Consider the following 113,456-nt stretch of genomic DNA (forward strand, 5'->3'; position numbering starts at 1 on the left):
TTCACCGTCACGGGTCGGCCCTCGACCAGCCATGCCGAGCATCAGGCCATCATCGCCGCCATCGCCACGCGCGACGGCGACAAGGCCGAGCAGCTCGCCCGCGCGCATATCCGCGAGGCGCTGCGCTGCCGGCTCAAGCTGCTGCAGAAGCAATAGGGCGCGTGCGCATGAAAGTCGGCTTGCGCGAGTTTAGCGGAAGTCGCCCCGTTTGGTCGATATCGACTGCTTATCAGCCGAAGCGGACGTGAGCCGTCGTTCGTTCGCTTGCCGGAAGAAAAATGGTTACGGTACCCGAACTCCGCGCAACCCTGCCTCAACGATGGCTTTCTGGACGGTCCCATCGGACCGGATTTTATTCACGAACTCGTCGACAGTGGGTAGTGCCGCAGCGGCGCGCTTGCGCACTCCTATCGCCATTTGAACGACGTTGAAGTGTCCGGGTAAGACGTGCGCACCGGGCAACGCGTCTGCGATCCGGTAGGCGAGGTGGAGGTTCTCGCCATAAACGTCGGCCGTTCCCGTCGCGAGCGCCTCGCGCGCCGGCTCGAACCCACCAGGCACTGGGACAATCTCTGCATTCTTGATCAGGCGCTTCAACACCGCGTTTGGCGCGCTACCTTGCGCAACCGCTATCCTCACGCCAGTTCTGTCGACTTCCTCCGCAGCGGTCGGCGCGGCACCGGGACGGGCGACATAGCCATTGTCGACCTCCATGAACGTGTTGCTGAATGCCAAATACTCCGCGCGGGACGGATCACGCGCGGCAAGTCCAATATCCCACTCGTCGTAGGCGAGGCTTTCGTTATAGAGCGCGGGATTGTCGTACGGTTTCAGCTCGACTGGCACGCCAAGATGCGCTGCAAGCGCGTTACCAACGGCTACGGACACGCCACCAAGGCTCTTGTCCGGACGGCGCGTAACCAGAACTGGGTTGGATGCGATGAGTGCGACGCGCAGTCTGCCGGTTGGGGCCAATGTACTGGTGGCTGACAAGGTTTGCGCCTGCGCTGTCGACTGCGTCGAGCAGGCTGTGGCCAATGCTGTGATTGTGCCCGCGACCGCCTCTCTTCGTGTCCACATGGTGCAACTCTCCGACGTGCCGACCATTCGCACTATCACAATCTTAGACCGCCCGCGCGACGACTCAAGCCTTCGCTACCTAAATTCGGGATTTGGCAGATATTGTTGCAGACCTCGGCGTTCTACTGAAAGACTGTCTGTTTTCAGGCGTAGAGCGGTTGGACACACTCGGCGATCCCGAGAGACGACGATCGATAGGCGCAACGTTTTCCATACCGTCCTGGCGCAATGCGGTTAGGCGTTCTCCGGGCCCCGACGGTTCCAGAGAACTCGCCTGCCCGGTTACGGTGACAGTGCACTTAATTGATGTAGGTGCCGAACGAGGCCGCGGAGCCGGGGCAAGGGGCGATCGCGAGCAAATTTAGTGCACTGTCACCGTAATGCGCGTGGTCAATCGTCAGCTGTTTGCTGAGCCACGAACTTGCTCTTGTCGGTCCCGCAATCGGGACACTCCCAGTTCGGCGGAAGGCTCGCGAAAGGAAGCGGCCGTGCCGCCTCGTCGTAGATGAAATAGCAGCCACGGCAGATCATCCGACGTGACGTCTGCACGAGCAATGGCGGCGTCGGCTTGACCATCTCGGGCTTCGTCGCTCCGGAGACGATCGTGTCACCCGCCGCAACCCGTCCGCCAGACCGGGTTACCAGATAGACGCCGAGATCCTTGTGCCCAAATGCCGCGCGCAAGGCGCCTGGGATGTCACGATCCCGTTCTCCGCTTACCGGATTCACGTTGGTTGCGCCGCATCTGCCATTGCGGCGGTCGACGCGAAAGGTTGCGTCGCCGATCGTAATTTCGCTGCCGATCCAAGAGAATTCTTCCCATGGTTCGGGACCGTCGATGTAGACATTGGCCCGAAAGCGCAAGGGATCGATCGGGACTTTCCAGCGTGCCTCTAGATCCCTGATTGTGGCGAGGTTGATCAGCGAAATGACGTTGTCTGGCTTGTCCATGAAATGGCCGGAACGGCTGTACACGAGCTTCGGCAGCGGATCGTCCGGACGCGCAAGCGTGCCCAGCAGCCTTTCGGCCTCCGTCCGGCCATCGGCTGTGTCGAGCGGAGCCGTAACAAAGCTGCGACCATCGATTTCAATAGTCATCTTCAGGCTGTCGGGATCGACGCGCGTATGTGCCAGCGCCAGCCGTTCTTCCAGCATCAGCATCAGAAAGAGCGCCTTCTTGGCCCAGAGGGGATTTTCCCAGCTGATGTTGCTGTTGGCGCGGGCAAGTGCGAAAACACGATCGAAGGGAAAGGGTCTGTCGGGAGCGAGTTCCACCTCCGTGATCCGTTCCGGGCTGAGGCCTTTGACGGGATAGCGATAGAGGTCGGTCACAAGCATGCGGGATGCCTCTCGTACAAATCTTCGGAGCGGCGACCTTGACCTGCCGACGCGCATACCGTGAAGCGCCAGTTCGCGTCGAGATGGAGGAGCCGGTCGCCGGTTTGGCTTCTCGGCATCCTTGAAACGTGCTGGGACAGGATCAGACGAAAGCAGTTCGTTGAGAAACTCGTGGTGCCGGTCGAGCCGGTCGTCGACGACGTCGGACAGCCGCGCAATGCCTTCGACGATCTGGCGCGGCGTCAAGGCGCCAAATCCCATCACGACGGCACGCTGCGTCAGGGGGCATGACGGACTTGCCCAGACGCCGGCCGTGCTGAAGCCGTAGACGCCAACGCGTGCGCGGCGGGCCAGCATCTCCAGCGTCGTAGCGACCGGCAAACCCGGCGGAAGGCGCCACAGCATGTGCAGCGATCCCGAGCAGCTGCCAAGGTCGACCTCGCCGAAATGACGCTGGAGTTCCTCGATAAGGACGTCGCGTGACAGCCGGTAGGTGCTCTGCAGTCGGGCGAGGTGAGCAGCATACCCGCCGCACTCCATGAAGCGCGCGAGCGCGGCCTGCTCGAGCCACGCTGTCCCGTTGTTCATCAATGTCTTTCGCGCTCGGAAGTACCCGGCAAGATGCTGCGGGACCACGATGAAGCCGAGCCGCAGACCCGCGCCGAGGACTCGGGAAAAACTTCCAACGAAGACGGTTGATGCGGGAGCCATGCTGGCAATGGCCGGGCGCCACTCACCATCAAAGCGAAGGTCGGCACCGCAATCGTCCTCCACAACGTAGCTCCCCGTCGCCGCACACCAGTCGACGACGCGGCGCCGGCGCTCCAGCGACAGATTGAAACCCGTGGGATACTGGTGCGAAGGTGCGATGTAGAGCAAGGATCCATCGCGATCTGGAAGTTCGTCGGTCTTTAGTCCGCTCTCATCAACTCCGATGCCGTTGATACGCGCACCGGCTGCCTCGAACGCATAGACGGCGCCCTGCGAGGATGGATCCTCGACGATGACGGGCCGCCCGGGCAACACCAGGACCTGCGCGCATAATGACAGCGCCTCCTGGGCGCCATTGACGACGAGTATGCATCCCGGTTCAGTGACGATGCCGCGCCGTGCGGCGAGATGGGCGCAGATCGCCTCGCGAAGGCTGAAGTATCCGGCCGGCTCGCCATAGCGGGCGATATCGTGTGCCCCGCCGGTCAGCGCAGCCTGCAAGTGACGACGCCAGGCGCGCATCGGGAAATGGGTGTGACCTGGGCGGTTGGGCATGAAATCGAACGACAGTCGCTGGCCTTGATCCGACGTCAGGCGAGGCGATTTCGGCATGCTGACAGTGACGCGTGCCGGTTCGTCCGCGGTCGTGCTCCGATCAGGAGGGCTCACCAACAGCGGTTGCCGTGCGACGATCGATGAGGCAGGGCGGGCATCGGCAAAGTTCTCGAGAATGAGTTGATCGTAGGCGCGTACGACCGTGTTGCGGGAAACCGACAGCTGGGCCGCAAGCCGACGCGACGAAGGCAGCCGCGTCCCGGGCAGAATGATGCCCTGCCCGATCGCGCGCTTGAAATGCGAAACGATCTGATCGGTGAGAGGCTCCGGCCGTGAGCGATCGAGGAAGACGGATATGGTCATCATCCTGAATCCTGATGCTGGGCCTGGAGCAATAACAGTGCCAGTTTCGAACTGGTATATCGGTCCAGTGCGGCAGGTCCGACTGGACCCAATTCGGCCGCCAAGGCTGGACCCTCCCTCGTGACAAAGCATCAGCCATTCGGCAGGACGCCTGCAAATGCTGCTGATCAGCGGACGCGGTGAGCATATTGCGGGCAAGTTGTCAGACTTGCGCCTGATAACGAGGCAATCAACTGGCCCACTCACGTCGATCGGCGCCGGGTCTCGGATCTGCGAGGCACGGCTGCCAATTTGGAGCGCATCACCAACGCACGGAAAGGAAATGTTTATGCCCATCACGCGACGCACCCTTCTGGCCACGGCGACCGCGCTTGCTGTCGCCGCAACATCATCGGCCGCCATCTCGGCCGAGTCGGACACGATCAAGATTGGCGTGCTGCATTCGCTTTCGGGAACGATGGCGATCAGCGAAACCATCCTGAAAGACATGATCCTGATGCAGGTTGCGGACCTGAATGCCAAGGGCGGCCTGCTCGTAAAGAAGGTAGAAGCCGTCGTCGTCGATCCAGCATCGAATTGGCCGCTATTCGCCGAGAAAGCGCGCGAACTCGTCGTCCGCGAAAAAGTCGTTGCCGTGTTTGGCTGCTGGACCTCTGTCTCCCGCAAATCAGTGTTGCCGGTCTTCGAGGAGCTGAACGGCCTGCTGTTCTATCCGTTGGAATACGAAGGCGAGGAGCAGTCGAAGAACATCTTCTACGGCGGATCAGTTCCTGACAACAAGGCGATCCCTGCGGTCGAGTACCTGATGAGCGCAGACGGCGGCAACACCAAGCGCTGGATTCTCGAAGGCACCGACTACGTCTATCCGAGAACGAGCAACAAGATCATCCGTGCCTTCCTCAAGTCGAAGGGTGTCGCCGACGAGGACATCCGCGAGAACTATACGCCGTTCGGCTTCACCGACTGGCAGACCGAAGTGGCAGCCATCAAGGCGTTCGGAAAGTCCGGGAAGAAAACGGCCGTGGTCTCGACCATCAACGGCGATGCGAACATCCCGTTTTATAAGGAACTCGGCAACCAGGGCGTCAAAGCGTCGGAGATTCCGGTCATTGCCTTCTCCATCGGTGAAGAGGAGCTGAAGGGCATCGATACGAAACCGCTGGTCGGCCATCTCGCCGCCTGGAGCTACTTTCAATCGGTGAAATCCCCGGAAAACCAGCAGTTCATCGCGCACTGGCGCGACTACACCAAGGATCCGAGGCGCGTAACCAATGACCCGATGGAGTCTGCGTACGATCTGTTCCAGCTCTGGGCGCAGGCGGTCGCAAAGGCGGGATCGACGGACGTAGCGAGGGTCAGCGAGTCCATCGTGGGTCTCAAAGTGCGCTCGCCGACAGGATATGACGTCACGATGAACTCAAATCATCACCTGACCAAGCCGGTGATGATCGGCGAGATCAAGTCCGACGGACAGTTCGACATCGTCTACCAGAGCAAGCCAATCGCACCAAAGCCATGGAATCCTGTCTTGGCTGAGAACAAGGATAAGAACTAGCACCGCAGGCACTATCGCGGCGTCCGTTCATGGTCGCGATAGTGCCCCTCAATGGTCAAAGGATGAGATTGACCCTCAACGGACTTTCGCTTCGTTCGGGCCATGGTTTGAGTTCGCCAATTGTTTCGTCGATCCATCGCGCTTTAGCCAACTTGCCACGCGGGCCGTCAACGTGAGTGCCGTCAAGCCAGCACGTCCGCAACGACCGCTTTAACAAAGTCCCGCACATCGGCGGGCTTCATCCGCACCTGCAGGCCGCGCTGGCCGCCATTGAGATAGACGAGGTCATGCGTAAGCGCGCTCTGCTCGATCACGGTGCGCACGGGCTTGCGCTGCCCGAACGGGCTGATGCCGCCGACCTTGTAGCCGGTGACGCGCTCGGCCTCAGGCGGCTTCATCATCTGCGCCGCCTTGCCGCTCACGGCTGCGGCGAGTTTCTTCATCGAGACTTCCTGGTCGGACGGCACGATGACGCAGACCGGCTTGCCGTCGACCAGCGCCATCAACGTCTTCAGCACGCGCGCCGGGTCCTCGCCGAGCGCGGCGGCCGCCTGCAGGCCGATGCTTTCGGCGTCAGGATCGTAGTCGTAGCTATGAACGGTGAAGGCCACGCCGGCGGCTGCGAGCGCGCGGGTGGCTGGGGTGACTTTGGACATGGGGCAGGTTTACCACCGTCGCTGCGAGCGGCGAAGCCGCGCGCTGCTGGTGATCATGCCTTTATACAGGTGTTTTGCCCGACGCCGCAAGCAATTTCGGCAAGACCGAAAAAATCCCCAGGCATTTCAACGAGGACTCTACTGTGCATGGGGTTGTTTTTCACCTGCTACTCCGCCGCGTCCCGCATCTCCGCGCGTTCGGCGCGCGCTGCGCAGAACTTGAACTCCGGGATCTTGCCGAACGGGTCGAGCGCCGGGTTGGTCAATAGGTTCGCCGCCGCTTCGGCGTAGCAGAACGGCATGAACACCATGTTCTCCGGCACGTCGCGATCCGACCGCACCTTGACCTCGACGGCGCCGCGGCGCGTCTCGAGCCGGATAAAATCGCCGGGCACAAGCTTCTTCCGGTGCATGTCCTTTGGCGACATGAAGGCGACCGCCTCGGGCTCGATCTGGTCGAGTACCTGGGCACGGCGGGTCATCGAACCGGTGTGCCAGTGTTCGAGCACGCGGCCGGTCGAGAGCACCATCGGATATTCGTCGTCGGGCAGCTCATCCGGCGGAATCACCTTGGCCGGCACGATCTTGCCGCGGCCGCTCGCGGTCGGGAAGCCCGTGGTGAAGATGATCTCGTTGCCGGGCAGGTGCGGATCGTCGGCCGGATAGGTGACGGCGCCTTCGCGCAGCAGGCGCTCCCAGCTGATGTTCTTGAGCGACGGCATCAGCTCCGCCATCTCGGTGTAGACCTCGCCCGGACCGGCATAATTCCACGGCAGGCCCATGCGCTTGCCGATCTCCTGGATGATCCAGAGATCCTGCCGCGCATCGCCGGGCGGCTTGATCACCTGGCGTGCAAGTTGCACGCGGCGATCGGTGTTGGTGAAGGAGCCCTCCTTCTCGGCAAAGGCCGAGGCCGGCAGGATGACGTCGGCGTGGAAGGCGGTCTCGGTGACGAAGAGATCCTGCACCACGAGGTGGTCGAGCATCGCCAGCGCCTGGCGCGCGTGCTGCAGATCAGGATCGGACATCGCGGGGTTCTCGCCCTCGATATACATGCCCGTGATCTCGCCGGCATGGATCGCGTTCATGATCTCGACCACGGTCAGGCCGCGGACGGGATCGAGGTCCTGGTCCCACAGTTTTTCGAAAGCCCCGCGCAGATCGTCACGGCCGACCGGCTGATAGTCCGGCAGGAACATCGGGATCAGACCGGCGTCGGACGCGCCCTGCACGTTGTTCTGGCCGCGCAGCGGATGCAGGCCCGTGCCGGGACGTCCGACCTGGCCGGTGATCAGCGCAAGCGCAATCAGGCAGCGCGCATTGTCGGTGCCGTGGACGTGCTGGCTGATGCCCATGCCCCAGAAGATGATCGACGATTTTGCGCGCGCATAGGTGCGCGCGACCTCGCGCAGCGTCTGCGCCGGGATGCCGCAGATCGCCTCCATCTTCTCCGGCGTGAATTCCTTGATCTTCTCCTTGAGGTCCTCGAACCCTTCGGTGTAGCCGGCGATGTATTGATCGTCGGTCAGGCCTTCGGTGATGATCGTGTTGATCATCGCGTTCAGCATGGCCACATCGGAGCCCGGCTTGAACTGCAGATGCTTGCTTGCGTGACGCGACAGCGTCTGCCGGCGCGGGTCCATCACGAACAGCTTGGCGCCGTTCTGCTTCACCGCATTCTTGATGAAGGTCGCCGCAACCGGATGGTTCACGGTCGGGTTGGCGCCGATCACCCAGATCACTTCCGCGTCCATCGCGGCCGAGAACGGCGCCGACACCGCGCCCGAGCTCAGGCCCTCGAACAGCGCAGCGACCGACGATGCGTGACACAGCCGTGTGCAATGATCGACATTGTTCGAGCCGAATCCGGTGCGCACCAGCTTCTGGAACAGATAGGCTTCCTCGTTCGAGCCCTTGGCCGAACCGAAGCCGGCCAGCGCCTTCACGCCCTTCTCGTCGCGGATCTTGACGAGGCCCTTGGCGGCGATGTCGAGCGCTTCGTCCCAGCTCGCCTCGCGGAAATGCGTGAAGGGATTGGCGGGATCGACCTGGTCGTTGGCATCCTTCTTCGCATTCGGCAACCGCACCAGCGGCTTGGTCAGGCGATGCGGATGGTGGATATAGTCGAAGCCGAACCGACCCTTCACACAAAGACGATTGTGATTGGCCGGGCCGTCGCGCCCTTCCGCATAAATCACCTTCTCGTCCTTGACCTCATAGGTGACCTGGCAGCCGACGCCGCAGAACGGGCAGAGCGAATCGACCTTGCGGTCGGCATAGGTGACGCGCGTTTGCTTGTCGTCCAGCATCACGGCCGGCATCAGCGCGCCGGTCGGGCAGGCCTGCACGCATTCACCGCAGGCGACGCAGGTGGATTCGCCCATGGGATCGTCGAAGTCGAACACGATCTTCGAGCCGTGATTGCGATAGGCCATGCCGATGACGTCGTTGACCTGGACCTCGCGGCAGGCGCGCACGCACAGGCCACACTGGATGCAGGCATCGAGATTGACGCGCATCGCCGGATGGCTGGCGTCGGTCTCCCAGCGCTCGGCGGCGGGAAAGCGACTCTCCGTCACGCCAATGGTCTCGGCCCAATGCCAGAACTTCGACTCCGGATCGTGGCTGGTCTGCCGCGCCGGCTGGTCGGCGACGAGCAGCTCCATCACCATCCTCTGCGCCGACACCGCGCGCGCGCTCTCGGTCTTGACCTTCATGCCGACCGACGGCGTGCGCTTGCAGGACGCGGCGAGAACCCTCTCGCCCTCGATCTCGACCATGCAGGCGCGGCAATTGCCGTCGGGGCGATAATCGGGCGCGGGCGAATAGCAAAGATGCGGGATCTCGCGGCCCTGGCGCTTGGCGACCTGCCAGATCGTCTCGCCGGGCTTGGCCTCGACCTGCTTGCCGTCGAGCTCGAACGTAATCTTGGTCATTCGGCCGCTTCCTTGAACTCGTCAGGGAAATATTTGATCACGGTAGCAAGCGGATTCGATGCCGCCTGTCCGAGCCCGCAGATCGAGGCATCGCGCATCGCCTGGCTCAATTCTTCCAGTAACGCGCGGTTCCAGACCGGCTTCTGCATCAGCTGCGCCGCCTTCTGGGTTCCAACACGGCACGGCGTGCACTGGCCGCAGCTCTCGTCCTCGAAAAACTTCATCAGGTTCAACGCGGCCGCGCGCACGCTGTCCTGCTGCGACAGGATCACGATCGCGGCCGATCCAATGAAGCAGCCGTATTTCTCCAGCGTGCCGAAATCGAGCGGGATGTCGTCCATCGTTGCAGGCAGAATGCCGCCGGACGCGCCGCCCGGGAGATAGGCGTAGAACTGATGGCCATCGGCCATGCCGCCGCAATATTCATCGATCAGCTCGCGCACGGTGATTCCGGCGGGCGCGAGCTTCATGCCGGGGTTCTTGACGCGACCCGAGACCGAGAAGCTGCGCAGGCCGTGACGCTCGTGGCGGCCATTGCCCTTCCACCAGTCGGCGCCCTTCTCGACGATGTCGCGCACCCACCACAGCGTCTCGATGTTGTTGATCAGCGTCGGCAGGCCGAACAGGCCGACCTGGAACGGATAAGGCGGTTTGTGGCGGGGCAGGCCGCGCTTGCCCTCGATGCTTTCGAGCAGCGAGGACTCTTCGCCGCAAATGTAAGCGCCGGCGCCGCGGCGCATGTGCAGCGTCGGTCCGCCTGCCGGGAGCCTGGCGATCTCGCGCTCCAAGATCTCGCGGGAGGCGGGGTATTCGTCACGCAGATAGATGTAGACGTCGGAGGCCTGCACCACATGCGCGCCGATCAGCATGCCCTCGATGAAGCGATGCGGATCGGTCTCGAGATAATAGCGATCCTTGAACGTGCCGGGCTCGCCCTCGTCGCCGTTGATCGCCATCAGCCGCGGACCGGGCTCGCCGAGCACGGCGCGCCATTTGCGTCCCGTCGGGAAGCCGGCGCCGCCGAGGCCGCGCAGCGCGGCGTCGTCGAGGCCCTTCAGCAAATCGTCCGTCGACATCTCGCCGGAGCGCACGCGACCCAGCAGCTTATAGCCACCGCCCGCGACATAGGCGTCGTAGTCGATGTACTTTGGCAGATGCGCGTGCGTGTCGCCGGCTTTCGCGGCCGCCATGACATTGGCGACGGTCGCATGATCGACGAAGTTATGACCGACTTCCGCGGCAGGCGCCGTGTCGCAGCGGCCGACGCAGGGCGCGCGCACGACGCGAATGCCGGGGCCCGACGCGCCCTGCAGATCCTGAAGCAGCTTTTCACCGCCGAGCATCGCGCAGGTCAGCGAATCGCAGACCCTGATCGTCAGCGGCGCGACGTCGGGCTCGCCTTCCTTCACCACGTCGAAATGGGCGTAGAAGGTCGCGGTCTCGAACACTTCGGCGAAGGCGAGCTTCATCTCGTCGGCGAGCGCGGCGAGATGCGCGGCCGAGATCTGATGGTATTTGTCCTGGATCAGATGCAGATATTCGATCAGCAGATCGCGCCGCCGCGGCCTGTCGCCGAGCAATTGCTCGATCTCGTGCGCGGCTGTCGGATCGACCTGTCGCCCCTTGGGCGTGGCCTTGGCGCGCCGGCGCCCCTCGCCCGGATGCTCGAATTCCCTGACCTTGTGAACGTCGTCGTTGCTGCTCATGGAAACGTCGCGTTCTCCTCAAAAGCACGATGACCTCGGGCGGGATTGCCATCGCAATCCGCGCTTATTCCTGGCGTGACACTGGGGAACCGCATCGCTCGCATCCCGCAGATCAGGTCTCATTCCAAGCGACTCTAGCTTCTGGTATACCAGAGGCCAAGTGAATTTAGAACGTCTCCATAAGGATTGAGGAGGCAGGCAGCCGCCTTGCCCTGCCCCTGACGCAAACGCGACGCGGAACTTCGCCTCAGGTCTTGCTCATGCATTCTTCGATGGAGAACCAGCGATCGTCGCCGGTCAGTCCCTTGGCCTTCACCTCGGCGCGACAGGCCTTCAGCTTCGGCCGGTTGGCGGACCATTTGGCCTTCATCTCTTTCAACTTCTGCATGGTCAGCTTGATCTTGCCCGGCGGCTTGGCGTCGGTCGTCGTCGCGGCAGGCGCGGGTGTTGCAGGTGCCGTTGCAGTCTGCGCAGACACGGTGTGTAGGCTTGCTGCCAGCAACATGGCGGCAAGGCAGATACGGGTGCGAAGCATGAAATCCCCTGGATTCTATTCTTGTTCAATTCGGCGGAAGCACGCCGCGGAAGGCCGGCATTTGGCCTCTCGCGGCGATGCGTATCTGCGATCAGAAGATCTTGACCGCGCTCTCCAGTGTTTTCCAGACGCCCCAGGCCAGGGGAACGCCAACGAAAGCCCAGAATAGCGCCGCCTTGACATCGAGACCGCCTTTGCCGATGCCGAACGAGCCGTGCTGAATGGCCGCTTCGCTCTTTGCACTGGCCGCCTGCAATCTGGCGACTTCAGCCTCGCTCATATTCCACTTCGGATCGACCGGCTTGATCAGATAGTTGCAGATCAGGCCGGCGATCAGCATGGCGCAGAGGATGTACATGGTCGTGTTGTAAAGCTGGTCGCGCGGCACGCCGGCCGCTAGCTGGAACTCGCGGATGTAGTTCACGACGACTGGACCGATGATGCCCGCGGTGGACCACGCCGTCAGCAGCCGGCCATGGATGGCGCCGACGAACTGGGTGCCGAACATATCGGCAAGATAGGCCGGCACGGTCGCGAAGCCGCCGCCGTACATCGACAGGATGATGCCGAAACCGACCACGAACAGCAGCTTCGAGCCCATCGCCGCGAAGGTCGGCGCGAGTGCATAGAGTGCGATGCCGAGCAGGAAGAACGTGTAGTAGGTGTTCTTGCGGCCGAGATAGTCGGATAGCGAGGCCCAGAAGAACCTGCCGGCGATGTTGAACAGCGACAAGAGACCTGCAAACCCGGCCGCGATGCCGGCGATGACGGTTTTCTGCTCAGTCGAAAGCTGGCTGAAAGTCAAATCGGGCAGACCGATCAGCTTGCCGGCGAAAATCTCCTGCAACATCGGTGAAGCCATTCCGATCACGCCGATGCCCGCCGACACGTTCAGACACAGCACCCACCAGATCAGCCAGAATTGCGGCGTCTTGTGTGCGTTGTTGAGATGCACGTGGTGCTCGGTGATCATCGACTTCTTTTCGCTCGGGGGCGTCCAGCCCTCGGGCTGCCAACCGGCCGGTACGACGCGATAGGCGAAGGCGCCGATCATCATGAAGACGAAGTAGATGACGCCCATCGCGACGAAGGTCTCCCAGACGCCGACCGAGTTCGGCGTCTTGAAATAGTTGATCAGCAGGTTGGCGAGCGGCGCGCCGATCATGGCACCGCCGCCAAAGCCCATGATGGCCATGCCGGTCGCCATGCCGCGACGGTCGGGGAACCATTTGACCAGCGTCGACACAGGCGAGATGTAGCCGAGGCCGAGACCGACGCCCCCAATCACGCCGCAACCCAGCCACATGATCCAGAGTTGATGGACATAGACGCCGAGAGCACCGATCAGAAGACCACCGCCCCAGCAGCAGGCGGCGACGGCGCCCGCCTTGCGCGGCCCGGCGCGCTCGAGCCAGCCGCCCCAGATCGCGGCGGAGACGCCCAGCAGCACAAAGAACAGTGTGTACATCCAACCGAGGCTCGCGACCTTCCAGTCGCAAGTCGTGGTGAACAGCTCCTGCCATAGTGAGATGTCCGGGCACGCCTTGCTCTGCGTCACGCCGATCGCACGCGACAGCGGCAGCCAGAACACCGAAAAGCCGTAGGCCATGCCGATGCAGAGATGAATGCACAGCGCAGCAGGCGGCACCAGCCAGCGATTGAAGCCAGCCTTCGCCACTGTATGTTCGCGGTCGAAAATTCCCGCGCCAGCGCCCGAAATCCTTCCAGCGCTCTCGATTGTCGTCATGCACTCCTCCCCTGCAGCTGCCCTTCTGAGCAGCCTGCCGCTACGATCCTGTTCCTCAGCCCATCGCGGCGCAGCTGTTGTCCCTGCTGCCCCGCACAATCACCCGACGCGCGCCAGGATCGTCACGCGCGTCTGAAAAGTTAACCCCTCGACCGGGGCTCTATGCCCGATACGATCTGCAGGCTTCGTGCGTGGCCTGTTGGTCCGCGCATCGCGGACAAGACTCAACCTCCGCGCCCGCGCGGACAAAGTCAATTGGGGCAGAAGCCGTGATCGATGTCGATAGATAAAAGGTCGGTACCGGCGCGGTCACGCGCCTAAGAACGCAGCGCAGCATTGGCGCTGTCTATCGAGCCATTTGCTTTTTCTATCAAGAACACGATGCGCGCCTCGTTGCGCTCGGTGATCTCCACCGTGTCGCCCGTCTCGCGGATCAGGTTCGGAATGTCAATCACCGACAAGGGGTCGGTGCAGTGGACTTCGAGCTGATCGCCCGGCTGCAATGGTTTCAGCGCCTTGCGCGTTTTCAAGGCTGGCAGCGGGCATTTCAGCCCGGTGAGATCGAGCGTCGTTCTGGTCATGAGCGCAACATGGCGGGAGGGATCGACGGCGTCAACGCGAGGACCTCAGAACAGGTCGGCGTAGGACAGGAAACCTACGCTGTCGCCCGGTTCGACGCGCGTGACCTCTTCGCCGAGTTCAATCAGGCCATCAGTCTCCACCAATGACGACAACAGGCCTGCCCCTTCGCGGGGGAACTTGACGACCTCGAATGTGCCATCCTGCGCGCGGCGCAAGGACGCACGTACATATTCGCGGCGACCGATCTTCTTGTTGTAGGAGAAGGCGGCGCGCAGCGGAATCGGCGTCAGCGGTTCGGGCAGACTACCGGCAAGCGCCAGCACGGTCGGCCGCACCACATGGACGAACGTCACGAAGCTCGCGACGGGATTGCCCGGCAGCCCGATCAACGGCGTGCCGCGGATGATGCCCATCGCCACGGGCCGGCCGGGCTTGATCGCCATCCGCCACAGCACCAGTGAGCCGACGCTCTCGACAGCCGCCTTGACGTGATCCTCCTCGCCGGTCGAGACGCCGCCGGTGGTGAGGATCAGATCGTGGCTGCCCGCAACCAGCTTCAATCCGTTCGCCAGCGAATTGCGCTCGTCGCGCAAAATGCCGAGATCGGAGACTTCGCAACCGAGTCGGCGCAGCATCGCCATCAGCATGAAGCGGTTGGAATCGAACAGCTGCGACGCCGCACGCGGCTCGCCGGGCGAGGCCAGTTCGTCGCCGGTCGAGAACACCGCGACGCGGATGCGCCTGACGACATCGAGGTGGGTCAGGCCAAACGCGGCGGCAAGCGCGACATGCTGCGGTCGCAGCCGTTGGCCGGCGCGCAGTGCGACATGCCCGACCGGAATGTCCTCTCCAGCCGGACGAACATTGGCACCGGGTTTCAGCCCGGGAGGCAGCACGATCTTGCCTGATGCATCGATGCGGACGTCTTCCTGCATGAAAACGGTCTCGGCGCCCGGCGGCATCGGCGCGCCGGTAAAGATACGCGCGGTGTGGCCATGCTTGATCGGCGCTTGCGCAAGGCCGCCGGCCTGGATGCGTCCATCAAGCGGAAATGCCTGTTCGGCTTTTTGCGGAAGATCCTCGTTACCCACAGCGTAGCCGTCAACGGCGGAGTTGGTGAAGGGCGGCAACGGCAAGGTAGCGGCGATATCGCGCGCCAGAACACGTCCGTCGGCATCAACCAATGCCACCGTCTCAAAATCAGCAATCGCCTTGACGCGGGTCGTGATCTGGCCAACGGCCTCGTCGACCGACATCATCGGTCCGCCGAAGGCAAAGCAATCATCCGACAGTTGCGCCATGGTTCCTCGTCAGCGCGTCGCCACGCTTCTTGCAACCGCTTCCTCGACCGGCATCGCCGCACGCAACAGCAATGAAGCCGCAGCCTCGATATCATCGAGATGGACCGTCGGCAGCCGGGTTTCAACCGCCGCATCGGTCGCAATTCCGACAATGCCGGGATCATCCGGGAACAGCAACGGCTTGTCGTTGGCCGCGCGATGCACCTCGATCTTGCCATGCGGTTCGCGCTTGAAACCCTCGACCACGACGAGATCGACCGCGGACAGCTTGCTCAGGAGTTCCGGCAGCCGCGGCTCCGTCGCACCGCGCAATTCGTGCATCAAGGCCCAGCGATTCGACGACGCGACCAGAACCTCGGCAGCACCGGCCTCGCGGTGGCGCCAGGAATCCTTGCCGGGCACATCGACGTCGAACCGATGATGCGCATGCTTGATCACCGAAACTCGCAGACCCATCGCGTTGAAATGCGGGATCAGCCGCGTCAACAGCGTGGTCTTGCCCGCACCGCTCCAGCCCGCAAGGCCGATGACTTTCATCGCAACTCAATCTCCGCCGACTGCTTGACGTGCCGGAACCGTCTTCTCCATGGTCGACCGCATGCTTATATCGGCTTGACCCGAATGTCATGCTAACGTCGCGGCCATGATGAAGATCGATAAAGCCCCGGTGCCGCTCATCGTCCCCAATCCGGACGACCCGCGCCTGACCCAGAGCGTGACCGGGACCGACCAGACCGGCGCCAGGGTCGAGATCAAGGTTCCGATGGAGCGGCCGCTGACGCTCTATCTGAATTCCCAGGAGATCGTCACGATGATGACGATCGGCGACTATCCGGAATATCTGGCGCTCGGCTACTTGCTGAACCAGAACATGCTGAAATATCAGGATGCGGTTACGGAGGTCGAATACGACGACGACCTCCACGTGGTCGTGGTGCGCACCTCACACCACACCAATTTCGAAGCCAAGCTGAAAAAGCGGACCCAGACCTCGGGCTGCGCGCAGGGCACCGCCTTCGGCGACCTGCTGGAGGCGGTCGAGAGCGTTGCGCTGCCGAAGGCCGAGCTGCGCACCTCCTGGCTCTACCAGATGACACGGACCATCAACACCATGCCCTCGCTCTATCTCGAGGCCGGCGCCATCCACGGCTGCGTGCTGTGCAAGGAGGGCGAGCCGTTCTGCTACACCGAAGACGTCGGCCGTCACAACGCCGTCGACAAGATCGCAGGCTGGATGTACCGCCACGGCGTCGATGCGTCCGACAAGATCCTCTACACCACCGGGCGCCTGACTTCGGAGATGGTGATCAAGACCGTGCGGATGGGGATTCCGATCCTGGTGTCACGCTCCGGCTTCACGGCATGGGGTGTCGATCTCGCACGGCAAGTCGGCCTCACGCTGGTCGGACGCACCCGTGGCAAGCGCTTCATCGTACTCGCCGGCGAAGAACGCATCGTCTACGACCAGAACCTCGACTACGTCGAAGAGGAATCGGCAAAACACAAGCGCAAGGGCGAAGTTGGTGACGACTAGCATTCCGGCAACGGACACTCCTCCAACTCTTGGCGTGCTGCTCGCCGGCGGCCTCGCGCGGCGCATGGGCGGCGGCGACAAGCCGATGCGGACCATCGACGGCCGCACCATCCTCGAGCGCGTGATCGCGCGCCTTTCGCCTCAATGCGACGGTTTGATCCTCAATGCCAACGGCGATCCCGCGCGCTTCGCATCGTACGGTTTGCAGGTCATTGCCGACGACGTGCCCAATTTTCCCGGCCCCCTCGCCGGAATTTTGTCGGCGCTCGACTGGACCGCGGCGAACCGACCGGAGATCGAATGGGTGCTCAGCGCCGCCGGCGACTGCCCGTTCCTGCCCCGCGACCTCGTCGCGCGGCTGCACGAAGCGCGCGCCAGAGAGAACGCGCAACTCGCAGTCGCCGCGTCCGGCGACAAGTCGCATCCGGTGATCGGCTTGTGGCGCGTCGCGCTGCGTGACGAGCTACGCCACGCCCTGGTCGTCGAGGACCTCCGCAAGATCGATCGCTGGACCGCACGCTATCCGCTCGCGACGGTGACATGGCCGGCCGAGCCGCTCGATCCGTTCTTCAATGCGAATACGGTCGAGGACATCGCCGAGGCCGAGCGGCTCGCGGCGCTCGATGCGGCATCCTAGCGCTTAACGGGATATCGAACCGTATCGAGGCGTACTGCGACTACTGATCGGGACGTATTCCGGATCAGTCATGACCGACTCTCTCCTGAATGCCATAATGGCCGTCGTCGATTTCGTGTTCGACCTCTGGAAAATGATCGACAGCATCAAACGGCTGAGCCGACGGGCGACCGGCAGCGACAGGATCGTCGACGTCCCTCCCGACCCCAAGCCACTGCCGCCTGCAGCACAGCGAGCGCTCGCGGAAGCCGAAGAGCGCGAACGCGCTCGAGAGCGGGCCGCTCAAGCCGCCAGCGGCGCCGACCCGGCGTCGTGGCGGTAGACCCAACTCGCATTGGTGCGCTCTTTCAGCCAGATGTTGGCGCGAGGTCTCCCGCACGCGCGTGGTCCTGAAAGCGTTCGAACGCCGCGCGCAAATCGCGCACGCGTCCTCACCCTTCACGCCGCGCGGCTTGAGTGCCGCGTCGCCCATCGTCTATGCGGGCCGAAATCCCGCTCGTTCCAGTGCAGCACGCGCCTCGTCTGAGCCGAGTGCGTGGAGGAACGCCTGCACCGCCGACCGCTGCTTGCGCGCCGTCACCAGCGCAAAATCATAGTGTTCTTCCGCGAACGGAATGAAACCAAGGCCGACCGCATGGGCGACCGGCGCAATGGTCATGCCCCAATCGGCGCGGTGCTGTGCAACGGCGGCGGCCACAGCATTGTGCGAGCGCGGCTGGTTCCAATAGCCCTCCGGACGCGCGCCGCCAAGCAACCGGTCGATCAGGATACGTGTGCCGGCCCCCTGGTTTCGGTTGACCATGATGCAGGCGGGATCAGCGAGCGCAGCCGCGACCGCCGCCTCGGCACCAAGCCCATCGAAACGTTTGTCGTCCTTGCGGAAGACAATACCCTGCATCCGCCGCCACCCCGGCACGAGCACGAGCCCCTCGACGAGATAAGGCGTGTTGTAGGTTTCGCTTCTGTCGTCGAACAGATGGATCGGCGCGAGATCGCACTCGCCGCGCTTCGCCGCCGCAAGTCCGCCGAGGCTGCCGACGGCGATCGAGCGCACGGCGAGGCCCACATGCGCGAGCGGCGCGGTGACGAGATCGAGGCCGGTGCAATGGCTGCCGACAATAACGAGGTCAGGCACCCGCACATGCGGCGTGAAAAGCGTCACCTCCGCTTCGGTCCCTGCCGGCATCTGGTCCGCAAGTGCGTCGATGCGCAAAAAACCATCGGCCTGCGCGAAGGATGTGATCGCACCGGAACCCTTGCCGGAGGGATAGGCGATCAAGCCGTCCTTGCCCTCGACCAGCGAGACCATGACGAATTCGACGCGGCCGAGCTCGGAGGTGATGCGCACCGGCACGGTCGCGCTCACCCTGGCATCGGAGCGCGCTGGCAGTCCGGCCATTTTGCGCAGCACCGGCACGATCATGTCGTGGAAGGTGAACATCGCCGAGGTCGGAAAGCCTGGCAGGATCACCACCGGCTTGCCGTCGCACACCGCGAGACACAGCGGCTTGCCGGGCTTGAGCGCGACGCCGTGCGCGATGATACCGGGTTGGCCGAGCCGGCCGATGATGCGATGGGACAGGTCGCCAGCGCCTTTCGATGTGCCGCCTGACAGTACCAGCATGTCGGCATCTCTGAGCGCGCCGCGCATGGCGGCCTCGAGCCTGGCCTCATCATCAGGAACGGCGCCGAGGAAAACCGCCTCGCCGCCGTTCTCGTCGATCGCGGCTGCGACGATCGCACCGTTCGTATCGTAGATCGCCGCGGGCGCAAGCGCCTCGCCGGGCTGTACGAGTTCATCTCCGGTCGAAATCACGGCCACGCGCGGCTTGCGGGCAACTCTGACGTCGGCGACGCCACAAGCTGCCAGCATACCGATCTCGCGCGAGCCGATGATCGTTCCGGCGCGCAACAGCGCTTCGCCGCGCGCGATGTCGGAGCCGGCATAGGACACGAATTGCCCCGGAGACACCGCGCGGCGAATCTCGATCGCGTCGGAGCCGCTCGGCTGGGTATGCTCGACCATCACGACGGCGTCGGCGCCCCGCGGCAGCGGGCCTCCAGTCGCAATTGGGGTTGCGGTTCCCGTTGCGACGTGCAGCCTCGGAGAAATGCCGCAGTGAATGGTCTCGCCGTTCAGCACGAGATTCACGGGCGCGCCTTCTCCGGCGGCTGAAATATCCGACGAGCGCACCGCAAAGCCGTCGACATTGGAACGGTCGAACGGCGGCACGTCGATCGGCGCGGTGATGTCTTCAGCGAGTGCTGCGCCAAGTGCATCGGCAAGCCTGCGCCGCTGGCTTGGGATTGCACGCGGGAACAGCGCCGCCTCGAAGCGAGCCAAGGCCTCCTCGCGCGAGAGGATCTTGAGAAATTGCTCCTGCTCGAGCCCGCGGTCCGGCGGCTTCGGGATCATCGTCATGCCGGAATCCATATCATTCCCGCATGAGATAAGCATCGACCGGCTCGCCCGCCGCAAATCCCTCGTCGCTGGCGGGAATGAGCAGCCATGCATCCGCGCGGGCGATGGCCTGGAGCGGCCATTCGCCCACGGCAAGCGGCATCCAGGTTTTATGGTCCTCAGCCAGCAGAGCGATCTCCGCAAGACCGACGCTCGATGCGACCTTGCGCGCGAGCGGAAATGTGGCCGTGCGACGGCACAGCCGCGCCGACAATTTGTCGATGAGAGGAACCACCAACGCAAGCCAGACCGCGAGCGCCGAACCGGGCGAGCCGGGCAAGGCGACAATGGGAACCCTTCCCAGCCGCCCGACGGCTGCAGTCCGACCAGGCTGAAGCGCAAGACCATGGGCGAGTTCCGCTCCGCATTGGGTCAGCGCCGCCACCGCAAAATCCGCGCGACCGACGCCGCTGCCGCCGATCGTCAACAGGCTATCGCAGGCGGAAACGTCGAGCGTCTCCGCGATCGACGCCGCATCACGCGCGACCGCTTCATGCGCGCTCACATCCGCCCCTGCCGCACATGCGAGGTCGGCAATCATCTGCATCGTCGCGGTTGAATTGCAGGGCACGTTCACGATACGCAAGCGCGGCCGCCTGACACTCAGCTTTTCGCAACCGGCAACGCGTGCGGCCAGGAGAGCTGCTGATCCGACAGGATATCCCTCGACGGAAGCGGGCGAGTTGTCCGCGACGTCGCTGCCGGCGCGCCCAACACCCTGTCCCGGAACGCCCTCCGCCAGCACCTGGGCGAGCGGACCCGACACCTCGACAGCATCGGCGTCGAGCACGCAATCGCACCTCGTCGGCATGAGGTCGCCGGCATCGACCCAGACCGGAAGCTCGGTCAGAGGCAGCGGCGAATAGGAGGACGCACCGACGAGATCGTTGGCGCTGAGCGCCCAGCCATCCACGACGGCAATGTCGCGCGGCGGTTGGGCCGGCAGCAACGGCATTCCCGCCGAGATACAGCCAACCGCGTCCCGTAGCGGCAATTCGATCGGCGCGACCGGATCAACGTTCCGCAGCAGCGCGGCAAGCGCAGTGTCAAGCGGCGTCAGCGATGGCGGCAGGCGCTGGGTCATGCCACATGATGGACCATGCAGCGTGCGGTTTGGCAACCGCTCGTGACCGCGCAAGGACCGGTCCGCCGGGAAAGTTCGGCAATGCATCAAGCGGCACGTTGATTGCGTTCTCGCGTACCAAGGCGGGTCGCAAGGCTCGCACCATCAGCGCGACGCAGAATCCTCAACCAAAGTCGAAACACGCGTCAGGATGTGTTGCAAAGCGACGAGATCATCAGGCATGGTCCGCGCGGAAGAAAATCGAAGTGCAGAATTCCACCTGCGTTGAACGTCAAAAAGAAGCAAGAATTTGCATAGGAATGCAGGATGGAATTCCTGACGACCAGTGAAGCCGCGGACTATCTCCGTCTCGGCGAACGCAAGCTCTACGAACTCGTCACCAACGGCGCGATCCCGTGCACCAAGGTGACCGGCAAATGGCTCTTCCCGCGGCACGAACTCGATCTCTGGGTGCTCTCGGGCATGGCGCGTCCGGCCGGCATGCGGACGGCGGAGCCGCCGCCGGTCGTCGGCGGCAGCCAGGATGAGCTGCTGGATTGGAGCCTGCGCGAGTCCGGTTCAAGCCTTGGCTTCATGACCGAAGGCAGTGCACGCGGGCTCGAGCGGCTGCAGCGCGACGAGGTCATGGCGGTTGCCGTGCACTTCCACAGCCTCGATGCCGAGGGCAATCTCGCCGCCGATGCCAGTGCGACGGCGCTGCGCGACGCGCCGGACCTGCATGATGCGCTGCTGGTGGCCTTCGTACGCCGCGAGCAGGGCCTGGTGCTGCCGTCGGGCAATCCGATGCGGCTGAGCGGGCTTGCCGACGTGCTGGCGCTCGGCGCCAAGGTCGCGATGCGACAACAGGGCACGGGCGCGCAGATGCTGCTCGATACGCTGCTGGCGCGCGCGGGCGCCTCGGCGCGTGATCTGCGGCGGGTCGAGACGCCTGCTCTCACCGGCCCTGATCTTGCCGAAGTGGTCCGCGCCGGCCAAGCCGATTGCGGTGTCGCGACGCGCGCCGCGGCGCGGTCCGCGGGGCTCGATTTTGTACCGCTGGTCTGGGAGAATTTCGACCTCGCGATGCGGCAGCGCAGCTATTTCCGCCCGGCCATGCAGGCCCTGATCCGGTTCCTCAGCGAACGTCGGCTACGCCAGCGCGCCGAGGAGCTCACCGGCTATGACCCCTCGCCTGCCGGGCAGATCCGCTTCGCGGCCTGAGATTGACGCCCACCCCCAAATAGTTGCAAAAGAAACCAATTCAGCCGGGCCGTACCCGGGACAGGCAATTGTCGGCCAACGCGCCGGATCAGGGGAGGACAAGCGTGAATCCAATGACATTTGGACTGCCGGTCGCGGCCGCCTTGGCGGCGGCGCTGCTGTCGGGCACAGCTTCGGCGCAGGTGTCCGACGACATCGTCAAGATCGGCGTGCTCACCGACATGAACGGCCCGGCCTCCGCGCCGACCGGCCAGGGCTCGGTGACGGCGGCGCAGATGGCGATCGACGATTTCGGCGGCACCGTGCTCGGCAAGCCGATCAGCATCGTGGTCGGCGATCACCAGCTCAAGGCCGACATCGGCGCCTCGCTGGCGCGGCGCTGGTACGACGTCGAGCAGGTCGACCTGATCGTCGACGTACCGGTCTCGGCGGTGGGCCTCGCGGTGCAGAACATCGCCAACGAGAAGAAGCGGCTGTTCATCACCCACTCCACGGGGACCGCCGACTTCCACGGCAAGTTCTGCTCGCCCTATGCGATGCAGTGGGTGTTCGACACCCGCGCCCTCGCGGTCGGCACCGCGGACGCCGTGGTCAAGCGCGGCGGCGACAGCTGGTTCTTCATCACCGACGACTACGCCTTCGGCCACTCGCTCGAACGCGACGCTTCCAGCATCATCACCGCCAATGGCGGCAAGGTGCTGGGCTCGGTGAAGCCGCCGCTGGCAACGCCCGACCTCTCCTCCTTCGTGCTGCAGGCGCAGGCCTCCAAGGCCAAGATCATCGGCATCGCTGCCGGCCCCCCCAACAACATGAACGAGATCAAGACCGGCTCGGAGTTCGGCGTGTTCAAGGGCGGCCAGCAGATGGCGGCGCTGCTCGCGCTGATCACCGACATCCACGGCCTCGGCCTGCAGGCGGCGCAGGGCCTGCTGCTGACGACCTCGTTCTATTGGGACATGGACGACAAGACGCGCGAATGGTCGAAGCGCTATTTCGCCAAGATGAACAAGATGCCGTCGATGTGGCAGGCCGGCGTCTATTCATCAGTGATCCACTATCTCAACGCCATCAAGGACGCCGGCACCGACGATCCGCTCAAGGTCGCCGCCGCGATGCGCGCAAAACCGGTCGAGGATTTCTTCGCCCGCAACGGCAGGCTTCGCGATGACAATCTGATGGTGCACGACCTCTGGCTGGTGCAGGTGAAGACGCCGGAGGAAAGCAAATATCCGTGGGACTATTACAAGATCCTCACCACGATTTCCGGCGACAAGGCGTTCGGGCCGCCGGACCCGGCATGCGCGATGGTGAAGAAGTGAAAGAGGCGAATGGCGAATAGGGAGTAGCGAATGAAGAAGAGCTTCATTCGCTGTTCACCACTCGCCATTCGCTACTTCACTACACCGACCTCGCGAAAATATTTCATCACGCCCGGATGGATCAGCTCCGGCCTCGGCGCGGCGGCGACGGTGTTCGCCGCATTGGTCTCGCAGGCCTGGGCGAGCTTCTTGCAGAACGTCGCCTCGACATTATGCAGCGTCTTTGCCAGACGATAGGCGACATCGTCGGGCAGATCCTCGCGCGTCAGCACGAAGCTCCAGGAGCCGAGCGAGGCGATCGGCTCGCGCTGGTTCGGGTAGCTGCCTGATGGCACGGTCAGCGGCTTCAGGAATGGATGCCTGGCGCGGATGCGCGTGATCTCTTCAGCGCTCGGCGCGATGAAGCGCGCGCCTGCGGCGCTCGAGGCCACCGCGGCAAAGCCGGGCCAGCCGATGCCGGCGCCCCAGAGCGCTGCGACGCGGCCGTCCTCGACCATTGCGGGGCCGTCGCCGGCGCGGTCGAGATAGATGGCCTTGAAGTCCTCGTCCTGCCTCAACCCGAGACCGTCGAGCACGTAGCGCGCCAGGATCGGCAGGCCCGAGCCCTTGGCGCCGAACGCGACCGGCTGGCCGACCAGATCGGCAATCGTCTTGTAGGGGCTGTCCGCCCGCACGACGAACATGCCAGGATTCGAATAGATCGCCGTCAAGATCTTCAACCGCACCGGTGCGCGCCCGATGCCGGCAAAGGCCTCATAGGCCGGCTCGCCCGCGACAAGAGCGAGATCGAGTTCGCCCTTCTCCAAGAGCGGAATGTTTTCGTTGCTGCCCCTGGTGTTGCGCGGGGCGATGCTGAGCGAGGGATCCGCGGCGTTCATCACCTCCGCGAAGGCGTTGCCATAGAGCGGGAAGCCGCCGCCGGGCGTCGCCGTGCCCAGGCTGATCGTCACGGTGGAAATGGCCTTGCCTCCGGTTTGAGCAGCAGCGGAGCCGGGCAGCAGCGCCGCGCCGAGAAGGATGGGAACTGCGAATTTCATCATCGGTCCGGCTGCGCCTGCGTCAACATCGACGAGAGGCGATGTAGGCAGCGGGCGGTTTTTGTGAAAGCATGCCGCCCAACAATAAAGCAATGGGAGGCGACATGTTGCGAATCTTGCGGGGCGCTGGTTTCGGGCTGATGTTTCTTCTCGCGCTCGTCGCCGCGTCCCCTCCCGCCTCCGCCGGCTACCCTGATCGTCCCGTGCATTGGCTGATCGGCTTTGCCGCCGGCGGCCCGGTCGACATCGTCGCGCGGATCATGGCGCAGGCGCTGTCGGACCGGCTCGGCCAGCAATTCATCGTCGAGAACCGCGCCGGCTCCGGTGGCAACATCGCGGCGGCCGCCGCGATCAATGCGCCGGCCGACGGCTACACGCTGCTGTTCGTCGCGCCCAACAACGCGATCTCGACCTCGCTCTACAAGAAGCTGCCGTTCGACTTCCTGCGCGACACCGTGCCGGTGGCGAGCATCATGCAGCTCACCAACATGCTGGTCGTCTCCAACGCGATGCCGGTGAAGACGGTGCAGGAGTTCATCGACTATTGCAAAGCCAACCCCGGCAAGATCTCGTTCGCTTCGTCCGGCAACGGCACCTCGGTGCACATGTCGGCGGAGCTGTTCAAGGCGATGACCAAGTGCGACATGGTGCACGTGCCCTATCGCGGATCGGCGCTCGCCTTCCCCGACATCATCTCCAACAAGGTGCAGCTGATCTTCGACAATCTGCCCTCCGCGCTCGAGCAGTCGCGCGGCGGCAATGTCCGCGCGCTCGGCGTGACCTCGCCGCAGCGCTGGCCGGCCGTGCCCGACGTGCCGGCGATCGCCGAGACCGTGCCGGGTTTCGAATCGGTCGGCTTCTACGGCATCTCCGCGCCGAAGGGCACGCCGGGCGAGATCGTCGAGCTCCTCAACAAGACGGTCAACGAGGCGCTGGCCGACCCGAAGGTCCTCGCGCGGCTGAGCGAGAACGGCGGCATCCCCAAGCCGATGACGCCGGCCGAGTTCGGCAAGCTCGTCACTGATGAGACGGAGAAGTGGAAGAAGGTCGTGGAGTTCGCCGGCGTCTCGGTGGACTGAGCGGGCGACGGAGGGGCGCTTCGCGGGTCCCATCTCGTCAGGACGGGAAAAACAACCCCATGCACAGTAGAAAAGTCAGGCGATTTCAGCAAGTTACGACAACGAAACCGAACATCACCCAAAAAACGTTTGATCCGTCGGGCAAAACAGGCGTATAAGGGCATCATCGTAGAATTCGGTTATTCGGAATACCTCCCGGGCCACGACGCCGGCAGTTCGATCGCGGCGTCCCGGCATTGCACCCCCGCCTCCATCCCTGTAAACGAACCGCGCACCGTTGCCGGCCGCGCCTTCCCGCGGCCGCCCTGCGGCGGGGCCTGTAGCTCAATGGTTAGAGCCGGCCGCTCATAACGGTCTGGTTGCAGGTTCGAGTCCTGCCGGGCCCACCACGCTTCGCCCTGCGGGCTACGCGTGGCGCAGCCACGCGGAGAGCGAAGGGCGAAGCGTGGTGTCCGGCGTAGCTGGAGCGAAGCGAAAGCGAAGACGGACTGGTCGCCCTGCGGGCTACGCGTGGCGCAGCCACGCGGAGACCGAAGCGCGAAGCGTGGTGTCCGGCGAAGCTGAAAGCGAAGACGGACGAAAGCCTGTTCGTGCTTGCAACTCCAAAGACCTCTTCGATAAATTTGAAACCATGACCTCCTTTGCCCGAACTCCCGAGAAAATTGTTCATACGCTCCGGTGGCTGCCACTTGTTACCGCTATTGCCGCGGTCACGACTGCGGCCCCCTTTGCATGGGATAAACACTTTGGCACCTTTCTGCTTCTCATCTTCATCTACTTGCCCGCGGTGGCATTGGTTAGCATCGGGCTCTGCATCTGGGCAGGCGTTGAGAGAAAGTCGCCCCGAGCGCGTTCGATCGTCATCTCGCTGGTGGTGATGCTCACGCTGGCCTGCGGAACATTCTGGGCACTGCCTCTAGCGAAGGATGAAGTTCGGTTTCTAGCCTGGTCGCTCTCTCACGATGACGCAATGCGAGAGTTCGCGGACAGGGACTCGGTTATGCTGGATTGGGAAAGCTGGGGAATGGCAGGCATGGAAAACGACGCTTACCTCGTCTCGAACCCGAGCGATAACCTCACTCAGGACGGCGGGGCTTCGAAGTGGCTCCGCCACGTTGGATCAAGTTGCGAAATCGTTGCTTCGAAACGGATGCGTCGTGGAATCTATATCGTCACGACTTACGATTGCCCGCTGCGATGAGGAACATGCTGGTGTGATGTTACGGTGACGCGAACGTTTTCTGTCATCATTCGTGCCAGCAAAATAGAGACTATCTCCTCGCTCATGGCCGCGAAAAGAACTCCGGACGACAGCAAAAGCGACTTGAGACGCACCTGCGCGCGTGAGAGGCGATTCATGGCGATACATGAGGCTGGTCATCTAGTGGTCGGCCAGCATTTCGGTCGTTGTCACGGGAGGCCAAGGCCCGTGGCACGAATCTACCGAAACGAGGACAGAGGCTCCCAAGGAAGAACGTGGTACGGACAAACGGAGATATACGACATTGATCTCATGGATCCTATCCAGCAGCGAATGATTGCGTGCGCAGGCACAGCTGCGACGTGCTTGTGGGACAAAAGAGAACTTCACGCGAGCTATTGGAAGGACCCGTCCTTCATGTCGCCCACAGACTGGGAATTGGCCGAATGCGTACCCGGAGAACCCGACCACCTGTGCACCGTGGCGATCACGAGGCTGAGCGTCCTGCTTCACAGGGAAGGACCGTTATGGACCAAGGTACAAATTGAAGCTCGGCGCCTTATAGTGGAGGCAAGATCGCCTTCAACCGCATTCACGCAAAGCAACCCAAGGTAAGGCGTCGTGGCAACCGCCTGTCACTGCAATTATCGTGTCTCACTTCAGGGGTGCAGTCCAGCACTGTCGCCGTAATTCCAAGTCATTTATTAGGATATTCCCAACGGAACTTTTCGAGCAAAAAACGCAGCTATGACCGCACTTTAGCCCCCGGCAGGATGTCGTTTGTCGGTAAGAGGCAACTGTTGTGCTGTGGGAATAACGTCATCAAACAGATGATCTGGTCCCAGATAATCAAAGGTTGAATGAGCGCGATGCCTCTCATTCATACGCTCAACCTCGGCAGCCAACCGATCAAGCATTGCCAATGTCTTGTCGTTATCGGCAACCTTCCGTTCCAAACGCAGAAGCGAACTTATGATTTGAAGCTGGTTGCCTGTCCGGTGGTTGATCTCGCGGATCAGCCGATCTTTCTCTTTGGTTCGATATGCAACCTCCTGCTCCAAAAGGGCACGCTGCTGCTTCGGCGAAGGCAGGTTCTTCATCTGTGGCAAGACAAAAGCGAATGCGATTGCAGTGCCGACTGACGCCGTTGCCGTGATCAGCCCGATGGTGACTTGCGCAGCGAGATATTCGACACCCGTGAAGGCCGACCATACGTGCACGACGTGGGTCAACCCGCAGGCGATGATAAATATCACGAACAACGTCCAAAGCCATGGGTAAGGTACATCGTCCTTCCGATGCCTGAGGACGACCGCCATAGTCACGGGAATGGCAAAATATGCCAGGGCAATGGACAAATCGGCCGCGAGCATGAGCCAGACCAGTCCGCCATATGACGTGCAAAATTGGTAGACTTGTTGAAACACCCCTAGCCCCGGAATGTGCCTTCAAAGACCAATAAACTGCGCATGGAACGAAAAGTTCCAACCCAAATTGGACAGTTGCCGACAAATTTGCAGATTTTGTTGGGGATTGGCCGGGCGGCAATGTCGAAGTTGTCTTTGGGTGACAGTGCACTCAATTCGCGATCTCGAAGGCTGATGAGTTAAGTGCACTGTCACCGTAATTCCCGTAATCCCGCTTCGGCTCCCGCGGGCGCGGCGCGCCATGCCGCACGACATTAGCCTGCGGCTTGGCCTGTTCAGGCAAATCTCCAAACAGCTTGTCATCGGCCATCGTCTGCTTCCTGCAAATCAGCCCTTGCACGGAATCACGCCCAGCGCCGCGCCCGCCATCACTTTCTACTCGGCTACAAAAGAATCACACCCTCTGAGATCCAACACTGTGACACTCATCGGGGAACGCCATCCCTGACGGCGGCTTCCGCCAAGGCGACAAAAACTCCTGGATTGCGCGATTTGAATCCCCCTGCCCTGTATGCAGCAAGCACCATTCTTAGTCGCTCTTGAACCAGCTCATTATTGCCACCGGCCCTGAAGGTATCGGGAGATTCGCAGTAGGCGCGGTGCGCATGAATAGTTGCCTCGTCGCCGAAGTGATGGAGCACTTGAAATGCTTCATTGCTGAAACCGAGCGTTACAAGCTCGTCCAACAAGCGGATTGTTTCCTGCGGATCCATGCTTCTTGCCTGGGCCGATGCCGCTAGCTCGGAGCCTTTGCTAGTTAGTTGCTGCTATCACAGACTGCTGCCACCGGCAAATGCTTCGGCTCCGCATATCGCCTGTGACAATAAACTGCCATACGGTGACAGTGCACTTAATTTGCGGATTCGAAGGCTGATGGATTGTATGCACTGTCACCGTAATACTGATCAAGAGGCGCCGCGGTGACCTTTGAGCAGCTGCGTCCAGCTCAATACGCTCTCACGTCCCACATGCCTCTACCGGCGAGCGGCAAGGCTCGGACTCTGAGTCTTCGCCTGATCGGTTGGATCGCTCTGCAACGTCGCTCGCCTTTCGGCGACGGCGTGATTGAACAGCTCGAGGACCAGATCGAATGCGGCCAGATCCTCCTGTTCGATCGCGCCGTCGTCGTAGCCCTTCAGGATTTCGCCGATGATCGCGTCGACTTCGCGTTGCGATGTCGACAGGTCCTGTTCGGACCGCGCGTTGCGAACCTCCGCGACCACGGCAAGAATGCGGTTGCGGTGGCTGGTGTCGTCGTCCCCTTCGTCCCGGTTCAGATAGCGGCGCAGCCAGGCGGCGGCCGAACCGATGCCGGACAGAAGCAGCAAGGCGAACCAGAAATAGTCGCCGTACCGGTCCAGAAAGGTCCGCTCCGTCCCGTTGATGACCGCCGCGGCCCCCCTGTGCACGGAGGGCTCCGCCTCCTTCTCCGTGTCGGGCTTGGTAATGTGCGCGGCGCCGGCGACACGTTGCGCGATGGTGTCGCGCACGGCGAAAAGCTGCCGATAGAAGGCCGCCGCTCTGGCTTCCGACAGTTCCTTTCTGGCCAGGATGAGATGATTGACGCTGATGGTGTCGACCTTGTCCTCGGGCCAGGCCGGGCTCGCGCTGAAGACGCTGCCCGGAATCTCCTCGGCGTCGTAGCGGGGGTGCTTCAAGGCGATGGCCTCGGACGTGTCCACGGCAAGAAACTTCGGGGCGCCGCGCGATCCGGCCGTCGCCGCGATCGCGTCGGCGGTGATCCTGCTGTCGAGCGGACCGACGGCGAGATACGCATCGAGGGTGGCGTCCTGGGCAAGCTTCTGGATTTCGTCGGTCCCGAACTGAGCCGTGGCAACCTTGTCGGGCTGCACGCCTGAGCCCTCCAGAACGGTCCGCAGGACCGCGACGTTGGCTCCTGACTTTCCGATGATGCCGACCTTGTGACCGGCGAGATCAGCGATCTCCTCGATCTTTGCCGTGGACTTCTTCCTGGCGTTCTTGCCCGGCCGGCCCGAGGGCGTCCACAGCACCACGTAATTCTTGCGGAGGACGGCCAATGTCTGCGCGTCGGCCGGCATGGCCAGATCGCCGCGGCCGATCGCGAGGTCGGCCTTTCCGGCGCCCAGCAGAGCCAGGGATGCGGCCGCTCCATCGGTGGTGATCGGAGCGAGCCTGACCGTCCTGCTCTCCTCCTCGAAAGCCTGGGCCATCGCCTGGACCACCTGATGGTCGTCGCTGCCCGCGGGCCCGACCGCGATCCGCAGGGTTTCGGGCTGCAGGACGTCAAAAAGCGCGGCCGCAGCGGCGGCAAAAACAACAAATCCGAGAACCAGCACGATCAACAGCCTGCGTTGGCGGCGGTCGTGGGCACTCCTGACGGGATCGGACGGTGACATCGGCAGACCCTACATCAACAAGCGCTGGCCCGGGAGTGACAAGTGCGCCGCCGCGAATTTGGGCGAACCGGGGGCTGAGCGGAAGGTTCCGTCGCGCGCGATCCTGTGACGGTGATAGTGCACTCCGTTCGCAGGCTTGAATCAGCTGTGCCGGACTGCCGCCTGACGTGAGATGCGCTATCGTCCTCGTTTTGCGCGGTCCCGCCTGAAGACGCGATGATGAGCAAACGGCCGACACCATTGCGTGCACCGCGGCAGCCCCCATCTGTCTGGCCAGACCAACCACCCAGCCCAGGACACCATCATGGCCAAGCTCGACGGCAAGATCGCTCTCATCAGCGGCGGCACCACCGGCATCGGCGCCGAGACTGCCAAACTGTTTCAATCCGAGGGCGCGACCGTCGTCGTCACCGGCTCCAGCGAGCGCTCGGTGGAGGCCGCCAAGGCGGCGCTGCCTGGCATCGAGGTGCTGCTCTCGGACGCCGGCAACGTGGCCGCCACGAAGGCGCTGGTCGACCAGGTCAAGGCCAAGCACGGCCGCATCGACGTGCTGTTCGTCAACGCCGGCATCGCCAAGTTCGCGCCGATCGCACAAGTCGATGAGGCGCTCTACGACAGCCAGTTCAACGTCAACGTGAAGGGCGCGTTCTTCCTGATCAAGCATGCCATTCCGGTCATTCCGGACGGCGGCGCGATCATCCTGACCGCTTCGGTGGCGGGCGCGACTGGCGGCCTCGGCGGCGCCACCGTCTACGGCTCGACCAAGGCGGCGCTGCGCTCGTTCGGCCGCACCATCGCCAAGGAGCTGACCCCGCGCGGCATCAGGGTCAACACCATCAGCCCGGGTCCGATCATCACCCCGATCCTCGACAAGGGCGGCCTCACGCCCGCCCAGAAGGAGGGCTTCATCGAAGGCGCCAAGACCCGCATCCCGCTAGGCCGCACCGGCACGGCGGCTGAAGTGGCCGCAGCCGCGCTCTACCTTGCCGCCGACGCCACCTACACCACCGGCGCCGAACTGTTCGTCGACGGCGGCCTGGTCGACCTGTAGGGTCTTTTTGCGAAGCTGCGACGTGGCGCCCTCGCCAGACATGGCGAGGGATCATGGTCGCACGGCGTCAGGAGACTTTCATGACGAGCGAAAAAGGCCCGAACATCAAGAAGAAGCAGAAATGCAAGAATTGCGAGGGCAAAGGCCTGCTCAAGAAGGGCGACAAGGTGGTGAAGTGCCAGCGCTGCAAGGGCACCGGCGTGCGGTGAAGTCGGGTTGACCTCTCATGGCATGACGGCATTAAGGTGACAGTGCACTCAATTCGCTGGCTCGAAGGCTCATGAGTTAAGTGCACTGTCACGTAATTGATGAAAGCAGGTCTTCAGAGGGGAAGCCCCTTTCCCGCCGGAAATCCAACGGAAACCCGGTGAGCAAACGCGCACGAACGTGCACAAGAAAGCATTACGGTGACAGTGCACTCAATTCGCTCTCTCGAAGGCTCATGAGTTAAGTGCACTGTCACCGTAATTACGTAACTACCCCATCATGCGCCTGAGCGGGGCGCAGCGAAGGCCGAAATCGCGTTGCTTCCGCCTCATTGACCCGGCGCGGGCGCCGCTGCCGGCCGCCAGCCGCGATATTTCGGATGGTCCTTGCCGATCGGCAGCCTCACCGCCGCGCCGGTTTCGGCGGCGTGATAGAGCGCGGTGATCAGCTCCAGCGAACGCCGCGCGTCCTGCAACGTCACCGGCAACGGGCCGCCATTTTCCAGCGCCTGGTGATAAGCCGCCATCAAGCCCTCGAACCGCGACGGCACGAACGCGAACCCGTCCAGCGCGCCGGCGATATCAGCTTCGGCTTCCGGCGAGGTCGCGATGATCTGCCAGGGATCGTCGCCGGGCGCATAAGGCGACAGCGAGCTCTCGAAGGTGACGTGCTCGAAGCAGAACCGGAGACGGCTGATCTCTTTGGCCGATCCCAGCGTGGCGGCCAGCGATGCCAGCGCGCCGCTTTGCATCACGAGGCTCGCCACCGCGCAATCCTCGACCTCGATCGCGTTCACGCGCGTTGCGGTTCGCGCATACACTTCGGAGATGTCGCCCATCAGCCAGGTCAGGATGTCGTGGGAATGGATGGCGTGGGTGAGCAGCGCCCCGCCGAGCTCGGTCGCGAAGCGGCCGCGCCACGGCACGGAATAATAGGCGGCGCCGCGCAGCCAGGCGGTTTCGATAGTCGCCAGGTAAGGCTTGCCGGCGAGACCAAGCTCGATGATGCGCCGCGCCTTCTGCAGGCCGTTGCCGAAGCGATACTGGAACACCGGCATGATGCGCCCGCGCGCTCCGGCCTCGGCGGCGACGATCCGGTCGATCTCGTGCAGCGAGCCGACCAGCGGCTTTTCGCAGATCACGTGCTTGCCCGCTGCAAGCGCCGCCATCACTTGCGGAAAGTGCAGCGTCGGCGGCGTGCAGATATCGACGATGTCGATATCGTCCATCGCCAGCACCTCGTCGAACGAGGTGGTCCGGCGGGCGACCTCGAACTCGTCCCCGACGGCGGCGAGACGTTCCTCGCTGAGGTCGCAGATCGCCTGCAGATCGAACCGGTCGCGCAAGCGCGCATAAGCTTCGTCGATATGGCTGCGGCCGATGCCGAGCCCGACAACGGCGACTGTCCTGCGCTTCGACATGCCTTACACCCGTCCTTCCGCCATCGCCTGCGCGGTGAGCGCCAGCTCCATGGCCTTGAAGCAGCGCGCCTGCGGGATCGCGGTCTCGGTGCGGTCGCGCACGTCGGCGATGAGCTGGCGGCCATAGGGCAGCTCGACATTGGAACAGTCGATCCGATGGACACCCTTGCGATCGACCATGATGAGGTGGTCGATGCCCCCCTGCCCGGCGACGTCGATATATTTGCGCAGCTCCATGTAGCCCTCCGTGCCGAGAATGGTGATGCGGCCGTCACCCCAATTGGGCAAGCCGTCGGGGGTGAACCAGTCGACACGGACATAGCCGGTGACGTCGCCGGTCTGCAGCAGCATTTCGCCGAAATCCTGCAACTCCGGCCTGTCGGGATTGGCACGGTTGGCGACGGTCGCGCTGACGACTTTGGCGTCGAGCGCGTCGGCGAAGAACAGGAACTGCTCGCATTGATGCGAGGCGATGTCGGTCAGGACGCCGCCGGTGCGCTCGCGCGAATAGAACCAGTCGGGCCGCGGCAGATTCTTCAGCTTGTGCGGGCCGAGCCCGACGGTGTTGATGACCTTGCCGATCGCGCCTGATGCGATCAGCTCGCCGGCCTTCACGGTGCAGCGGGTCTCGAAATGCTCGGAATAGCAGATCGAATAGATCCGCTTGGTCTCGGCCTGCACGGCGCGCACCTCGGCCAATTGCTCAAGCGACGTCATGCCCGGCTTGTCGCTCATATAGTCCTTGCCGTGGCGCATCACCTCGATGCCGAGCGGCGCGCGGTCGGCGGGAACTCCGGACGACAGAATCAGCGCGATGGATTTGTCCTCGAGCAATCTCGCCCGCTCGGCGACTCGCGGCGCCTGCGGATATCTTGCCGCGAAAGCCTTCGCCAGATCGTCCTCGACGGCATGAAAGCCGACCAGCTCCGCGCCGGCGTTCAGCAGGCATTCCACCTGGCCGTAGATATGGGCGTGATTGATGCCGATCGCGGCGAAACGCAATTTGCTCATGGCTTTTCTTCTCTCGTTGGCAGTTCATGCGGGTGATGCGTCCTGCAAGGTCAGCCCTTCAACCCGGTGGTGGCGATGCCGTCGATCAACAGGCGCTGGAAGAACAGGAAGAGCGCGAACAGCGGCAGCAGCGTCAGCGTAGACATGGCGAACAGCGCGCCCCAGTCGGACTTGCCGGTGGAATCGACGAAGCTGCGCAAGCCGAGCTGCACCGTGTAGGAGTTCATGTCGTTGAGATAGATCAGCGGCCCGAAGAAGTCGTCCCAGGTCCAGATGAAGGTGAACACGGCGGCCGTGGCCAGCGCCGGCACCGACAGCGGCAGGATCACGATCCAGTAGATGCGCCAGGGACCGCAGCCGTCGATCATCGCGGCCTCGTCGAGCTCGCGCGGGATCGCGCGGAAGAACTGCACCAGCAGGAAAATGAAGAAAGCGTCCACCGCCAGGAATTTCGGCACGATCAAGGGCAGGAAGGTGTCGACCCAGTCGAGATTGAGGAACAGGATGTATTGCGGAATCAGCGTGACGTGATACGGCAGCATCAAGGTGCCGAGCATCAGCGCGAACCAGAATTTCTGGCCGCGGAACTTCAGCCGGGCGAACGCATAGGCCGCGAGCGAGCACGACATCACGTTGCCGACTACGCTGCACAGCGACACCACCAGTGAATTGAGGAAGAACTTCCCGAACGTCACCTGCAGCCCGGACCAGCCGCGCCAATAGGCGTCGAGGCTGAAATGGCGCGGCCAGAGCGAGGTGGTGCCGAAGATGTCGCTGTCCGGCTTGAACGAGCTCGCCAGCATCCACAAGAGCGGATACAGCATGGCGATCGAGGCGAGGCACAGCAGGACGTGATAGGTCAGCGCGCGGCGGCGTGGATCGCGCGGGGGCGAAACGTCATCCGGTGTCGCAAGATCAGCCATCGTAATGCACCCAGTAGCGCGACGACAGGAAGGACAGCGCGGTGAATACAGCGATGATCACCACCAGCACCCAGGCCAGCGCGGACGCATAGCCCATGCGGAAATAGGCAAAGGCCTCCTGGTAGAGATAGAGCGTGTAGAACAGCGTCGCGTCGATCGGGCCGCCGGTGCCGCCACTGATGATGAAGGCCGGCGTAAAGGCCTTGAAGGCGTCGATGGTCTGCACCACGAGGTTGAAGAAAAGCACCGGCGTCAGCAGCGGCAGGGTGATCCGCCAGAATTGCTGGCTGCGGCTGGCGCCATCGATCTCCGCGGCCTCATAGACGTCCTTCGGAATCTGGCGCAGGCCGGCGAGAAAGATGATCATCGGCGAGCCGAATTGCCACACGCTCAACGCCACCAGCGTGTAGAGCGCGGTGTCGGGATTGGAGATCCAGCTCGGTCCGTGGATGCCGAAGATCTTCAGTGCCTGGTTGAGCAGGCCGTCGCTGGCAAACAGCTGGCGCCACAACACGGCGACGGCGACGCTCGCGCCGATCAGCGACGGCAGATAGAAGATCGCCCGATACAGCGGCAGGCCGCGCAAGCCCCGGTTCAGCATCATGGCGACCAGCAGTGCGAAGGCGAGTTTGAGCGGCACCGACAGCGCCACATAGAGAAACGTGACGTGCATCGCCGCGCTGAACTTGGGATCGCTCGTTGCGATGCGGATATAGTTGGCGGCGCCGACCCAGCGCGGACTGCTGAGCAGATCGTAATCCGTGAACGACAGATACAGCGAGATCAGTGCCGGCCCCAGCGTGAGGCCGAAAAATCCGACGAGCCAGGGCGCGAGAAAGAGATAACCGGTCGCACTCTCGCGCCAGGACAATTCAGCCGCCGGCGCGGCCGGCAAGGCCTGCCTCGCGGTCGCATCGTCGATCAGCGTATCCGCCACCTGATCTAACCGCGGGCCAGCACGGCGGACGCTTCGGCGACGAACTGCTTGGCGCCGTCCGCGGGTGTGAGACGGCCGAAACCGACCTGCTCGTTGACGCGTCGCAGCACACTCTGGATCTCGCCGGCGCCGCGCGGCGGCGGAGGCGGCAGCGGCCCGACCTTGTCGCTGATCAGGCTGATATAGTCGACCATGGCGCGTCCGAGGTCGTCGAGCGTCGGCGTCACGACACTGCGTATCGCTGAGGAGGCCGGCACGCCCCGTTCGACGCCGAGCAGCTTGCCGGCCTCGACGTCAGCGACGAAGTAACTGACCAGCTGAACCGCAGCCTCGGCCTGCTTCGACTGCGCCGAGACGCTCCACATCATCGCCGGCTTCAGATACTGGCCGGGCCTCGCGCCTTGTCCGCCATCCGGGAATGTGGAGAGGCCGAGCTTGCTCTTGTTGATGGCCTGGAAGCCGACGAGCTGGTTGGAGTGGGCAAAGGTCATCGCGATCTTGCCGAGCGACAACAGGTTCGAGTCGATCTCGCCGCGGTCGAGCGCCTGGGTATCCGGCGTGGCGCAAGCGCCGCGCTTGCGCATGTCACCCCAGAAGGCGAACCATTCGGTCATGTCCTTGTCGTCGTAACCGACCTTGCCCTCGCCCGTGTACAGCGACTTGCCACGCTGGGCGAGCCAGACCTCGAGCAGCGGCTCGTTGCCGCCGCCGTCCTCCATGCCCGTATAGCCCTCGCGCTTGGCGGCCTTGGTGACCTCGGCGGCGAGATCGCCGATCTCGCTCCAGGTCATGTTCCAGACCGGCTCTTTCAGGCCAAGGCTCTGAATCAGCCCCTTGTCATAGACCATCGCCGTCGAATTGAGGCCGAGGCTGACGCCGTAGATCTTGCCGTCGACCTTGCCGCTGTCGACGGCGGCCGGGCTGAAATCCGTCAGGTTGAGCGTTTTCGGCACGTAGGCGTCAAGCGGCAACAGGGCACCGCGGCGCGCGTATTCGAAGATGTAGCGGTAATCCATCTGCAGCACGTCGGCCGCATTGCGACCGGCGGTTTGCGTCGCCAGCCGCGCCCAATAATCGGTCCAGCCGAGCGACTCGCCTGATATCGTCATGTCAGGATGGCTCGTCTGGTAGAGCTGATTGACCTTGTCGGTACGCTCCGCCCGCTCCTTGGCGCCCCACCAGAACATGCGCAGCCGCAAATCCCGCGCCGCAGCAGGCAAGCCAACGAGGCTCGCCAATGTTGCAGCGCCGATACCCGCTCCGATCAATGAACGACGCGACAGCGCAAGGCCGCTCATGACTTTCCCTCCCTGACCCGGTGTCGATCAAGGCGCCGCGTGACCGGCCGATGACACCAGTTGACAGCTTGCCATTGCGCGCGTTGAGCAACGTGCTTCTTGTTGCAAGCGATGAGAAGGTAGCGGCGCCGTATCGGCTTTGTCAAACGCGAGCCCGACGGCTTCAGGCCGTCGCAACATCCACCCGGCGAGATCCAGGCTCAGCGGCCATGTTCGGCGCGGAACCGCCGTGCTAAGCTCCGGGCGGGGATCGGATTGCAGTCCCGCAAATGAGCCGTGAAATGCGTGCGCCTTCAGGCGGCACGACCGCCTCGACGCCATTCATATTCGAAAATCATACAGAACCATGGGAGACGAGCGTGACCGCTTTCAATACCGTGCGTTTTCGCGTGAAGCCCGGGCGCGATCAGGACTTTCTGGATGCCCACAAGAATATTGGCACGGCCTGGCCGGGTCTGGTGCATGCCAACATCATCAAGACAGGCGATCATGCCTATTGCATCATCGCCGAATGGCATGACATCGACGCGTGCGTCAAAGCGCGACCGGACATGATTGCCACCCTGAATTCATTTCGCGAGACTCTCGAAGATCTGGGCAACGGCCTTGGCGTCACCGATCCGGTGGCAGGTCCGGTCGTCCTGTCCTTGAAATAAGCTCGCGTTCGAATGCAGGCCGCGGTGAGGTCATCACGGCGCAAACGGCCGCTGCGTCCAAAGCGCCAGCTCCACACCAGCTTCGCACCAGACATTGCGGCGACGAGACGCCGTCTCCCTTTCTGGTCAGCCGATGAACCGTAGTGAGCGCCGGGCCGCGGCCAGGCAGTCCCCTGATATCGCGCCGGAGAATTCGGCCGCCGTTCTGCAAAGTCTGGAGGCTGCGAAGCAGGGCCAGGCGTTGTTCGGCCGCGGCCGCTATGCCGAAGCGCTGGAATGCTTCAACGCATTCGAGCGGCTCAATCCCAATGTCGCGCCCCTGTATCAAACGCGCGGCCTTTGCCTGCAGCGGCTCGGCCGGTTCGCGGACGCGCAAGCCGACTTCGAGAGGTCCATCGCGCTGAACCCTGGCGAGGCCGAGACGCACAAGAATCTCGGTACACTGCACGCGCGCCTCGGCCGCATGGACCAGGCGTTTGCGAGCTTCGATCGCGCGCTCGCGCTTCGAACGGATTTCTCCGCAGCGCTCAACGAAAAGGCGCGGGCGCTGTGGAGCCTGCAATTGCTGGATGAGGCGTTCGCGACCTTTCACCGGTCGCTGGCGGTCGACCCCGGCAATGCGGACACGATCTGGAATCTCGCGCTGCTGCAGATGCTGACCGGAGATTTCGAGCGAGGCTGGCTTGGGCGCGAGGCCCGCTGGACAGCGCCGTCGCTCGGCCTTGCGCAGCGCGGCTTCTCCCAACCGCTCTGGCTTGGCGACCAGCCGGTCGACGGCAAGACCATCCTGCTCCATGCCGACGAGGCACTTGGCGATTCCATTCAGTTTGCGCGCTATGCCCCCATGGTGGCCGCGCTCGGGGCTCGGGTCATCCTGGAGGTCAAGCCGGCGGTCCGGCAGCTGCTGGCCGGCGTCCGCGGCGTTGCACATTGCGTCGACCGGTCATCGACTCCGTCGCTGGCGTTCGACCTGCATTGTCCTCTCGGAAGCCTGCCGCTGGCATTCGCGACGCGGCTCGACACGATCCCGCTCGCGGACTGCTACCTTCCCCTACCCGCGGCGGTGCAGGTGAACGCGTGGGAGCAGCGGCTTGGCCCCCGCACGCGCTTGCGCGTCGCTCTGGTCTGGTCGGGAGATCCCGGCCACAAGAACGATCACAACCGGTCGGTCGCCTTGCGCGCGCTGGCCCCGCTGCTCGATTGCGGCGTCCAGTTCGTGTCCCTGCAAAAGGGCATCCGCGACGACGACCGCGCCTTCCTCGGCGAACGTCGTGACATCATCGACCTCACGGACCAGCTCACCGATTTCAGCGACACCGCTGCACTGGTGTCCTGCCTCGACCTGGTGATCTCGGTCGACACCAGCGTCGTTCACCTCGCCGGCGCGCTTGGCGCGCCGGTCTGGACGATGCTGCCCTTCACCCCGGACTGGCGCTGGCTGCTCGATCGCGACGACAGCCCGTGGTATCGGTCGATGCGCTTGTTCAGACAACCCGCGCGAGGCGACTGGGCCGGCGTCGTGGACCAGGTTCGTACCGCTCTCCTAGGTTTCCACCCGGTATAACCGCCACCGCGCCGGCACGCCCTTGAGCTGGTGGCTGCCGTGATCCCTCAGACGGATCTGGGACTGCGCCGCGAGCAGGTCCTTCACCGCGCTCGAGACCAGCACTTCGCCGGCGCGCGCCTTGGCGGCCACGCGCGTGCCGATGTGGAAAGCGAGACCGACCATCTCGCCGCCGCTGATCGTATACTCACCGGCGTGCAGGCCGACCCTGATATCGAGACCGAGCGTGCGCACGGCCTTCTGAATCGCGGTCGCGCAATTGATGCCGGCGGCAGGCAGCTTGAAGGTCGCCAGCACGCCATCGCCTGTTGTCACGACTTCCTTGCCGCGCGAGGCCTTCAACTCCTTGCGGACGGCGGCGTAATACAGACCCACCACCTTGGTCCAGCGCGCATCGCCGAGCCTGGCGGCTTTGGCGGTGGAGCCGACGATGTCCACGACCAGGATCGTGGCGAGCGTCTGCTTGAGGTCGGCGCCCGCGGATTTGCGCCGGGTCGCGATGGTGCCGCTGAGCGGCTCATAGTCGTGACTGCGCCGCTTCGCGATCGCGGATTTCGTGTAGTCCTGGGCGCGTTTCGCCGTGCGGCAACGAATTGTCTTTTCCTGCGGCAGACGCGACCAATAGACCTTGCGTCCATTCCCCGCGCCCTGGACCTCCACAGCGCCCCATTTCAGGAACACCGCCGAGCCGACCCGCCGCACGCACCACGCCTTCGACGTGTATCCGGATACATTCGACTGATGCAGGCCGACACGAAGGAATTTGGGCATGACGACGCGGCTTGTGGACAGGCGGAGCTGAGCGTTGAGCGTAGTTGGACGTTCACCCCTTGGCAACAGCACGCGAAGATTGTCTGACCGGGTCTCAGGCCCGTTTCGCAAGGCGCATCAGCTCGTCAGTGAACCGCCCGATCGGCAGAGACCAGGCTCAATCGTCTGAGCGGCCTTGCCCTGTCCTTCCGGCGGCGTTCCCCGCATTGGACCCGCGCGCGTCCGCGCGAAGCTCGCGCACACCACGGCCGAGTTTGCGGCGGAGCAAGTTGCGCAAGGTGACACCTTCTGCATAGCCGACGGCGGCCGCGATCTTCTCGACGTCATCATTGGACGTCCGCAGCAGATGCGCCGCACGCTCGACCCGCAGATCCTGGATGTACGCCAGCGGACTTTTGCCAAGCGCATCGCGGACGCGCCGCATCAACGTCCGTTTGCTCGCGCCGGCGGCGCGAGCGGCCTCGTCGAGCGAAAAGCCGTCGGCAAGATGCTCTCGGGCCCAGCGCTCGAACCGCTGCACGAGCGGATCAGAATGCAGGAGGTGATCGCTGATCGCATAGATCGATTGGGCCGGCCGCGAATCCACGATCAGGTAGCGCGCCGTCGTCTCGGCGAGCGACGGGCTGACCTGGCGGATCAGCCAGAGCGCCATGTCCATATGGCTGAGCGCCGCGCCGGCGGTCAGCACACGACCCGAGCGCACCAGCATGCGCTCGTCCTCGAGCCGGACCAGCGGATAGCGCTGACGGAAATACGGCGCCAGCCACCACGTGGTCGTCGCGAGCTCGCCGTTCAGCACGCCGGCCTCCGCGGCGATGAACGTGCCGATACAGGCGGCCGCGACCTGCGTGCCAGCATCGGCGCACTGCCGCAGGATGCGGGCGGCGGCCTGTGCCTCGGGCGCGGCAAGCGCGGCGGCGAGCGGCTCCGGCGCCCGTTCGCCGATCGCGGGAACGACCACCCAATCCGGCGGCGGGCGACCGTGCGCCTGAGAGACGGCGAGCTTGAATCCCTGATTGCTGCGAAGCTGGCGTGACAGGCCGATGACGGTGACGTCGAATGCGATCGATGCAAGCTTTTCAGCGGCAGCGAGCTGGTTTGCCGTCGCAAAGGCATCGAGCACCGCGGCGAGGCCGGTATCGAACACGCCATTGAGCGCGAGCACGTCGATCTTCATGGCTGCATCCGCATCAAAGATGTCATTCCTGACCATGGGCCGATGGAAGCGCCGCGGCTAGTTTGAGAACGCTTCCCGATCCTCTCAGAAAGCTTCATGGAGACCTCGATGATCAAGCTCGCTTTCCTCGCCCGCTTCGAAGCCAAACCCGGCAAAGAGCAGGCGGTGGCAGAATTCCTCCAGATGGCGCTCGACATGGCCAAAAAAGAGCCCACTACGATCAACTGGTACGCCATCAGGCTGTCTCCGACGACGTTCGGCGTGTTCGATACATTCAACGACGAGAATGGACGCGAGAGGCACCTCAACGGCCCGATCGGTCAGGCGCTGATGGCCAAGGCGCCCGAGCTCTTTTCGTCGCCACCCTCGATCGAGCCGGTCGAGGTTCTCGGAACGAAGAACTAGCGCCGGAGGGTCGGCGTCCCATAAGGACGCCGGCCCTTCGCCGCTAAGGCAATCTTTCGCTCTCGCGCGCCAGCCTCAGCACGAGTTCGCTGTCGACGTGGCGGGACAGCCTGACATTCGCATCGCGCCACAACGGGATGACCTGCTCCAATCGGCGCGCCCCCTTCTCCGTCAGCCAGACGGCACGACGGCGAAGATCGGTCTCGACGATGGCGATTTCGACCAGACCCTCGACTTCCAGCGCGCGCAGATTTCTGGACAAGGTCGACTGGTCGAGACCGGTGCGCCTGGCCAGCGCTGCGATCGTGTCATCCGGCGCGGCCGCAAGCTGCGCCATCAACCCGAGCTGGGCGAGCGTGAGGTTTGCGCCGACGAGCTCGCCCTCCAGAAACTGTGTGATGCGGCGGGCGGCGAGCCGGCTGCCGAGGCCGGCGCAGCTCCCGATCAGCCGTGCGGCGTCGGCACGTAAGGTCTTGCGGGGCTGCTTCGATGGTTTCATAGGTATGTGTATATACATTATTTGTATATGCATGCAATAACGACGTAAACCCGAATGGATTGCCCGTGTCGCAGGAGGCGAGCATCGTGACCGAATATCGCTATGGACTGCCCTCGCCGACCGGCGTCGAAGGCATGACGGGCAAGGAGATCCTCCAGGCCATCATCGATAGCCGGCTGCCGCAGGCGCCGATCTCGCAGCAGATGACGTTCTGGATCACCGAGGTCGGCGACGGTTTTGCTGCCTTCGAGGGCGAGCCTGGGCCGCACCTGCTCAACCCGATGGGTGGCGTCCATGGCGGCTGGGCGCTGACGCTGATCGACAGTGTCGGCGGCTGCGCCGCGAACACGCTGCTGCCGGCGGGGATCGGCTACGTGACGATCGAGACCAAGGGAAATTTTTCAAGGCCCATCACGGTCAAGACCGGTCGGGTCCGCGCCGAGGCCCAAGTCGTGTCGCAGGGACGACAGGTCATTTCCGCCGAGGCGCGCGTGCTCGGGCCCGACGGCAAGATCCTGGCGCATGGCACCACCACCGTGCTGGTGATCGGAACCGGCAAGCAGGGTGTTGCGGGCAAAACAGAGCTATGAGGCGCCAAACGCAAACAACTCGATCGGCTCGCTGAAGCCGCGCACGGCATGCTTGCCGACGCGCTCCAGCTCGAACTCCCGATCCACCAGCTCGGCGAAGTCGCGCGACAGCAGCACCGGCTTGCCGATCTGCTTGGTGAGAGCCTCGAGGCGCGAGGCCATGTTGACGGCGGGGCCGATCACGGTGAAGTCGAGCCGGCTTGACGATCCGATATTGCCGTACATGACGTCGCCGACATGGACGCCGATGCCGTAGTTGAGCGGCGCGCGCCCCGTGCCGCTGTTGCGCTCGTTCAGTGCCGTCATGGCCTGGCGGGCCTCGGCGACGGCGCGCAACAGATTGGCGCAGGCGTTGGGCTGGCTGAGCGGGAAGATCGCGAGCAGGCCGTCGCCGATGAATTTCAGGATCTCCCCGCCATGCCGCGCGATCGGGTCCGACATCGCGTCGAAATAATCGTTGAGCAGATCGATGACGTCGTCGCGCGGCCAGTTGTCGGAGATCTTGGTGAAATCCCTGAGATCGCAGATCATGATCGCGGCGCGCACGGTGGTGCCGGTGCCGCGCCGCGTGGCGCCGGCGAGGATCAGCTCGCCGGCATGAGAGCCGACATAGGTCTCCAGCAGCGTGCGCGCCAGGCGGTTCTTGATGCGGATTTCGCTGACCAGCGCCAGCACCGGCAGCAATTTCTTCAGCGCCGCGATGTGCGAATCCTCGAAGCCGCCAGGGCGGTCGGTCGCGAAGGTGACGAGATGGCGCTTGCCGAGGGTGTGATAGAGCGGCCAGGCGACATAATCGGTCAGGCCCTTCGAGCGCATCTCGTCATAGAGCGCGTGCTTGCGGCCGAACGCGGGATCACGTTCGAGATTCTCCCTGACCTCGGTTGCGCCTTCCAGTAGCTCGTTGGCAGGGCTGCCGATGAATTCGGAGCGCTCCCTGACGTCGAAATCGACCCGCCCGATTTCAGCTTCCCGCATGCCGTCGGACCACATGATGCGGGCGCCCAGCCATTGCGGGTGGTGTATCTGGACGTGAAGCGTCGCGCGCTTGAGCGGAATGCCGGCTTGCTGGAGGCGGATGCACATCTGCGCGAAGATGTTGTCGATGAAACGCTCGTTTTGCGTCCCGGTGGTCAGCCAGTCGACGACGCTGTCGGCTAAGGTTGCAGCGGGAATCTTGTCTGGCGCGTTCATATCCTGCCCTTCAGCGGCGGTCGTCATGACAGCAGATATCGTGTTCCGGCGCGGCCGCGTCAACCTAGCCAGTTGCACGGATTGTGCGCATCGGCAGGCGCGGCCGGTCTAGCCGACGAGCCTGATCGACGCCAGCACGGCGAGCCCCGAGACGAGTTCCAGCGTCGATGCCCGGGTCAAATCGACTCGCAAGGTGCTTTCGTGCGAAATCGAAAAATCCTCGCCGTCGAGACGAATGCCGCAATCGCCCAGCGCCGCATGGAGCAAATGCGTCCCGGCGGCCAATTGCCGTTCACCGGGCTCGCTCAGCGTCAACATCTCGATCTCGGCCGCACCGCGCCGGGCCATCAGATTGACGACCTCGACCGGGCCGGCCTCCAGTTCAGTCACGATCTCCATCTCGCCGGTGAAGCGCACGGTCGTGAATGGCTCGCGCTCGTCGAACTCCCCTTGCGGCGTTTTCAGCACCAGCCCGCGCCCGCGGACCACCATCTGCAAGCGGTCGATGCCGGGCATGTGGGAGAACGGCCCGGGCGCGACGATCGGCGTGGAGGCGAAGCGCCACAGCAGGCTGTCCCAATCCTTCGTGATCGCGCCGGGACGATGCGCGTCCGCGATATCGGTAAAAACGCCGCCGCCGTTCTTCCAGGGCGCGCGGGTGTAGTCTCCGGATGTCAGCAGTGTGGCTTTCATGTGTACGGACGTCCGCTCGAGGATCACCCGCGCATCATTAGCCGTCTCACGCCCTCGCGTCGACGGTGCGAAGCTCGTGGAAGGGCCGGCCCGTCTACTTCTCCGATGCCGGCTTCAACTTAAAGCTTCAATATGACCTCCGTTATCGCGCGGGAATGCCGCCGTGGCAGGGCGGCACGGCGGGATTCGCGGAACACGAAGGACTCACTCGCTCTTGCCGCCACCCAGCTTCGGCAGCGTCTCGACGATCTTCTGCTTGCCGTCGACGATTTCAGCCAGGAAGCTCGCGCGGTCGATGTCGCCGTTCCGGTCCCAGCTGGCTTCCATCAACATGCCGGGCGCCTTGTCGGGCGTCAGGGTCAGGCCCTTCATCGCCGCGCCAAAGGCCTTGCTGTCGAATTTTCCGATCTTCTCGGTGACGTATTTGACGAGATAGACCGCAGTATAGCCCTTGATGCCGTTGTGATCGGGCAGGTATTTGAAGCGGTCGGAAAACTTCTTCGCGAATTGCTGGATTGCCGGCACCGGCGCGTCGGCGGAGAGGCCCACATGGCCGCGCACACCATTGGCGGCGGGGCCGGCGAGCTCGACCACCTTCTGGCTGAGCAGCGTGGTCTCGCCGAACAGTGGCGTCGACAGGCCCTGCCGCTTCGCCTCGATCAGGAAGCGCGCGCTCTCTTCCTCGTTGGTGTAGACGAACGCGGCATCGGCCTTGGCGCTCTTCAGCTTGATCACATCGGAGCCGAAGTCGACCTGTCCCTGCTCGGTGGAGATATCGGCCGCAACCTCGATGCCGCGCGCCTTCATCTCCTTGACGAAATTGTCATGGCCGCCCTTGCCGAAATCATTGTTGACCCACAGCACCGCTACGCTCTTCACCTTGAGCCTGTCATGCAGGTAATTGGCGATCTTCGGCATCGAGAATTGCTGGCCGAAGGCGGTGCGGAACACAAAGGGATTGCCTTGCGTCGTGATGTCGGCGGCCTCGGCGCCGACGATCTGCGGGATCTCGGCTTGTTGCGTCAACGCCATGTTGACCTTGACCGAGCCGGAATAGATCGGCCCGAGCACCACATAAGGATCCTTGTCCAGAACCTTCTGCACTTGCGCGCGCGAGATGCCGGGGTTGCTCTGGGTGTCGAGATGCTCGGTCTGGATCTTCCGCCCCAGAATGCCGCCGGCGGCATTGATCTCGTCGACCGCGAGCGCGACGCCGTCACGCCAGTTGGTACCCGAGACGGCGCCTGGGCCGGAGAGCTCGATGACATCAGGAATGTAGACCGTGCTCTGCGCGCGGGCCGCGCCTGTTGTGAGCGATGCCGCGAGCGCGATGGCGAGCGTGCCTGCAAGATGCCTCATGATATCCTCCCTGGCGTTTTGTCTTTCATGATCCGTCGAAGCCCAGCAGTCTTGCCGGCGTTTGCCACAGCAGGCGATGCTGATCGTCCGAATCCGGAAACAGCTTTGTCAGCACCGCAAGCAGCGGCCCGTAATCGAGCCGTTCAGCGGCGCGCAGGAACGGATAGTCCGATCCCCAGACGCAGCGATCGAGCGTGAAGGCCTCGACCAGCGCGGCAATGAACGGCCGGATGTCCTCATAGGGATGCGGTTGCCGCGAGAACTTGTAATAGCCGGAGAGCTTCATATACGCGTTGCGCTCGCGGCCGATCGCCAGCAGCGCCTGGAAGGCCTTGCCGTTCACACCTTGTGCGACTGACGGCCGGCCGCAATGATCGAACACCAGGCGGACCTGCGATTTGTCGATCAACGGCAACAGATCGAGCAGTTGATCGTTCTCGACCTGGATTTGAAGGAACAGGCCGAGGCTTACCAGCTTCTCCAGCAGCGGCGCAGTGTTGCGGTAATGGTCGGCGCCGTGGAATGGCACGTTGTAGGCCACGCCGATCACGCCGCCGGCTTTCAGGCGCTCCAGCTCGCGAATGTCGACATCGTTCTCGACAACGGCGACGCCCTTGAAGCGGCCGCCGCCCTGGCTCAGCGTGTCGAGCAGGATGCGGCTGTCGCTGCCGTAGCCGGTGTTGGTCGCGACTACGAGCGCATGGTGAACATCAAAAGCATCAAACACGCGGATGAGCTGCGCGGCAGGCGCGATCTCCTGCCCGCTCGGCCGGTACGGCGTATCGGGGCGATAGGGAAACCGCACGGGATCAATCGCGTGGATATGGCAGTCGATCTTGGGGCCCGCCGGCAATGTCATGAACAGAGCTCCCCGCGCAGTTTCAGAACGTGGCTTCAATGGCCTTGATCAGCTCCGGCGTCACGTCGGGCATGACACCGAACCAGGCCTTGAAGGCCAGCCGCGCCTGGTTGAGCAACAGGCCGAGCCCGTTCACCGTGACGCAGCCCCGCCCGCGGGCCTCGGCCAGGAACGGCGTCTCCAGCGGTGTGTAGATCAGATCGGCGGCGAGCGTCGCGGGCTTGAGTCGTGACAGATCTATCTCGAGCGCGCTCTTGCCAACCATGCCGCGGTCGGTGCAATTGACGAGCAGCGCGACATCGGCGAGCGCGGCTGCGCGATCGTCCCAAGCGACGGTGCCGACGGCCGAGCCGAATTCCTTCGCGATCGCCTCGGCCTTCTCGGCGGTGCGGTTGGCGATGCGTATCTCGCGTGCGCCGTTCTCCAGCAGCGCCACGACAACCGCACGCGAGGCGCCGCCCGCACCCAGCAGCAGGATCGGCCCGGCATCGCCGCGCCAGTCGGCCTTGGCGTCGCGCAGGCTTTGGACGAAGCCGTTGCCGTCATTATTGAAGCCGGACAGCGTGCCGTCCGCTTCGACGACGATGGTGTTGACCGCGCCGATGCGCTTCGCGGTCTCGTTGACGTGCGTCAGCAGCGGCATCGCCGTCTGCTTGTGCGGCATGGTGACATTGCAGCCGCGAAACCCGAGCGCGACGAGGCCGCGAAGCGCATCCTCGAGCCGCTCCGGCTTCACCGCGAGCGGGACATAGGCGCCGCGGATGCCATGGGCCTTCAGCCAGTAATTATGGATGACCGGCGAGCGCGAATGCGCGACCGGCATGCCGATGACGCCAGCCAGACCAAAACCGTCCTGCGACATGCCGCCCTTCCCGTCCCGACACGCGCCCTTCGGCGCGCGACCATGTTATTTGGTCATTTGTCCAATTCTATTAGGCGGAATGGCTATCGCGCGCAATCTGAATTTCCAGACGGTGGAGGGAGAACGGGAAGGCCGCGCACGGAGTGGCTCATATGTCGCGCGATCGATGGCCCTCGCCTTGCGGCTATTTCGCCGTCAGCGCGGCGACTGGCCGCCACGATTGGTCGGGCGCGGCCGCGGCGAACTGCCGGCAACGGTCCCGCATCAATTCTGCCGGGCGATCATGGCCGCGCTCGTTCAGCACGGCTTCGAAATCAACGAGCGCGGCGGCAAACCGGCGCGCGCGATAGTTGGCGAGGCCCTGTTCGTAGCGACCGATCCAGCCAATCGCATCACTGCTCTCTTCGCCGGCAAGCGCGATCAGTTCGTAGACCGCAAAACCCTCCTCCCGTCCGTAAACCGCGATGCTGTCGAGCTCGCGCGTCACGATGGCGCCGCGGGCCAGCCGCTCGGTCTCCTCGCCGATCAGGATTTGCGTGCCGTAGGACTTGTTGGCGCCCTCGAGGCGGCTTGCGACGTTCACGGCATCGCCGATCACGGTGTAGTTCAGCCGCAGCTCCGAGCCGATATTGCCGACCAGCATCTTGCCGGAATTGATGCCGATGCGGATCTGGAGCGGCTGGCCGAGATCGTCGGCAAGCCCGGACTCCCGCATCGCCCTGCCGCAGCCGAGCGCGGCGCGGCAACATCGCAAGGCATGATCGGCCTGCGGCTGGGGCGCGCCCCAGAACGCCATCACGGCGTCGCCGATGAACTTGTCGATGGTGCCGCCACTGGCGACGACGGCCCCCGAGCAGAGGTCGAGATAGCGCGACAACAGCGGCACCACGCGATCGCCGAGCCGCTCGGACAGTCCGGTGAAGCCGGCGATGTCCACGAACATGACGCTGAGCTCCTGGATGCTGCCGCCGGGCTTGGCCTCGACGCCCTGCCGCAGCAGGGAACGGACGAGATCGGCCGGAATGAATTTGCGGAAGGCGGACAGCCCGGCCGCCATCTCGGCGATCGCGCCCGACAGACTCGCGAGCTCCTTGAGCCGCGACGGATGGCGACGGACCCGCTCGAGCGCAAAGGCTTCGACATGGCGGAGTTCGCTTGCGACCAGCGCAAGCGGCGCGGCAATGACGGAGCGCGCCAGAAGGGCCGAGGCCAGACCCGCCAGCACGGCGCCGACGGCAAGACCGACGATCAGCCGCCGCAAGGTGGTCTCGACCGGACCGAGGAACTCGGCCTCCGGGATCACGGTGGCCAGCGACCAGCCGGGAAACGGCAATGGCGTGAGCGCGACCTCATAGGCTGCGCCGCCGGACATCAGCCGGCTGCGCCAGGCGTCCTTGCCGCCACCGCCTGCCTTCGCAAGCGCCAGCTGCGCGAGCGGCAGCAGCGTCGTATCGCCTTTTGCGAGGTGCAGCTCGTCGGCATCCTTGTCCGGCGCTGCGACCAGCTCGCCATTGTCGTCGATGATGAAAGCCGTCCCCGTGCGCCCGACCTCGAGCTGCGACAGGAACCGCGCAAGGCGCGTATATTCGATGACGATCGCGAGGACGCCCTGCCGCTCCTGATAGACATCGATCGGACCCGCATAGGCGATCGCCGGCCGCTCGCCGGTCGGATGGTCCACGACCTTGAACCAGGCCGGCTCCTCGGCAGCGAGCCCGCTCTTGAACCAGGCTCGGTCAGCGACACGAAAATCGGTCGGCTCGAACCGGCGATTGGCGAACTCGATGTCGCCGGGCACCACGTCATATTCGTCGATGCGGCGCTGGCCGGGATGATCGGTCAGCGATATCTCCATCATCTCCAGGCGGCGGTCGCCGAGCTTGTGCGCGGCGAAGAAGGACCCGTCGGGCCAACCGAAGGCAACCCAGGAGATCGCCGCCTGCGACTGCAATTGCGACAGAAAGACGAATTCGCGCTTGTCGGCCTCGCGGGTTTCGAGCACGTTTTGCAGGAAAAGTGTGCGGATCGCGGTGTGCGCCGCGTGCGCCTCGTCGACGATGGCGGAGACTTCCTTGCGCACCGCCGCCACGATTTGCTCGTTGATGGTCGAGGCGAGCTGGCGGCTGGTCGCCTCCGCGGTACGCCACCACAGCAGGCTGGAGAGGGCGGCCGTCAGCAGAATCGCCGTCAGCACCAGGGCCGAGACTGCAAGGCGGATGCTGAACGTCAACCGCATGACTCTTGCCTGGATCTGCGCTCCGGGAGTGACGTTCATCGCTGTTTCGGCTCCTCGAAGATCGCGATCAGCATAGCGTCTGATATCGCCATACGTCGGGAATGCCCGCCTCGTTACCCGTTGCAGGCCGGGCCACCCGTTTCCAATACTCTCCGGCTACCATCTCGATAGGCGCAAGGCATTGGATAGCGCCGCCGTTCGACCGCAGAGTCCGGCCCAAGCGCATGGTCCATGCGCCGCAACAACGGTCTCACGAATTCGTGAGCGATCCTCGCGTAATCCGGATCGCGGTGAGAGCGAAGGAAACAATGCGCTCGTCGCCGAGCATTCTTGCAATCCCATAAGGAGGAATTCGATGTCTGCCAAAAATACCGTCACTACGCTGGTTCTCGCCGGCGCCGTCAGCACTGCGCTTGCGACCTTGGCCGTCGCCGGGCCGCTGACCAAGGCCGAGGCGGACGCCGCCATGGCCGCCAAGAAGGAAAAGTGCTTCGGCGTCGCGCTGAAGGGTCAGAACGACTGCGCCGCCGGACCGGGCACCACCTGCCAGGGCACCTCGACCGCCGATTTCCAGGGCAACGCCTGGAAGTTCGTGCAGGGTGGCACCTGCACCAGCATCGAGTTGCCGAACGGCAAGAAGGGCTCGCTGAAGCCGGTCTGACGCGGCGAACCAGCATCGCAACAGGGAAGCGGAGGAGCGAGATGACAGCGACAACCGGGCCAGTCCGGCCCACGCCCCTCCGCTTTCCACTCCCGATCGGCGGCGTCGCCGGCACCAGCTTCAAGCACGAGCACCTCGGGGCGATTCTCGAAGCAGGTCGGCAACGAGGCTTCTTCGAGGTCCATGCCGAGAATTATATGGGCGCGGGCGGACCGCCGCATCGCGCGCTGGAAGCGATCCGCCGCTATCATCCGCTCTCGCTGCACGGCGTCTGCATGTCGATCGGCGGACCGCAGCCGCTCGACAAGGCGCACCTGGCGCGCTTCCGCGGCCTGGTGGCGCGCTATCAGCCGGCGCTGGTGTCCGAGCATCTCGCCTGGTCGACGCATGCGACCAGCTTCTTCAACGATCTGCTGCCGCTGCCGTACACGGCGGCGACGCTGCGCCACGTCTGCGATCACATCGACCAGATGCAGGAGGCGATCCGGCGTCCGATCCTGCTGGAAAACCCGTCGACCTACCTTGCTTTCGCGGAGTCGACGATCAGCGAGACCGACTTCATCCGCAGCGTTGCGGAGCGCACGGGATGCAGCCTGCTGCTCGACGTCAACAACGTCTTCGTGTCCGCGACCAATCACGGCTTTTCGGCGCTCGACTATCTCGCCGACTTTCCACTGTCCCGCGTCGGCGAGATTCACCTTGCCGGGCACGACGCGCAGAGCGACGACGACGGCGAGCCGCTGCTGATCGACAGCCATGACGGGCCGGTCGCGGATGCCGTGTGGAAGCTCTACGAGATCGTCATCGAACGCTGCGGCCCGGTGCCGACGCTGATCGAGTGGGACAGCAAGATTCCGGATTGGCCGGTCCTGCAGGCGGAAGCCGCCGCTGCACAGGCAATCCTCGACCGCTGCGGGATCACCGTGCCCGCGGAGGATCGTCATGCCGCCTGAGCCGGTCTGTTTCGCCGCGGCCTTCGCGCCGGGACTGTTGGACCCCGACTGTCGCGTGCCACAGGTCGTGACCGGCCCGAACGGCAAGGCCGCCGGAAAGCGCTACGACGTCTATCGCAACAACGTCACGGTCAGCCTGATCGACGCGCTCGCTGCGATCTATCCGGCGGTGCAGCGCATCACCGGCACCGACTTCTTCCGCGCCATGGCGCGCTTCCATGTTCGCAGCAGTCCGCCGACCTCGCCGCTGCTGTTCGAATATGGCCGCGGCTTTCCGGACTTCATCGCACAATACGAGCACGCGCAAACCATGCCATGGCTTGCCGATGTCGCCCGGATCGAGCGGGCCTGGCTCGACGCCTACCACGCGCGCGACGCAACGCCGCTGGATCCAGCGCAACTCGGCGCGGTCGCGCCGGAGCGACTGGCCGACCTCGTTCTCATACCGCACCCGGCAGCGCAGATCGTGCGTTCGGACTACTCGGCGGTGACGATCTTTGCCGCCAACCGCGAAAGCGCGCCCGTGGACCGCATCGACGCCTCGACACCGGAAGACGCGCTGATCACGCGGCCCGGCTTCGATGTCATCGTGCGCCACTTGCCTGCCGGCGGGGCGGTCTTCGCAACGTGCCTGACGCAGGGGCGGACGCTCGGCGAGGCTGCGGCATTGGCGCTGGAGGCGTCGGCCGATTTCGACATCGCGGTCAATATTGCCGGCCTGGTCGAGGCAGGCGCGTTCACTTCAATTGATTTCGGAGACGCATGATGATCACGGACCAACGCATGTCGGCGGAAGCAAGCCTGCCGCCCCTCAGGCTTCTCGTCGATAAAGCCAATCATCTGGTGCAGACGATCGCTGCGCCCTCGCTGGTCCAGCTCATGCTGCGGCTCGCGCTCGCCGTGCCGTTCTGGCGCTCCGGAATTCTCAAATGGGGCGGCTTCCTCAAGCTGAACGATACCGCGGTGACGCTGTTTTCCGACGAGTTCATGCTGCATTTGCCGGGCGGCCCCTATCATTATCCCGCGCCGGCGGTCATGGCCTTCCTGTCAGGGTGCGGCGAGATCACGTTCCCGATCCTGCTGGTCCTCGGGCTCGGCACGCGGTTCGCAGCCCTCGGACTGCTGTTCATGACGCTGATCGTCGAGCTCACCGTGCCTGACGGCTGGCCGGTGCACATCACCTGGGCGGCGATGGCGCTGGGCATTATGGCCTACGGACCCGGACGCGTCTCGCTGGACTATCTGGTCGGCCGAACGCTGTCGCACGAGCGATAGCGTCCGGATCGCCGCCCTGCGTGAAGGCGGCGTCGGTCGAGGACGAGCTCAGGCCCTGGTGATCACGGCAAGGCCGTCATGGCGGGAGACCCCGCGCTCCGGCTTCGCTCCTACCAAAAACTCCGCTGCACCGGCTGGGTCGATTGGTAGTACTGGTACTGGCCGCCGCGCCGGCGCGGATTGACCGGTTGCGGGTTGGGATCGCGCTGCCCAAAGAAGAAGAAGCCATTGCCGCCGAAGCCGCCACCCCAGCCGTCGTCGCTGGCCATTTCCACCGGCGGCGCGGTCGGCTTGCGGGTGATGAAGCCGCCTTGCGGGTGGTTGCTGAGGACCGCGACGAACTCGGTGCGGTAGTTGGTCTCGGCGCTCAGGGGCTCGTCCGAGATGATGATCGAGGAACGCGGCAACGCGGTCGGCGCGATGCGGTCCCACACCTCCTGCGGGATGGTGATGCGATCGAGCGCATTCTTGGCGTTGTCGCCTTCGTCGATGCTGACCACGCTCCAGCGCAGACCAGTGTCGTTCTTCGCCATCGCCGTGAAAATGTGCGTGCCGAGCGGCTGCTCGGGATTACGGATCGTGACGGGAACCTCGATGCTGGTGTCGAACACCTCGCCGCCGCCATCCGGCGCCGGCTTGTGGGTGTTGCGGCGCACGTAAAGCTTCTGCGTCGCGCGGCTGATGTAGACCGAGACCGGCTCGAGCGCGAGTTTTGCGTCGGTCGCAGCTTTCACCGCGTCGGCCTTCCTGGCCGCAGCGGCTTTGGCGGCGTCCTTGGTGGCAGCGACGGCGTCGCGCTTCGGTTGCGCATCGGCCTTCGCGGTGTCGAGCTGGGTTGCTGCATCGGCGGCCTTGGCGGCGGCCTTCTGCTTCAATTCATCGGCCTTTGCTCTGGCCTGGTCGTTCTTGGCATTGGCAACCAGCTTGTCGGCATAGGCGTTCTCGGCATCGGCGCGAGCCTTCTGCTGCTCGAGCTTGCGCAGCGTCGCCGGGAGCGACTGCGCCTCCTTTGCTGCCGCAGCCGCAGCCTTCTTGGTCTCGTCGGCGACCCTGGTGGCCTCGTCGGCTTCGGCGGCGAGCTTGCCGACGCGGCCGGGAGCCGCCGCAATGGCGTCCTTGCTCGGCACGAACAGCGAAGGATGCGAGAAATCGACCGGAGCGGCGTCATTCGGCGAGATGATCACCCGCATGCCGATGTTGGTCTTGTCGAACAGGCTCTCGGCGAAACCAAAGGGCATGCGGACGCAACCATGCGACGCGGCGTAGCCGGGCAGCGGCCCGCCATGAAGCGCGATGCCGTTCCAGGTGATGCGCTGCATGTTCGGCATCCAGGCATCGTCATACATCGAGGAGTGATGGTCCTTGTCCTTTTCGATGACGGCGAAGACGCCCGCAGGCGTCTCGCGTCCGGTCGTGCCGGTCGAGACCGGTGCGCGCAGGATCCAGCCCTCTGAATCGTAGAACGTGACCTGCTGGCTCTTGATCGACACGATTGCCATGATCGGCTCGCCGGCCTCGCGCTGCGCGACCGCCTCGACGGTCTGGCGCGGCTGCTTGGCGGCAAGGGCGGCGCCCGGGGCGGCCAGCGCGATCGCCGCCGCGAACATCACAATTCCGGGAGCTTCCCAACGCCGCATCACGCGATTGGACAGCGCCGTCGCCATCAGGTCTTTCATGCCATTCCCCGGTTGCCTGTCCGCACTTGCATCGATGATCCGTCAGATTGCGATCTTTGGATTAAGAATTCGCAGCCACCATCCGTTCCCTTTCGGGCGATATCGGGTCCGTTCGGCGACGGAACTCTCATATACGAGGGCCCGCGCGGGCGGAAGGGCGGTCCGCGGCCAAGGCCGGCCCGGAGCTGGCGGGCACGCGCGTCTCGGTGTCGTTGGCCGTTGTCGCGGCCGTCCTGATCAGCATCGCCCGCATTTTCGGTTCTTGAGGCTGGCAGCCTTGTGCGGTCGGATCACACAGCCGCTGAATCAGATGCTTTTCATTTATATTACAGTTCTGTGACATAGACCACACAGGCTTGCCGGGCGTGCGGCTAGCTTCGCAGCCATGATGAAACATATCAGGCTTCCGATCGTCCTCGCCGCCCTCGTCGTCGCCACGCAAAGCGTCGCTGCCGAGACCACTGGCGCTGGCTCAACCTTCGTTTCGCCCGTGATGGCGAAATGGATCGACGCCTACAAGGCGAAAACCGGTAACACCGTGAACTATCAGGCGGTGGGATCGAGCATCGGCATCGGCTTGATCAAGAAGGCCTCGGTCGATTTCGGTGCCACCGACATGCCGCTCGATCCGAAGGAGCTGGACAAGCTCGGCATGATCCAGTTCCCGATCGTGATCGGCGACGTCGTTCCGGTCGTCAACATCGACGGCGTCAAGCCGGGCCAGATGCATTTCACCGGCGACGTGCTCGCCGGCATCTATCTCGGCAAAATCAAGGCCTGGAACGATCCGGCCATTGGCGCCATCAATCCCGGTTTGAAGCTGCCGAACGCGGCGATCACCGTCGTGCATCGCATCGACGGATCGGGCACGACGTTCAACTGGTCGAACTATCTGTCCAAGGTCAGCCCGCAATGGAAGACGAGCGTCGGCGAAGGCACCGCAGTCGAATGGCCGGTCGGCCTCGGCGGCCGCGGCAATGACGGCGTCGCCTCGCTTGTCAGCCTCGTGCCCGGCGCGATCGGCTACCTCGAATATGCCTATGCTTTGCAGCGGCTGGACAAGATCTCGTTCGGCGTGGTGCAGAACAGCGCGGGCCGTTTCGTGGCGCCCGATGCCGCCTCGTTCCAGGCGGCCGCCTCCAGCGCGGACTGGACGGCGGACAGGGATTTCCATCTCGTCCTCACCAATGCACCGGGTGAGGATGCCTATCCGATCACGGCGACGACGTTCGTGGTGATGCCCAAGCAGCCGAAATCTCCGGAACGATCGACTGCTGCCATCGACTTCATGCGCTGGTCGCTCGAGAACGGGAAGACGCAGGCTGAAGCGCTCAACTACGTTCCACTGCCCCCCGCTTTGGTCGACCAGGTCGAGATGTACTGGCAACAGAGCCTTGGACAGAGCCTTGGACAGGCGACCGTGACGGCATCCGCCGGCGTCAAGCGCTAAGGCTCAACTGCCAAGGTTCAACTGCCAAGGTTCAACTGATGGCGCGCCGGACCTACGGCGCGGCAACGGCCTTGCTGGCGACAAGCGCCTCGATCTCGGCGTCGCTCAGTCCGACTTCGCGCAAAACTTCGCGCGAATGCTCGCCAAGTCTTGGCGCCATGCGGTGGATACCGGCCGGGCTCTCGGAGAATTTCGTCGCAGGACGCGCCTGGCGAATTCGCCCTTCCGTCGGGTGATCGATATCGGCAAACAGCCCGACGGCCTCGAGATGCGGCTGCTCGCCGATCTCCGTCAACCTGGCGAAGGCGGTGTGCGGCACGTCGAGCCGCAGCAAAAGCTCCTCCCATTCCGCCGTGGTGCGGGTCGGCCCGATCTCGCTCATGCGGTCGTAGACCTTGTCGATGTTCTGCGAGCGCAGCACGGGATCGCGCACGCCCAGTTCATCGATCAGCTCGGGGCGACCGACGGCTTCGAAGAAGGCGCACCAATTGTCCCCGGAATAGGGCAGCATCGTCAGCCAGCCATCCCGGGTTTTCACCGGACGCCGGTTCTTCATGCGCTTGTAGCCGGTCGGCCCGATCGGCGGATCGAATGCGTGCCCGCCCAGCATCTCGATGCTGTTGAAGCCCGCGATCGTCTCCAGCATCGGCACCTCGACCATCTGGCCCTGCCCGGTGCGCTCGCGGCGGAACAGCGCGGCGGAAACCGCGCCGACCATCGCCATCGCACAGATCTTGTCGCCGATCAGGCTCGGGACGAATTCCGGCTTCTCGTCCGACCCGATCGATGATGCGAGGCCGGAGGCCGCCTGGATGATCTCGTCGAAGGCCGGGCGCGCCGCCCAGGGCCCGTCCTGGCCAAAGCCGGTGGCGGCGGCATAGATCAGACGCGGATTGAGCTTTGCACAGTCGGCGTAGCCGAAGCCGAGCCGCGCCATCGCGGCGGGGCGCACGTTGGTGACGAGCGCGTCGACCATCGGGATCAGTTTTGCCAGGACCGCCTTGCCGTCCGGATGCTTCAGGTCAAGCGCGAGGCTGCGTTTGTTGCGGTTGACCGCCATGAACTGGCCGCTCATGCCGCGGTTCCTGAACAGGCCGGTGTAGCGCCAGGTGTCGCCTGCGGGCGGCTCGATCTTGATGACATCCGCGCCCCAATCGCCGAGCATTTGCGCGGCGTACGGACCGAACAGCACGCTCGTCAGATCGAGAACGCGGATACCGCTGAGAGGGCCGGTCGGTGTCGTCATATGTCAGCACTGTGGTTGGAGGACGTTGTCATGGCACCCGGAGCTTATTCGCCGAGAACGCCGCCGAACAGCTCCCAGGATTTTCCGTTGAAGCGCGGCATCTCCGTCCCTGGCGGAATGCATTGACGCGTAGGCCCGCAAGGCCGCCATCAACGTCCTCCACTTCTGTTCTTGGTTATCGTCGGCCGCCTCGCTGACGATGTCGGCGAGGGGGACGATACATAGATTATCGGGCGTGAGATGTAGCGCAGAATTCAGATGCGCATGCGCAAGCCGCAGCCGTTCGGTCTTGCCGGTTCGTCACCCGGCGCGCCGGGCCCGCGCCTCTCCGAAAGAGACGAGCTGAAACCGCTCCTCGTCCCACAGGACAAGTCGCACGGACCGCAGACTCGGGAGCAGGGTCATCCGTCTGACGTCAGCGAGTTGCGGATGGTCCCGCAACACTTCGGGCAATCTGTAGCAGGGAATCCGGCTGCTCAGGTGATGGATATGGTGGATGCCGATATTCGCTGTGAACCATCGCAGGACCGCCGGCAAATGGTAGTGGGAACTGCCATGCAATGCAGCTTCGTGGAAGCTCCAGTCTTCGTCATGGGACCAGTACGTGTCCTCGAACTGATGCTGGACGTAGAACAGCCAGACACCAATCGACGCAGCCAGAATCACGATGGGCAGATGCACGAGCAGGAAAGGCCCATAGCCCACCCACCGCACCATCGTCACGACGAGAAGCGCGATGCCGGCATTCGTGCCCATTGTGCTCAACCAGGGTTTCCAGCCACCACGCATCATTCCGACCGGCAATCGATGCTTCAGGAGGAATAGATAGGCCGGACCGACGCCAAACATCACGATGGGATGCCGATAGAGACGATAGAGCAGCCGACGTCCGCGCGGCCGCGCGTGAAACTCGCTCACGGTCAGTGTGTCGATGTCGCCCAGACCCCTGTGGTCGAGATTGCCCGAGTTTGCGTGATGGCGTGCATGGCTGCCTCGCCAATAATCATATGGCGTCAGGGTCATGACACCGAGCGCTCGGCCGACCCAATCGTTCACGGCCCTGCTGCGAAAGAACGAGCCGTGCCCGCAATCGTGCTGGATCATGAAGAGCCGCACGAGCAAGCCGGCCGCAGGCACCTCGAGCAGCAGGCCGAGCCAATACCCGTGACCAAGGGCCCCCTGGATCACGGCCCAGATGAGCAGAAGCGGCACAGCCGTGATCACCAGTTCAAAAACCGCACGCGCGCTATCGGGTTCGCGATAGCGGGCGAGCAATTGTGGCAGAGCGCGAAGCTCCGGCGGCCCTTGGCTCATATCAGATTTGCTTCCGAGCATGTCCGCACACGACGCCTTCGCTGGAGACTCGGGGTCGCGCCCAAGTCCCCTCCATATTGATCCGTGTGCGATGGTTTGCTGAGCGATATTGCACCGTCCGGGGTCCAGCGATCCCGTCCGAACGTCCAGGTCAGCATAGCACACCGTGATCGGCGAATGCCCGTCCTTTGCGGCCAGCAGGCAGTTTTCCTGATATGAGCAATATTGACCAGTGGCCGGCATGAGAGCGCGGCATGCTCTCCGCGTCGCAGCCGGCGAATCGGCTGCAAGCGGCGGCGGCTTCGGGTGCAGCATACCCCGCCATATGGGCAGGAGCTTCATATGTCCGAGGTCTACGCTCGTCCTGAACCGACGCTGATCCCCATACCCCGGCCACCCTGTCCGGCCTGCCAAAATCGCATGATGCTGATCCACGTCGCGGCGGGTTGCGACGGGCCCGGTCTGCGCATCTTCGAATGCTCGAAATGCGGCAACGTCCACAAAGTATCCACCGACGATCCGACGAGGGCAGCCGAGTAGGCTGAAGCGGTACGTTGAAGCTAGCGGCCCTAGAACGGGGGTGCGAACCAGGGCCGCCATTCATCAGACATGATGGGTGGGCATCATATCCGGTCGCCATCACCAAGTAACCCCGGCGACGTTCGTTCCAAGCGCAGACTCTCGTGACGTGCTACCAGCGCGCGACGAAAGTTCCAACAGCTCAGATGCCGGTGCTATGACCGGCATTGGCTCTTCGCCGATATGGTCCATTCCGTCAAAGCTGAGCAATTTTGCTCTGCGGCAATGTCTGCTAACCGGTAGGCTGTGACCGCCGTGTTCGACCAGCACGACCGGCCGGGCTGCCAAGCGGCGCGCTGACGCCCCATGCAGGTTCGCCCAGGAGATCACAACCTTGACCATCAGAACAACGCGGACCACCGTTTCATTCGCCAATCCCTTCACGCTGTGGAGCCTGGGGGGCCCCCAGCCAGCTGGCGAATATGTCGTTCTCCTCGACGACGAGCAGATCGAAGGGTTGTCGAGAGTTGCCTACCGGCGCGTGGCGACACTGTTTCAAACGCCCGCGACGTCGGCTTCTCAGCCGCCGATCCAATCCGTCCCGATCAGCCAAACGGAGCTTGATGCCGCGCTCATGAAAGACCGCCATCAGACGATCGCATCCCATTGAACGGACAGACGGGATATTGCGGATCAGCCGAAATAGCCGATACAATTCGCCGGTCTCCATTTGGATCGGAGGCCTGCAGCGAGATTGGGCCTGAATACGACGTGCGGGCCGGACTGATCCGGGCGTCCTCCACCGGACATTGATGACGACATGCCGAAAGCGCCGAAGGATACGTTCGATCCCAAGATCTTTCTCGCCAAGGTCGGCGAGGGCAAAGCCATTTTGAAATTCGACAAGAACCAGGTCGTTTTTTCGCAGGGCGATGCTGCAGATGCCGTCTTTTATATCCAGAAAGGGAAGATCAAGGTTCTGGTCGTTTCCGAGCAGGGCAAGGAAGCGGTGGTGGGAATCATGCAGCCAGGACAATTCTTCGGCGAAGGCTGCCTGAACGGACACCCCTTGCGAATTTCAACAACGGTAGCGATGGAACCATGCGTGATCACATCCATCGCGAAGCCCGCGATGCTCGTGGCACTCAAGAACCAACCGAAGTTTTCCGAATTGTTCATGGGGTACCTTCTCAGTCGAAACAGCCGCATCGAGGAAGACCTGATCGACCAGCTGTTCAACTCCAGCGAGAAGCGGCTCGCGCGTCTCCTGCTTCTGCTGGCAAATTTTGGAAAAGACGGCGTCGCTCAACCGATTGCAGTGCAGATCAGTCAGGGGACGCTCGCCGAGATGATCGGGACAACGCGCTCCCGGGTCAGCTTCTTCATGAACAAGTTTCGCAAACTCGGCTTCATCACCTACAACGGCAAGATCGAAGTTCACAATTCCCTGCTGAACGCGGTCTTGTATGACAAGCCAGAGATCGTGAGGGACGACGACGACTGAGGCATACGGACGGAGGGATCGAAGCGGTTCGAGCTATCTCCCGAACAATACGGAACATCAACCGCGCCGTTCGGTTACCCCTCTATCGCAGCCGATCATGCGAAGTCCGATGCCGGATAATGACCGGCGACGCGGTTTACACCGATACGAAAGCAGCCGATGAGAAAGCCCTCCGCACCAGCAGACGAGAGTGAACCGAGAATCGTTCAAAGGGCCGACGTGGCACCTATTGACGGCTTTTCGCTTGTGGTCGACGGTCACTTCAAGACGCATTACGACGACCAGAATGCAGCGCAGAAGGCCGGCGCCGAACTGCTGGGCAGGTTTCCAATGCTCCAGATCCTTATTTACGATGCCGCGACGAGGACGAGATCCCCGCTGCCGTGACGCTCGGTGATCATTCCTTCTCACCTTCCATCAGGAGTCCCTTGATGGTGGGCCCATCGTCATTCGTCCGGGCGCGCCCCGGACTTTCGCCTCTTCTTCGATGAGACGTTTCAGGAGCCATTGCCGTCGGGCGTCGTCCCGGGCCAGATCAAGCTGCCTCCTGAAGATTTTCAGGTTCTCGCGGTGAACGAATTCCTCCAGGTCTTCCATCTTGCCTTCAGCTCAGGTCGGCGACCTGAGATCGTGACTGGCGAGCCACAGGACGGCCGCCGAGCGCATTGGATCTGCTTCAACCGCGCCGGCATGGATGCGATCACAACAGGCGCAGTCGAACATTCCGATGTCCGACGCGGACGGCCCGGGAATTCTTACCAGGCTCAAGTGCCCGCCGCACTTGGGACAGGACGGCTTCCGGATCGGTGCAAGTGGTCGGCCGGATGAGCGGAAGTATTGCGAAAGCATACGTTTCACTCCTATCAGGCGAGACCGTTCCAGAACCTCTCTGGCGCCGACAGTTCCTCAAAAGGAACGACGACCACCATGCGCCTCCGGATCCGACATTGCTGGTCAATATTGCTCGCTGGAACCAAATCCCACGCCGCAGCCGGATGTTCGCTCAGGACGGAATGAGGCGGAAACCGCACTACACGCCAAGCGCCTTGCGGTGAAACGTCCGGACGAAGCGCAGCGATAATGTCCGTATGTTGGCGACATTGAGCAGCCAAGCGGCAATGACGTAAGCGAGACCGCCGCCGACGCTCACGATCATCAGTGCCGCGATGCCGGTGCCGTTGACCTGCGACCGGGCCAGAAGGATCGCCCCCGCCATGGCTGCGGCCGAGGCTGCAACTCCAGCAAGCCGGTTGACGTCGAACGGAACGGGATGGGCGCGTTGCATCAGCACGACGGCAACGACGAAGCCGATCGCCTCGGTCGCGAGCGTTGCCAGCGCAGCGCCATAGATGCCATAGCCCGCGACCAGCGCCACCATCAGCGCCACGCTCACGATGAGCGTGAGGAAGGACTGCGCAGCCAGCATGAACGGCCGCTCGGCGAGCTGGAAGCTGATCTGGACGTAGAACTGGTTGGCGATGCCGAAGAAGCGGGCGAGCACCAGCGTCGGCAGCAGCATCGACACGCCAGCGCGAAAATCGACGCCGACGAGCGTGCCGGCGACCTGATCGGCCGCGAGCGCCAGCCAGACCGCGACGGGCGCGACGACGAGGAGCAGCAGCTCCAGGCTCTCGGTCAGCCGCTCGCGCGTCGTCTCGGTGTTCTTCTCGGACAGCGAACGGAACACCAGCGGCACGGTGGCGGCCGCGACGCTGGAGGCGATCATCACCATGAACTGGCGCGGCAGATCGGCGGCGACGCCGAAGATGCCCGCCGCATCCTTCCCGAGCAGCCAGGCGACGATGAGCCGGTCGCTGGCCGAGTAGACCGCGACCGAAAGGCCCGCAAGGGTCAGCGGCAGGCCGTAGCGCGCCAGCTGCATGAACTGGCTGCGCTGGAAGCGCGCGATCTTCGTGCGATCTCCGACGAGATTGAGGATGATGCCGGCGAGCGAGCCGAGGCCGAACGCCGCGAGCAGGCCCATGCCGCCCCAGCCGAGCCAGATGCCGAGCAGGCCAAAGCCGAGGCTCGACACGCTACGTACGATCGAGATCATCGCGAACCGATAGGGGCGCAGCTTGGCGCGTTCGAACTCCTGGCCGACATCGACCGCATTCGACATGATCGCAACGAACATGCTGGCGAGCACCAGCTCGACGCTGACGTCGCTGCGAAACAAGAACACCAGCGGGGCGGCGGCGCACATGGCAACGACAGTCAGCGCGAAGGCGACCATCGCCGTGCCGCGAAAATCCACCTCCGCCGACATCGCCTGGTAGCGCGACACCGACAGCTTGATCCAGGCGAAGAAGATCGCCCCCAGAATGCCGGCAATGCTGATGCCGACGACATAGACGCCGTATTCCGCCGGCGTGAGCAGCCGCGTGTAAGCGGTGACCGCGAAGAAGCCCACCGCCGCTGGCAGGATGTAGGCGACGAGATAGATGGAGAAATGGCGATTCAGCATGCGTGCACGGGACCGGCGGCCTTGACATCGAGCGGCCGTTCATCAGTTGGATCTTTGGCGTGACAATCAAAGATTTGCGGACCGCGCCGCAGCATCCCCCAAGATAGTCATTTAAGTCTGCAGATCGGCCACCGAATAAGGCGCCTCCGCCGCTTTCGCGCGTTAGCGTTAAGTTTGCCCTGTCCTTGAACGGGCCGCCGCGATCACCCAAAAGAAACCATGATTTCAGGACGCCGCCCGGCCTTTGGTTAATGCGTGGACATGACTAAAATGGACGTTGTTGAGCGGACAGGGGCAAACCCTGTCTCCCTGCCCCATGGCGGGACAGACGCGTCCCTGGTGCCCGCGGGTCCCATGGACGAGCAGATGACGCTCAACCTGTTCTTCGAGGAACGGGACGATCGCTGGTTTCCGGGCGACCGCCACGTCCGGCCGCTGGTGCGGCGCGTGCTGCTCGGCAAGTCCTGGATCAGCGGCCAGAAGCGCGTGTTCCTCAACCTCTGCGCCGGCCTCGACCGGGTCGGGATCCGCTATCGCGTCAACGATTACGGCTACATCAGAAAGCATCCGGAGGAGCTCGCCTGCATCATCGGGCGCCCCTTCGTGCTCGACTGGTTCGCATGGAAAAACCCGCTGCTCCTCGGCGTCGCCATGTACAACCATCCGATTGAAGTGCCCGAGCGTCTTCAAGACCTGCACGCGAACACCATCCTGGTGCCCAGCGCCTGGTATGCCGACATGTGCCGGCCCTATTGGCCTGATGTCGAGGTCTGGCCGGTCGGCATCGAGACCGATCTGTGGACGCCCACGCCTGTCGACCAGAAGAGCATCGACGTGCTGCTCTACGACAAGGTGCGCTGGGAACACGAGCGCTATGAGACCGAATTGATCGAACCGATCCGCCGGCATCTCGAAGCCGGCGGCCGCTCGGTCGAGGTGATCCGCTACGGCCATTACAAGGAAGGCGACTACAAGGCGGCGCTGGCGCGCTGCCGCAGCATGGTCTTCCTCTGCGAGCATGAGAGCCAAGGCATCGCCTGCCAGCAGGCGCTGTCGAGCGGCGTCCCCGTGTTCGCCTGGGACCGCGGCGGCCCCTGGCAGGACCCCGACTATTTCCCGGACAAGGTGATCTACGAAGGCGGGGTGTCCTCGGTGCCCTATTTCGACGCACGTTGCGGCCGCAAGTTCATCGATGCCGCCGGCTTCGTCGCCGATTGGGGCGACTTCTGGTCGCATGTGTGCGCGGGCGACTTCGCCCCTCGCGATTATGTGATCGACAATCTCACGCTCGAAAAGGGTGCGCTTCACTATTACGGGATCGCTGAAGCGGTGATGCGGCGTCTGGCGCGCTAAGACCCGCCAGCGAAAGTTAACCCAACAACAGGAAACCGCGGCGTTGCGAGGCGCCGCTTGGTACGATGGCGCGTTGGTTCCGAAAGGACTGCAGCCACGTGATCAAGCTCGACAGACGCGAATTTCTCCTCGGCAGCGCCGCTACGCTCGCAGCGGGCGCATCGGCCTCCGCACTGCCAGCGTCGAAGCTTGCGCAGCGTCGTCCGGGCTATGGCGCCGCCGCCACGCTCTGGGATTTGCAGGCCGATCCGCGGCTCGGCGAGGCCATCAGCACCTATTGCACGCAGGTGGTGCCGGTGCTCGAGCTGAAATGGCCGATGCTGCGGCCGGATGCGCACACCTTTGCCTTCGAGCGCGCCGACGCCATCTATGATTTCGCTCAGAAGAACGACCTGGCCATGCGCGGCCACGCGCTTGCCTGGTATCATGACATTCCCGATTGGACCAAGCAGATCAAGGATGCGAAGGGCGTCGAGCGCGCTTTCGTCGATCACATCAACACGGTCGTATCCTACTACAAGGACAAGCTGACATCGTGGGACGTCGTCAACGAGCCCATCCCCGACAATCCCAAAGGCGTCACCGACCGGCGCGACACGTTCTGGACGCAGCATCTCGGTGACCGCTGGATTCCGCTGGCCTTCCGGACGGCGGCGGCCGCCGATCCTTACGTCAAGCTCGCGATCAACGAGTACGACATTGAATCGGCCAAGGACTCGTTCATCGCCAAGCGTGCCGCCTACCGCAACCTCATCATGAATCTGCTCGACCAGGGCGTGCCGCTGCACGCGGTCGGGCTGCAATCGCATCTGCATGCCGAACTCGAGATCGACACCCATGGTCTCGCCGAGTTCGTCACCGAAGTCCGCTCGTGGGGCCTCGAGGTGTTCGTCACCGAGCTCGACGTCGACGATCAGAAACTGACGGGAAGCGCTTCGGAGCGCGACGCTATCGTTGCCAAGCGCGTCGACGACCTGCTGACGGCAATCTCGACCAGCGGACCGGCGCGCTCGATCCTGACCTGGGGCATTTCGGATCGCTACAGCTGGATCAACGGCACCTTCGCCCGCCCGGACAAGCAGCCGAACCGCCCCCTGCCGCTCGACGGCGAGTTCAAGCCGAAGCCGTTCATGGACGTGATCAGCAAGTTCACGAAGGACGCGTGAAGGCCAGCGCCTAGTTCCAGCGTGCGATTCTAACGTGTGTTGGGCGTCTCGAACGCGGTCGCGTCGCCCAGGTGATCGGGAGACAGGGTCGGGCCGCGCCGGTCGCGCGAGCTCAGGCGGAACACGTCGCGGATATCGTCGATCGAGGTCGATGAATAGGACTGGATGCAGAGCGCGACCTGCTCGGGCGATGCCGCGCTGATCATGGTTTCAATCGCCTGGCGATCGAGGCGGGTGTCATCCCAGTGCGAGACGGCGATGCTGTCTTCGGTGACCCGATGCTTCGCCAGGTGCTCCGGCGAGTTCGCGACGAAGTTTCCATACAGCAGATACTCGGAGAATTTCTTCTTACGGCACAGCGCCAGGGCCCAGCTCAGCCCCGTCGCCGATTTGATCGCACCAGTCATCGCGCGCGCGGCATCCTTGTCCCAGACCAGCGCGTTGCCGACATAGTCGTCGGCCGGAAACGAGCGGTCCCTGATGCCGAGAAGCTGATCGACCGTATTGAGCCACAGCACGTGCAGGGGATGGTCGGCGTCGATCCCCTTGCGCGTGACGAACAACGGCGTCTTCTCGGTGCCGGCATATTGGCCGACGTCGAATTCGCGGAAGAACAGATTGTCCGAGTCGAGGATGCAGACGCGCTGCTCTGGCGCATTGAGCACGCCGGCGATCTTGAGAATCTGCTGGATGTGCCAGCCATGGACGGGGGAGGACAGCAGCGACAGCCAGACTCGCCGGCTGCTGATGAACTGGAAGGCCGGCGGCAGCGCCCAGAGCCATTTCGGCAGATAACGCGAGGCCGGAACGATCACCCGCTTGTCCGACGCGAACCGCTCGAACAGCGGCACGTCCTCATCGTTAACAAGAACATAATGCCGCGTGTAGCCGGTCAGCCAGGTGTCGATGCTCTCGCTGAGCAGCGAGAAGCGCTCGATATCCTTGGCGTAGCTGGCGGTCAGCAGGGCGACGGAATGCATGATGCGTGCTCAAATGGCCATCGAACCGCACTCATACAAGCGGCGGGCGACATTGGAAACTTCGATTCGCAATCAAGGTAAAATGAAACGAATCGTTAGCCATCCGACGGCAGGCCCTGCGCGATGCCGCGAAAGCGCAGCGGCGGCAGCGCCGATGCGCGCTGCCACCAGTCGGCGACGCGATCGTCGAGCACGGTGACCCCGCGGCCCTGGCCGGGGAATATCCGAATCTGCTGCACCGCTTCGGCCTCGAACGCCTTGCCTCTGCGCGTGATCTTGAGAGCGGCGCCTTCGCGGTCGCGCTGCGTCAGCGGCACCAGCAGCCGGCCGCGCGGACGGAGCGCGGCGAGCCAGAGCGGATGCGGGTGCGAGAAGCCGGCATGCACGATGATGACATCGGCCGGCTCGCCGACATCGCGGCAGCCGTCGCCGTTGACGACCTCGACATTCTGATAAGCGGACAGGTAAGTCGCGGCGCGCGCGGCAAGCCGCGCGTCGCATTCGATCGCGCGCACCCGGCCCTTCGGGCCAACGATCTCGGACAGGATCGCGGAGAAATAGCCGAGCCCGCAACCGATCTGGACGACGCGGTCCTTCTCGCCGATGCCGAGCAGGTCGATGAAATGGGCCCACAGGCTCGGCAGTCCCGTGTCGAGCTTGCGGCGCGCATCGATGGCGACCAGGACATTGTCGTAGAGATGAACAGCGTCGGCGCTGGGCGTCAGTCGATAGCTGCGCGCCGTCTCGCTCTTGATGCGCCAAGGCCCCTTCGCCAGAAAATTTTCGCGCGGCACCGCCGCCAGGGCTGCGAGCAGGCGGGGGGAGGCAATGCGCTCACGCTTCGCGATCAGCCCGACATAGCGCGCACGCGCGGCGACAAGATCGCTCATTTCACCGGGTCGGCCTGCGGGCGAGCCGGCGTATCGCCGCCGAGCTCGTGCACGAGCTGCATGGCCAGCTTCAGATCCGGCGTCAGGAATCCCTCGTTGAACCTGCCGACGATCGGCACGAGCAAGAGGCTTGCGTGCTCGCGCTTGCCGGCCTCGTGCGACAGCCGCGCAAGGCTGACCGCCGTCCGAAGCTCCCACGACAATGCGCCCTGCTTGCGCGCCGTCTCCAGCGACAGGCCGAACAGGTCTTCGGCCTCCTGCACCGAGGCCGGATGGCCGTCGGACAGGGTGATCTCGCCTTGCAGACGATAGACTTCGGCGAGGTAGGAGTGATCGCCCGTCCGTCTTGCCGTCGCGAGCGCGACGTCCAGCGCGCGCAAGGCGGCATCGCGCATGCCGACCTTGGCATAGGCCTCGGCAAGCAGGCAGCGGAACCAGCAGCCGGCAAGCCAGGAATCCATCGCCTCGTATTCGTCGAGGCCAAAGCGCATCTGGCTAATGCCCTCCTCGGCCTCGCCGAGCTGGGCCAGCGCCCAGCCGCGCAGAATTGTCGCCTGCTGCTTCCAGTGCAGGAAATTGTGCTCGGTCGCGATGATCATGGCGCGGTTGGCATGATCCCGCGTCCCCTCGATATCGCGCAGATGCTGGCAGAGATAGGCGCCGAACACCAGGGCGAAGGCGAGCGAGAACGGATGGCGGATCTTCTCCGCAAGCGCGATCGCCTGCTCGCTGTGCTGCTGCGCCGCGTCGGGCTGGCCAAGGAACCAGAGGAGATAGCCAAGATAGGACAGCGAGACGACGCCGGGATCGGTGCCGTGGCGCTCCATCAGGTCGGAATGCAGATCGGGGCTGTAGAGATCGACGCAACGGTGCAGATGGTGCTGCGCGGCGGCGAAACGCCCACGATACAGCATGGTCATCGCGATCGAGCGGTGCGCCTCGATCAAATAGCCGGTCTGCTGCGCCGGATCCGCGCGCTCGTTCAACCGCTCACGCTTGGCGAATTTCAAGAGCTCGACGCTGAGATCATGCGCGCGGGTGAGATCGGCGCGGATGAAATGGCAGACCCAGAGTCCGCGCGTGGCGGCAAAGGCATTTTCGTCGTCTTCGAGCTGCTGGCCGAGCTCGAGGGCGCGGATGTAGTTCTCCTCGACCTCCTGCACGGCATAACCCTTGGCCGCAATCAGTGCGTTGCCGAGCGCAATCCGCAGCTCGAGCTCGATCTCGTCGGCGCCCTGCATGCGGGGGTTGGCTTGCACGACGCTCAGGCCGCGGCGCAGATGGCCGATCGCCTCGAGATTGGCGCCGCTCTTGGCCGCCTGCTTGCCGGCCTTGAGCCAGAAGCTCGCCGCGCCCTCGCTCTGGCCGGACTCGGTCAGATGATGGGCGAGCAGCTCCGGCTCGCGCTCGGTCTTCTCAGGATACATGTCCGCGAGCACGAGGGCGATGCTGGCGTGCAGCTTGCGCCGCTCGCTGTGCAAGAGGCTCTCATGCGCCGCGTTCTGGATCATCACGTGCTTGAACGAGTAGAGCGCATCGGGCGGATGACCGCGGCGCATGATCAGCCCGGCTTCCTCCAGATGCGTGAGCGCCGCCTCGATCTGCTCCGCCGGCGTGTTGGCGACCGCGTGCAGGGTCTCGTAGGAAAATTCGCGGCCGATCGTGGCGCCGATCTGCGCGATCCGCTTGAACGGCCCCATCCGGTCGAGACGCGCCATCAGCGAATCCGTCAAGGTCGCCGGGATCGCGAGTTGCCGCCACGGGCCCGACAGCACGTAGCGCCCGTGCCGCTCGGTCAGGAGGTTGGATTCGAGTACGGTCTTGGTCAGTTCCTCCAGAAACAGCGGCACACCGTCGGTCTTGACGATGATCTCCTCGACGACCTCCTTTGGCAGCTCGCGCCCCGCGACGCGCTCGACCAGCGTCGTGCGCAACGGCCGGCTGAGGCGGTTCAGCACCAGCGTGGTGATGTGCGAATGCGCGTTCCAGCTCGGCTGGAATTCCGAGCGTGCGGTGATGATGGCGAGGATCGGCCGGTTCTGCACCCGGTCGACCAGCAGGTCGACCACCTCGCGCGAGGTCGGATCGATCCAGTGCAGGTCTTCGAAAGCCATCACCAGCGGCATCTCGCGCGCAAGGCCGAGGAAGTGGTTGACCAGTGCGGCGACGGTGGCGTCCTTCTGCTGCTGAGGCGACAGGTCGAGCGGTGGATAACGGTCCCCGGTCGGGATGGACAGCAGCGCGGCAAACAACGGCGTGACCTGCGCGATATCGCCGTGAGCCGCGGCAATCGTCGTTTCCAGGCTCGCCAGCGACAGCGCGGAAACATCCTCGCGATCGAGCCCGAGGGAGAATTTGAGCTGCTCGACGAAAGGATAGAAGGCGGTCGAGGTGTAGTAGGGCGAGCATTGGAACGAGACCTGTCCGTGCCGATCGCCCGCGATGCGATCAAAGATCTCCTGAATGATGCGTGATTTGCCGATGCCGGGCTCGCCGAACTTTACCACGACCTGGCCGTCGCCATCCTTGACCTGCTGCCAACGCGCCATGAGCAGCGCAATTTCCTCCTCGCGATTGACGAGCGGGGTCAGCCGCGTGCCCATCGCGGCCGCGAAGCGGGTCTCCACACGTGTCGCGCGCACGACGTGCCAGGCCTGGGTCTTGTCCGCGATGCCTTTTAGGGCATGGGTGCCCAGATTGCGGTAGTCGAACTTGCCCTTCAGCAGCGATTGTGTCGAGGCGGAGATCACCACGCCGTTGGGCGGCGCCAAAGCTTGCAGGCGCGCTGCGAGATTGACGGTCTCGCCGACCGCGGAGTCGCGCTCTTCGGTGCCTTGGCCGACGAGGTCGCCGACCACGACGAGCCCGGTCGCAATCCCGATGCGGACGGCGGGCGCGTGGCTGAGCGCGCCGCGCGGTTCGATCGCGCGCGCGGTCGACAGCACCCGCACGATCTCGAGGCCAGCGCGCACCGAGCGCTCGGCATCATCCTCATGCGCGGTGGGGTAACCGAAATAGACCAGAATGCCGTCGCCGACGAAGCGTGCGGCAAAGCCTTCGTAATGCTTGACCACGCGCACGCAGGTCTCGCGAAAGCTCGCGATCATGTCGCGGACGTCTTCCGGATCGAACTGGGCCGACAGTGCGGTGGAATCCACCATGTCGCAAAACATGGTGGTGAGCTGACGCCGCTCGGCGCCGACTTCCGTGCGAACCGGCGGGCGCGCCGGCGCCGCCGGTGCCGCCGCCTCGGCCTGAAACAGCGCGGCCATCGCCCGCTGCAGCCGCTTGCGATCACCCAGCGGCAATCCGAGCTCGGCGAGATCAGCCTCGGTCAGATCGCCCATGACGTCGAGATCGAGGCGGTGCTGCGCGAACAGATCGGAATAATGGCCAAGACCGATGCCTTCGAGCCAGCGCTTCAACCCGACTTCCGTCTCCGGCTCTTTCTCCAGCATGGTGATTCTGCCCCACACTCCCACCGCCAAAGGGCTTAAGGTCCCTCAACCACAGATTTTGGGGCCCAAACTTCACCTCAGACTGGACGCGTTCCCTAACTCTTGGGAAGAATAGCCCAATCGGATCAAAAGGGAATGGCATTGTCGGAGACTGCATCCGGGGCGAGAGAAGGATCGGCCGGCACCGGCGCCGGGGCCGAGAGCTTTGCCGATATTGCCGGCCTTCTCGCCTTTTACGCGCGAACGATGCCGGCGGCGCCCGCTCTGCTCGCTCCCGGCCGGCCCCCCCTCACCTATGGCGCGCTCGGCGCGCGAATCGCGCATCTCGTCCAGACGCTGCGTGCCCTCGGCATCGCGCCTGGCGACCGGATCGCGGTTGCACTGCCGCGCGGCGCCGACGGTGCACTCGCACTGATCGCAGTCGCTTCAAGCTGCGCCTGCGTTCCCGTCAACCCCGATCTGACGGCCGACGAGCTGCAACGCTATTTCAGCGAAATGAAGCTGGCGGCGCTGGTCACGCGGGCGGACATGAACTCAGCCAGTCGGGACGTCGCCAGGGCGCTCGACCTCGCGGTGATCGACTTCGTGCCGGGACCGGCGACGGACCTCGGCGGTTGTGCGTTCATTGGCCCGACGGTCGGCCCAGCCTGTGCGAAAGGCCCGGCAAGCGCCGAGGATGATGCCTTCATCCTGTTGACATCAGGTACGGCGGCGCGGCCTAAAATGGTACCGCTGACGCACCGCAATGTGTGTCTCTCCGCGCAAAATGCCGGACGCGTGCTGTCGCTCGCTCCGCAGGATCGCCTGCTCAACGCCCTGCCGCTGTTTCACGCCCATGGCCTGATCTCCGGCCTGCTGACGGCACTTACCGCGGGCTCCAGCGTGATCTGTACCAATGGTTTCGACGCACCGTCTTTCTTCGGCTGGATGCGCGACCTGCAACCGACCTGGTACACCGCGGTGCCGACCATTCATCGCGCGCTCCTGACGGCCGCAGAAGCCAATCCTGATCATGCCCGCGGGTCATCGCTGCGTGTGATCCGCTCGGCATCGTCCTCGCTTGCGCCGGCGATTCTGCATGGGCTGGAGGCGATGTTCGGCGTCCCCGTGCTGGAAACCTACGGCATGACGGAGGCGGCTTCGCAGATCGCGGCCAATCCATTCGAGCTGCGCAAGATCGGCTCGGTCGGCCGCGCCGCGGGCCCCGAGATCGCGATCATGGACGAGACGGGCCGCGAGCTTGCCAGCGGCGAGCGTGGCGAAATCATGCTGCGCGGGCCGAATATGAGCCGCTGCTACTATAATGACGAGGCGGCAACGCGGGCCGCTTTCCGCAACGGCTGGTTCAGGACCGGGGATCTCGGCTATCTCGATGCCGACGGCTATCTGTTCATCGTCGGCCGTATCAAGGACGTCATCAACCGCGGCGGCCAAAAGGTCTCGCCATTGGAGGTGGAAGAGGTGCTGCTGGCTCACCCGGCCGTAATGGAGGCCGGCGTGTTCGCCGTTCCCCACGCCAAGCTCGGCGAGAACGTCGCCGCCGTCGTGGTGCTGCGGGAAAACTCCGCGGCGACCTCGGACCAGCTTCGCCAGTTCGCGCGCAAGCGTCTCGCCGCCTACAAGGTGCCGAGCCTGATCCGTAGCGTCGCGGCGCTGCCGAAGGGCGCCAGCGGCAAGGTCAGGCGCAACGCGCTGGCCGAGCTAATTTCAGCGGCCCATGACGACGACGAAACGCAGCTGCCCCGCAGCGAACTGGAGACCCAGCTCGCGGAGATCTGGGCCAGTCTGCTCGAGCTTCCGCAGGTTGGCGTCGATCAGGATGTCTTTGCCTTGGGGGCTGATTCGCTCGCAGTCACGCAAATGCGCTCGCGCCTGCGCGAGCGCTTCGACGCCAGCCTCTCCTTCGAGGATATCTTCGATTGCGCCACTGTCGGCGCTCTTGCCGCACGGCTCGAGACCACGGCCCATCGCGATCCCACGCTGCCGGCGTGGCGTCGGGCCACGGCCGAAGAAGACGCGCCGCTGTCGTTCCAGCAGCAGCGGATGTATGTACTCTCGCGGCTCGATCCGACACGGTACAACTATAATGTCGTCGAGGTCGCCCTGCTCAAGGGCGAGGTCGGCCTCTCCGCGCTTCAGGCGAGCTTTGCCGCGATCTGCGCGCACCATGAGGCGCTGCGCTCAGTCTTCATCGAAAGCCAGGGCGAGCCGATGCAGCGCGTGCTTCAGGCGCCGCCGCTCGAGCGGATCAAGCTCAAGCCCTGCCCCACGGGCAAGCAGACTGCCATCGTCAGGCGTGAGGCGCTCAAGCTCGCACAATATCCGTTCGATCTTGCCCGCGAGCCGCCACTGAAGGTCACGCTGCTATCGTTCGACAAATCCAGCCATGCCTTGGTCGTCAACGTCCACCACCTCGTCACCGACGGCTGGTCGCAGCGGCTGTTCTGGGAGGCGCTCGCCGCCGGATATTCCGCCGCGAGAAAGGGGGAGGCGACTGTGCTGCCCTCGCCCAGCTTCCAATATCGCGACTTTGCACGTTGGCAGCAAAGTTGGGCGCAAACACCAGCGGCGAAAGAGCAGCTCGATTACTGGCGAGCGCAGCTCGACGGTGTCACGACGCTGCCGCTGCGGACCGACCGGCCACGGCCTGAAGTCTGGAGCGGCCGCGGCGCCCGTCATTATTTCGAGTTCACCAAGATCCTTTCGGCCGACATTCGCGCGCTGAGCCAGGATCAGGGCGTGACGCCCTTCATGGCGCTGCTCGCCGTCTTCCAATGCCTGCTGTTCCGACATACGGGACACGAGGATGTGGCGACCGGCTCGCTGATTGCGAATCGCAACCAGATCGAAAGCGAGCGGCTGATCGGGCTGTTTGCCAACACGCTGGTCCTGCGCAACGATTTCGGCGGCGACCCGACCTTTGGCGAGATGCTGCGGCGGGTGCGCCAGGTCACGCTCGATGCCTATCGCAACCAGGATCTCCCGATCGAGGAAGTCCTGCGCGCGCTGCAGATCGCGCGACGGAGCGACGGCAATCCGCTGTTTCGGATCATGTTCATCCTCCAGAACGCTTCGATCGAGGCCGCGCACTTCGCCGGTCTGTCGACACGCCGGCTGGAGGTCGATCCCAAAGTCGCACGCTTCGACATCACGCTCGAACTGGTCGAGGCCGAGGGCCGCTTCTCCGGTTTCTTCGAATACGCCACCGATCTGTTCGACACGGCGACGATCAAGGCCCTGGCAGACCAGTTCAAGACCCTGCTCAAGGCGGCCATCGCCAATCCCGAACAGCGTATCTCGCGGCTGCCGCTTCTGACGGACGTGGAAAGGCTGCGGTTGCCGGCAAAGGGCAAGCAAACCAATTTCGCCGCGCGCGGTCAAATCTGCGAACGCTTCGAGCGGCAAGCGAAGAAGACGCCGAATGCGATCGCGATCTCCGATGGGCATCTCTCCCTGAGCTATCGCGAGCTGGCGCGCCGCAGCCAGGCGATTGCGCGCTGGCTGGTCCGCGAGGGCGTCGGCGCGGAGAGCGTGGTCGCGCTGCTTGCGGATCGCGGGCCCGACCTGCTCGCGGCCATGATCGGCGTTCAGCGCGCCGGCGCAGCCTTCCTGAACCTCGATCCCGAGCAACCACCGGCGAGGCTCGCAACCATCCTCGGATCCAGCTGCGCGACCGTGCTGCTGACGGGTCGCGCGCAGTCGGCCATGGTCGACGCGCTGCTCGAGCCGCTGGTCGCGCGCGTCCTTGTGGCAGAGATCGAGGACGCCGCCGCGCTCGCAGCGACCAGGCCAGCCCGCCCTGCACGCCGCACAAGCGCGAGCCTTGCCTATCTCATCTACACCTCCGGCTCATCAGGTGCGCCGAAGGGCGTGATGATCGAGCAGCGCGGGCTGTCGAACCATTTGGCCTCGCTCATCGCCGAGCTTGGCCTGACGCCAAAGGACGTGGTTGCGCAGACCGCGCCGCAGAGCTTCGTCATCTCGGTCTGGCAGTTCCTCGCCGGTCCGATGGTCGGCGCCCGCGTCCATGTCTGCGCCAATGCCGTCGTTCAGGACCCGATGCTGCTTGCACGGGAGATCGAGCGCGAAGGCATCACGGTGCTCGAGATCGTGCCCTCGCTGCTCCGCGTCATCCTCGAGCGGATGGACGAGGCCACCGTGTTGCGTGCTTTCGCCAGGTTGCGGTTCCTGATCTCGACCGGCGAGCCGCTGCCGGCCGATCTCTGCCGGGCCTGGTTTGCCCGCTGCCGGAAGGTGCCGCTGATCAACGCCTATGGCGCCTCGGAATGCTCCGACGACGTCTCTCTGCACCGGCTGACGCGGGCGCCGGACACCACGACGACCAACGTCCCGGTTGGCGCACCGCTGCCCAACACCCAGCTCTACGTGCTCGATCCGAACCTCGAGCCGCAGCCGATCGGCGTTGTCGGCGAGCTCTGCGTCGGCGGCGCCGGCGTCGGTCGCGGCTATGTCAACGATCCGGCCCAGAGCAGGCAGCGCTTCATCCCCGATCCGTTCGCGCGCGCGGACGGCAGACGATTGTACCGCACCGGCGACCTTGCCCGCCGCCGTGCCGACGGGACGATCGAATGCCTCGGCCGCGCCGACCTTCAGGTCAAGGTCCGTGGCTATCGCATCGAGCTCAAGGAGATCGAGACTGCACTGGCCGACCACGCCGGCGTGCGCGCCGGCATCATCGAGCCGCGGCGCGATAGCAATGGCGATGTCAGGCTGATTGCCCATGTCGTTGCCAGGTCAGGCAGCCGGATCAGCGCCAGCGAATTGCGAGACTTCCTCAAAAGCCGGCTGCCCGTTCATGCGATCCCGTCGGCGTTCCTGTTCCTGGATCAGGTCCCGCTCAATGCCCATGGCAAGCTCGATCGCTCCGCCCTGCTGGCGTCCGCGCAGCCGGAAACCGCGAGGACGGAGGCCGCCGTGCCGGCCCGCCGCTTCACCGAGAAGGCGCTGTCCGACATCTGGCGCGATCTGCTAAAGGTCGAGAGCATCAGTGTCACCGACAATTTCTTCGACCTCGGCGGCCATTCGCTGCTGGCGGGCCAGGCGATGGCGCGCGTGGCACGAGCGCTCGGGGTCTCGCTGCCGATCAAGACCATCTTCGAGGCGCCGACGATCGAAGAACTCGCCCGGCGGGTCGACGAGGCCGTGGCGACGCCCCCTCAGAAGCCGGCGGCCAGCGTCGCTCGTCTGGTCCAAAGCGGTCCGCCCACGCTGTCGATCGCTCAGGAACAGATGATGCGCATCGAACAGAACCTGCCTGATCTGCCGCTGTTCAACCTGCCCTTTGCCTTCCAATTGGAAGGCCCGATCGATCCGCGCAGGCTGGCGCAGGCCATCGACGATGTCGTGCGCCGTCACGACTCGCTGCGCACCGTACTCGGCTGGACTGGCGACGAACCGGTCAGCCGCATCATCGCGCCGGCCACGCTCGGTCCGGTCCTGACCGTCGAGACCATCGGCGACGGTCGGCCCCACAACAACAAACGGCGCAAGGCGCTCGAACTGAAGAAGATCGATCTCCTAATCGCGCAGGAGGCCTATACCCCTGTCGACACCGCCCGGGCCCCGCTGCTGCGGGCGCGGCTGCTGCGGCTGCACGCCGAGGATCACATCCTGCTGCTGACGCTGCATCATGCCATCGCCGACGGCTGGTCGATCGGCGTGCTGTTCGAGGAATTGTCCAACCGCTACGCCGCGCTGGCGGGTCACCCCTCGGCACCTTTGCCAAAGATGCCGCTCGCCTTCTCCGACGTCGCTCGCTGGCAGCGCTGGTGGTGTGGCACCGATGCGGCCCACCGACAGGCCGCCGACTGGGCCGATAATTTGCGCGGCGCAGCTCCCCTGTTTGATGGCCAAGCGAGCCCGGGGGCAGCGACCGGCCATCATCCGTTCAGCCTGGAACACGACCTCGTCACCCGCCTGTCAGCCTATGCGCGCCAGCACAACGCCACGCTGTTCATGTGCCTGCTCACCGGCCTGAAGGCCCTGCTGCTGGCGCGGACCGGACGCACGGACATCTCGGTTGCCACCGCCATGGCCAACCGCGTCCAGCCTGACACCGAGCGAATCGTCGGCCCGTTCGAGAACACCGTGATCGTCCGCAGCCGAATCACGCCGGATCTCACGTTCGCGCAAGGATTGGTGCGGGTGCGTCAAAGCGTGCTCGACGCGCATGCGCGGCAGGAGCTGCCCTTCAACATCCTGGCGGATCATCTGGAGCAGCAAGGAATCGACCCGGCTTCGCTGCTCCAGGTCTATTTCACGCTGCAAAATCCGCTGCGTCAGCCGCTCGACCTGCCCGATGTCATGGTGCGATCGACCGGAAACGTCGCCCGCGAGGGCCAGCCGGTGCTGCCGGTCGACCAGACCTGGCTGTCGCTGATGCTCAAGGAGCGCCCGACCGGAATCACCGGTTCGTGCAACTACAAGGGTGAACTGCTTGACGGCGACATGGTCGGGGTATGGATGGAAGATCTCGTCGCGCTGCTGGGGGCCGCGATTGCCCAGCCCGGCACGCGGCTCGACCGGCTGCTGGCCCGCAGGGCGGCGTGACTTGGCTTCACAGGACGGATTGGCTTCACAGGACGGATTGGCTTCACAGGACGGACGAACAAGAGTTCACGCGCCAAAGCTGTGAATGATCAAGTTGCATCTTGATTATTTCGCGCGAGCGAGCAACATTATTCTCTCGTTTTGATTTGGACTGATATTTTCAACCGGGGGAGTTGTTATGGGTTTCATCAAATTTGCCAAGGGCACCTCGCTGAGCGACAAGGACCGTAAGGCCCTGCAAAAGCTGCTCACCGACGAGAAGAAGAAGCTTCAGGCCGCGCTCAAGGAAGTCGACGCCACCCTTTCGATCGTGGGCGGCTCGAAGAAGAAGGCCAAGAAGAAGAAGTAAGACTCGCCGGTCGGGACACCGTTCGAATCTTCTGATTTCATTTTTCGATTTGGGCCGCTCGCTTGTCGAGTTGGGGTCTCGCGCAAGCTTGCGCCTGTAAACCGGCCAGCAATCGACAAGAATTCGCCTGGGTGGACCGCTACAAGCAGTCCGCCCAGTCGCGTCCCTGATCGCTTGACTCTTCAGTCAGGGCCGGATTTGGCCTCCGCCTGACAGTATGGGCCTCTTGGATGGCAGACGACGGAATTGAACTGTTTATCGGACTTATCGAGAGCATTGACGCGCCAGGCACGGTCGATGCGTGCCGGCAGCTGCTCTCGATAGACGAACGCACCCGCGCCGACCGCTTCATGTTGGAGCGGCATCAGCGGCAATATATCTTCGCGCACGCGATGTTGCGCCTGGCGCTCTCGCATGCGGCGCCCGATGTCGCGCCCACCGACTGGTCGTTCTCGACCGGCCGCTACGGACGTCCCTTCGTTGCAGCGCCCGCGACCTCGACGGCGCTGCATTTCAGCCTGTCCCATGCCGATGGCTGCGTCGCCTGCGTCGTGTCCAGGCACGAAACGATCGGCGTCGACGTCGAGGCGGTGTCGCGGCGCGTGGCGCCGCTGTCGACCGCACTCCGCTTCTTTGCCCCGGAAGAGGTCGAGACGCTGCGTGGCCTGCCGGAGCCCGCCGCGATCGAGCGCTTCTTCGACTATTGGACGCTGAAGGAAGCCTATCTGAAGGCCAGGGGCTTTGGCCTTAATCTGCCGCTCGATGCGTTCGCGATGCAGGTGTCGCGCGAAGCGATCACGATCAGCTTCAAGCCCGATATCGCCGACGATCCCGCCGGCTGGCGCTTCTCACTGTGCTCCCCCTCCTCTTCGCATCGCCTCGCCATCGCTGACGGCTCGCGTGCGGCCGGTGGCCTGCGCATCACCTACAACGCCTGGCCGCTGCAGGAAGCGGCGGCGTGATGCCGGCGCGGCTACGCGTCTTTCCCGCGATCTCGCGCAATCGCGATCCGTCAGAATATGTCGGCGAGCTGATGCGGGTGGCGGCGTTTGCCGATCGCAACGGCTTCGAAGGTATCCTGCTGTTCGAGGGCAACGACGTCTTCGTCGAGCCCTGGGCCATGGCCCAGCATATCATCGCGGCGACCACGCGATCCTCGCCGCTGATCGCCGTCAATCCTGTCTACATGCATCCGTTCACGGCGGCGAAGTTCGTGTCGTCCTTCGCGCAGCTCTACCGCCGCAAGGTCTATCTCAACATGATCACGGGGACCGCGATCAGCGATTTGCAGGGGCTCGGCGATGCACACTCGCATGCCGATCGCTATGTCCGCCTCGGCGAGTTCGTCGCGATCGTGCGCCAATTGCTTTCGAGCCCGCGGCCGGTCAATTTCGATGGCCAGTTCTATCGCGCCTGCAATCTGCAACTGCGGCCCCGCCTGCCGGCCGAGCTGATGCCGGAATTCTTGATCGCCGGGCAATCGGACGCGGCAAATCGCACCGCAGAGGAGACCGGCTGCATCAAGATGCGGATGCTGCCGCCCGATCTCGGGCACGGCCCCGGCGCATCAGGCTTGAATTTTGGCATCTTCGCGCGCGAGCGCGGCGACGATGCGCGGCAGGCGGCGAAGGCCCGCTTCCGCGACAACCCTGACGATCGCGAGCTGCTCGCGCTCACGGTGGAGAATTCGGATTCCGTCTGGAAGCGGCGGCTTTATGAGGGCCAGAGCGGCGAGCTCCAGGACAACGGCTATTGGCTGCTGCCCTATCTCACCTTCCAGGCCGATTGCCCCTATCTCGTCGGCAGCTATGCCGAGATCGGTGCGAAGCTGAAGGATTTTGCCGCAAAGGGCCTGACCACCGTGATGCTGGACATGGTCGCGGACGAGATCGAGATGCACCACGTCTGCAAGGCGCTGAAGGCGAGCGGGCTGTTTTAGATTGTGCTCTCTCACCGTCATGGCCGGGCTTGTCCCGGCCATCCACGCCTTGCCACGAAGAAGAACGTGGATGCCCGGGACAAGCCCGGGCATGACGATCCTCTCCGGAGATGCAGATCACCGCGCCTCTTCAAACCCCGCCAGCACCGACGTCAGATTGGCCCCCAGAATATCAGAGAGATAGCCGCCCTCCTGCACGAACACCGTCGGCAGGCCCATCTTGGCGATGGCCTGGCCGATGCGGCGGAAGCCGGGCGTGGTGACGGCGAGGCCCTTCAGCGGATCGTGCTCGGAGGCATCGAGGCCGAGCGCGATCACGAGCGCGCCTGGCGCAAAGGATTCGATCGCCTTGCGTGCGACGTCCATCGCCTGGCTGTAGCCGTCATCACCGGTGCCGATCGCCAGCGGAATGTTGAGATTGGTGCCGAGGCCGGCGCCTTCGCCTCGCTCATGAGCATAGCCCCACACGAAGGGATAGTAGGCGGTCGGATCGGCGTGGATCGAGATCGTGTAGACGTCCGGCCGCGCATAAAAGATGCCTTGCGTACCGTTGCCGTGATGGACGTCGACGTCGAGGATCACCACGCGCTCGTGCTTGAGGCGCAGATGAGCGGCTGCAATCGCGCTGTTGTTGAGGAAGCAGAAGCCGCCGGCCATGTCGCGATACGCGTGATGGCCCGGCGGACGGCAAAGTGCGTAGGTCGCGTCTTCGCCGTCCATCACCATCTGCGCCGCGGTGACCGCAACGTCGGTCGCCGCGCACGCCGCAGCCCAGGTACCCGGTCCAATTGGCGCTGCGGTATCGGCGGTGTGCCAGCCAAGCTTGCCGACGATATGCGTCGGATAAGTCGCGGCATGGCGCACGGGATGGATGTTGCCGATCATCTCCGGCCCGGAATCGCCGAGCGCCGTCCAGGCGTCCCAGGCTTCGCTCAGGAATGACAAATATTCCGGACTGTGAATGCGCGCGCGCGGGCCCTGGCCGAATGTCGTCGGCTCGACCAGCTGATGCCTGCCGTCCTTCAAGCCTTTGAGCAAGCGGTCGGCACGCTCGGGCTGTTCGGTGGTGCGCCTGACGACGCCGCGAACCAGGAAGAATTGCGGATCGTGGCTGCGATGCAGTTCGGTATGGACGGCTTTCACTCAACACTCCGTGGTCGCATTGACGGTGCCACAGGTGTCTGATCCCAGCGGCGGCCCAATGCAAGCAAGAAGAATGCCGGCCTCTCTGCGCTGGAAGCAGGACACTTTCGAGGAGTTAGCAGCGTCCGCGCTGCAGGCAGTGCTCGCGGCCCGGCTGGTCGGTGCGGAAAGACTCGATGAAGCCGCCCTGGCGCTGCGTGACAAAGACAGTCTTGCCGTCGCTGCCGCCGAAGGCAAGATTGGTCGGCTCTTTCCCCTTCAGCGCGATCTCGCGCTCGACCGCGCCATTGGGCTTCATCAGCGCAATCGTGCCCTTGAGAATGCGCGCGACATACAGGCGGCCGGCAACATCGGTGCGCAGGCCGTCGATGGTATCGGGCTGGAACGTCTTGACGAGCTTTGCGTCGGTGAGTTCGTTGTCGCGGATGGCATAGGACCAGACCTGGCCGTTGCTGGATTCCCCGACATAGAGCGTCCTGCCGTCGGGACTGAGATCGATGCCGTTGGTGGTCCCCATCGCGCGCGGCGCTGACATCACCTGCCCCTGCACCGGTCCATCCGCGGATTTCGCGATGCGCCAGATGTGGCCTTCCCGGCCTTTCCAGTTCGGATCGCTCGCGTAGATCGTTCCGTCGCGGGCGATAGTGATGTCGTTGGGCTGGTTCATCTCGTCGGAGTGAAACCAGGCAACCGGCTCGGTGCCCCCTTTCGGGATTGCGAAGATGTTGTGCTTCTTGTAGTCGGCGATGAACATCGTGCCGCTGCGATCGAAGCGGATGGCATTGCCGACACTGCCTTCGGGCAGCGCCGTGAAGGCCTCCGAAGCCGCACCGCCCGCAGGCAACCGGCCGATCGTGCCAGGCTTGCCGAAATTCACCACGTAGAGGTTGCCATCGAGATCGGCAGCGGGCCCTTCGATGCCGTGCGTATATTCGTCAGCAGGCGTAACCTGCACGCTTTCGAACATTTTCGTCTCGGCTGCGACAAACGGTGTCGTGGCGACGAGCACAATGCTACCGCACAGGCACCAGAAATTCCTGCCGGATGTAATAGCCATCGTCGTCGCTACACTCTCCATTCAGATAGGGATCGGCCGGCCGGAAGAATCGGCTGAAGCCAGGTTTGTCTACAGCGTTCCTTTGTGTCACGACGACGACCTTGGCAGCCGGTATTTCGCCGCATTCCTTGTTCGTCCTGCTGACGAACTTGCGCTGCGGCAGGCCAAGTTTGATCTGCATCGGAGTTCCCGGAACCATCTTGGCAACGAACAGATCAACCGTGTTGAGCAGCACCGCGTAACCGGGCTCGGTCTTGGGCAGGCTCTCGCCGCCCGGCGGCATCAGCTTCTCCGCGCCAATGCCGCGCAGCCGCGTGCGCAGCCTGCCGGAGGCAGGATCGCCCGGATAGATCCAGCCGTCCTGCGACAGCATGAAGCGGAGCACGGTCGCATCCTTGTCGGCGTCCGACTGGCCCGGCTTGAGGCCGAAATCGGAGTGGCAGCCGACGCAGTGCTTTTCGACAAGGTTTTTGCGCAGCGCTGTGAGCCGTACCTTGTTCTGCGCGTCCTTTGCGACGAAAGCGGCGAGTTGGTCGATCAGCGCCTGACTGCGCGTATCGCAAGATAATGGCGGTGGCGGATCGCCCGCGGCGCGATCGATGCGGATGATGGTCTGGTTCTTGTCTTCGACCAACCAGATCGCGCCGTCCTCGGAGACGGTCATACCGACCGGGGCGCCTTGCGGTCGCGCGCCATTGACGCGGTGCCAGCCGGCAATCAGCTCCTCGAACGGCGCAGCGGCGACATCGCCGGCGTCGGTCTGAAAATTGTGGGTTGGATCCGCCGCGCAGCTGACGTGGTAGCGCACCGGTGCCGGGGCGGTCTTCGGGAAGCCATGGTCGTCGACGTCGTAGATGAGGACGCGGCTGCCGGTGGGGCGATAGCCGTGCAGGCCGACCAGAAGCTTGCCTTCGAGCTCCGGAAACTTGGCGCCATGATAATACAGCATCGCCAGCGGTGCGCCGTGCGGCGGCATCAGCGAGAACGGCGCCTTGTAGAGCGCGTTGTTCGTGCAGAGCGTCTTGTAAATTCCGGATTGCAGCACGAGCTTGAATTCGGGGCTCGGCGTCGACAGGTCATAGCAGTAGGGCCAGCCATAGTGCTTGCCCTGCTCGATCGCGTTGATCTCCTCGTTCGGCTTGAAGATATCGGGCAGATCGCGACCATTCTCGCCTTGCAGGAAGGCGTAGCCGGCATCGGGAAAGTTCGGATGCAGCGCCAGCGCCATCGAATTGCGCAGGCCCCGCGCGTAGATCGTATGCGGCGGGTCGGTATCGCCAGGCTTCAGCGCCGGAAAAACGCCACCCGACGGCGGCGTGAACAACCAGATCGCGGCCATGGCGGAGGGGCCTTCGGCCGGCGCGCAGGGTCTTGTGATCGGCGCCGGCGTAATGCAGTCGTCGCTGTGGGCCCCGACATTGACGAACAGCCGTCCGTTCTTGTCGAACACGAACTGCTTGAGCGGATGCGCGGCCTCGTCAAGCCTGGTCCCGTCCGGAAGCGTGATGCGGCGGCCCGGCATGTGACGGATGATGGTCTCGACTGTGCCGCGCGGATTGTCCGCAAGTGGATCGAAGCGGAAGATGGTCTCGGCAGTCGAGGCGTAGAGCTTCTTGTCCGGGCCGATCACGAGCCCGAACGGATATTCGAGGCCGGTCAGGAGCTCCTTGAAACGCTGGCCGCTGGCCGCGTGCGGATCGAGCAGCAACAGCCGGCCATCGGTATGGCCCCAGCCGCCCATGTCGGCGACCACGAACAAGTCGTGGCCGGACAGCTGGATGATCGAGCGCGGAAATTTGAGATGGTCGTCCTCGCTGGCGACGAGGCCGGCGCAGAAGCCAGCCTTCATGTCGATCTCGATCCTTGGAAAGGCGAGGTCGCCGCTGCCGCAGGTCTCCGTTCCAACCGCATAACCGCTTTTCCTGACAGGATCGGACACCGCTGGCGAGGCGACCCCGAGCAAGACGGCGGTGAAGGCGACGACACCTGCGCACAAGCTTCGGCGTCCATCCTGGAATGTGAAACGATTCACAGCGGGCTCCCCGATTTTCGATCGAAGGTTGTTCCATGCCGTGCGGAGGCCGTCCAGTTCAACATCACCCGCCTGTGATCAAACCCGCAGGGTTCCTCGTGTCGACCAACCTCCGTAGATTCCCTTACCGGGCTCGACCCGAATATTTTTCGCTTCTTTCGGCTGGTACCGATGTGCCGTCCAAATCGCTTTCCAGAGGAGGCGTGTATGGTTCAGATGTATTTCCACTGCTCGAACGCCGACGGCGCGCTGGTCGATCGTTACGGCACGGCAGTCGCCAACCTGACCGAAGCACGCGACCGGGCAACCCAGATCATGCGCTCGATGATCGACACGCCCGGCACTGAGGACTGGCGCGATTGGGTGATTCACATCAGTGACGACGACGGCGAGGAGATCTTCGATCTCCCCTTCACCGCCATGCTCGGCAAGCCGCATTGAGGCGATGTCATGCTGTTCGCCTCCCTGAGCCTGCTCCGCCAGCCCCTCAGCTTCGTCGCCACCAAATGGCAGAACCTGGTGCGGATCGCCGGAAACCCCTACCGTCCCGAGCTGCACTACATGCGCGGCCCTGGCCCGAAATGGCACGCCAAATATCAGGCCAGCCGGCTGAACCGCGGGCTCTGAGCGTTACGGCCCGGCCACTTTCCAGCTGATCTCTGTCTCTTCGTCGTCATGGCCGGGCTTGTCCCGGCCATCCACGTTCTGAGGACGCAAAGACGTGGATGCCCGGATCAAGCCCGGGCATGACGAGTGCAGGGGAAGCAATCCCGCCTCACTTCCCCGTAAACTTAGCCTTGCGCTTCAAGGCGGCTTGCCGGCTCATCGAGCGTCAAATCCCCGACGGCGCCATCCCGCGCCTGTTTCACACCTGCCATGTCGCGCCTCCCTCTGGATGTTCTCGTTGTCGGCAATGTGCCATTCTTGCTCAGTTCCGCCTATTGCGGAGCTTCGACGTCAGCGCAACGAAGCCAAGACAGAGATCAACACGACATCATGCCCCATCAGTTCAGCCTCAACCAAACCGTCCGCAAACCTGCCGTCATATCCAGGGGCGGCATCGTCGCTTCGCAATCGCGGCGGGCGGCCGAGGTCGGGGCGACTGTGCTGGCGGCGGGCGGCGACTGCGTGGACGCGATCGTCGCGACCACTTTTGCGCTGAACGTGCTGGAGCCCTGGAACAGCGGCATCGGCGGCGGCGGCGCGATGGTGCTCTACCGCGCCAGGGAAAATCGATACGAGGTGATCGATTACGGCATGATCGCGCCGCAGAGCCTGCGCGCGGCCGATTATCCCGTCACCGGAGACCGCGTCGCGACCGACCTGTTTCCGTGGCCGCGGGTGAAGGACGACCGCAATATTCACGGTCCTGCCGCGATCGCGGTGCCCGGTGTCGTCGCCGGCATGGAGGACGTGCACCGTCGATACGCCAGGATGTCGTGGAAAGAGCTGGTCGCTCCGGCGGCGGCGCTCGCCGGCGAAGGCCTGCTGGTCGACTGGTGGACCGAGCTGACGATTACGGGTTCGGCGGCAGATCTTCGACGCTATCCGGCCAGCGCGGCGATGTTCTTGAAGGACGGCCTCCCGCCGAGCCCGCCCTGGAGCATCGAGGCCGAGATCCGGATGCCGCAGGATAATTTGAAGGCCACGCTGTTGCACCTCGCCGAGGCCGGACCGCGCGATTTCTACCAAGGTGATCTCGCCAAGAGCATCGCGTCCGACATCAGAGCCGACGGCGGCTCGCTATCAACAGAGGATCTCGCCGCATTCCGCAGCCATCGGCGCGAGCCGCTGGCGATCCCCTATCGTGGCGGCAAGGTGCTGGCGACGCCCGAGCTCACCGCCGGGCCGACCATGGCGCATGCGCTGCGCCTGTTGCAGCAGAGTTTGAAGCCAACAGGCACGCCGGACGCGGCCGCCTATGCCGAATACGCCCTCGCCCTGCAAGAGGCCTATCGCGAGCGGCTCAAGGACATGGGCGATGCCGACGGCAAGCGCTCGCTCGGCGCCGAATATCTGGCGCCGGCCTGCACCACGCATTTCTCGGTGGTCGACCGGCACGGCAATATGGCCGCGGTCACGCAGACGCTGCTGTCGTCCTTTGGTTCGAAATATGTGACGCCGCACACCGGCATCCCCATGAACAACGGCATCATGTGGTTCGATCCGACGCCTGATACCACCAACTCGCTCGCACCAGGCAAGCGCTGCCTCACCAACTACACGCCTGTGATCGCGGAGACCCGGGACGGCAAGCGCCTCGCGGTCGGCGCCTCCGGCGGCCGCCGCATCCTGCCGTCGGTCTTGCAGCTCGTGTCGTTTGCGATGGACTTCGACATGGACCTCGATGCGGCCATCCACCAGCCGCGCATCGATTGCAGTGAAGGCGCGATCGTGCTCGGCGACACCAGGCTGCCGGCGGATACACGCAAGGCGCTTGCCGCGCGCTTCAACTACAAGGAAGCGCCGGTGCAGACCCTGCCGATGAAATTCGCCTGCCCGAGCGTAGTGATGCGCGACGGCAATACGAATTCCGGCGCGGTCGAGATCTTCCAGCCCTGGGCCGACGCGGTTGCGGAGGCCTGAAGCTAGATCCCCAGCCGGTCGCGCACGCGGCCCGCGATTACGGCCGTGGTCACGCCCACCGGCCAGAATGCGTGCATTGGGATCGGCTTGATGCCGGTGACCGGCATGTCGATCTCGGCCCCGGCGCCGCCGATCAGCCGGCGGGCAAGTTGCGCGCCCATCGCGGTCGAGAGCGCGACACCACGGCCGTTGCAGCCGAGCGAGATCAGGATGTTGTCCGCGGGCTCGTGCACGTGCGGATAGTGGTCCTTGGTGATGGCGAGCCTGCTGTTCCAGCCATGGGTCCAGGCCACGCCCTTGAGCTGCGGCCACAGCCGCTCGGCATAACGCATGAGATAGGCGACGTCATCAGGCGACTTGATCCAGCGCATCGGGCCGCGCCCGCCCATCAAGAGACGGTTGCTCTGGTCGATGCGGTAATAGACGGTGATGTGACCGCTCTCATAGAGCACCGGTCGCGTCGGCATGATTGAGCGGGCGACGGCGTCCGAGAGCGGCGCGGTCGCGGCGATCGAGGAAAACACCGGCACGATGGTGCGGCGGAGGGCTGGCCAGAGATCGTCGGTAAAGCCATTGGTCGCGAGCAACACCTTGTCGGCATGCACCACCGCGCGCGGCGTCTCGATACGCCAGCGGCCGCCGTCGCGACGGAGCGAGAGCGCAGGTGTCTCGCCGTGAACCTTCGCGCCCGCCGAGATCGCTGCGCGCGCAAGGCCGCGGGCGTAGCTGAGAGGATGCAGATCGCCGCCTCGGCTGTCCAGCATCGCCCCGATGTAGCGGTCGGTGCCGGTCATCTCGCGCAGTTGCTCGCGATTCAGGTAGGACACCGGCATGCCGCGACGGATGCATTGTTGCGCGGTCTTTTCGATCGCCGACGCGCTGGCCTCGTTATAGGCCGCGCGCAGCGTGCCGTTCTGCCGCGCCTCGCACGGGATCTGGTAGCGGCGGATCAGATCATGGGTGAAGTTCGGCGTGCCGTAGGAAAACTCGATCATGCGGCGGCCGAGCTCGGCCCCGAAATCGGCCTCGATCTGATCGGGATCGTGCTTCAGGCCGGGATTGGTATGGCCGCCATTGTTGCCGGACGCGCCCCAACCCGGCTCCTGCGCCTCCAGCACCAGCGCCTCGACACCCTGCTCCGCCAGATGCAACGCCGTGGAGAGCCCGGTGTAGCCGCCACCGATGATGGCGACGGAGACACTCTTGTCCACATCGAGCGGCGGCGTCGCGACGGGCGCGACGGCGGTGTCAGCATAGAGCGAGGGTGGCAGCGGCAGGCGCGTCATCGCAAACGTCCGGTCAGAGCGGGTGCAGCACACGGCGCAAGAAGTCCTGCGTGCGCGGGTGCTGGGGTTGATTGAGCAGCGTTTTTGCCGGCCCCTGCTCGACGATGACGCCGCCGTCGATGAACAGCACACGGTCGGCGACGTCGCGGGCAAAGCCCATCTCGTGGGTGACGACGACCATGGTCATGCCGTCGTCGGCAAGCTTGCGCATCACGCCGAGGACGTCGCCGACGAGCTCGGGATCGAGCGCTGAGGTCGGCTCGTCAAACAGGATCGCCTTGGGCTGCATCGCCAGCGCCCGCGCGATCGCGACCCGCTGCTGCTGGCCGCCGGAGAGCTGCGGTGGATGGGCGTCAGCCTTCTCGGCGAGGCCGACCTGGGCAAGCAGCGCGCGGCCGCGCTCGATCACCTGGGCACGGGGCTCTTTCTTCACGAAGAGCGGACCTTCGATGACGTTCTCCAGCACCGTCCTGTGCGGAAACAGGTTGAAGCGCTGGAACACCATCGAAACCTGGGTGCGGATGTTGACGATCGACTGCGCGTCGCGGTCGACCTTCAGGCCCTCGACGCTGATCTCGCCGCGATCATAGCCTTCGAGGCCGTTGATACAGCGCAGGATGGTCGACTTGCCCGATCCCGAAGGCCCGACGATGCAGACCACCTCGCCCTTCTGCACGGATGCGGTAATGCCCTTGAGCACCTCATTCCGGCCAAAGCTCTTGTGAACGTCCTTGAGCTCGATCATTTCTTGCCGGCCCGCTTCTCGAAGTGACGAACCAGCAGGATCAGCGGGATGCTCATGGTGAGATACATCAGCGCAACCATCGTGAACACGTTGGTGTTCTTGAAGGTCGAGGATGCGATCAGCTTGCCCTGCAGGGCGAGCTCGGCGACCGTGATGGTCGAGGCCTGCGACGAATCCTTCAGCATCATGATCATGACGTTGCCGTAAGGCGGCAGCACGATGCGCACAGCCTGCGGCAGTATCACGCGGCGCATGGTCAGCCACCACCCCATGCCGATCGACTGCGCCGCCTCGATCTGCCCCTTGTCGATGGCCTCGATGCCGGCGCGAAAGTTTTCCGCCTGGTAGGCCGAATAGGCGATGCCGAGCCCGAGGATCGAAGCCTGCAAGGCGCTGAGCGTGACGCCGAGATCCGGCATCACGAAGTAGAGATAGAACAGCAGCACGATGATCGGGATGCCGCGGATCACGTTGATCAGGCTGGCGCTGAGCAGCGACAGCGCCTTGATGCCGGAGACCCGCATCATCGCCCAGATCAGGCCGAGCACCGTCGAGAGCAGCAGCGAGCCGATCGTGACGATGATCGTCAGCGCGACGCCGTTCATCAGAATCGGAAAAAACTCGACGGCGTCGTGCCAGAAGCCTTTCATCGGAAAGCCCTGTGAGCCTCTATCAGCCCTGAGCCTTCAGGCCCCATTTATCGAGAATCTTGTCGATGGTGCCGTTGGCCTTGAGCTTCGTCAGCGACGCGTTGATCTTGCCGAGCAGGGCGCTTTCGCCCTTGCGCACGGCAATGCCGACCGATCCGACGGTGACGGGCTTGTAACCTTCGACGAGACGGGTCTCGGGGAAGCCGCCCTGCTTCAGATTGTAGGCGAGGATCGGATAGTCGGCGTAGCCGGCTTTCAGGCGCCCCGTGTTCACGTCGCGCAGGATGTCCGGGATGGTGTCGTAGGCCTTTACGTCCGCGAACAGGCCGGTCTTCTTCAGTGCGTCGACGAAGGCGGTGCCGACTTGCGCGCCCACAGTCTCGCCCTTCAGATCATCCTGCGTGGCGTAGGCCTTGGTGTCGCTCTTCGGCACCACCAGGCCTTCGCCATAGGTGTAGATCGGATCGGAGAAGTCGACGACCTCCTTGCGCGGCGCCGTGATGAACATCGCGGCGGCGATGATATCGATCTTGCTCGAGGTCAGCGACGGGATCAGCGCCGAGAACTGCATCGGCTCGATCTGCACGTTGAAGCCGGCATCCTTGCCGATCTCGGTGACGAGATCGACCATGATGCCCTGGATGGTGTTGGTCTTGGTGTCGAGGAAGGTGAAGGGAATGCCCGTCGGCGTCGAGCCGACCTTCAGCACCTGCTGAGCCGAGGCCGGTGCGACGGCCAACAGTGCGAACGCCGCGATCGCGGCCAGACCAAAACGCTTCATCGCATCCCCCTTTGGGTCCGGCCGATGGCGGCGCTCGCGTGTGTCGTGATCAGACGTTGCGGGCCAAGCCGTTTCGGCCTATTTTCACCAATATGAAAATTTGGTCACACTTTCGCTGAAGACGCAAGCGGTTTTCATGCACATGAAGGAAGCGGTTTGACGTGAGCGGTGGCAAAAGAATGCGCAAACCGGCCGCCGCAAGGCCGGCCAGGAAGGCCAACAGCGGCAAGAAGGCTATCGCGAAGCCGACCGAGCCGGCAATGGACCTCGCGGTTGGCCGCCGCATCCGCGATCTCAGGCGGGTCCGGCAATTCTCGCTGGAAACGGTCGCAGCGCGCACGGATCTGTCGATCGGCTTCCTCAGCCAGATCGAGCGCGGCCTGTCGTCGCCCTCGCTGCGGGTGCTGGCCACGCTCGCCGACGTGCTCGGCGTCGGCATCGCTGCGTTGTTCGGCGCGAGCCCGAGCGCCGATGGCGCATCCGATCAGGTGGTCACGCGCGGGCTGCAACGGCCGGAGCTGAAGCTCTGGCGCACCGGCGTGTCCAAGCAATTGCTGAGCCCAGCGAGCGCCGACAACAAGCTCAACCTGTTCCTGGTGCATTTGGAGCCCGGCGGCTCCACGGGCGATGAGCTCTACACCCATGACGGCGAAGAGGCCGGCCTCGTGCTCGAAGGCGAGATGATGCTGACGGTGGACAGCAAGACTTGGTCGTTGAAGCGAGGGGACAGCTTCCGATTCGCGAGCCGAAGGCCACATCGGTTTTCAAATCCGGCGAACGATGCGAAGGCTGTGGTGCTGTGGGTGAATTGCGTGACGGGGGTGGGGTGATTGATCTCCCTTCACGAACACGGTGCCAGTCCCGTCATCCTGAGGCGCGAGGCTTGCGATGCGATCGCATCGCAAGGGGAGCCTCGAAGGATGGACGGCCGCGACATCGCCGGGCCGTCGCCCTTCGAGGCTCGCCGCACGGCGCGTTGCGCCGCGCAGCTCACACCTCAGGGTGACGGTGTTGGAGTTGGACGCGCGGAGAAACCGCTCACCCGAACCGGTGCAGATACCGGTCGACCGTCAACTCGCTGACATCAACGTCCGGCTTCTTGCCCGAGAGCATATCCGCAAGCACGCGCCCGGAACCGCAGGACATGGTCCAGCCGAGCGTGCCGTGGCCGGTGTTGAGATGGAGGTTGGCGTACTGCGTCGGGCCGATCACGGGCGGGCCGTCCGGCGTCATCGGGCGCAGGCCGCTCCAGAACGTTGCTTTGGCAAGATCGCCGCCGCGCGGGAACAGATCCGTGAGAGAGTGATCGAGCGTGGCGCGGCGGGCCTCATAGAGCTTGGTCGAGAAGCCCGAGATCTCGGCGGTGCCGCCGACGCGGATGCGATTGCCGAGGCGCGTGATCGCGACCTTGTAGCTCTCGTCCATCACCGTGGATTCCGGCGCCCCCGAAGCGTCCTTGATCGGCACCGTGATCGAATAGCCCTTCACCGGATAGACCGGCAGCGAAATGCCGAGCGGCGCGGCCATTCGCGATGAATAGCTCCCGAGCGCGAGCACGTAAGCGTCCGCCTGCAGCATGCCGGCACTGGTCGCAACGCCGCTGACGCGTCCGCCGTCGGTGACGACCCGGTCGATACCGGTGTTGAACATGAAGCGCACGCCGAGCGCCTCGGCGTGCCTGGCCAGCGCCTGCGTGAACATGTGGCAGTCGCCGGTCTCGTCCTGCGGCAGGCGAAGACCTCCGACGAATTTCTCCTTCACGCCGGCAAGCGCCGGCTCGACCGCGATGCAGCCCTCGCGGCTCAGCGTTTCGTAAGGCACGCCGTACTGTTTGAGCACGGCGACATCTTCGCCGGTGCCGTCGAGCTGCGCCTGGTAGCGGAAGAGCTGCAGCGTACCCTGCGAGCGCTCGTCATATTGAATGCCGATGTCGCGGCGCAGATCGCGCAGGCAGTCGCGGCTGTATTCCGCGATCGGGATCATCCGGCTCTTGTTGACCGCGTAGCGCGCGCTGGTGCAGTTGCGCAGCATCTTGAGCAGCCAGACCCACATGACAGGATCGAGCTTCGGCCGGATCACAAGCGGGCCATGCTTCATCAACAGCCACTTGACCGCCTTCACCGGCACGCCGGGACCGGCCCATGGCGACGAATAGCCGGGCGACACTTCGCCGGCATTGGCAAAAGAGGTCTCCAGCGCCGGCTCGGGCTGACGGTCGACGACCGTCACCTCGTGCCCGGCGCGGGCGAGATAGTAGGCAGAGGTGACACCGATGACACCGCTGCCGAGGATCAGAACTTTCACGCTTCGTCAGACTCCCGCGGCACTGCGCTCGCCGCTGCAAGATAGAACTCACCAGCGGCGAGAGCAATTATCAGGCCACCTTCTTGATGGCGTCGCCGAGGATCGAGACGATCTGGTCGATGTGGCTCTTCTCGACGATGAGCGGAGGCGACATCGCAAAGGAATCGCCGCTCATGCGAAGGTAGAGGCCTGTGTTGAAGCAATCGACCATGACGTCGTAGGCGCGCGCGCCAACGGCCCCGTCACGGGGCGCCAGTTCGACGGCGCCCATCAGGCCGCAATTGCGAATGTCGATGACGTTGGGCAGGCCCTTCAGCTGATGCAGCGCATCGCGCCAGTACTCGGCCATGGTCGCGCCGCGCGTGAGCAGACCCTCGTCCTTGTAGATGTCGAGCGTGGCTATGCCGGCTGCGCAAGCGGTCGGGTGCGCAGAGTAGGTGTAGCCATGGAACAGCTCCATTACGTTCTCCGGGCCGACCATCATGCCGTCATGCACCTTGCGGCTCGCGAACACCGCACCGCAGGGAATGGTGCCGTTGGTGATGCCCTTGGCCGTCGTCATCAGGTCCGGCGTGACGCCGAAGAAGTTGGCTGCGAACGGGGCGCCGAGGCGGCCGAAGCCGGTGATGACCTCGTCGAAGATCAGAAGGATGCCGTGCTTGTCGCAGATCTCGCGCAGGCGCTGCAGATAGCCCTTCGGCGGCGGCAGCACCGCGGTCGAACCCGGCACCGGCTCGACGATCACGGCAGCGATCGTCTCGGCACCGTGCAGGGCCACAAGACGCTCGAGATCGTCTGCCAGCTCGGCGCCGTGCTCCGGCTGGTCCTTGGCGAAGGCGTTGCGGCTGAGGTCATGGGTGTGGCGGATGTGGTCGACGCCCGGCAGCAGCGTGGCGAAGGCGCGGCGGTTGGCGACCATGCCGCCGACCGAGGTGCCGCCGAAGCCGACGCCGTGATAGCCGCGCTCGCGGCCGATCAGGCGGGTTCGGGTCGCCTGGCCGTTGGCGCGGTGATAGGCGAGCGCGATCTTCAGCGCGGTGTCGACCGATTCGGAGCCGGAGTTGGTGAAGAAGATGCGATCGAGGCCCTTCGGCGCGATCTCGGCGAGACGCTCGGCGAAGTCGAATGCGAGCGGATGGCCCATCTGGAAGGACGGCGCGAAGTCCAGCGTCATCAGCTGCCGCTCGACCGCGGCGGCAATCTGCTTGCGGCCGTGACCCGCATTGACGCACCAGAGGCCGGCAGAGCCGTCGATCACCTTGCGGCCGTCGACGGTGGTGTAGTGCATGCCCTCGGCCGAGGAGAACAGGCGCGGCGCCTTCTTGAACTGACGGTTGGCCGTGAACGGCATCCAGAACGAGTCGGTCTTGATAGTGTTCGGAATCTGATGAAGGGTCACGGGCCACGCTCCTTTGCTGACGGGATAGCAGAGGCACGGCTTGAGAAGCGCAACAAGTCCTTTTCTATCGACCTGCAAGCCATTGATCTCACTGGGGCTGCCGGTCCATATTTGCGCGATCCGCAACACCTGCAACAGGGAATGGGCATGAGCGTCGACATCGGTGGACGGCTGCGATTCATCCGGGCGCGCCAGAAGCTGTCGCAGCGCGAACTCGCCAAGCGCGCCGGCGTCACCAATTCGACGATTTCGCTGATCGAATCCAACCAGATGAATCCGTCGGTCGGCGCGCTCAAGCGCATCCTCGACGGCATCCCGATGGGACTCGCCGAGTTCTTCGCACTGGAGCCCGAGTCGAGGCGCAAGATCTTCTACCGCGCCGAGGAACTCACCGAAGTCGGCAAGAAGCCGATCTCGTATCGGCAGATCGGCGACAATCTGTTCGGCCGCAGCCTGCAGATCCTGAAAGAGCGCTACGAGCCCGGCAGCGACACCGGGCGCGTGCATCTCGTCCACGACGGCGAGGAAGGCGGCATCGTGATCTCGGGCAAGCTCGAAGTCACAGTCGAGGACGAGAGGCGCATCCTCAATCCGGGCGATGCCTATTACTTCGAGAGCCGCCGCCCGCATCGCTTTCGCTGCGTGGGCGGCAAGCCGTGCGAAGTGATCTCGGCCTGCACGCCGCCGACGTTCTGACGAACACGCGCGACCTCTCCTCCCTGCGATGGCTCAGGAATTCGATCCGGACGAATACGGGCCGAAACCCGAAACGAAAATTCGGCCGCGCTTGAGCCAGCTCAATTCCCGCCCGTCGAATCCCGCCTATGGTCACCCCGTAGCCGAGCACTGGCTCAGGAAGTGCTGAGGTTATGGCCCCGGACTCCTAGGCACTCCGGGGCCGCTTCGTCACCAGGGGCTGTCCATGAAGACCACGCTCGCCAATGCGGAAGCCGCCCTCGAAGAGGTTCAGCGCGACACCGACAAGGTTCGCTCCCGCGAGCTTCGCGAGGCCATTGCCAAATACATCGAGGCGCAGCGAGAGCAGATCAAGGCTCTCCGCAGAATGATCAATTAACCGGATACCGCGCCTCGGCCTCCTGAACCACGACGCTGCGGCTGGCGACCAAGGAGCAGATACGAACCTGCTTCGACCAAGAGCCGCCGATGTCCACTCCTGTCCGCCTTGCGCTGCTTGCGGCCGCGCTATCCATCCCCGTTTCCGCCCACGCGATGGACGATTTCATGCGCGCCAGCAGCAGCGGGCCGTTGGCGATGACGTTCTGCACGAAAAACTCCGACGGCAGCAAGCTCGACGGCGGCGCGAGCAAGTTTTGCAAGACCAACGGCTACGACAAACTCGTCGCCGCGGTCGAGGCGTCGTTTGCGGCGGCTGTCAGCAAGGCACCGGCCAACGTACGCCCGCTGTTCAAGCGCGACCAGGTCTGGTTCAACGAGATGATCCAGGAAGCTGCGTACACTGTCGAGGAAGCCGACGAGGCCGAACTGCGCCAGAACATGACCAGCGTGCTGCGGCAGCGCGCGGCCGCGCTGGATGACTTCGCGCGCGGCTTCGGTCGCGGCGGCCTCACCGGCGCCTGGGCCAACGCCTTTGGTGGCATCACCGTCACGGCGACCGAGACGGGCAGTTACCGCCTCGATGCGGAGCTGAACTCCGACTATGGCAGTGACAAGCATTGGCACTGCACGCTCAAGGCTAAGGTCAAGCCGGGTTCAGACGGCTGGCTGGCCGGCGTCACGATCCCGAACCAACCATCCGAGCCCGGCGCGAAACCCGCCGATCCGGTCTCGATCAAGTTGCGGCGCCAGGGAGAGACGCTTCGCGTGGTGATCCTGGCAACCGAAGAGCAATGGTCGTTCTCCAACGATCCGGATTGCGATCGCCTTGGCCAGGTGACCGGCACCTATTTCGCGAGCGGCAAGCAGAATGGGACCGACAAGACCGATACGGCCTTCGTGACGCCGACCTTCGACTGCACCCGACCTGAAACGGCGACCGACGAGGAAATCTGTGCCGACCCGGATCTGGCCACGAACGACCAGCGGCTGAACCGAGCATGGAAGGCCCTGCTGCCGCGGCTGGACGATGCAACGCGACGCGGGCTGACGGACGACCAACGCCACTGGGTGAGCGCCCAGTCTTTGCAATATCCCGAATTCCTGCATCCCGCGTGGGAGAAGCGGACATCGGCGATGCACTACACCGTGTTCGGACGCGACCGCCTCAACGGCCTTCAACGCGAACGCATCGCGCTGCTCGAAGGTTTTGACGACGAGCGCGTCGGCCTCGCCGGCACCTGGCTCGCCTATAATGCCGTCATCAGGATCACCGTGGACAAGGATGGTTCGGTCGACGCCCAGGGCTGGAAATGGTCGCAGGCCGACTGGAAGGGCGGCTGCGACTACGAGATCAGCGGCGACGTCAAGAGCGGCACGTTCCGCTCGAGCGAGCAGCGCAAGAACCCTGATACGCTCGAACGCGACCATGGCATGCTCGTCGTCAACCGGCTCGACGATGATTTCGCGCGGAAGCGGGAGGGCAAGAACGACAGCGCCGATGACGAGCCCAAATGCGAGCGCAACATCACGATCTCCTCGACGGCCCGGCTGTTTCCGGCAAAGCCGTCCGAGGACATCGACAAAACGACGAGCGCGATACGCTGAAGCGCGATGAGATTCTGGTGAATCATCATCGCGCTTTGCGGCAGCATCGATTTGTCGGACCTCAGCGCTGCGTCAGCAGGTCCTCGATCCGGATCGGAAAGCGGCGCACCCGCACGCCGGTCGCATGCCAGACGGCATTGGCGACCGCGCCTGCACTGCCGGTGATGCCGATCTCGCCGACGCCCTTGATGCCGAGCGCATTCACATGCGGATCGTGCTCCTCGACCGTGATGACGTCGAGCGGCGGCACGTCGGCATTCACGGGGATGTGGTACTCGCCGAGATTGGCATTCATGATCCGCCCGCTGCGTCGGTCGGTGATCGCCTCCTCGTGCAGCGCGAAGGACAGGCCCCAGATCATGCCGCCGAACAGCTGGCTCCTCACCAGATGCGGATTGACGATGCGGCCCGCGGCGAAGGCGCCGACCATGCGGGTGACGCGGATCTGGCCGAGTTCGGGATCGACCTTCACCTCGGCAAACACCGCGCCGTGGGCGTGCATCGCATATTGTTCCATCGCCGCCGGATTCGGCGCGCCGGTGCCGCGAGCCTCGACCTCGGCAACGCCCGCGCGGGCAAGGATCTCGCCGTAGCTCTCGCTACGGCTCTCGTCGTCACGCCGGGTCAACCTTCCATCGCGCGCGATCACGCCGGCGTTGCCTGCGCCGAACAACGGCGAACGCTCGTCATTGGTGGCGAGATCGGCAAGCTTGGCGATGACGGCCGCTCCGGCGCTGTGGATCGCAGCCCCCGCGGTCGCGGTGTGCGCCGAGCCACCGGCAATGCCGGCATCAGGCAGGTCGGACGAACCGGCCTTGAACTCGACGCGTTCGATATCGAGCCCGAGTTCATCCGCCGCGATCTGGGCCAGCGCGGTCCACGCGCCCTGCCCCATGTCATGCGCGCCGATCTCCATCGCACCGGACCCATCGCGACGAAGCACCGCGCGCGCCTCGGCCTGGAACATCAGCGCGGGGAACGTCGCGGTGCCCATCCCCCAGCCGACCAGAAGTCCGGCATCATCGCGCATCTGTCGCGGCTGGAGCGAGCGCTTCGCCCAGCCGAAACGCGCCGCGCCCTGATCGTAACAGGCACGCAGCGCTTTCGAGGAAAACGGCTTTCCCGTGATCGGCTCGACCTCGGCATAGTTCTTCAGGCGGAAGGCAAGCGGATCCATGCCGCAGGCCCAGGCCATCTCGTCGATCGCGCTCTCGAGCGCAATCGATCCCGTCGCCTCGCCCGGTGCGCGCATGAACAGTGGCGTGCCGGTGTTGACGCGCACGGCGTCATGCGAGGTACGGATCGCCGGCGCCGCATAAAGCGTGTGCGAAGCATCGGCCGCGGGTTCGTAGAAATCGTCGAACGTGCTCGACACGGTCCGCGCGTGGTGATCGAGCGCGGTCAGCCGCCCTTCGGCATCGGCGCCGATGCGCAGGCGCTGACGCGTCGGCGCACGATGGCCGACCGGGCCGTACATCTGCTCGCGGCGCAACACGAGCTTCACCGGCTTGCCGACCAGTTTCGCGGCCATGATGCCGAGAACCGGCGGACCGGCCATCAGTCCCTTCGAGCCGAAGCCGCCGCCGAGGAACGGACTGCGGATGTGGATCTTGTCATGCGCAATGCCGAACAACTCAGCGACGCGCGCCAAGGACAACATCAATCCCTGGGTCGGCATGTCGATTTCGAGACGATCACCGTTCCAGTGAGCCACGATTGCGTGCGGCTCCATCGCGTTGTGATATTGCGCGGGCGTCTCGTAAATCGCGTCGATCTGCTTGTCCGCCGAAGCAAGGCCCGCCGTGACATCGCCAAGGTGATTTTCGGTCGGGTTCCCGACACCGACGACCGGCGGCACGTAACTCTTGCCGGCATCGAGGCCGACGAGGGCGGGCAGCGTCTCGTAACGCGGCGCCAACAGCACTGCGCCCTCCGTCGCCGCTTCGAGCGTCTCCGCGATCACGACGGCGATCGGCTGGTTGGCATAGCGGACCTCGTTGCTCTGCAGCACCTCCATCCGGAACACGAACGGATTGGTCTTGATTTCCGGATCGATCGCGAGCGGCGGCTTGTGGTCAGGCGTCATGACTTCGACGACGCCAGGATGGCGTTTGGCAGCGGCGACATCGAGCGAAGTCACGCGGCCATGCGCGATGTTGGACACCGCGATCACCGCAAACAGCAAGCCGGGCGGATGATTGTCGGCAGCGTAAGTCGCCTGACCCTTGACCTTGAGCACGCCGTCGCGGCGGGTCAGCGGCTGGCCGATGCTGGAGCCGTGGCGGAGGTGGGCGGGTGCGCTGGTGAGATTAAGCTCAGGCATGGATGGCTCCAGACGTCGAAGCAAAGGGTGATGCCGGCAGCGCGGGAATACGCGCGGGCGTACCGGCAGCGGCAAGGGTCAGCGCGCGCACGACGATGCGACGTGCGAGCTCGATCTTGTAGGAATTGTCACCGGACGGCTTTGCGTCGGCGAGCGCGCGCCAGGCGGCTTCCTGGAAGGCATCTGCCGTCGGTGCGACTCCCCTGAGAACGTCTTCCGCCGCGCGGGCACGCCAAGGCTTGGCGGCAACGCCGCCAAGCGCGAGCCGCGCCTCCGCGACCTTGCCGTCCTCGATCCGCAATGCCGCCGCGGCCGAGACGATCGCGAAAGCATAGGACATACGCTCGCGGACCTTGAGATAGCGCGCATGTGCGGCAAAGCCGCGCGCCGCCGGCGGCAGACGCACTGCGAGGATGAGATCGCCAGGCTCGAGCACGGTTTCACGCTCCGGCGTATGGCCGGGCAGGCGATGCAATTCGTCGAGCGCGATCTCGCGACGGCCGTTCCTGCCCTCGATCTCGACAATCGCGTCGAGCGCCAGCAGCGGCACGCAGAAGTCGGACGGGTGCGTCGCAATGCAACTCTCGCTCCAGCCGAGCACGGCGTGGGTGCGGTTCTCGCCGCCGCGGGCGTCACAGCCAGAGCCGGCCTCGCGCTTGTTGCAACGGCTGGCGGTGTCATAGAAATAAGCGCAACGCGTCCGCTGCAGCAGATTGCCACCCACGGTCGCAGCGTTACGCAACTGCGCCGACGCGCCGGAGAGCAGCGCTTCGGCAACGGCCGGATAGGTTTTCGCGAACTCGGCATCATGCGCGAGGTCGGCGTTGCTGACGAGCGCACCGATGCGCAACGACCCATCGGCGAGGCGCTCGATCTGATCAAGGCCATCGAGATGCGTGACGTCGACCAGGCGATCCGGCCGGCTGATGTTGCCCTTCATCAGATCGAGCAGGTTGGTGCCGGCGGCGAGATAAGTCGCGCCGGGCTGGGCGGCCGCAGCGACGGCCTCAGCAACCGTGGCGGGCCTCACATAATCAAACTGTTTCATGCCGAGCGCCTCTGATTGGTTTCGTCGACACCGGCTTGCGCCTCGAGCACGGCATCGACGATGCCGGCATAGGCGCCGCAGCGACAGAGATTGCCGCTCATGCATTCGCGGATGCGTTCGGGATCATTGCCGGCCTGGGCCTCTTGCATCATGCCGATGGCGCTCATGATCTGGCCTGGCGTGCAGAAGCCGCACTGGAATCCGTCATGGGCGATGAAGGCGGCCTGGACGGGATGGAGTTGATCGCCCCGCGCGACCCCTTCGATGGTCAGGATGTCGGCGCCATCATGGCTGATGGCGAGCGCGAGGCAGGAATTGATCCGCTTGCCGTCGACGAGAATGGTGCAGGCACCGCACTGGCCGCGGTCGCATCCCTTCTTGGTTCCGGTGAGATGGAGGCGCTCACGCAGGAGATCGAGCAGCATGACGCGGGGATCGTCGAGAACGAAATCGCGCCGTGCACCGTTCACGGTGAGGCTGATGGAGTGGTTCATACAAGGCTCCGATCAGATATGGACATGGCTCATCGTCCGGCGCGCCACCGCCGTGGCCGCCGTCGATATCGCGCCGGTCCGGATATCATCCGGGCCGACACCCGCGAAGATACGGAGGCACCCTCCGCTTAACAAGGGCCACCCAAAAATATTTGGAATTCGTCAAAAGCCCATGCGCTGACAACGCGATGCAGCCCTGCAAAGGTTCAGCAAGGGTTCAATCTAACCAATTCGTGATCTACATTGTCGCCATGGACGACCAGACCGACCAGACCCGCAAGCCCCGCGCCGATGCCGTGCGCAACCGCGAGCGTGTGCTCGAGGCAGCCAAGCTCGTGTTCAACGCGGGCGGCCCGGAGGCCAGTCTTGAAGCTGTCGCAAAACGCGCCGGCGTCGGCATCGGCACGCTCTATCGGCATTTTCCGACGCGTGAGGATCTGTTCGAGGCGGTGTACCGCCGCGAGGTCGAGCAGCTCAGCGAGCTCGCCGAGCAGTTGAAGAGTGCCAAGGACCCGGTCGACGCGCTGCGGCGCTGGCTCCGGTCAGGCGTCGAGTTCGTTGCCACCAAGAAGGGCATGGTGGCGACCCTGGCACTCGCGGTGCAGAGCGGCTCAGAGCTGCATGCCTTCTCGTTCGAGCGCCTGACCAAGGCGATCGGCTCGCTGCTCGATCGCGCAATCACAGCGGGCGCGATGCGCGCCGACATCAGTCCCGAGGATCTGCTGCGCGCCTTCTTCGGCATGTGCTACATGCATGATCAGCCCGGTTGGCAAGCCTCCGTGCTGCGGATGCTCGACGTGTTCGTCGACGGGCTGCGCGCGCAGCCCGCCGCAAAAACCAAGGCGCGCCGGACCGCGCCGGCAAAGGCGCCGGTGAAACGGAAGCGGTAGCACGCCCGTATCTCCCCGAGGCATGCTAGGATCGGCATGGCCTTGATTTCAACGCGGAGCTTGCCATGCGCATTGCAGCCTTGGTCGTCGCCTTCAGTGTTGCCTTTGGCTCCCTTGCGGCACGCGCCGACGATGTCTCGGCGGCACAAGGCGTGATCCGCGCCCAGGAGCAGGCCTTCGTCCGTGACGACGCCGCGGCCGCCTATTCCTATGCCGCCCCCGCGGTCAAGCAGATCTTCCCCGCACCCGACATCTTCATGTCGATGGTGCAGAACGGCTACGCGCCGGTCTACCGCCACAAGAGCTTCGAGTTCGGCGACAGCAAGGCCGAAGGCAGCTCGGTTGCCCAGCGCGTCCATATCATCGATGCCAATGGCGAGGCCTGGGAAGCGCTCTACACGCTGGAGCAGCAGCCGGACGGCAGCTACAAGATCACCGGCTGCTCGCTGCTAAGGGCAGGACAGGCGGTTTAGGTCGCCTCGAGAAACAACGACGCCACGGTCGCGATGGCGCCGATCAAGTCGCGAAGCCGGCCCCTGCCCTGGTCGCGTTCATGCGCGAGCGGATCAGCAGCGTCAGGACGATGCCGACATTGAGAGCGTTCCACGCCACGCCGTTGGCGAACGCCGCTGCGTAGGAGCCGGTGGCATCAAAGATGATGCCGGAGACCCAGCCGCCGAAGGACATGCCGAACACGGAGGCGAAGATCACGATGCCGACGCGGGTTGCGGCTTCGCTGGCCGGCATCGCCTCGCGCACGATGATGGCGTAGCTCGGCACGATGCCGCCCTGGAACAGGCCGAACATGGCGGAGATCAGATAAAGCGAGGCGAGGCTGTCGAAGAACAGGTAGAACACCAGCGCAAAGCCTTGCGCCAGCGACCCGAGCAGCAGCGTGCGGATGCCGCCGATCTTGTCGGCGAGATAGCCCGAGCCGATGCGGCTGACGATGCCGCAGGCCATCATCAGCGACAGCATCTCGGCGCCGCGCGCCACGCCATAGCCGAGATCGCCGCAATAGGCGACGATGTGCACCTGCGGCATCGCCATGGCGACACAGCACGAAATGCTGGCGATCGAGAGCAGCACCGTCAGCGTGTTGGTCGAGAGTTTCAGATCGACCCTTGGCGGCGGCGCGTTGGCGTGATTACGGACCTTGTCGTCACCCATCCGCGCGCGCAGGACGAGTAGCAGGCTCGACATCAACACCACGCAGACGACGGCGATGCCGACATGGGTGGTGCGCCAACCGATTGTCTCCATGCCCGCGTTGACCAGCGGCGGCCATATCGTGCCGGCGACGTAATTGCCGCTTGCGACGATGGTCACCGCGAGGCCGCGATAGCGCTCGAACCAGTGTGAGGCCTCCGCCATCAGCGGCGCGAAGGTCGCTGATGTGCCGAGCCCGATCAGAAAATAGGCCGCCACGAACTGCCAGAGCTGGGTCGAGAGCCCCGCGAGCGTGTTGGCGACGCCGAGAAAAGCGATGCTGATCGCCATCGCCCGCACGATGCCGAATTTGTCGGTGATCCTGCCGGCGATCACGCCACCGAGCCCGAAGCCGAACATCATCAGCGTGAAGGCCAGCGACACGGCGCCGCGCGTCGCGGCGAACTCGGCCTGAACGACGGGAATCACAACGACGACCGCCCACATGCCGACGCCGCCGATCGAGCCCATCACCAGTGCGAGCAAAAGCCGCACCCAGGCCTGACGCGAGTCAGGGGTGAATGAGGCCGGTTTCTGTCCTGAGGAATTTCGGGCGTGCACGACGCCGACCATGTTCGCTGATCGCCGCACGGTCAACCATCCTGCCGCGATATTGGGCATGCACGATGCACTGCGGTAAGAATTGCTTGGCGAAGCCGCGCTTTGCCATTAGTTTGCAATCTGCGTACGCAAGGATTGTCGCGCGAGGGGCCTGTTGGCGGAATGCTGTTGCGATTGACGCAATCGATGCGGATCAAGGTGGGGCGCCTCATTGCGCTGACCTATCTGTTCTGCGTGCTCGCGCCGGCTGCAAGCCTCGCCTGGGGTACGGGACCAGCGCCGTGCCTCGATGACGCGCTCCTCGCCGACCTTGTGCCGGTCCATCAAGCGATGCCTGCCAACCACATGCATGGCGGCGCGACGCACGACCACGCTGGCATGCACGCGCATCACCAGTCCGCGCAGGACACGCCCGCCCCACATCATCATGACGACAAGGGCAAGGCAGGTCCGTGCTGTGCGATGATGTGCATCAGCGCCCTGCCGGCCGATCTACCAGGCTTCGCAAAGCCAATGCAGCCGGTTTCCGCCTGCTCACCGGAGATCGTCGTCAGCCTTCACAGCGCGGCGCCCCCCCGGCTCTACCGCCCTCCCATCGCCTGATCTGAGACGACGACGTCAGGCCGGCGCGCATTGCGCGCGCACGAACCTGTGGTCTCCAGTCAGATCAGGGATTTCTCATGCTTGCGCTTCTCGGGACGAGGTCCGCCGCTGCATATGCAGCGCGTGGAGCACACATTCGATTCCATCGGCCGCTGCTGGCCGCGATAGCGCTCGCGTTATCAGGCTGCATACCGGCGACGACTCACATCGCGACCCCGGATCCGGCCGATCCCACGGCAAAGGCAGCGCGCGTCGATTATCGTTCGACGGTCGCACCCTATGCGGGCCTGCGACCTGCGGCTCCCGCGCGGTGGCAAGACCGCCATGACGCGGTCGCGCCGCAGCCAAAGCAAGAGCAGTAGGAGCGCACCATGGCACATCATTCGGCGCGAGGCCTGCTCGTTCTCGCCGCGCTCGGCCTCTCCGGCTGCGCCGCCTTCTCGCCCGACAGCGGCATGACAGCGGTCTCGGAGCTGACGAGCCAGACCATCAAGAAGGACGTCGCCTTCGTGCGAACGGCCGAGGGGGCCAGCGCAGTCGACGGGCGCGTTGGCCAATTGCTGTCCCGGACGCTGACCGCCGAGACTGCCGTGCAGGTCGCGCTGCTCAACAACAAGGGGCTGCAAGCCGCCTACAACGAGCTGGCGCTGGCCGAGACCGATCTCGTCGAGCAGAGCCTGCCGCCCAATCCCGTGTTCTCGGTCTCGCGGATCTCGGGCAATGGCGCCAGCGAGATCGAGCGGCAGGTGGTCGGCGATATCCTCGCCCTGGCGACCCTGCCGTTTCGATCCGACATCGCGCGCGAACGCTTTCACCAGGCGCAATTGCGCGCGGCGCTCGCGACGCTGCGGCTGGCCGCGGATGTGCGTCGCGCTTACACCCGCGCAGTTGCCGGCAATGAAATGGTGGCGCTGCTGACGGACGCGAAGGCGACGGCGGAATCGACTGCGCAACTCGCGGTCAAGCTCGGCGAGACCGGCTCCATCAACAAGCTCGACCAGGCCCGCGAGCAGGTGTTCTACGCCGAGACCAGCGCGGATCTCGCGACCGCGCGTCAGGCAGCGAGCAGCGCGCGCGAAAGGTTGGCGCGGCTGATGGGACTTTGGGACGACGGGCTCGACTTCCGTCTGCCCAACGCGTTGCCGCCGCTGCCACGTCGCCCGCAGGAATTGCCATCGATCGAAGCCGATGCCGTCGCCCACCGCATCGATCTGCAGATCGCGCGGCTGGAACTGACAGCGCTGGCAAAATCACTGGATCTCACCGAAGCGACCCGCTTCGTGACGCTGCTCGATCTTGCCGGCATCGCGCGTCGCACCCAGGATCCGGAAGGCTCCCCGTTCCGCGAGCGCGGCTTCGACGTGCAGTTCCAGATCCCGATCTTCGACGGCGGCGAGGTGCGCATGCGGCAGGCGAGGGAGAGCTACAGTCTCGCCTTCAACCGCCTGACCGAGCGCGCCGTGAACGTCCGCTCGGAGGCGCGCGATGCCTATCGGACCTATCGCTCGACCTACGACATCGCGCGCCACTACCAGCGCGAGATCCTGCCGCTGCGCAAGATCATCACCGAGGAGATGCAGCTGCGCTTCTCCAGCATGCAGGTCGACATCTTTGCGCTCCTCACCGAAGCGCGGCAGCGCCTCGCCTCGCTGCGCGGCGCCATCGATGCCAAGCGGAATTTCTTCCTCGCCCAGTCCGAGTTGCAGACCGCCGTCAATGGCGGCGGCGCACCTGCATCCGGCGGCGACAATCCCACCAACATCGCCGCGGCAGCGCCTGCCGATGGCGGCCACTGAGATGGAGGCCGGCATGTTTTCCCGTCGAGGGTTTTTGGGCACCGCCGCGCTTGTGAGCGCATCAGCCGTCAGCGGCCGCGTCCAGGCCGCAGCGATTCCGGAAGCGGCCCATATGGACAAGGCGGTGATGCAGCCGCCGCTTCACCCCAACAATGGCCCCGACTATCGCCCCGTCGTTACGCTCAATGGTTGGACGCTGCCGTTCCGCATGAATGGCGACTGGAAGGAGTTCCATCTCGTCGCCGAACCCGTGGTGCGCGAATTCGCCGAGGGCATGAAGGTCAATCTCTGGGGCTATAACGGCCAATCGCCGGGCCCGACCATCGAAGCCGTCGAAGGCGACAAGGTCCGCATCTTCGTCACCAACCGCCTGCCCGAATACACCACCGTTCACTGGCACGGCATGATCGTACCGAGCGGCATGGACGGCGTCGGCGGATTGACCCAGCCGCACATCCAGCCCGGCAAGACCTTCGTCTACGAGTTCGAGATGAAAAAGAGCGGGACCTTCATGTACCACCCGCATTCCGACGAGATGGTGCAGATGGCGATGGGCATGATGGGCATGGTCGTCGTGCATCCGCGCGACCCCAATTTCCGGCCCGTCGATCGCGACTTCGTCTTCGTGATGAGCACCTATCGCGTCGATCCCGGTACCTATCTGCCGCGCGTCAACGAGATGACCGATTTCAACATGTGGACCTGGAATTCGCGGGTGTTTCCCGGCATCGATCCCTTGCCGGTGCGGCTGGGCGACAAGGTGCGTGTGCGCATCGGCAATCTCAGCATGACCAACCATCCGATCCATCTGCACGGCCACAGCTTTGCCGTAACTTGCACGGACGGCGGCTGGATTCCGGAGAGTGCGCAATATCCGGAGACGACGACCGACGTACCCGTCGGCGCGGTGCGCGTGTTTGACGTCCTCGCCGACAACCCTGGCGATTGGGCGTTTCACTGCCACAAAGCGCATCACACCATGAATGCGATGGGACACGACATGCGCAACATGATCGGCGTCTCGCGCAAGGATCTCGCCAAGGCCGTCGGCAGGCTCGCGCCGGACGCGATGGCGATGGGCTCGACCGGCATGGCAATGGGCAACATGGAGATGCCCGCGCCCGACAACACGCTGCCGATGATGTCAGGCACCGGTCAGTTCGGTCCGATCGAAATGGGCGGCATGTTCACCGTGATGAAGATCCGCGAGGACCTCGCGCGCGACGATTACCGCGATCCCGGCCCCTATCAATTCCCGCAAGGCACCGTCGCCTATGAGGTTTCTTCGCCTCCGGCGGAGCCGGCGCGACAGCCGGCGACGCCGCCGCACAAGATGAAGATGTGAGTATTTCGATGAAGAACCAACTGGAGACCACAATGAGGACGGCGATCAAACTCGCGTTCGCGCTGGCCGCGCTCTCGATTGCGCCCGTGCTCGCGCATGAAGGACACGACCATCACGGCTTTTCGGCCGGCGAGCCCGGCGACCTCAAGAAGCCGGCGCGCACCATCGAGATCGAATTGAGCGAGATGTCCTACGAGCCGTCGAACATCACCGTGAAGCGCGGCGAGCAGATCCGCTTTCTGCTGCGCAATGTCGGCAAGGAGGATCACGAATTCCTGCTCGCCACCACGAGGGAGAATCTCGCTCATGCCGAGGTGATGAGGAAGCACCCGCATATGGAGCATGACGATCCGAACGGCGTCCGGCTCGCCCCGGACAAGTCGGCCGAGATCGTCTGGAAGTTCACCAAATCAGGCACGTTCGAATTTTCCTGCCTGATCCCCGACCATCGCGATTACGGCATGGTCGGCCACGTCACCGTGAAATGAGGACAATGGAGACAGACATGAACCCGATCATCCGCATCACCGCCGCGCTCGTGCTGACGCTGGGACTGACCGCAGGCGCGCTCGCGCAAGCCGCCTCCATCAGCGGCGAGGTCAAGAAGATCGACGAGGGCGCGGGCAAGATCACGCTCAAGCATGGCCCCGCCAGGAGCCTCGGCATGGATGAGCCCATGACCATGGTCTACCGCGTCAAGGATCCCGCCATGCTCAAGCAGGTGAAGGTCGGCGACAAGGTGACGTTTGAAGCCGAGGAGGCCGCCTCGGGGTACACGGTGACGAAGATGCAGAGGGCGAAATAGGGGCGGCCTCCCCTCACCTGTCATTCCGCGGCGCGCCTCTCGGCGCGAGCCCGGAATCCATTTCCCACAACACCTACGGCACGATGGATTCCGGGTTCGCCCTTCGGGCGCCCCGGAATGACGACCTGGGAAGCCCGAAATACCCTGCCCCAACCTCCACCACATTCCCTTCGTTAACCCTTTGCTAACCATACACCCGGCAAGAATTGCCGGGTGAAGTCGAGTGTCGTCAGCCGCGTAGAACGGGAGCCCCCGTGGACGCCAGTGCGGTGCCTCACTTTCGGAACGGCGGCCCATCGGCCGCCGCGCAGACGTTTGGGGCGCGCGGACGTCAGTCGCGCGGGGAGGCAGCTACCATGGTCGACGTCACCGCAGGACAGGGCGTAGGCCCGGCGAAGGTCGGCATCCCCTCGCTCACCGACATCGTCAACATCCTCAAGCGCGGCGACATCGCGCTGGCTCTCGGCATCCTCACCATCCTGGTGGTGCTGATCCTGCCCCTGCCCTCGCTCGTGCTGGACCTGTTCCTGGCGATCTCGATCACGCTCTCGATCCTGATCCTGATGACCTCGCTGTTCATCCAGGCGCCGCTGGAATTCTCCGCGTTCCCGACCATCCTCCTGATCTCGACCATGCTGCGGCTGTCGCTCAACATGGCCTCGACCCGCCTGATCCTGTCGCACGGGCACGAGGGGACGGACGCGGCCGGCCACGTCATCGAAGCCTTCGGCAGCTTCGTGATGGGCGGCAATTTCGTCATCGGTATCATCGTCTTCGCCATCCTGGTCATCGTCAATTTCGTCGTCATCACCAAGGGTTCGGGCCGCATCGCCGAAGTCGCGGCCCGCTTCCACCTCGACGCCATGCCCGGCAAGCAGATGGCGATCGACGCCGACCTCTCCGCCGGCCTGATCGACGAGAAGGTCGCCAAGGAGCGCCGCAAGGCGCTGGAGGACGAGAGCGGCTTCTTCGGCGCCATGGACGGTGCCTCCAAATTCGTTCGCGGCGACGCCATCGCCGGCCTCCTGATCGTCTTCATCAACGTCGTCGGCGGCATGATCATCGGCGTCGCTCAGCAAGGCATGTCCTTTGCCGACGCCGGCCGCAGCTACACGCTGCTGACGGTCGGTGACGGCCTCGTCACCCAGGTGCCCGCCCTGATCGTCTCGACCGCGGCCGGCCTGCTCGTCTCCAAGGCCGGCGTCTCCGGCGCGGCCGACAAGGCCCTGATGAAGCAGTTCTCCGGCTATCCGCAGGCGCTGGCGATGTCCTCGGCGGTCATGCTGGTGCTGGCGGCGCTGCCGGGCATTCCGACCATTCCCTTCTTCCTGCTCGGCGCCGGCGCCGGCGCACTGGCCTGGAACGCGCGCAACCGCAATCGTGCGACCGCCAAGGCCGAAGCAGTCGCCAAGGCCGCCCCCGCGCCGGGAACGCCGGGTGCCCCGGGCGCGGCGGCGGAGGAGCCGATCTCGGCGGCGCTCAAGATCGACGACCTCAAGATCGAGCTCGGTTATGCGCTGCTGCCGCTCGTCAACGGCCCCGACGGCACCGATCGCCTCACCGAGCAGATCAAGGCGCTGCGCCGCTCGCTTGCGATCGAAATGGGTTTCGTCATGCCGGCGGTGCGCATTCTCGACAACGTCCAGCTCGAGGCCAACACCTACATCATCAAGATCAAGGAGGTCGACGCCGGCACCGGCAAGATCTGGCCGAACCAGTTCATGGTCATGGACCCCGGCGGCAGCCAGGTGCAGGTGCCCGGCATCCACACCACCGAGCCGACCTTCGGCCTGCCAGCAACCTGGGTCGATGCCAGCCTCAAGGAAGAAGCCTCGCTCAAAGGCTACACCGTCGTCGACGCCGCGACCGTGCTCTCGACCCACCTCACCGAGCTGCTCAAGGCCAACATGTCGGATCTGCTGTCCTATGGCGAGGTGCAGAAGCTGCTCAAGGAGCTGCCGAAGGAGCAGAGCGAGCTGGTCAAGGACATCGTGCCCGGACAGGTCACGGTCTCCGGCATCCAGCGCGTGCTCCAGCTCCTGCTGGCCGAGCGCATCTCGATCCGCGACCTCTCGACCATCCTCGAGGGCATCGCGGATTCGCTGGCGTTCTCGCGCAACCCGGCGACCATGGTCGAGCATGTCCGTGCCCGCCTCGCGCGGCAGATCTGCGCGCAGAACACTTCCTATGCCGGCTATCTGCCGCTGATCGCGCTGTCGGCGCGGTGGGAACAGGCCTTTGCCGAATCCATCATCGGCCAGGGCGAAGAACGCAGCCTCGCCATGCAGCCCTCGAAGCTGTCGGAATTCATGACCGCCGTGCGCGAGGCTTTCGAGCGTGCCGCGCGCGAAGGCGAGGCGCCGGTGCTGGTGACCTCTGCGGCAATTCGTCCCTTCGTCCGCTCCCTGGTGGAGCGGTTCCGGGCCCAGACCACCGTCTTGTCGCAGGCCGAAATCCACCCCAGGGCGAGGCTGAAGACGGTCGGAAGCATCTGATTTGCCTTAAGAAGCCGTGTGTTTTTCAGCCACAGGCAAATGGTTTCTGGGTTCCGGGCACCTCGTGGACGAAAGGCTGACAAGGCGCCTCAAACGCACATTACAGCTTTGAAATAATTGCCAAATCGAACGATCAGGACCCGTTTTTGATCGCGATCGTTCACGTCCTATCACGCTCTTGTGATGGCCCCTTGGGAACGAATCCCGCCAATACTAGGTTGTTGGGGCACCGGAAGCATGAACCAGCCTGACAGAGGTGGCGACTACTTCGGGTAGATGGCGGCAGGAGCCTTCCATGAACCACTCGATTTACAGCGCAGATCGCTCGACCCACCTGAAGGTGGTGGTTGTGGCGCTCGTCGCCGGCGTCGCACTCGCGGGCTTCGGCATCACGGCGCGGACGAGTTCGGATGAAGGCCTCACACAGACAGCCCGCATCATCAAGGCCGGTAAGCCGGTGATGATCACCAACTCGAACGCATCGGTCGTTCGCTAAGGAGATTTTGAGTTTCAGGAATTCACGCGGCTCTTTACCAGCCCCCCAAAGTCGCCACGTGGATATGTAGACGACCCCAACCCCAAGTCGACTACAGAAAGCGCCCGCCCCCCACGGGCGCTTTCTCATGTCCGGGGTAGCTCGAAACAATCCGGTATTCCTCCGCGGCGACAATATAATATCCCTCCCGTCATCCCGAGGTGCGAGGCGTGCGGTGCGAAGCAGCGCCCGTGGAGCCTCGAAGGGTGAACGGCCGGGACGCAGCCGGGCCCTTCCTTGGGCCGGGCTGCCGCGACAGATACGCCATTTCCGAACTTCGGCGAAACGGAATATTTTTGCAGCGACGGATGACCGATGCGTTGGGTGTTTTGCCCGTCGGGCCCCGCGAGGACTGGTAGATGAGGTGGCGAGACCTTGACAACGAGGGGCTTGGCTTGGCTAGGTTCACAACCTGATGAAGCGGGGCAATCCATGGAGCAGCGCTTACTTTCGATCAGATCGCGCGTGCATACCAAGCCTCGCGGCCCGATTATCCCGAAGCTCTCGTCGACGACGTGGTGTCGTACGCCGGCTTGAAGCGAAACGACCCGCGACGCGCTGGTCGGTGACCTTTCCAAGGCGATCGATCGCCACGGAGGAGAATTCGAGATGGACTACGAAACTCACCTCTACATGCCCCGGCGGATCGAGAGGTACGAATGACCGACCAGAAGGAAGTCGAACGCAACTGCCCGGAATGTGACGGCACAGGCCAGGAGCGCGGTATGCATCCGGTTCGCTTGGGTGAAACGAATGAGTTTCGCCCCTGCACGAAATGTGGCGGATCGGGGAAGATCAAAGAGACAGCCGCGGCGCAATAACACCCAAATCGCATCCGCATGCGAGCTGATTGCCGGACGAACGGCTAGAAAACTCTCATCACGTCGGACCGGGACGGGTCCAAACTCAAGCCGGCGCCTGAAGTCCCGGCGAGGTCAACCACTTGTTGATCTCTCCGGCAACATCGATCTGGCTGGCTTTTCGCAAAAGCTCCGTGCGGCGAACGCCGAGCGGCATCCCCCTGGCCTGCAGGCGGAGGTTGATCGCCTCTTGCGCGAGGCGATATTCGAACGTGAATGATTGTCCCGTGGATCGTTGAGCCGACATGGATGACACTCCGCTGCGGGGTTGAGCGAGAGCGCAACTGCGTCCACACCACCGGTAGATGCTGAGGGCCGCTCGGCGGTGGCAGGACAGTGTGCCTTCGTCCGCTGATTAGCCAGTGCTTTATTTTGGTTCCTGACAGGAACCATTCGCGAATTGCCGGGCTTTCATCGCCGCAGCCTGATCTCTGATCAATTGGCCGATCGCCCGTTGAGCTGCGCTGATGGCCTCCGCTCGATCGAATGCGATTCCTGATTTGGGGGACCGACCGTTGCGCTCAAACGACCATTTCCAGCCTGATGGATTGATCGTCTGGACGACCGTGTATTCGATACCCTTGTGTTCCATGCGCCCCCCACAGCTCCGTTTCGAACCAAGCCGCGAACAGCGGCCTCTGAATTGAAGCGCACGTCGACCCGACAGTTCGTGCGGCCGGCGACGCTCAGCAACCGCGGCAAATGTTCTTGAGCTTCGCGGCGGTTCGCTCTTCTTCCGCGAGGAACGGGTCCTTGTATCCTGAGGACGAGTCGATGGCGGTTTCGGCGGGCTTTTTGGCTTTTGGCGGAAACGCCGCATCGTAACAGGAGAGGCGTGCGTTGATGCTTTCGATCGCACGACAATTGGGTTCTGCGGGAGCGGCTGACAGCGCAGATGCGCCGAGCGCCGATGCCAGCAGAAGCGCCGCCGCCCATGTCCCTGGTCGAGCCATTTTCACGCTGTCTCCAATCGCTATTTGCTCTTGCTGGCCCAGGACGGTTTCTCGCCAGTCCAGGCCGGAAGGGCATCCCATTCGGACCACCGCATCCGCCGCTCCTCGCCTCCGACCCGCACGAAAACGAAGGGCGCATCGTCCCGGCCCGTCTTCGAGCCAACGAAAATTGCCGGAACCCCGTAGGCATCCCTGATGATTGCTGTGTTTGCCATGTCCGGCTCCCGCCTGGCTTGAGCTCGCCCCTGTCTACGTTTCGAGGCAGCGCGATTGAACGAACCTCCCGCTATGAAATGGCCGCGATCGCAATCAGCAGCGCAAGGAAGACGGGAACGAGCAACGGTGGCACAAGCCACCCACGAATGTCGAATTTGTCGGCACCTGACATCTGACCGCCTTTTCTCAGGTCGAGGCGGGAGCGCTTTGGCTCTCAGTCACCGATAACAGCCACGTCGCGCGCGGTGATGCACAATCGTGTAGCAGTGTTCTCGCCAACAAGCGAGATCAATCTCGATCAATCGGCGCCCGATTGCCGGAGGCGAACGCCTTAAAGCGCGATGAGATGTGGATGAATCGTCATCGCGCTTTAGATTGTTGTCTGCGCATGATCTTTCCGGAAAACCGCTTCGCGTTTTTCCGGATCATGCTTTAGGCAATTTCATCGGTCCACACCTTGAAGCTGACGAGCGTGTTGGGTCCGAACGTTTGGGTGATCGGGACATCTGCCGCATCGCGGCCCTGGGCGATCAGCACGCGGCCAATTCGCGGCGTGTTGTTGCGCGCATCGAAGGTGTGCCAGCGGCCGCCCAGATAGGCTTCGAACCAGCCTGCGAAATCCCCGGGCGCGTGGGGCGGCGGGATGCCGATGTCGCCGAGATAGCCGGTGCAATAACGCGCCGGAATGTTCATGCAACGACAGAACGCAACGGCAAGGTGCGCATAGTCGCGGCAGACGCCCTTGCCCTCGTTGAAT

At 64.0% G+C, this 113,456-nt stretch carries 104 protein-coding genes and 1 tRNA gene (2 of these 105 only partly in view); 49 read left to right on the forward strand and 56 right to left on the reverse strand.

What is annotated here, in order from left to right:
• A protein-coding gene (locus JQ621_RS22995) for a GntR family transcriptional regulator (RefSeq protein WP_212236959.1) crosses the window boundary here: on the forward strand, positions 1-156 show its 3' end. The gene continues 528 nt to the left of window position 1, outside the view; only the last 156 of its 684 coding nucleotides appear in the window; its start codon lies off the left edge, out of view; its stop codon occupies positions 154-156.
• 126 nt (positions 157-282) lie between these two features.
• Here JQ621_RS22995 and JQ621_RS23000 read toward each other — a convergent pair whose 3' ends face one another.
• Positions 283-1,080: a transporter substrate-binding domain-containing protein gene (locus JQ621_RS23000; RefSeq protein WP_212236960.1), complete on the reverse strand. Its 798-nt coding sequence runs from the start codon at positions 1,078-1,080 to the stop codon at positions 283-285.
• 390 nt (positions 1,081-1,470) lie between these two features.
• Positions 1,471-4,179 carry a MocR-like pyridoxine biosynthesis transcription factor PdxR gene (pdxR, locus tag JQ621_RS23005; RefSeq protein ID WP_212236961.1) on the reverse strand — a complete coding sequence of 903 codons (2,709 nt, stop codon included), beginning with the start codon at positions 4,177-4,179 and terminating at the stop codon, positions 1,471-1,473.
• A 196-nt stretch (positions 4,180-4,375) separates the two neighbouring features.
• Here pdxR and urtA point away from each other — a divergent pair, with 196 nt between their 5' ends.
• Positions 4,376-5,602, forward strand: coding sequence for an urea ABC transporter substrate-binding protein (gene urtA, locus JQ621_RS23010; protein ID WP_212237196.1), 1,227 nt, complete (start codon positions 4,376-4,378; stop codon positions 5,600-5,602).
• A gap of 182 nt (positions 5,603-5,784) precedes the next feature.
• Here urtA and ybaK read toward each other — a convergent pair whose 3' ends face one another.
• The 8 genes from ybaK to mobB form a co-directional block, all read right to left on the reverse strand.
• Positions 5,785-6,258 (reverse strand): Cys-tRNA(Pro) deacylase, encoded by a 474-nt coding sequence (ybaK, locus tag JQ621_RS23015; protein WP_212236962.1) that lies wholly within the window; start codon positions 6,256-6,258, stop codon positions 5,785-5,787.
• A gap of 167 nt (positions 6,259-6,425) precedes the next feature.
• The gene (gene fdhF, locus JQ621_RS23020; RefSeq protein WP_212236963.1) at positions 6,426-9,194 is read right to left on the reverse strand and encodes a formate dehydrogenase subunit alpha; all 2,769 of its coding nucleotides are present in this window, start codon (positions 9,192-9,194) and stop codon (positions 6,426-6,428) included.
• Positions 9,191-10,900, reverse strand: a complete 1,710-nt coding sequence (locus tag JQ621_RS23025) for an NADH-ubiquinone oxidoreductase-F iron-sulfur binding region domain-containing protein (protein ID WP_212236964.1) — start codon at positions 10,898-10,900, stop codon at positions 9,191-9,193. The genes fdhF and JQ621_RS23025 overlap by 4 nt, the downstream gene beginning before the upstream one ends.
• A gap of 247 nt (positions 10,901-11,147) precedes the next feature.
• Complete coding sequence (locus tag JQ621_RS23030) at positions 11,148-11,435, reverse strand: hypothetical protein (protein WP_212236965.1); 288 nt, start codon at positions 11,433-11,435, stop codon at positions 11,148-11,150.
• Positions 11,436-11,526: 91 nt separating this feature from the next.
• Complete coding sequence (locus JQ621_RS23035; protein WP_212236966.1) at positions 11,527-13,182, reverse strand: OFA family MFS transporter; 1,656 nt, start codon at positions 13,180-13,182, stop codon at positions 11,527-11,529.
• A gap of 317 nt (positions 13,183-13,499) precedes the next feature.
• Entirely contained in the window at positions 13,500-13,763 is a 264-nt protein-coding gene (locus tag JQ621_RS23040) for a sulfurtransferase TusA family protein (RefSeq protein WP_212236967.1), read from the reverse strand.
• 45 nt (positions 13,764-13,808) lie between these two features.
• A complete protein-coding gene (locus JQ621_RS23045) occupies positions 13,809-15,065 on the reverse strand; it encodes a molybdopterin molybdotransferase MoeA (RefSeq protein ID WP_212236968.1) in 1,257 nt (418 codons plus the stop codon).
• Between the two features lie 9 nt (positions 15,066-15,074).
• Complete coding sequence (gene mobB, locus JQ621_RS23050) at positions 15,075-15,602, reverse strand: molybdopterin-guanine dinucleotide biosynthesis protein B (protein ID WP_212236969.1); 528 nt, start codon at positions 15,600-15,602, stop codon at positions 15,075-15,077.
• Positions 15,603-15,708: 106 nt separating this feature from the next.
• Here mobB and fdhD point away from each other — a divergent pair, with 106 nt between their 5' ends.
• The 3 genes from fdhD to JQ621_RS23065 all read left to right on the forward strand — a co-directional run bounded on the left by fdhD (position 15,709) and on the right by JQ621_RS23065 (position 17,558).
• Positions 15,709-16,599, forward strand: a complete 891-nt coding sequence (gene fdhD, locus JQ621_RS23055; RefSeq protein WP_212236970.1) for a formate dehydrogenase accessory sulfurtransferase FdhD — start codon at positions 15,709-15,711, stop codon at positions 16,597-16,599.
• A complete protein-coding gene (gene mobA, locus JQ621_RS23060) occupies positions 16,586-17,236 on the forward strand; it encodes a molybdenum cofactor guanylyltransferase MobA (RefSeq protein ID WP_283813209.1) in 651 nt (216 codons plus the stop codon). The genes fdhD and mobA overlap by 14 nt, the downstream gene beginning before the upstream one ends.
• A 70-nt stretch (positions 17,237-17,306) precedes the next feature.
• Positions 17,307-17,558: a hypothetical protein gene (locus JQ621_RS23065; protein WP_212236972.1), complete on the forward strand. Its 252-nt coding sequence runs from the start codon at positions 17,307-17,309 to the stop codon at positions 17,556-17,558.
• Between the two features lie 153 nt (positions 17,559-17,711).
• On the opposite strand, the gene JQ621_RS23070 is transcribed toward JQ621_RS23065, so the two are convergent.
• The gene (locus JQ621_RS23070) at positions 17,712-19,658 is read right to left on the reverse strand and encodes a molybdopterin biosynthesis protein (protein ID WP_249125488.1); all 1,947 of its coding nucleotides are present in this window, start codon (positions 19,656-19,658) and stop codon (positions 17,712-17,714) included.
• A gap of 13 nt (positions 19,659-19,671) precedes the next feature.
• Entirely contained in the window at positions 19,672-20,781 is a 1,110-nt protein-coding gene (locus tag JQ621_RS23075) for a molybdopterin-binding protein (RefSeq protein WP_212236974.1), read from the reverse strand.
• A 5-nt stretch (positions 20,782-20,786) separates the two neighbouring features.
• Here JQ621_RS23075 and JQ621_RS23080 point away from each other — a divergent pair, with 5 nt between their 5' ends.
• From JQ621_RS23080 to JQ621_RS23090, 3 genes are all read left to right on the forward strand, one after another.
• Entirely contained in the window at positions 20,787-21,110 is a 324-nt protein-coding gene (locus JQ621_RS23080; protein WP_212236975.1) for a hypothetical protein, read from the forward strand.
• Entirely contained in the window at positions 21,088-21,981 is an 894-nt protein-coding gene (locus tag JQ621_RS23085; RefSeq protein WP_212236976.1) for a helix-turn-helix transcriptional regulator, read from the forward strand. The genes JQ621_RS23080 and JQ621_RS23085 overlap by 23 nt, the downstream gene beginning before the upstream one ends.
• 104 nt (positions 21,982-22,085) lie before the next feature.
• On the forward strand, positions 22,086-23,300 hold the full coding sequence (locus JQ621_RS23090) for an ABC transporter substrate-binding protein (RefSeq protein ID WP_212236977.1): 1,215 nt from the start codon (positions 22,086-22,088) through the stop codon (positions 23,298-23,300).
• A 71-nt stretch (positions 23,301-23,371) separates the two neighbouring features.
• Here JQ621_RS23090 and JQ621_RS23095 read toward each other — a convergent pair whose 3' ends face one another.
• The gene (locus tag JQ621_RS23095; protein WP_212237198.1) at positions 23,372-24,337 is read right to left on the reverse strand and encodes a TAXI family TRAP transporter solute-binding subunit; all 966 of its coding nucleotides are present in this window, start codon (positions 24,335-24,337) and stop codon (positions 23,372-23,374) included.
• Positions 24,338-24,441: 104 nt separating this feature from the next.
• On the opposite strand from JQ621_RS23095, the gene JQ621_RS23100 reads away from it, so the two are divergent.
• From JQ621_RS23100 to JQ621_RS23110, 3 genes are all read left to right on the forward strand, one after another.
• The gene (locus JQ621_RS23100; RefSeq protein WP_212236978.1) at positions 24,442-25,416 is read left to right on the forward strand and encodes a Bug family tripartite tricarboxylate transporter substrate binding protein; all 975 of its coding nucleotides are present in this window, start codon (positions 24,442-24,444) and stop codon (positions 25,414-25,416) included.
• Positions 25,417-25,729: 313 nt separating this feature from the next.
• Positions 25,730-25,805, forward strand: a tRNA-Ile gene (locus JQ621_RS23105).
• Positions 25,806-25,963: 158 nt separating this feature from the next.
• A complete protein-coding gene (locus JQ621_RS23110; protein ID WP_212236979.1) occupies positions 25,964-26,617 on the forward strand; it encodes a hypothetical protein in 654 nt (217 codons plus the stop codon).
• Positions 26,618-27,375: 758 nt separating this feature from the next.
• Here the strand turns inward: JQ621_RS23110 and JQ621_RS23115 are convergent.
• The 4 genes from JQ621_RS23115 to JQ621_RS23130 form a co-directional block, all read right to left on the reverse strand.
• On the reverse strand, positions 27,376-27,990 hold the full coding sequence (locus JQ621_RS23115) for a sensor histidine kinase (RefSeq protein WP_212236980.1): 615 nt from the start codon (positions 27,988-27,990) through the stop codon (positions 27,376-27,378).
• Between the two features lie 205 nt (positions 27,991-28,195).
• Positions 28,196-28,354: a hypothetical protein gene (locus JQ621_RS23120; protein WP_212236981.1), complete on the reverse strand. Its 159-nt coding sequence runs from the start codon at positions 28,352-28,354 to the stop codon at positions 28,196-28,198.
• 115 nt (positions 28,355-28,469) lie between these two features.
• Positions 28,470-28,757: a hypothetical protein gene (locus tag JQ621_RS23125; protein WP_212236982.1), complete on the reverse strand. Its 288-nt coding sequence runs from the start codon at positions 28,755-28,757 to the stop codon at positions 28,470-28,472.
• 261 nt (positions 28,758-29,018) lie between these two features.
• Complete coding sequence (locus JQ621_RS23130) at positions 29,019-30,422, reverse strand: TAXI family TRAP transporter solute-binding subunit (RefSeq protein ID WP_212236983.1); 1,404 nt, start codon at positions 30,420-30,422, stop codon at positions 29,019-29,021.
• 304 nt (positions 30,423-30,726) lie between these two features.
• Between JQ621_RS23130 and JQ621_RS23135 the strand changes: the two genes are divergently transcribed.
• Positions 30,727-31,473 carry an SDR family oxidoreductase gene (locus tag JQ621_RS23135; protein ID WP_212236984.1) on the forward strand — a complete coding sequence of 249 codons (747 nt, stop codon included), beginning with the start codon at positions 30,727-30,729 and terminating at the stop codon, positions 31,471-31,473.
• 80 nt (positions 31,474-31,553) lie between these two features.
• Entirely contained in the window at positions 31,554-31,682 is a 129-nt protein-coding gene (locus JQ621_RS35800) for a hypothetical protein (protein WP_007600646.1), read from the forward strand.
• Between the two features lie 326 nt (positions 31,683-32,008).
• On the opposite strand, the gene JQ621_RS23140 is transcribed toward JQ621_RS35800, so the two are convergent.
• Genes JQ621_RS23140 through JQ621_RS23160 form a run of 5 tightly spaced genes read right to left on the reverse strand, consistent with a single transcriptional unit; the run spans position 32,009 to position 37,269 of the window.
• Positions 32,009-33,100: a Gfo/Idh/MocA family protein gene (locus tag JQ621_RS23140; RefSeq protein WP_212236985.1), complete on the reverse strand. Its 1,092-nt coding sequence runs from the start codon at positions 33,098-33,100 to the stop codon at positions 32,009-32,011.
• A 3-nt stretch (positions 33,101-33,103) separates the two neighbouring features.
• Positions 33,104-34,111 (reverse strand): Gfo/Idh/MocA family protein, encoded by a 1,008-nt coding sequence (locus JQ621_RS23145; RefSeq protein WP_212236986.1) that lies wholly within the window; start codon positions 34,109-34,111, stop codon positions 33,104-33,106.
• 50 nt (positions 34,112-34,161) lie between these two features.
• Entirely contained in the window at positions 34,162-35,034 is an 873-nt protein-coding gene (locus tag JQ621_RS23150; protein WP_212236987.1) for a carbohydrate ABC transporter permease, read from the reverse strand.
• Complete coding sequence (locus JQ621_RS23155) at positions 35,027-35,929, reverse strand: carbohydrate ABC transporter permease (protein WP_249125503.1); 903 nt, start codon at positions 35,927-35,929, stop codon at positions 35,027-35,029. Before JQ621_RS23155 ends, JQ621_RS23150 begins: the two co-directional genes overlap by 8 nt.
• Positions 35,930-35,976: 47 nt before the next feature.
• Positions 35,977-37,269, reverse strand: a complete 1,293-nt coding sequence (locus JQ621_RS23160; RefSeq protein ID WP_212236989.1) for an ABC transporter substrate-binding protein — start codon at positions 37,267-37,269, stop codon at positions 35,977-35,979.
• Positions 37,270-37,628: 359 nt separating this feature from the next.
• Between JQ621_RS23160 and JQ621_RS23165 the strand changes: the two genes are divergently transcribed.
• A complete protein-coding gene (locus JQ621_RS23165) occupies positions 37,629-37,925 on the forward strand; it encodes an antibiotic biosynthesis monooxygenase (RefSeq protein WP_212236990.1) in 297 nt (98 codons plus the stop codon).
• A gap of 133 nt (positions 37,926-38,058) precedes the next feature.
• On the forward strand, positions 38,059-39,489 hold the full coding sequence (locus JQ621_RS23170; RefSeq protein ID WP_212236991.1) for a tetratricopeptide repeat protein: 1,431 nt from the start codon (positions 38,059-38,061) through the stop codon (positions 39,487-39,489).
• On the opposite strand, the gene JQ621_RS23175 is transcribed toward JQ621_RS23170, so the two are convergent.
• Together JQ621_RS23175 and JQ621_RS23180 are read right to left on the reverse strand one after the other, a co-directional pair.
• Positions 39,469-40,260, reverse strand: coding sequence for an adenylate/guanylate cyclase domain-containing protein (locus JQ621_RS23175; protein ID WP_212236992.1), 792 nt, complete (start codon positions 40,258-40,260; stop codon positions 39,469-39,471). The two genes, JQ621_RS23170 and JQ621_RS23175, sit on opposite strands and share 21 nt — an antisense overlap.
• 157 nt (positions 40,261-40,417) lie before the next feature.
• Positions 40,418-41,437: a GlxA family transcriptional regulator gene (locus tag JQ621_RS23180; protein WP_212236993.1), complete on the reverse strand. Its 1,020-nt coding sequence runs from the start codon at positions 41,435-41,437 to the stop codon at positions 40,418-40,420.
• Positions 41,438-41,545: 108 nt separating this feature from the next.
• On the opposite strand from JQ621_RS23180, the gene JQ621_RS23185 reads away from it, so the two are divergent.
• Positions 41,546-41,842 carry a putative quinol monooxygenase gene (locus JQ621_RS23185; protein WP_212236994.1) on the forward strand — a complete coding sequence of 99 codons (297 nt, stop codon included), beginning with the start codon at positions 41,546-41,548 and terminating at the stop codon, positions 41,840-41,842.
• A gap of 43 nt (positions 41,843-41,885) precedes the next feature.
• Here the strand turns inward: JQ621_RS23185 and JQ621_RS23190 are convergent, their stop codons facing one another.
• Positions 41,886-42,341: a MarR family winged helix-turn-helix transcriptional regulator gene (locus JQ621_RS23190; protein ID WP_212236995.1), complete on the reverse strand. Its 456-nt coding sequence runs from the start codon at positions 42,339-42,341 to the stop codon at positions 41,886-41,888.
• 86 nt (positions 42,342-42,427) lie between these two features.
• On the opposite strand from JQ621_RS23190, the gene JQ621_RS23195 reads away from it, so the two are divergent.
• Positions 42,428-42,931 carry a PaaI family thioesterase gene (locus JQ621_RS23195; RefSeq protein WP_212236996.1) on the forward strand — a complete coding sequence of 168 codons (504 nt, stop codon included), beginning with the start codon at positions 42,428-42,430 and terminating at the stop codon, positions 42,929-42,931.
• Here the strand turns inward: JQ621_RS23195 and JQ621_RS23200 are convergent.
• From JQ621_RS23200 to JQ621_RS23225, 6 genes are all read right to left on the reverse strand, one after another.
• Positions 42,926-44,122, reverse strand: a complete 1,197-nt coding sequence (locus JQ621_RS23200) for an adenylate/guanylate cyclase domain-containing protein (protein WP_212237200.1) — start codon at positions 44,120-44,122, stop codon at positions 42,926-42,928. The two genes, JQ621_RS23195 and JQ621_RS23200, sit on opposite strands and share 6 nt — an antisense overlap.
• Positions 44,123-44,230: 108 nt before the next feature.
• Positions 44,231-44,815 (reverse strand): HutD/Ves family protein, encoded by a 585-nt coding sequence (locus JQ621_RS23205; RefSeq protein ID WP_212236997.1) that lies wholly within the window; start codon positions 44,813-44,815, stop codon positions 44,231-44,233.
• Positions 44,816-45,019: 204 nt separating this feature from the next.
• A complete protein-coding gene (locus JQ621_RS23210; RefSeq protein WP_212236998.1) occupies positions 45,020-46,174 on the reverse strand; it encodes an ABC transporter substrate-binding protein in 1,155 nt (384 codons plus the stop codon).
• Positions 46,175-46,199: 25 nt separating this feature from the next.
• A complete protein-coding gene (locus tag JQ621_RS23215) occupies positions 46,200-47,033 on the reverse strand; it encodes an amidohydrolase family protein (protein WP_212236999.1) in 834 nt (277 codons plus the stop codon).
• Positions 47,034-47,055: 22 nt separating this feature from the next.
• Positions 47,056-47,895 carry a shikimate dehydrogenase gene (locus JQ621_RS23220; RefSeq protein ID WP_212237000.1) on the reverse strand — a complete coding sequence of 280 codons (840 nt, stop codon included), beginning with the start codon at positions 47,893-47,895 and terminating at the stop codon, positions 47,056-47,058.
• A gap of 184 nt (positions 47,896-48,079) precedes the next feature.
• A complete protein-coding gene (locus JQ621_RS23225) occupies positions 48,080-50,170 on the reverse strand; it encodes an adenylate/guanylate cyclase domain-containing protein (protein ID WP_212237001.1) in 2,091 nt (696 codons plus the stop codon).
• A gap of 316 nt (positions 50,171-50,486) precedes the next feature.
• On the opposite strand from JQ621_RS23225, the gene JQ621_RS23230 reads away from it, so the two are divergent.
• Genes JQ621_RS23230 through JQ621_RS23245 form a run of 4 tightly spaced genes read left to right on the forward strand, consistent with a single transcriptional unit; the run spans position 50,487 to position 53,020 of the window.
• Positions 50,487-50,792 (forward strand): BufA1 family periplasmic bufferin-type metallophore, encoded by a 306-nt coding sequence (locus JQ621_RS23230; protein ID WP_212237002.1) that lies wholly within the window; start codon positions 50,487-50,489, stop codon positions 50,790-50,792.
• A gap of 41 nt (positions 50,793-50,833) precedes the next feature.
• Positions 50,834-51,745 (forward strand): MNIO family bufferin maturase, encoded by a 912-nt coding sequence (gene bufB, locus JQ621_RS23235; protein WP_212237003.1) that lies wholly within the window; start codon positions 50,834-50,836, stop codon positions 51,743-51,745.
• Positions 51,735-52,511 carry an HvfC/BufC N-terminal domain-containing protein gene (locus JQ621_RS23240; RefSeq protein ID WP_212237004.1) on the forward strand — a complete coding sequence of 259 codons (777 nt, stop codon included), beginning with the start codon at positions 51,735-51,737 and terminating at the stop codon, positions 52,509-52,511. The genes bufB and JQ621_RS23240 overlap by 11 nt, the downstream gene beginning before the upstream one ends.
• Positions 52,511-53,020 carry a DoxX family protein gene (locus JQ621_RS23245; protein WP_212237005.1) on the forward strand — a complete coding sequence of 170 codons (510 nt, stop codon included), beginning with the start codon at positions 52,511-52,513 and terminating at the stop codon, positions 53,018-53,020. Before JQ621_RS23240 ends, JQ621_RS23245 begins: the two co-directional genes overlap by 1 nt.
• A 110-nt stretch (positions 53,021-53,130) precedes the next feature.
• On the opposite strand, the gene JQ621_RS23250 is transcribed toward JQ621_RS23245, so the two are convergent.
• Positions 53,131-54,696: a L,D-transpeptidase gene (locus JQ621_RS23250; RefSeq protein ID WP_212237006.1), complete on the reverse strand. Its 1,566-nt coding sequence runs from the start codon at positions 54,694-54,696 to the stop codon at positions 53,131-53,133.
• A 385-nt stretch (positions 54,697-55,081) separates the two neighbouring features.
• Between JQ621_RS23250 and pstS the strand changes: the two genes are divergently transcribed.
• Positions 55,082-56,146, forward strand: coding sequence for a phosphate ABC transporter substrate-binding protein PstS (gene pstS, locus JQ621_RS23255; protein WP_212237007.1), 1,065 nt, complete (start codon positions 55,082-55,084; stop codon positions 56,144-56,146).
• Between the two features lie 52 nt (positions 56,147-56,198).
• Here pstS and JQ621_RS23260 read toward each other — a convergent pair whose 3' ends face one another.
• Complete coding sequence (locus JQ621_RS23260) at positions 56,199-57,392, reverse strand: CaiB/BaiF CoA transferase family protein (protein ID WP_212237008.1); 1,194 nt, start codon at positions 57,390-57,392, stop codon at positions 56,199-56,201.
• 300 nt (positions 57,393-57,692) lie between these two features.
• Complete coding sequence (locus JQ621_RS23265; protein ID WP_212237202.1) at positions 57,693-58,706, reverse strand: fatty acid desaturase; 1,014 nt, start codon at positions 58,704-58,706, stop codon at positions 57,693-57,695.
• A 342-nt stretch (positions 58,707-59,048) separates the two neighbouring features.
• Here JQ621_RS23265 and JQ621_RS23270 point away from each other — a divergent pair, with 342 nt between their 5' ends.
• The 4 genes from JQ621_RS23270 (at position 59,049) to JQ621_RS23285 (ending at position 61,116) form a co-directional block, all read left to right on the forward strand.
• The gene (locus JQ621_RS23270; protein WP_212237009.1) at positions 59,049-59,246 is read left to right on the forward strand and encodes a hypothetical protein; all 198 of its coding nucleotides are present in this window, start codon (positions 59,049-59,051) and stop codon (positions 59,244-59,246) included.
• 373 nt (positions 59,247-59,619) lie between these two features.
• Positions 59,620-59,895, forward strand: a complete 276-nt coding sequence (locus JQ621_RS23275; RefSeq protein ID WP_212237010.1) for a hypothetical protein — start codon at positions 59,620-59,622, stop codon at positions 59,893-59,895.
• Between the two features lie 150 nt (positions 59,896-60,045).
• Positions 60,046-60,729, forward strand: coding sequence for a Crp/Fnr family transcriptional regulator (locus tag JQ621_RS23280; RefSeq protein WP_212237011.1), 684 nt, complete (start codon positions 60,046-60,048; stop codon positions 60,727-60,729).
• Between the two features lie 159 nt (positions 60,730-60,888).
• The gene (locus JQ621_RS23285; RefSeq protein ID WP_212237013.1) at positions 60,889-61,116 is read left to right on the forward strand and encodes a hypothetical protein; all 228 of its coding nucleotides are present in this window, start codon (positions 60,889-60,891) and stop codon (positions 61,114-61,116) included.
• A 30-nt stretch (positions 61,117-61,146) separates the two neighbouring features.
• On the opposite strand, the gene JQ621_RS23290 is transcribed toward JQ621_RS23285, so the two are convergent.
• Positions 61,147-61,326 carry a hypothetical protein gene (locus JQ621_RS23290; protein WP_212237015.1) on the reverse strand — a complete coding sequence of 60 codons (180 nt, stop codon included), beginning with the start codon at positions 61,324-61,326 and terminating at the stop codon, positions 61,147-61,149.
• Positions 61,327-61,759: 433 nt separating this feature from the next.
• Positions 61,760-63,196, reverse strand: coding sequence for a lipopolysaccharide biosynthesis protein (locus JQ621_RS23295; protein WP_212237017.1), 1,437 nt, complete (start codon positions 63,194-63,196; stop codon positions 61,760-61,762).
• Positions 63,197-63,466: 270 nt separating this feature from the next.
• Between JQ621_RS23295 and JQ621_RS23300 the strand changes: the two genes are divergently transcribed.
• Positions 63,467-64,549 (forward strand): glycosyltransferase, encoded by a 1,083-nt coding sequence (locus JQ621_RS23300; protein WP_212237019.1) that lies wholly within the window; start codon positions 63,467-63,469, stop codon positions 64,547-64,549.
• A 98-nt stretch (positions 64,550-64,647) separates the two neighbouring features.
• On the forward strand, positions 64,648-65,715 hold the full coding sequence (locus JQ621_RS23305) for an endo-1,4-beta-xylanase (protein WP_212237021.1): 1,068 nt from the start codon (positions 64,648-64,650) through the stop codon (positions 65,713-65,715).
• Between the two features lie 29 nt (positions 65,716-65,744).
• On the opposite strand, the gene JQ621_RS23310 is transcribed toward JQ621_RS23305, so the two are convergent.
• From JQ621_RS23310 to JQ621_RS23320, 3 genes are all read right to left on the reverse strand, one after another.
• Positions 65,745-66,695, reverse strand: a complete 951-nt coding sequence (locus JQ621_RS23310; RefSeq protein WP_212237030.1) for a DUF6492 family protein — start codon at positions 66,693-66,695, stop codon at positions 65,745-65,747.
• Positions 66,696-66,790: 95 nt separating this feature from the next.
• Positions 66,791-67,585: a protein-L-isoaspartate O-methyltransferase family protein gene (locus JQ621_RS23315; protein ID WP_212237032.1), complete on the reverse strand. Its 795-nt coding sequence runs from the start codon at positions 67,583-67,585 to the stop codon at positions 66,791-66,793.
• The gene (locus JQ621_RS23320) at positions 67,582-71,043 is read right to left on the reverse strand and encodes an AAA family ATPase (protein WP_212237041.1); all 3,462 of its coding nucleotides are present in this window, start codon (positions 71,041-71,043) and stop codon (positions 67,582-67,584) included. The genes JQ621_RS23315 and JQ621_RS23320 overlap by 4 nt, the downstream gene beginning before the upstream one ends.
• Positions 71,044-71,178: 135 nt before the next feature.
• Here JQ621_RS23320 and JQ621_RS23325 point away from each other — a divergent pair, with 135 nt between their 5' ends.
• The 4 genes from JQ621_RS23325 to JQ621_RS23340 all read left to right on the forward strand — a co-directional run bounded on the left by JQ621_RS23325 (position 71,179) and on the right by JQ621_RS23340 (position 79,901).
• A complete protein-coding gene (locus JQ621_RS23325; protein WP_212237042.1) occupies positions 71,179-77,613 on the forward strand; it encodes a non-ribosomal peptide synthetase in 6,435 nt (2,144 codons plus the stop codon).
• A 178-nt stretch (positions 77,614-77,791) separates the two neighbouring features.
• Positions 77,792-77,962, forward strand: a complete 171-nt coding sequence (locus tag JQ621_RS23330; RefSeq protein WP_212237044.1) for a hypothetical protein — start codon at positions 77,792-77,794, stop codon at positions 77,960-77,962.
• 230 nt (positions 77,963-78,192) lie between these two features.
• Positions 78,193-78,924, forward strand: coding sequence for a 4'-phosphopantetheinyl transferase family protein (locus JQ621_RS23335; protein WP_212237046.1), 732 nt, complete (start codon positions 78,193-78,195; stop codon positions 78,922-78,924).
• Positions 78,921-79,901: an LLM class flavin-dependent oxidoreductase gene (locus JQ621_RS23340; RefSeq protein WP_212237048.1), complete on the forward strand. Its 981-nt coding sequence runs from the start codon at positions 78,921-78,923 to the stop codon at positions 79,899-79,901. Before JQ621_RS23335 ends, JQ621_RS23340 begins: the two co-directional genes overlap by 4 nt.
• 117 nt (positions 79,902-80,018) lie before the next feature.
• Here JQ621_RS23340 and JQ621_RS23345 read toward each other — a convergent pair whose 3' ends face one another.
• The 3 genes from JQ621_RS23345 to JQ621_RS23355 all read right to left on the reverse strand — a co-directional run bounded on the left by JQ621_RS23345 (position 80,019) and on the right by JQ621_RS23355 (position 84,133).
• Positions 80,019-81,044, reverse strand: coding sequence for a histone deacetylase family protein (locus JQ621_RS23345; RefSeq protein ID WP_212237050.1), 1,026 nt, complete (start codon positions 81,042-81,044; stop codon positions 80,019-80,021).
• Between the two features lie 115 nt (positions 81,045-81,159).
• Positions 81,160-82,101 carry an SMP-30/gluconolactonase/LRE family protein gene (locus JQ621_RS23350; RefSeq protein WP_212237052.1) on the reverse strand — a complete coding sequence of 314 codons (942 nt, stop codon included), beginning with the start codon at positions 82,099-82,101 and terminating at the stop codon, positions 81,160-81,162.
• Entirely contained in the window at positions 82,058-84,133 is a 2,076-nt protein-coding gene (locus JQ621_RS23355) for a PQQ-dependent sugar dehydrogenase (RefSeq protein ID WP_212237054.1), read from the reverse strand. Before JQ621_RS23355 ends, JQ621_RS23350 begins: the two co-directional genes overlap by 44 nt.
• Positions 84,134-84,340: 207 nt before the next feature.
• On the opposite strand from JQ621_RS23355, the gene JQ621_RS23360 reads away from it, so the two are divergent.
• From JQ621_RS23360 to JQ621_RS23370, 3 genes are all read left to right on the forward strand, one after another.
• A complete protein-coding gene (locus tag JQ621_RS23360) occupies positions 84,341-84,574 on the forward strand; it encodes a DUF6894 family protein (RefSeq protein ID WP_212237057.1) in 234 nt (77 codons plus the stop codon).
• Between the two features lie 9 nt (positions 84,575-84,583).
• Positions 84,584-84,760: a hypothetical protein gene (locus JQ621_RS23365; protein WP_212237059.1), complete on the forward strand. Its 177-nt coding sequence runs from the start codon at positions 84,584-84,586 to the stop codon at positions 84,758-84,760.
• Between the two features lie 369 nt (positions 84,761-85,129).
• A complete protein-coding gene (locus JQ621_RS23370) occupies positions 85,130-86,719 on the forward strand; it encodes a gamma-glutamyltransferase family protein (protein ID WP_212237061.1) in 1,590 nt (529 codons plus the stop codon).
• Between the two features lie 2 nt (positions 86,720-86,721).
• Here the strand turns inward: JQ621_RS23370 and JQ621_RS23375 are convergent, their stop codons facing one another.
• Genes JQ621_RS23375 through JQ621_RS23390 form a run of 4 tightly spaced genes read right to left on the reverse strand, consistent with a single transcriptional unit; the run spans position 86,722 to position 90,181 of the window.
• On the reverse strand, positions 86,722-88,005 hold the full coding sequence (locus JQ621_RS23375; RefSeq protein ID WP_212237063.1) for an NAD(P)/FAD-dependent oxidoreductase: 1,284 nt from the start codon (positions 88,003-88,005) through the stop codon (positions 86,722-86,724).
• A 13-nt stretch (positions 88,006-88,018) separates the two neighbouring features.
• Complete coding sequence (locus tag JQ621_RS23380; protein WP_212237065.1) at positions 88,019-88,750, reverse strand: amino acid ABC transporter ATP-binding protein; 732 nt, start codon at positions 88,748-88,750, stop codon at positions 88,019-88,021.
• Positions 88,747-89,400: an amino acid ABC transporter permease gene (locus tag JQ621_RS23385; protein ID WP_212237066.1), complete on the reverse strand. Its 654-nt coding sequence runs from the start codon at positions 89,398-89,400 to the stop codon at positions 88,747-88,749. Before JQ621_RS23385 ends, JQ621_RS23380 begins: the two co-directional genes overlap by 4 nt.
• Before the next feature lie 22 nt (positions 89,401-89,422).
• Positions 89,423-90,181: an ABC transporter substrate-binding protein gene (locus JQ621_RS23390; RefSeq protein ID WP_212237068.1), complete on the reverse strand. Its 759-nt coding sequence runs from the start codon at positions 90,179-90,181 to the stop codon at positions 89,423-89,425.
• Between the two features lie 179 nt (positions 90,182-90,360).
• On the opposite strand from JQ621_RS23390, the gene JQ621_RS23395 reads away from it, so the two are divergent.
• A complete protein-coding gene (locus tag JQ621_RS23395) occupies positions 90,361-91,011 on the forward strand; it encodes a helix-turn-helix domain-containing protein (protein ID WP_212237070.1) in 651 nt (216 codons plus the stop codon).
• A 208-nt stretch (positions 91,012-91,219) separates the two neighbouring features.
• Here JQ621_RS23395 and JQ621_RS23400 read toward each other — a convergent pair whose 3' ends face one another.
• Together JQ621_RS23400 and aptA are read right to left on the reverse strand one after the other, a co-directional pair.
• Positions 91,220-92,485, reverse strand: a complete 1,266-nt coding sequence (locus tag JQ621_RS23400; protein ID WP_212237073.1) for a D-amino acid dehydrogenase — start codon at positions 92,483-92,485, stop codon at positions 91,220-91,222.
• A 70-nt stretch (positions 92,486-92,555) separates the two neighbouring features.
• Positions 92,556-93,884, reverse strand: a complete 1,329-nt coding sequence (gene aptA, locus JQ621_RS23405) for an omega-aminotransferase AptA (protein WP_212237075.1) — start codon at positions 93,882-93,884, stop codon at positions 92,556-92,558.
• Between the two features lie 147 nt (positions 93,885-94,031).
• Between aptA and JQ621_RS23410 the strand changes: the two genes are divergently transcribed.
• From JQ621_RS23410 to JQ621_RS23420, 3 genes are all read left to right on the forward strand, one after another.
• The gene (locus JQ621_RS23410; RefSeq protein ID WP_094895195.1) at positions 94,032-94,580 is read left to right on the forward strand and encodes a cupin domain-containing protein; all 549 of its coding nucleotides are present in this window, start codon (positions 94,032-94,034) and stop codon (positions 94,578-94,580) included.
• 226 nt (positions 94,581-94,806) lie between these two features.
• Positions 94,807-94,959 (forward strand): hypothetical protein, encoded by a 153-nt coding sequence (locus tag JQ621_RS23415; RefSeq protein ID WP_212237077.1) that lies wholly within the window; start codon positions 94,807-94,809, stop codon positions 94,957-94,959.
• Between the two features lie 89 nt (positions 94,960-95,048).
• Complete coding sequence (locus JQ621_RS23420) at positions 95,049-96,566, forward strand: lysozyme inhibitor LprI family protein (protein WP_212237080.1); 1,518 nt, start codon at positions 95,049-95,051, stop codon at positions 96,564-96,566.
• Between the two features lie 61 nt (positions 96,567-96,627).
• Here JQ621_RS23420 and JQ621_RS23425 read toward each other — a convergent pair whose 3' ends face one another.
• From JQ621_RS23425 to JQ621_RS23435, 3 genes are read right to left on the reverse strand one after another with little or no spacing between them, the layout of a single operon-like run.
• Entirely contained in the window at positions 96,628-98,889 is a 2,262-nt protein-coding gene (locus JQ621_RS23425) for a xanthine dehydrogenase family protein molybdopterin-binding subunit (protein ID WP_212237081.1), read from the reverse strand.
• On the reverse strand, positions 98,882-99,937 hold the full coding sequence (locus JQ621_RS23430) for an FAD binding domain-containing protein (RefSeq protein WP_212237083.1): 1,056 nt from the start codon (positions 99,935-99,937) through the stop codon (positions 98,882-98,884). The genes JQ621_RS23425 and JQ621_RS23430 overlap by 8 nt, the downstream gene beginning before the upstream one ends.
• Positions 99,934-100,431: a (2Fe-2S)-binding protein gene (locus tag JQ621_RS23435; RefSeq protein WP_212237085.1), complete on the reverse strand. Its 498-nt coding sequence runs from the start codon at positions 100,429-100,431 to the stop codon at positions 99,934-99,936. Before JQ621_RS23435 ends, JQ621_RS23430 begins: the two co-directional genes overlap by 4 nt.
• 251 nt (positions 100,432-100,682) lie before the next feature.
• Between JQ621_RS23435 and JQ621_RS23440 the strand changes: the two genes are divergently transcribed.
• Both JQ621_RS23440 and JQ621_RS23445 read left to right on the forward strand, forming a co-directional pair.
• Positions 100,683-101,321, forward strand: a complete 639-nt coding sequence (locus JQ621_RS23440; RefSeq protein WP_212237203.1) for a TetR/AcrR family transcriptional regulator — start codon at positions 100,683-100,685, stop codon at positions 101,319-101,321.
• Positions 101,322-101,386: 65 nt separating this feature from the next.
• Positions 101,387-101,794, forward strand: coding sequence for a DUF4864 domain-containing protein (locus tag JQ621_RS23445; protein WP_212237087.1), 408 nt, complete (start codon positions 101,387-101,389; stop codon positions 101,792-101,794).
• Between the two features lie 43 nt (positions 101,795-101,837).
• On the opposite strand, the gene JQ621_RS23450 is transcribed toward JQ621_RS23445, so the two are convergent.
• Positions 101,838-103,103 (reverse strand): MFS transporter, encoded by a 1,266-nt coding sequence (locus JQ621_RS23450; protein WP_212237205.1) that lies wholly within the window; start codon positions 103,101-103,103, stop codon positions 101,838-101,840.
• A 150-nt stretch (positions 103,104-103,253) separates the two neighbouring features.
• Here JQ621_RS23450 and JQ621_RS23455 point away from each other — a divergent pair, with 150 nt between their 5' ends.
• From JQ621_RS23455 to JQ621_RS23490, 8 genes are all read left to right on the forward strand, one after another.
• On the forward strand, positions 103,254-103,694 hold the full coding sequence (locus JQ621_RS23455; protein WP_212237088.1) for a hypothetical protein: 441 nt from the start codon (positions 103,254-103,256) through the stop codon (positions 103,692-103,694).
• Between the two features lie 371 nt (positions 103,695-104,065).
• Complete coding sequence (locus tag JQ621_RS23460; RefSeq protein ID WP_212237090.1) at positions 104,066-105,490, forward strand: TolC family protein; 1,425 nt, start codon at positions 104,066-104,068, stop codon at positions 105,488-105,490.
• A gap of 13 nt (positions 105,491-105,503) precedes the next feature.
• Positions 105,504-106,835 carry a copper oxidase gene (locus tag JQ621_RS23465; protein WP_212237092.1) on the forward strand — a complete coding sequence of 444 codons (1,332 nt, stop codon included), beginning with the start codon at positions 105,504-105,506 and terminating at the stop codon, positions 106,833-106,835.
• A 32-nt stretch (positions 106,836-106,867) separates the two neighbouring features.
• On the forward strand, positions 106,868-107,323 hold the full coding sequence (locus JQ621_RS23470; RefSeq protein WP_212237099.1) for a cupredoxin domain-containing protein: 456 nt from the start codon (positions 106,868-106,870) through the stop codon (positions 107,321-107,323).
• 17 nt (positions 107,324-107,340) lie between these two features.
• Complete coding sequence (locus tag JQ621_RS23475; protein ID WP_212237102.1) at positions 107,341-107,640, forward strand: copper-binding protein; 300 nt, start codon at positions 107,341-107,343, stop codon at positions 107,638-107,640.
• Between the two features lie 356 nt (positions 107,641-107,996).
• Entirely contained in the window at positions 107,997-110,135 is a 2,139-nt protein-coding gene (flhA, locus tag JQ621_RS23480) for a flagellar biosynthesis protein FlhA (protein ID WP_212237104.1), read from the forward strand.
• A 295-nt stretch (positions 110,136-110,430) separates the two neighbouring features.
• Entirely contained in the window at positions 110,431-110,631 is a 201-nt protein-coding gene (locus JQ621_RS23485) for a hypothetical protein (RefSeq protein WP_212237106.1), read from the forward strand.
• A gap of 698 nt (positions 110,632-111,329) precedes the next feature.
• On the forward strand, positions 111,330-111,491 hold the full coding sequence (locus JQ621_RS23490; protein ID WP_212237107.1) for a zinc finger domain-containing protein: 162 nt from the start codon (positions 111,330-111,332) through the stop codon (positions 111,489-111,491).
• A gap of 85 nt (positions 111,492-111,576) precedes the next feature.
• Here JQ621_RS23490 and JQ621_RS23495 read toward each other — a convergent pair whose 3' ends face one another.
• From JQ621_RS23495 to JQ621_RS23510, 4 genes are all read right to left on the reverse strand, one after another.
• A complete protein-coding gene (locus tag JQ621_RS23495) occupies positions 111,577-111,777 on the reverse strand; it encodes a hypothetical protein (RefSeq protein WP_212237109.1) in 201 nt (66 codons plus the stop codon).
• A 120-nt stretch (positions 111,778-111,897) separates the two neighbouring features.
• Positions 111,898-112,122, reverse strand: coding sequence for a hypothetical protein (locus JQ621_RS23500; protein WP_212237111.1), 225 nt, complete (start codon positions 112,120-112,122; stop codon positions 111,898-111,900).
• A gap of 94 nt (positions 112,123-112,216) precedes the next feature.
• Positions 112,217-112,564, reverse strand: a complete 348-nt coding sequence (locus JQ621_RS23505) for a type VI secretion protein (protein ID WP_249125492.1) — start codon at positions 112,562-112,564, stop codon at positions 112,217-112,219.
• A 567-nt stretch (positions 112,565-113,131) separates the two neighbouring features.
• Positions 113,132-113,456: the 3' portion of a transglutaminase-like domain-containing protein gene (locus JQ621_RS23510; protein ID WP_212237113.1), read on the reverse strand. The gene runs 482 nt beyond the window's last position; only the last 325 of its 807 coding nucleotides appear in the window; its start codon lies beyond the right edge, outside the window; the stop codon is at positions 113,132-113,134.

The sequence above is a fragment of the Bradyrhizobium manausense genome (assembly GCF_018129685.1).
In the GTDB taxonomy this organism is placed as follows: domain Bacteria; phylum Pseudomonadota; class Alphaproteobacteria; order Rhizobiales; family Xanthobacteraceae; genus Bradyrhizobium; species Bradyrhizobium manausense_D.

What these genes read in the sequence shown, in the direction of transcription:
- fdhD (WP_212236970.1), top strand. Translation starts at nt 15,709, where the DNA reads ATGATGAAGATCGATAAAGCCCCGGTGCCGCTCATCGTCCCCAATCCG.
- JQ621_RS23085 (WP_212236976.1), top strand. Translation starts at nt 21,088, where the DNA reads ATGGAATTCCTGACGACCAGTGAAGCCGCGGACTATCTCCGTCTCGGC.
- JQ621_RS23350 (WP_212237052.1), bottom strand. Translation starts at nt 82,101, where the DNA reads ATGGCTATTACATCCGGCAGGAATTTCTGGTGCCTGTGCGGTAGCATT.
- JQ621_RS23270 (WP_212237009.1), top strand. Translation starts at nt 59,049, where the DNA reads ATGTCCGAGGTCTACGCTCGTCCTGAACCGACGCTGATCCCCATACCC.
- JQ621_RS23500 (WP_212237111.1), bottom strand. Translation starts at nt 112,122, where the DNA reads ATGGAACACAAGGGTATCGAATACACGGTCGTCCAGACGATCAATCCA.
- JQ621_RS23360 (WP_212237057.1), top strand. Translation starts at nt 84,341, where the DNA reads ATGGTTCAGATGTATTTCCACTGCTCGAACGCCGACGGCGCGCTGGTC.
- JQ621_RS23035 (WP_212236966.1), bottom strand. Translation starts at nt 13,182, where the DNA reads ATGACGACAATCGAGAGCGCTGGAAGGATTTCGGGCGCTGGCGCGGGA.
- JQ621_RS23160 (WP_212236989.1), bottom strand. Translation starts at nt 37,269, where the DNA reads ATGAGCGGCCTTGCGCTGTCGCGTCGTTCATTGATCGGAGCGGGTATC.
- JQ621_RS23095 (WP_212237198.1), bottom strand. Translation starts at nt 24,337, where the DNA reads ATGAAATTCGCAGTTCCCATCCTTCTCGGCGCGGCGCTGCTGCCCGGC.
- JQ621_RS23375 (WP_212237063.1), bottom strand. Translation starts at nt 88,005, where the DNA reads ATGACGCGCCTGCCGCTGCCACCCTCGCTCTATGCTGACACCGCCGTC.
- pdxR (WP_212236961.1), bottom strand. Translation starts at nt 4,179, where the DNA reads ATGCTTTGTCACGAGGGAGGGTCCAGCCTTGGCGGCCGAATTGGGTCC.
- JQ621_RS23485 (WP_212237106.1), top strand. Translation starts at nt 110,431, where the DNA reads ATGAACCACTCGATTTACAGCGCAGATCGCTCGACCCACCTGAAGGTG.
- JQ621_RS23390 (WP_212237068.1), bottom strand. Translation starts at nt 90,181, where the DNA reads ATGAAGCGTTTTGGTCTGGCCGCGATCGCGGCGTTCGCACTGTTGGCC.
- JQ621_RS23070 (WP_249125488.1), bottom strand. Translation starts at nt 19,658, where the DNA reads ATGACGATGATCCCGAAGCCGCCGGACCGCGGGCTCGAGCAGGAGCAA.
- bufB (WP_212237003.1), top strand. Translation starts at nt 50,834, where the DNA reads ATGACAGCGACAACCGGGCCAGTCCGGCCCACGCCCCTCCGCTTTCCA.
- JQ621_RS23150 (WP_212236987.1), bottom strand. Translation starts at nt 35,034, where the DNA reads ATGGCTGATCTTGCGACACCGGATGACGTTTCGCCCCCGCGCGATCCA.
- JQ621_RS23205 (WP_212236997.1), bottom strand. Translation starts at nt 44,815, where the DNA reads ATGAAAGCCACACTGCTGACATCCGGAGACTACACCCGCGCGCCCTGG.
- pstS (WP_212237007.1), top strand. Translation starts at nt 55,082, where the DNA reads ATGATGAAACATATCAGGCTTCCGATCGTCCTCGCCGCCCTCGTCGTC.
- JQ621_RS23125 (WP_212236982.1), bottom strand. Translation starts at nt 28,757, where the DNA reads ATGGATCCGCAGGAAACAATCCGCTTGTTGGACGAGCTTGTAACGCTC.
- JQ621_RS23145 (WP_212236986.1), bottom strand. Translation starts at nt 34,111, where the DNA reads ATGAGCAAATTGCGTTTCGCCGCGATCGGCATCAATCACGCCCATATC.
- JQ621_RS23285 (WP_212237013.1), top strand. Translation starts at nt 60,889, where the DNA reads ATGAGAAAGCCCTCCGCACCAGCAGACGAGAGTGAACCGAGAATCGTT.
- JQ621_RS23130 (WP_212236983.1), bottom strand. Translation starts at nt 30,422, where the DNA reads ATGTCACCGTCCGATCCCGTCAGGAGTGCCCACGACCGCCGCCAACGC.
- JQ621_RS23460 (WP_212237090.1), top strand. Translation starts at nt 104,066, where the DNA reads ATGGCACATCATTCGGCGCGAGGCCTGCTCGTTCTCGCCGCGCTCGGC.
- JQ621_RS23045 (WP_212236968.1), bottom strand. Translation starts at nt 15,065, where the DNA reads ATGGCGCAACTGTCGGATGATTGCTTTGCCTTCGGCGGACCGATGATG.
- JQ621_RS23415 (WP_212237077.1), top strand. Translation starts at nt 94,807, where the DNA reads ATGAAGACCACGCTCGCCAATGCGGAAGCCGCCCTCGAAGAGGTTCAG.
- JQ621_RS23320 (WP_212237041.1), bottom strand. Translation starts at nt 71,043, where the DNA reads ATGCTGGAGAAAGAGCCGGAGACGGAAGTCGGGTTGAAGCGCTGGCTC.
- JQ621_RS23505 (WP_249125492.1), bottom strand. Translation starts at nt 112,564, where the DNA reads ATGGGATGCCCTTCCGGCCTGGACTGGCGAGAAACCGTCCTGGGCCAG.
- fdhF (WP_212236963.1), bottom strand. Translation starts at nt 9,194, where the DNA reads ATGACCAAGATTACGTTCGAGCTCGACGGCAAGCAGGTCGAGGCCAAG.
- JQ621_RS23310 (WP_212237030.1), bottom strand. Translation starts at nt 66,695, where the DNA reads ATGCATTCCGTCGCCCTGCTGACCGCCAGCTACGCCAAGGATATCGAG.
- JQ621_RS23175 (WP_212236992.1), bottom strand. Translation starts at nt 40,260, where the DNA reads ATGCCCAAATTCCTTCGTGTCGGCCTGCATCAGTCGAATGTATCCGGA.
- JQ621_RS23490 (WP_212237107.1), top strand. Translation starts at nt 111,330, where the DNA reads ATGACCGACCAGAAGGAAGTCGAACGCAACTGCCCGGAATGTGACGGC.
- JQ621_RS23210 (WP_212236998.1), bottom strand. Translation starts at nt 46,174, where the DNA reads ATGAGGCATCTTGCAGGCACGCTCGCCATCGCGCTCGCGGCATCGCTC.
- JQ621_RS23265 (WP_212237202.1), bottom strand. Translation starts at nt 58,706, where the DNA reads ATGAGCCAAGGGCCGCCGGAGCTTCGCGCTCTGCCACAATTGCTCGCC.
- JQ621_RS23220 (WP_212237000.1), bottom strand. Translation starts at nt 47,895, where the DNA reads ATGTCGCAGGACGGTTTTGGTCTGGCTGGCGTCATCGGCATGCCGGTC.
- JQ621_RS23325 (WP_212237042.1), top strand. Translation starts at nt 71,179, where the DNA reads ATGGCATTGTCGGAGACTGCATCCGGGGCGAGAGAAGGATCGGCCGGC.
- JQ621_RS23370 (WP_212237061.1), top strand. Translation starts at nt 85,130, where the DNA reads ATGCCCCATCAGTTCAGCCTCAACCAAACCGTCCGCAAACCTGCCGTC.
- JQ621_RS23495 (WP_212237109.1), bottom strand. Translation starts at nt 111,777, where the DNA reads ATGTCGGCTCAACGATCCACGGGACAATCATTCACGTTCGAATATCGC.
- JQ621_RS23290 (WP_212237015.1), bottom strand. Translation starts at nt 61,326, where the DNA reads ATGGAAGACCTGGAGGAATTCGTTCACCGCGAGAACCTGAAAATCTTC.
- JQ621_RS23180 (WP_212236993.1), bottom strand. Translation starts at nt 41,437, where the DNA reads ATGAAGATCGACGTGCTCGCGCTCAATGGCGTGTTCGATACCGGCCTC.
- JQ621_RS23215 (WP_212236999.1), bottom strand. Translation starts at nt 47,033, where the DNA reads ATGACATTGCCGGCGGGCCCCAAGATCGACTGCCATATCCACGCGATT.
- urtA (WP_212237196.1), top strand. Translation starts at nt 4,376, where the DNA reads ATGCCCATCACGCGACGCACCCTTCTGGCCACGGCGACCGCGCTTGCT.
- JQ621_RS23430 (WP_212237083.1), bottom strand. Translation starts at nt 99,937, where the DNA reads ATGAAACAGTTTGATTATGTGAGGCCCGCCACGGTTGCTGAGGCCGTC.
- JQ621_RS23185 (WP_212236994.1), top strand. Translation starts at nt 41,546, where the DNA reads ATGATCAAGCTCGCTTTCCTCGCCCGCTTCGAAGCCAAACCCGGCAAA.
- JQ621_RS23335 (WP_212237046.1), top strand. Translation starts at nt 78,193, where the DNA reads ATGGCAGACGACGGAATTGAACTGTTTATCGGACTTATCGAGAGCATT.
- JQ621_RS23000 (WP_212236960.1), bottom strand. Translation starts at nt 1,080, where the DNA reads ATGTGGACACGAAGAGAGGCGGTCGCGGGCACAATCACAGCATTGGCC.
- JQ621_RS23190 (WP_212236995.1), bottom strand. Translation starts at nt 42,341, where the DNA reads ATGAAACCATCGAAGCAGCCCCGCAAGACCTTACGTGCCGACGCCGCA.
- JQ621_RS23470 (WP_212237099.1), top strand. Translation starts at nt 106,868, where the DNA reads ATGAGGACGGCGATCAAACTCGCGTTCGCGCTGGCCGCGCTCTCGATT.
- JQ621_RS23075 (WP_212236974.1), bottom strand. Translation starts at nt 20,781, where the DNA reads ATGACCCAGCGCCTGCCGCCATCGCTGACGCCGCTTGACACTGCGCTT.
- JQ621_RS23475 (WP_212237102.1), top strand. Translation starts at nt 107,341, where the DNA reads ATGAACCCGATCATCCGCATCACCGCCGCGCTCGTGCTGACGCTGGGA.
- JQ621_RS23245 (WP_212237005.1), top strand. Translation starts at nt 52,511, where the DNA reads ATGATCACGGACCAACGCATGTCGGCGGAAGCAAGCCTGCCGCCCCTC.
- JQ621_RS23225 (WP_212237001.1), bottom strand. Translation starts at nt 50,170, where the DNA reads ATGAACGTCACTCCCGGAGCGCAGATCCAGGCAAGAGTCATGCGGTTG.
- JQ621_RS23140 (WP_212236985.1), bottom strand. Translation starts at nt 33,100, where the DNA reads ATGTCGAAGCGCAGGACAGTCGCCGTTGTCGGGCTCGGCATCGGCCGC.
- JQ621_RS23240 (WP_212237004.1), top strand. Translation starts at nt 51,735, where the DNA reads ATGCCGCCTGAGCCGGTCTGTTTCGCCGCGGCCTTCGCGCCGGGACTG.
- JQ621_RS23410 (WP_094895195.1), top strand. Translation starts at nt 94,032, where the DNA reads ATGAGCGTCGACATCGGTGGACGGCTGCGATTCATCCGGGCGCGCCAG.
- JQ621_RS23455 (WP_212237088.1), top strand. Translation starts at nt 103,254, where the DNA reads ATGCTGTTGCGATTGACGCAATCGATGCGGATCAAGGTGGGGCGCCTC.
- JQ621_RS23445 (WP_212237087.1), top strand. Translation starts at nt 101,387, where the DNA reads ATGCGCATTGCAGCCTTGGTCGTCGCCTTCAGTGTTGCCTTTGGCTCC.
- JQ621_RS23120 (WP_212236981.1), bottom strand. Translation starts at nt 28,354, where the DNA reads ATGGCCGATGACAAGCTGTTTGGAGATTTGCCTGAACAGGCCAAGCCG.
- flhA (WP_212237104.1), top strand. Translation starts at nt 107,997, where the DNA reads ATGGTCGACGTCACCGCAGGACAGGGCGTAGGCCCGGCGAAGGTCGGC.
- JQ621_RS23025 (WP_212236964.1), bottom strand. Translation starts at nt 10,900, where the DNA reads ATGAGCAGCAACGACGACGTTCACAAGGTCAGGGAATTCGAGCATCCG.
- JQ621_RS23330 (WP_212237044.1), top strand. Translation starts at nt 77,792, where the DNA reads ATGGGTTTCATCAAATTTGCCAAGGGCACCTCGCTGAGCGACAAGGAC.
- JQ621_RS23380 (WP_212237065.1), bottom strand. Translation starts at nt 88,750, where the DNA reads ATGATCGAGCTCAAGGACGTTCACAAGAGCTTTGGCCGGAATGAGGTG.
- ybaK (WP_212236962.1), bottom strand. Translation starts at nt 6,258, where the DNA reads ATGTCCAAAGTCACCCCAGCCACCCGCGCGCTCGCAGCCGCCGGCGTG.
- JQ621_RS23425 (WP_212237081.1), bottom strand. Translation starts at nt 98,889, where the DNA reads ATGCCTGAGCTTAATCTCACCAGCGCACCCGCCCACCTCCGCCACGGC.
- JQ621_RS23250 (WP_212237006.1), bottom strand. Translation starts at nt 54,696, where the DNA reads ATGAAAGACCTGATGGCGACGGCGCTGTCCAATCGCGTGATGCGGCGT.
- JQ621_RS23040 (WP_212236967.1), bottom strand. Translation starts at nt 13,763, where the DNA reads ATGACCAGAACGACGCTCGATCTCACCGGGCTGAAATGCCCGCTGCCA.
- JQ621_RS23115 (WP_212236980.1), bottom strand. Translation starts at nt 27,990, where the DNA reads ATGCTCGCGGCCGATTTGTCCATTGCCCTGGCATATTTTGCCATTCCC.
- JQ621_RS23300 (WP_212237019.1), top strand. Translation starts at nt 63,467, where the DNA reads ATGGACGTTGTTGAGCGGACAGGGGCAAACCCTGTCTCCCTGCCCCAT.
- JQ621_RS23295 (WP_212237017.1), bottom strand. Translation starts at nt 63,196, where the DNA reads ATGCTGAATCGCCATTTCTCCATCTATCTCGTCGCCTACATCCTGCCA.
- JQ621_RS23385 (WP_212237066.1), bottom strand. Translation starts at nt 89,400, where the DNA reads ATGAAAGGCTTCTGGCACGACGCCGTCGAGTTTTTTCCGATTCTGATG.
- JQ621_RS23465 (WP_212237092.1), top strand. Translation starts at nt 105,504, where the DNA reads ATGTTTTCCCGTCGAGGGTTTTTGGGCACCGCCGCGCTTGTGAGCGCA.
- JQ621_RS23065 (WP_212236972.1), top strand. Translation starts at nt 17,307, where the DNA reads ATGACCGACTCTCTCCTGAATGCCATAATGGCCGTCGTCGATTTCGTG.
- JQ621_RS23450 (WP_212237205.1), bottom strand. Translation starts at nt 103,103, where the DNA reads ATGGTCGGCGTCGTGCACGCCCGAAATTCCTCAGGACAGAAACCGGCC.
- JQ621_RS23365 (WP_212237059.1), top strand. Translation starts at nt 84,584, where the DNA reads ATGCTGTTCGCCTCCCTGAGCCTGCTCCGCCAGCCCCTCAGCTTCGTC.
- JQ621_RS23170 (WP_212236991.1), top strand. Translation starts at nt 38,059, where the DNA reads ATGAACCGTAGTGAGCGCCGGGCCGCGGCCAGGCAGTCCCCTGATATC.
- JQ621_RS23080 (WP_212236975.1), top strand. Translation starts at nt 20,787, where the DNA reads ATGATGGACCATGCAGCGTGCGGTTTGGCAACCGCTCGTGACCGCGCA.
- JQ621_RS23440 (WP_212237203.1), top strand. Translation starts at nt 100,683, where the DNA reads ATGGACGACCAGACCGACCAGACCCGCAAGCCCCGCGCCGATGCCGTG.
- JQ621_RS23420 (WP_212237080.1), top strand. Translation starts at nt 95,049, where the DNA reads ATGTCCACTCCTGTCCGCCTTGCGCTGCTTGCGGCCGCGCTATCCATC.
- JQ621_RS23435 (WP_212237085.1), bottom strand. Translation starts at nt 100,431, where the DNA reads ATGAACCACTCCATCAGCCTCACCGTGAACGGTGCACGGCGCGATTTC.
- mobB (WP_212236969.1), bottom strand. Translation starts at nt 15,602, where the DNA reads ATGAAAGTCATCGGCCTTGCGGGCTGGAGCGGTGCGGGCAAGACCACG.
- JQ621_RS23395 (WP_212237070.1), top strand. Translation starts at nt 90,361, where the DNA reads ATGCGCAAACCGGCCGCCGCAAGGCCGGCCAGGAAGGCCAACAGCGGC.
- JQ621_RS23280 (WP_212237011.1), top strand. Translation starts at nt 60,046, where the DNA reads ATGCCGAAAGCGCCGAAGGATACGTTCGATCCCAAGATCTTTCTCGCC.
- JQ621_RS23135 (WP_212236984.1), top strand. Translation starts at nt 30,727, where the DNA reads ATGGCCAAGCTCGACGGCAAGATCGCTCTCATCAGCGGCGGCACCACC.
- JQ621_RS23230 (WP_212237002.1), top strand. Translation starts at nt 50,487, where the DNA reads ATGTCTGCCAAAAATACCGTCACTACGCTGGTTCTCGCCGGCGCCGTC.
- JQ621_RS35800 (WP_007600646.1), top strand. Translation starts at nt 31,554, where the DNA reads ATGACGAGCGAAAAAGGCCCGAACATCAAGAAGAAGCAGAAATGCAAG.
- JQ621_RS23100 (WP_212236978.1), top strand. Translation starts at nt 24,442, where the DNA reads ATGTTGCGAATCTTGCGGGGCGCTGGTTTCGGGCTGATGTTTCTTCTC.
- JQ621_RS23030 (WP_212236965.1), bottom strand. Translation starts at nt 11,435, where the DNA reads ATGCTTCGCACCCGTATCTGCCTTGCCGCCATGTTGCTGGCAGCAAGC.
- JQ621_RS23260 (WP_212237008.1), bottom strand. Translation starts at nt 57,392, where the DNA reads ATGACGACACCGACCGGCCCTCTCAGCGGTATCCGCGTTCTCGATCTG.
- JQ621_RS23315 (WP_212237032.1), bottom strand. Translation starts at nt 67,585, where the DNA reads ATGAGCGATCTTGTCGCCGCGCGTGCGCGCTATGTCGGGCTGATCGCG.
- JQ621_RS23200 (WP_212237200.1), bottom strand. Translation starts at nt 44,122, where the DNA reads ATGAACGCGCCAGACAAGATTCCCGCTGCAACCTTAGCCGACAGCGTC.